103 protein-coding genes and 1 tRNA gene (1 of these 104 only partly in view) are annotated in these 114174 nt (G+C 63.4%); 54 read left to right on the forward strand and 50 right to left on the reverse strand.

Translation table 11 applies throughout. From position 1 onward, the window contains the following. Together AAC640_RS11190 and AAC640_RS11195 are read left to right on the forward strand one after the other, a co-directional pair. On the forward strand, window positions 1-326 hold a 326-nt coding region (locus AAC640_RS11190), incomplete at its 5' end, for a hypothetical protein (RefSeq protein WP_340266269.1). After that, window positions 323-1810 (forward strand): lipopolysaccharide biosynthesis protein, encoded by a 1488-nt coding sequence (locus tag AAC640_RS11195; protein ID WP_340266271.1) that lies wholly within the window; start codon window positions 323-325, stop codon window positions 1808-1810. The genes AAC640_RS11190 and AAC640_RS11195, both read left to right, overlap by 4 nt. Before the next feature lie 4 nt (window positions 1811-1814). Here AAC640_RS11195 and AAC640_RS11200 read toward each other — a convergent pair whose 3' ends face one another. Then, window positions 1815-2243, reverse strand: a complete 429-nt coding sequence (locus AAC640_RS11200) for a CBS domain-containing protein (protein WP_340266273.1) — start codon at window positions 2241-2243, stop codon at window positions 1815-1817. A 75-nt stretch (window positions 2244-2318) separates the two neighbouring features. Between AAC640_RS11200 and AAC640_RS11205 the strand changes: the two genes are divergently transcribed. After that, window positions 2319-2621 carry a hypothetical protein gene (locus tag AAC640_RS11205; protein WP_340266275.1) on the forward strand — a complete coding sequence of 101 codons (303 nt, stop codon included), beginning with the start codon at window positions 2319-2321 and terminating at the stop codon, window positions 2619-2621. After that, window positions 2611-2982, forward strand: coding sequence for an acyl-CoA thioesterase (locus AAC640_RS11210; protein WP_340266277.1), 372 nt, complete (start codon window positions 2611-2613; stop codon window positions 2980-2982). The genes AAC640_RS11205 and AAC640_RS11210 overlap by 11 nt, the downstream gene beginning before the upstream one ends. Before the next feature lie 106 nt (window positions 2983-3088). On the opposite strand, the gene AAC640_RS11215 is transcribed toward AAC640_RS11210, so the two are convergent. The 4 genes from AAC640_RS11215 to hisS form a co-directional block, all read right to left on the reverse strand. Next, a complete protein-coding gene (locus AAC640_RS11215) occupies window positions 3089-3892 on the reverse strand; it encodes a DUF4167 domain-containing protein (RefSeq protein WP_340266279.1) in 804 nt (267 codons plus the stop codon). A 317-nt stretch (window positions 3893-4209) separates the two neighbouring features. Beyond that, complete coding sequence (gene prmC / locus AAC640_RS11220) at window positions 4210-5109, reverse strand: peptide chain release factor N(5)-glutamine methyltransferase (protein WP_422794987.1); 900 nt, start codon at window positions 5107-5109, stop codon at window positions 4210-4212. Then, a complete protein-coding gene (gene prfA, locus AAC640_RS11225; RefSeq protein ID WP_422794988.1) occupies window positions 5069-6160 on the reverse strand; it encodes a peptide chain release factor 1 in 1092 nt (363 codons plus the stop codon). The genes prmC and prfA overlap by 41 nt, the downstream gene beginning before the upstream one ends. Continuing rightward, the gene (hisS, locus tag AAC640_RS11230; RefSeq protein ID WP_340266281.1) at window positions 6160-7422 is read right to left on the reverse strand and encodes a histidine--tRNA ligase; all 1263 of its coding nucleotides are present in this window, start codon (window positions 7420-7422) and stop codon (window positions 6160-6162) included. Before hisS ends, prfA begins: the two co-directional genes overlap by 1 nt. A 153-nt stretch (window positions 7423-7575) precedes the next feature. Here hisS and AAC640_RS11235 point away from each other — a divergent pair, with 153 nt between their 5' ends. Beyond that, entirely contained in the window at window positions 7576-9495 is a 1920-nt protein-coding gene (locus AAC640_RS11235; protein ID WP_340266283.1) for a M61 family metallopeptidase, read from the forward strand. A 42-nt stretch (window positions 9496-9537) separates the two neighbouring features. After that, window positions 9538-10080, forward strand: coding sequence for an inorganic diphosphatase (gene ppa, locus AAC640_RS11240; protein WP_340266284.1), 543 nt, complete (start codon window positions 9538-9540; stop codon window positions 10078-10080). A 108-nt stretch (window positions 10081-10188) separates the two neighbouring features. Here ppa and yczR read toward each other — a convergent pair whose 3' ends face one another. Both yczR and AAC640_RS11250 read right to left on the reverse strand, forming a co-directional pair. Then, entirely contained in the window at window positions 10189-11652 is a 1464-nt protein-coding gene (gene yczR, locus AAC640_RS11245; protein ID WP_340266286.1) for a MocR-like transcription factor YczR, read from the reverse strand. 137 nt (window positions 11653-11789) lie between these two features. After that, complete coding sequence (locus AAC640_RS11250; RefSeq protein WP_340266469.1) at window positions 11790-12281, reverse strand: hypothetical protein; 492 nt, start codon at window positions 12279-12281, stop codon at window positions 11790-11792. Window positions 12282-12368: 87 nt separating this feature from the next. On the opposite strand from AAC640_RS11250, the gene gyrB reads away from it, so the two are divergent. Next, window positions 12369-14876: a DNA topoisomerase (ATP-hydrolyzing) subunit B gene (gene gyrB / locus AAC640_RS11255; protein ID WP_340266288.1), complete on the forward strand. Its 2508-nt coding sequence runs from the start codon at window positions 12369-12371 to the stop codon at window positions 14874-14876. Between the two features lie 248 nt (window positions 14877-15124). Here gyrB and AAC640_RS11260 read toward each other — a convergent pair whose 3' ends face one another. Genes AAC640_RS11260 through AAC640_RS11270 form a run of 3 tightly spaced genes read right to left on the reverse strand, consistent with a single transcriptional unit; the run spans window position 15125 to window position 17376 of the window. Next, entirely contained in the window at window positions 15125-15478 is a 354-nt protein-coding gene (locus AAC640_RS11260) for a TadE/TadG family type IV pilus assembly protein (protein ID WP_340266290.1), read from the reverse strand. Between the two features lie 26 nt (window positions 15479-15504). Further along, window positions 15505-15987, reverse strand: a complete 483-nt coding sequence (locus AAC640_RS11265; protein WP_340266292.1) for a TadE family protein — start codon at window positions 15985-15987, stop codon at window positions 15505-15507. Window positions 15988-16038: 51 nt separating this feature from the next. Next, a complete protein-coding gene (locus AAC640_RS11270) occupies window positions 16039-17376 on the reverse strand; it encodes a pilus assembly protein TadG-related protein (RefSeq protein WP_340266294.1) in 1338 nt (445 codons plus the stop codon). Window positions 17377-17828: 452 nt separating this feature from the next. On the opposite strand from AAC640_RS11270, the gene AAC640_RS11275 reads away from it, so the two are divergent. After that, the gene (locus AAC640_RS11275; protein ID WP_340266296.1) at window positions 17829-18065 is read left to right on the forward strand and encodes a hypothetical protein; all 237 of its coding nucleotides are present in this window, start codon (window positions 17829-17831) and stop codon (window positions 18063-18065) included. Window positions 18066-18101: 36 nt separating this feature from the next. On the opposite strand, the gene AAC640_RS11280 is transcribed toward AAC640_RS11275, so the two are convergent. Continuing rightward, window positions 18102-20513 carry a ligase-associated DNA damage response DEXH box helicase gene (locus AAC640_RS11280; protein WP_340266297.1) on the reverse strand — a complete coding sequence of 804 codons (2412 nt, stop codon included), beginning with the start codon at window positions 20511-20513 and terminating at the stop codon, window positions 18102-18104. 145 nt (window positions 20514-20658) lie between these two features. Between AAC640_RS11280 and AAC640_RS11285 the strand changes: the two genes are divergently transcribed. Further along, window positions 20659-21984 (forward strand): cystathionine gamma-synthase family protein, encoded by a 1326-nt coding sequence (locus tag AAC640_RS11285; protein WP_340266299.1) that lies wholly within the window; start codon window positions 20659-20661, stop codon window positions 21982-21984. Between the two features lie 68 nt (window positions 21985-22052). Here the strand turns inward: AAC640_RS11285 and AAC640_RS11290 are convergent, their stop codons facing one another. Beyond that, window positions 22053-22727, reverse strand: coding sequence for an HAD family hydrolase (locus AAC640_RS11290; RefSeq protein WP_340266301.1), 675 nt, complete (start codon window positions 22725-22727; stop codon window positions 22053-22055). A gap of 97 nt (window positions 22728-22824) precedes the next feature. Here AAC640_RS11290 and AAC640_RS11295 point away from each other — a divergent pair, with 97 nt between their 5' ends. From AAC640_RS11295 to AAC640_RS11310, 4 genes are read left to right on the forward strand one after another with little or no spacing between them, the layout of a single operon-like run. Further along, window positions 22825-23934 (forward strand): MlaE family lipid ABC transporter permease subunit, encoded by a 1110-nt coding sequence (locus AAC640_RS11295; protein WP_340266303.1) that lies wholly within the window; start codon window positions 22825-22827, stop codon window positions 23932-23934. Next, on the forward strand, window positions 23934-24806 hold the full coding sequence (locus AAC640_RS11300) for an ABC transporter ATP-binding protein (RefSeq protein ID WP_340266305.1): 873 nt from the start codon (window positions 23934-23936) through the stop codon (window positions 24804-24806). Before AAC640_RS11295 ends, AAC640_RS11300 begins: the two co-directional genes overlap by 1 nt. A 3-nt stretch (window positions 24807-24809) precedes the next feature. Continuing rightward, window positions 24810-25772, forward strand: a complete 963-nt coding sequence (locus AAC640_RS11305; RefSeq protein ID WP_340266307.1) for an MlaD family protein — start codon at window positions 24810-24812, stop codon at window positions 25770-25772. Between the two features lie 11 nt (window positions 25773-25783). After that, window positions 25784-26398, forward strand: a complete 615-nt coding sequence (locus tag AAC640_RS11310; RefSeq protein WP_340266471.1) for an ABC-type transport auxiliary lipoprotein family protein — start codon at window positions 25784-25786, stop codon at window positions 26396-26398. A gap of 35 nt (window positions 26399-26433) precedes the next feature. Here the strand turns inward: AAC640_RS11310 and pepN are convergent, their stop codons facing one another. The 7 genes from pepN to AAC640_RS11345 all read right to left on the reverse strand — a co-directional run bounded on the left by pepN (window position 26434) and on the right by AAC640_RS11345 (window position 34890). Then, window positions 26434-29034 carry an aminopeptidase N gene (gene pepN / locus AAC640_RS11315; RefSeq protein ID WP_340266309.1) on the reverse strand — a complete coding sequence of 867 codons (2601 nt, stop codon included), beginning with the start codon at window positions 29032-29034 and terminating at the stop codon, window positions 26434-26436. 70 nt (window positions 29035-29104) lie between these two features. Beyond that, complete coding sequence (locus AAC640_RS11320; RefSeq protein ID WP_340266311.1) at window positions 29105-30028, reverse strand: ParB/RepB/Spo0J family partition protein; 924 nt, start codon at window positions 30026-30028, stop codon at window positions 29105-29107. Beyond that, window positions 30025-30807: a ParA family protein gene (locus tag AAC640_RS11325; protein ID WP_340266313.1), complete on the reverse strand. Its 783-nt coding sequence runs from the start codon at window positions 30805-30807 to the stop codon at window positions 30025-30027. Before AAC640_RS11325 ends, AAC640_RS11320 begins: the two co-directional genes overlap by 4 nt. Next, window positions 30804-31445, reverse strand: a complete 642-nt coding sequence (gene rsmG / locus AAC640_RS11330) for a 16S rRNA (guanine(527)-N(7))-methyltransferase RsmG (protein WP_340266315.1) — start codon at window positions 31443-31445, stop codon at window positions 30804-30806. Before rsmG ends, AAC640_RS11325 begins: the two co-directional genes overlap by 4 nt. Next, window positions 31442-33292, reverse strand: a complete 1851-nt coding sequence (gene mnmG / locus AAC640_RS11335) for a tRNA uridine-5-carboxymethylaminomethyl(34) synthesis enzyme MnmG (protein WP_340266317.1) — start codon at window positions 33290-33292, stop codon at window positions 31442-31444. Before mnmG ends, rsmG begins: the two co-directional genes overlap by 4 nt. Window positions 33293-33353: 61 nt before the next feature. After that, window positions 33354-34631, reverse strand: coding sequence for a tRNA uridine-5-carboxymethylaminomethyl(34) synthesis GTPase MnmE (mnmE, locus tag AAC640_RS11340; RefSeq protein ID WP_340266319.1), 1278 nt, complete (start codon window positions 34629-34631; stop codon window positions 33354-33356). Window positions 34632-34638: 7 nt separating this feature from the next. Then, entirely contained in the window at window positions 34639-34890 is a 252-nt protein-coding gene (locus AAC640_RS11345) for a DUF6489 family protein (protein WP_340266473.1), read from the reverse strand. A gap of 157 nt (window positions 34891-35047) precedes the next feature. Here AAC640_RS11345 and AAC640_RS11350 point away from each other — a divergent pair, with 157 nt between their 5' ends. Both AAC640_RS11350 and AAC640_RS11355 read left to right on the forward strand, forming a co-directional pair. Then, window positions 35048-35743 (forward strand): dienelactone hydrolase family protein, encoded by a 696-nt coding sequence (locus AAC640_RS11350; RefSeq protein WP_340266321.1) that lies wholly within the window; start codon window positions 35048-35050, stop codon window positions 35741-35743. 12 nt (window positions 35744-35755) lie between these two features. After that, the gene (locus tag AAC640_RS11355; protein WP_340266323.1) at window positions 35756-36724 is read left to right on the forward strand and encodes a quinone oxidoreductase family protein; all 969 of its coding nucleotides are present in this window, start codon (window positions 35756-35758) and stop codon (window positions 36722-36724) included. A 24-nt stretch (window positions 36725-36748) separates the two neighbouring features. Here the strand turns inward: AAC640_RS11355 and AAC640_RS11360 are convergent, their stop codons facing one another. Next, window positions 36749-37762 carry a hypothetical protein gene (locus AAC640_RS11360; RefSeq protein WP_340266325.1) on the reverse strand — a complete coding sequence of 338 codons (1014 nt, stop codon included), beginning with the start codon at window positions 37760-37762 and terminating at the stop codon, window positions 36749-36751. A 563-nt stretch (window positions 37763-38325) separates the two neighbouring features. Here AAC640_RS11360 and asnB point away from each other — a divergent pair. Then, window positions 38326-40314, forward strand: a complete 1989-nt coding sequence (gene asnB, locus AAC640_RS11365) for an asparagine synthase (glutamine-hydrolyzing) (protein WP_340266327.1) — start codon at window positions 38326-38328, stop codon at window positions 40312-40314. 64 nt (window positions 40315-40378) lie between these two features. Here the strand turns inward: asnB and AAC640_RS11370 are convergent. Beyond that, window positions 40379-40470: transfer RNA gene (locus tag AAC640_RS11370), tRNA-Ser, on the reverse strand. Between the two features lie 234 nt (window positions 40471-40704). Here AAC640_RS11370 and AAC640_RS11375 point away from each other — a divergent pair. Next, window positions 40705-41499 (forward strand): DUF1134 domain-containing protein, encoded by a 795-nt coding sequence (locus AAC640_RS11375; RefSeq protein WP_340266329.1) that lies wholly within the window; start codon window positions 40705-40707, stop codon window positions 41497-41499. Window positions 41500-41505: 6 nt separating this feature from the next. On the opposite strand, the gene dinB is transcribed toward AAC640_RS11375, so the two are convergent. From dinB to AAC640_RS11390, 3 genes are all read right to left on the reverse strand, one after another. Next, window positions 41506-42594, reverse strand: a complete 1089-nt coding sequence (gene dinB, locus AAC640_RS11380) for a DNA polymerase IV (RefSeq protein ID WP_340266331.1) — start codon at window positions 42592-42594, stop codon at window positions 41506-41508. Between the two features lie 63 nt (window positions 42595-42657). Further along, window positions 42658-43188 carry a YceD family protein gene (locus AAC640_RS11385; protein ID WP_340266333.1) on the reverse strand — a complete coding sequence of 177 codons (531 nt, stop codon included), beginning with the start codon at window positions 43186-43188 and terminating at the stop codon, window positions 42658-42660. Continuing rightward, a complete protein-coding gene (locus AAC640_RS11390; protein ID WP_340266335.1) occupies window positions 43185-43700 on the reverse strand; it encodes a ubiquinol-cytochrome C chaperone family protein in 516 nt (171 codons plus the stop codon). Before AAC640_RS11390 ends, AAC640_RS11385 begins: the two co-directional genes overlap by 4 nt. 138 nt (window positions 43701-43838) lie before the next feature. On the opposite strand from AAC640_RS11390, the gene AAC640_RS11395 reads away from it, so the two are divergent. The 10 genes from AAC640_RS11395 (at window position 43839) to AAC640_RS11440 (ending at window position 53785) form a co-directional block, all read left to right on the forward strand. After that, the gene (locus tag AAC640_RS11395) at window positions 43839-44372 is read left to right on the forward strand and encodes an outer membrane protein assembly factor BamE (protein ID WP_340266337.1); all 534 of its coding nucleotides are present in this window, start codon (window positions 43839-43841) and stop codon (window positions 44370-44372) included. Between the two features lie 509 nt (window positions 44373-44881). Continuing rightward, window positions 44882-45640: a LuxR C-terminal-related transcriptional regulator gene (locus AAC640_RS11400; protein WP_340266339.1), complete on the forward strand. Its 759-nt coding sequence runs from the start codon at window positions 44882-44884 to the stop codon at window positions 45638-45640. A 155-nt stretch (window positions 45641-45795) separates the two neighbouring features. Next, a complete protein-coding gene (locus AAC640_RS11405; protein ID WP_340266341.1) occupies window positions 45796-46431 on the forward strand; it encodes a DUF1326 domain-containing protein in 636 nt (211 codons plus the stop codon). 46 nt (window positions 46432-46477) lie between these two features. Next, window positions 46478-47269 carry a DUF2182 domain-containing protein gene (locus AAC640_RS11410; protein ID WP_340266343.1) on the forward strand — a complete coding sequence of 264 codons (792 nt, stop codon included), beginning with the start codon at window positions 46478-46480 and terminating at the stop codon, window positions 47267-47269. A 176-nt stretch (window positions 47270-47445) separates the two neighbouring features. Then, complete coding sequence (locus AAC640_RS11415; RefSeq protein WP_340266345.1) at window positions 47446-48498, forward strand: hypothetical protein; 1053 nt, start codon at window positions 47446-47448, stop codon at window positions 48496-48498. After that, a complete protein-coding gene (locus AAC640_RS11420; protein ID WP_340266347.1) occupies window positions 48492-48764 on the forward strand; it encodes an acyl carrier protein in 273 nt (90 codons plus the stop codon). The genes AAC640_RS11415 and AAC640_RS11420 overlap by 7 nt, the downstream gene beginning before the upstream one ends. After that, on the forward strand, window positions 48754-50259 hold the full coding sequence (locus AAC640_RS11425) for a class I adenylate-forming enzyme family protein (protein WP_340266349.1): 1506 nt from the start codon (window positions 48754-48756) through the stop codon (window positions 50257-50259). Before AAC640_RS11420 ends, AAC640_RS11425 begins: the two co-directional genes overlap by 11 nt. After that, window positions 50256-51137, forward strand: coding sequence for an inositol monophosphatase family protein (locus AAC640_RS11430; RefSeq protein WP_340266351.1), 882 nt, complete (start codon window positions 50256-50258; stop codon window positions 51135-51137). The genes AAC640_RS11425 and AAC640_RS11430 overlap by 4 nt, the downstream gene beginning before the upstream one ends. After that, complete coding sequence (locus tag AAC640_RS11435; RefSeq protein WP_340266353.1) at window positions 51121-51681, forward strand: LbetaH domain-containing protein; 561 nt, start codon at window positions 51121-51123, stop codon at window positions 51679-51681. Before AAC640_RS11430 ends, AAC640_RS11435 begins: the two co-directional genes overlap by 17 nt. A gap of 46 nt (window positions 51682-51727) precedes the next feature. After that, the gene (locus AAC640_RS11440) at window positions 51728-53785 is read left to right on the forward strand and encodes an acyltransferase family protein (RefSeq protein WP_340266355.1); all 2058 of its coding nucleotides are present in this window, start codon (window positions 51728-51730) and stop codon (window positions 53783-53785) included. Here AAC640_RS11440 and AAC640_RS11445 read toward each other — a convergent pair. Further along, on the reverse strand, window positions 53766-54935 hold the full coding sequence (locus tag AAC640_RS11445; protein ID WP_340266357.1) for a glycosyltransferase family 4 protein: 1170 nt from the start codon (window positions 54933-54935) through the stop codon (window positions 53766-53768). The genes AAC640_RS11440 and AAC640_RS11445 overlap by 20 nt on opposite strands. Window positions 54936-55159: 224 nt before the next feature. On the opposite strand from AAC640_RS11445, the gene AAC640_RS11450 reads away from it, so the two are divergent. Genes AAC640_RS11450 through AAC640_RS11460 form a run of 3 tightly spaced genes read left to right on the forward strand, consistent with a single transcriptional unit; the run spans window position 55160 to window position 59016 of the window. Further along, window positions 55160-56347, forward strand: coding sequence for a glycosyltransferase (locus AAC640_RS11450; RefSeq protein ID WP_340266359.1), 1188 nt, complete (start codon window positions 55160-55162; stop codon window positions 56345-56347). Beyond that, on the forward strand, window positions 56348-57610 hold the full coding sequence (locus AAC640_RS11455) for a glycosyltransferase family 4 protein (protein ID WP_340266361.1): 1263 nt from the start codon (window positions 56348-56350) through the stop codon (window positions 57608-57610). Window positions 57611-57621: 11 nt separating this feature from the next. Further along, on the forward strand, window positions 57622-59016 hold the full coding sequence (locus tag AAC640_RS11460; RefSeq protein WP_340266363.1) for a pectate lyase family protein: 1395 nt from the start codon (window positions 57622-57624) through the stop codon (window positions 59014-59016). 6 nt (window positions 59017-59022) lie between these two features. Here the strand turns inward: AAC640_RS11460 and AAC640_RS11465 are convergent, their stop codons facing one another. The 4 genes from AAC640_RS11465 to AAC640_RS11480 all read right to left on the reverse strand — a co-directional run bounded on the left by AAC640_RS11465 (window position 59023) and on the right by AAC640_RS11480 (window position 64275). Continuing rightward, entirely contained in the window at window positions 59023-60249 is a 1227-nt protein-coding gene (locus tag AAC640_RS11465; RefSeq protein ID WP_340266365.1) for an outer membrane beta-barrel protein, read from the reverse strand. Next, complete coding sequence (locus AAC640_RS11470) at window positions 60246-60812, reverse strand: polysaccharide biosynthesis/export family protein (RefSeq protein ID WP_340266367.1); 567 nt, start codon at window positions 60810-60812, stop codon at window positions 60246-60248. Before AAC640_RS11470 ends, AAC640_RS11465 begins: the two co-directional genes overlap by 4 nt. Before the next feature lie 93 nt (window positions 60813-60905). Continuing rightward, a complete protein-coding gene (locus tag AAC640_RS11475; protein ID WP_340266369.1) occupies window positions 60906-62201 on the reverse strand; it encodes a DegT/DnrJ/EryC1/StrS family aminotransferase in 1296 nt (431 codons plus the stop codon). Then, on the reverse strand, window positions 62194-64275 hold the full coding sequence (locus AAC640_RS11480) for a polysaccharide biosynthesis protein (protein WP_340266371.1): 2082 nt from the start codon (window positions 64273-64275) through the stop codon (window positions 62194-62196). Before AAC640_RS11480 ends, AAC640_RS11475 begins: the two co-directional genes overlap by 8 nt. Window positions 64276-64783: 508 nt before the next feature. Between AAC640_RS11480 and AAC640_RS11485 the strand changes: the two genes are divergently transcribed. Next, window positions 64784-66130: an O-antigen ligase family protein gene (locus AAC640_RS11485; protein ID WP_340266373.1), complete on the forward strand. Its 1347-nt coding sequence runs from the start codon at window positions 64784-64786 to the stop codon at window positions 66128-66130. 15 nt (window positions 66131-66145) lie between these two features. Beyond that, window positions 66146-67477, forward strand: coding sequence for a lipopolysaccharide biosynthesis protein (locus AAC640_RS11490; protein WP_340266375.1), 1332 nt, complete (start codon window positions 66146-66148; stop codon window positions 67475-67477). A 333-nt stretch (window positions 67478-67810) separates the two neighbouring features. On the opposite strand, the gene AAC640_RS11495 is transcribed toward AAC640_RS11490, so the two are convergent. The 3 genes from AAC640_RS11495 to AAC640_RS11505 all read right to left on the reverse strand — a co-directional run bounded on the left by AAC640_RS11495 (window position 67811) and on the right by AAC640_RS11505 (window position 73357). Continuing rightward, on the reverse strand, window positions 67811-70114 hold the full coding sequence (locus tag AAC640_RS11495) for a GumC family protein (RefSeq protein WP_340266377.1): 2304 nt from the start codon (window positions 70112-70114) through the stop codon (window positions 67811-67813). 296 nt (window positions 70115-70410) lie between these two features. Beyond that, complete coding sequence (locus tag AAC640_RS11500; RefSeq protein ID WP_340266475.1) at window positions 70411-70902, reverse strand: flavin reductase family protein; 492 nt, start codon at window positions 70900-70902, stop codon at window positions 70411-70413. A gap of 193 nt (window positions 70903-71095) precedes the next feature. Then, on the reverse strand, window positions 71096-73357 hold the full coding sequence (locus tag AAC640_RS11505; RefSeq protein ID WP_340266379.1) for an NADP-dependent malic enzyme: 2262 nt from the start codon (window positions 73355-73357) through the stop codon (window positions 71096-71098). A 127-nt stretch (window positions 73358-73484) separates the two neighbouring features. Between AAC640_RS11505 and mutS the strand changes: the two genes are divergently transcribed. Together mutS and AAC640_RS11515 are read left to right on the forward strand one after the other, a co-directional pair. Beyond that, a complete protein-coding gene (gene mutS / locus AAC640_RS11510) occupies window positions 73485-76136 on the forward strand; it encodes a DNA mismatch repair protein MutS (protein ID WP_340266381.1) in 2652 nt (883 codons plus the stop codon). 9 nt (window positions 76137-76145) lie between these two features. Further along, window positions 76146-78908: a [protein-PII] uridylyltransferase gene (locus AAC640_RS11515; RefSeq protein ID WP_340266383.1), complete on the forward strand. Its 2763-nt coding sequence runs from the start codon at window positions 76146-76148 to the stop codon at window positions 78906-78908. Window positions 78909-78953: 45 nt separating this feature from the next. On the opposite strand, the gene AAC640_RS11520 is transcribed toward AAC640_RS11515, so the two are convergent. The 11 genes from AAC640_RS11520 to AAC640_RS11570 form a co-directional block, all read right to left on the reverse strand. Next, window positions 78954-79457: a L,D-transpeptidase family protein gene (locus tag AAC640_RS11520; RefSeq protein WP_340266384.1), complete on the reverse strand. Its 504-nt coding sequence runs from the start codon at window positions 79455-79457 to the stop codon at window positions 78954-78956. Next, complete coding sequence (gene ribA, locus AAC640_RS11525) at window positions 79454-80512, reverse strand: GTP cyclohydrolase II (protein WP_340266386.1); 1059 nt, start codon at window positions 80510-80512, stop codon at window positions 79454-79456. Before ribA ends, AAC640_RS11520 begins: the two co-directional genes overlap by 4 nt. Beyond that, complete coding sequence (xth, locus tag AAC640_RS11530) at window positions 80512-81309, reverse strand: exodeoxyribonuclease III (protein WP_340266388.1); 798 nt, start codon at window positions 81307-81309, stop codon at window positions 80512-80514. Before xth ends, ribA begins: the two co-directional genes overlap by 1 nt. A gap of 402 nt (window positions 81310-81711) precedes the next feature. Then, window positions 81712-82350: a LolA family protein gene (locus tag AAC640_RS11535; protein WP_340266390.1), complete on the reverse strand. Its 639-nt coding sequence runs from the start codon at window positions 82348-82350 to the stop codon at window positions 81712-81714. 288 nt (window positions 82351-82638) lie between these two features. Then, complete coding sequence (locus AAC640_RS11540; RefSeq protein WP_340266392.1) at window positions 82639-84963, reverse strand: FtsK/SpoIIIE family DNA translocase; 2325 nt, start codon at window positions 84961-84963, stop codon at window positions 82639-82641. Between the two features lie 90 nt (window positions 84964-85053). Beyond that, a complete protein-coding gene (locus AAC640_RS11545; protein ID WP_340266394.1) occupies window positions 85054-85959 on the reverse strand; it encodes a DMT family transporter in 906 nt (301 codons plus the stop codon). A gap of 75 nt (window positions 85960-86034) precedes the next feature. Then, a complete protein-coding gene (ispG, locus tag AAC640_RS11550) occupies window positions 86035-87195 on the reverse strand; it encodes a flavodoxin-dependent (E)-4-hydroxy-3-methylbut-2-enyl-diphosphate synthase (protein WP_340266396.1) in 1161 nt (386 codons plus the stop codon). A 51-nt stretch (window positions 87196-87246) separates the two neighbouring features. Then, on the reverse strand, window positions 87247-88650 hold the full coding sequence (locus AAC640_RS11555; protein ID WP_340266398.1) for an OmpP1/FadL family transporter: 1404 nt from the start codon (window positions 88648-88650) through the stop codon (window positions 87247-87249). Window positions 88651-88976: 326 nt separating this feature from the next. Next, complete coding sequence (gene pgmG / locus AAC640_RS11560; protein ID WP_340266400.1) at window positions 88977-90353, reverse strand: phosphoglucomutase/phosphomannomutase PgmG; 1377 nt, start codon at window positions 90351-90353, stop codon at window positions 88977-88979. A gap of 25 nt (window positions 90354-90378) precedes the next feature. Then, the gene (locus AAC640_RS11565; protein WP_340266402.1) at window positions 90379-90819 is read right to left on the reverse strand and encodes a J domain-containing protein; all 441 of its coding nucleotides are present in this window, start codon (window positions 90817-90819) and stop codon (window positions 90379-90381) included. Next, window positions 90819-91634: a division plane positioning ATPase MipZ gene (locus tag AAC640_RS11570; protein ID WP_340266404.1), complete on the reverse strand. Its 816-nt coding sequence runs from the start codon at window positions 91632-91634 to the stop codon at window positions 90819-90821. The genes AAC640_RS11565 and AAC640_RS11570 overlap by 1 nt, the downstream gene beginning before the upstream one ends. Before the next feature lie 103 nt (window positions 91635-91737). Here AAC640_RS11570 and panC point away from each other — a divergent pair, with 103 nt between their 5' ends. Next, entirely contained in the window at window positions 91738-92583 is an 846-nt protein-coding gene (panC, locus tag AAC640_RS11575; RefSeq protein WP_340266406.1) for a pantoate--beta-alanine ligase, read from the forward strand. 19 nt (window positions 92584-92602) lie between these two features. Here the strand turns inward: panC and AAC640_RS11580 are convergent, their stop codons facing one another. Both AAC640_RS11580 and hemE read right to left on the reverse strand, forming a co-directional pair. Beyond that, a complete protein-coding gene (locus AAC640_RS11580; protein WP_340266408.1) occupies window positions 92603-93043 on the reverse strand; it encodes a CopD family protein in 441 nt (146 codons plus the stop codon). Further along, entirely contained in the window at window positions 93043-94107 is a 1065-nt protein-coding gene (gene hemE, locus AAC640_RS11585; protein WP_340266410.1) for a uroporphyrinogen decarboxylase, read from the reverse strand. The genes AAC640_RS11580 and hemE overlap by 1 nt, the downstream gene beginning before the upstream one ends. Window positions 94108-94394: 287 nt before the next feature. Here hemE and AAC640_RS11590 point away from each other — a divergent pair, with 287 nt between their 5' ends. From AAC640_RS11590 to AAC640_RS11640, 11 genes are all read left to right on the forward strand, one after another. Then, window positions 94395-95222, forward strand: coding sequence for a pyruvate, water dikinase regulatory protein (locus AAC640_RS11590; protein WP_340266412.1), 828 nt, complete (start codon window positions 94395-94397; stop codon window positions 95220-95222). Then, complete coding sequence (locus AAC640_RS11595; RefSeq protein ID WP_340266414.1) at window positions 95219-95812, forward strand: Maf family protein; 594 nt, start codon at window positions 95219-95221, stop codon at window positions 95810-95812. Before AAC640_RS11590 ends, AAC640_RS11595 begins: the two co-directional genes overlap by 4 nt. Then, a complete protein-coding gene (locus AAC640_RS11600) occupies window positions 95809-96633 on the forward strand; it encodes a shikimate dehydrogenase family protein (RefSeq protein WP_340266416.1) in 825 nt (274 codons plus the stop codon). The genes AAC640_RS11595 and AAC640_RS11600 overlap by 4 nt, the downstream gene beginning before the upstream one ends. Continuing rightward, entirely contained in the window at window positions 96630-97223 is a 594-nt protein-coding gene (gene coaE / locus AAC640_RS11605) for a dephospho-CoA kinase (RefSeq protein WP_340266418.1), read from the forward strand. Before AAC640_RS11600 ends, coaE begins: the two co-directional genes overlap by 4 nt. 35 nt (window positions 97224-97258) lie before the next feature. After that, a complete protein-coding gene (gene dnaQ, locus AAC640_RS11610) occupies window positions 97259-97951 on the forward strand; it encodes a DNA polymerase III subunit epsilon (RefSeq protein WP_340266420.1) in 693 nt (230 codons plus the stop codon). Between the two features lie 85 nt (window positions 97952-98036). Continuing rightward, the gene (gene hpf, locus AAC640_RS11615; protein ID WP_340266422.1) at window positions 98037-98630 is read left to right on the forward strand and encodes a ribosome hibernation-promoting factor, HPF/YfiA family; all 594 of its coding nucleotides are present in this window, start codon (window positions 98037-98039) and stop codon (window positions 98628-98630) included. A gap of 129 nt (window positions 98631-98759) precedes the next feature. Next, complete coding sequence (locus AAC640_RS11620) at window positions 98760-99227, forward strand: PTS sugar transporter subunit IIA (protein WP_340266424.1); 468 nt, start codon at window positions 98760-98762, stop codon at window positions 99225-99227. Continuing rightward, window positions 99214-99684: a PaaI family thioesterase gene (locus tag AAC640_RS11625; protein ID WP_340266426.1), complete on the forward strand. Its 471-nt coding sequence runs from the start codon at window positions 99214-99216 to the stop codon at window positions 99682-99684. Before AAC640_RS11620 ends, AAC640_RS11625 begins: the two co-directional genes overlap by 14 nt. Then, a complete protein-coding gene (locus tag AAC640_RS11630; RefSeq protein WP_340266428.1) occupies window positions 99674-100012 on the forward strand; it encodes a DUF1491 family protein in 339 nt (112 codons plus the stop codon). Before AAC640_RS11625 ends, AAC640_RS11630 begins: the two co-directional genes overlap by 11 nt. A 181-nt stretch (window positions 100013-100193) precedes the next feature. Further along, window positions 100194-100844, forward strand: a complete 651-nt coding sequence (locus AAC640_RS11635) for a cell wall hydrolase (protein ID WP_340266430.1) — start codon at window positions 100194-100196, stop codon at window positions 100842-100844. A 91-nt stretch (window positions 100845-100935) separates the two neighbouring features. Then, complete coding sequence (locus AAC640_RS11640) at window positions 100936-101430, forward strand: MmcB family DNA repair protein (RefSeq protein WP_340266432.1); 495 nt, start codon at window positions 100936-100938, stop codon at window positions 101428-101430. Between the two features lie 48 nt (window positions 101431-101478). Here AAC640_RS11640 and AAC640_RS11645 read toward each other — a convergent pair whose 3' ends face one another. Together AAC640_RS11645 and AAC640_RS11650 are read right to left on the reverse strand one after the other, a co-directional pair. After that, window positions 101479-101703 carry a hypothetical protein gene (locus AAC640_RS11645; RefSeq protein ID WP_340266434.1) on the reverse strand — a complete coding sequence of 75 codons (225 nt, stop codon included), beginning with the start codon at window positions 101701-101703 and terminating at the stop codon, window positions 101479-101481. A gap of 104 nt (window positions 101704-101807) precedes the next feature. Continuing rightward, on the reverse strand, window positions 101808-102431 hold the full coding sequence (locus tag AAC640_RS11650; RefSeq protein WP_340266435.1) for an ankyrin repeat domain-containing protein: 624 nt from the start codon (window positions 102429-102431) through the stop codon (window positions 101808-101810). Window positions 102432-102477: 46 nt separating this feature from the next. Here AAC640_RS11650 and AAC640_RS11655 point away from each other — a divergent pair, with 46 nt between their 5' ends. Genes AAC640_RS11655 through AAC640_RS11665 form a run of 3 tightly spaced genes read left to right on the forward strand, consistent with a single transcriptional unit; the run spans window position 102478 to window position 104254 of the window. Then, a complete protein-coding gene (locus AAC640_RS11655; protein WP_340266437.1) occupies window positions 102478-103134 on the forward strand; it encodes an SCO family protein in 657 nt (218 codons plus the stop codon). A 3-nt stretch (window positions 103135-103137) separates the two neighbouring features. Further along, on the forward strand, window positions 103138-103563 hold the full coding sequence (locus AAC640_RS11660; protein WP_340266439.1) for a YcgN family cysteine cluster protein: 426 nt from the start codon (window positions 103138-103140) through the stop codon (window positions 103561-103563). Continuing rightward, window positions 103544-104254, forward strand: coding sequence for a M48 family metallopeptidase (locus AAC640_RS11665; RefSeq protein ID WP_340266441.1), 711 nt, complete (start codon window positions 103544-103546; stop codon window positions 104252-104254). Before AAC640_RS11660 ends, AAC640_RS11665 begins: the two co-directional genes overlap by 20 nt. Before the next feature lie 7 nt (window positions 104255-104261). On the opposite strand, the gene trhO is transcribed toward AAC640_RS11665, so the two are convergent. Further along, on the reverse strand, window positions 104262-105068 hold the full coding sequence (gene trhO / locus AAC640_RS11670; protein WP_340266443.1) for an oxygen-dependent tRNA uridine(34) hydroxylase TrhO: 807 nt from the start codon (window positions 105066-105068) through the stop codon (window positions 104262-104264). Between the two features lie 65 nt (window positions 105069-105133). Here trhO and pdeM point away from each other — a divergent pair, with 65 nt between their 5' ends. Further along, window positions 105134-105793: a ligase-associated DNA damage response endonuclease PdeM gene (gene pdeM / locus AAC640_RS11675; protein WP_340266445.1), complete on the forward strand. Its 660-nt coding sequence runs from the start codon at window positions 105134-105136 to the stop codon at window positions 105791-105793. A 188-nt stretch (window positions 105794-105981) separates the two neighbouring features. Continuing rightward, window positions 105982-108747: a TonB-dependent receptor gene (locus AAC640_RS11680; RefSeq protein WP_340266447.1), complete on the forward strand. Its 2766-nt coding sequence runs from the start codon at window positions 105982-105984 to the stop codon at window positions 108745-108747. Here AAC640_RS11680 and AAC640_RS11685 read toward each other — a convergent pair. Beyond that, window positions 108725-109459, reverse strand: coding sequence for a YggS family pyridoxal phosphate-dependent enzyme (locus tag AAC640_RS11685; RefSeq protein ID WP_340266449.1), 735 nt, complete (start codon window positions 109457-109459; stop codon window positions 108725-108727). The genes AAC640_RS11680 and AAC640_RS11685 overlap by 23 nt on opposite strands. Window positions 109460-109482: 23 nt before the next feature. Here AAC640_RS11685 and AAC640_RS11690 point away from each other — a divergent pair, with 23 nt between their 5' ends. Beyond that, a complete protein-coding gene (locus AAC640_RS11690) occupies window positions 109483-110037 on the forward strand; it encodes a thiamine phosphate synthase (protein ID WP_340266451.1) in 555 nt (184 codons plus the stop codon). Between the two features lie 216 nt (window positions 110038-110253). Here the strand turns inward: AAC640_RS11690 and AAC640_RS11695 are convergent, their stop codons facing one another. Continuing rightward, a complete protein-coding gene (locus AAC640_RS11695) occupies window positions 110254-110985 on the reverse strand; it encodes a hypothetical protein (RefSeq protein ID WP_340266453.1) in 732 nt (243 codons plus the stop codon). 221 nt (window positions 110986-111206) lie between these two features. On the opposite strand from AAC640_RS11695, the gene AAC640_RS11700 reads away from it, so the two are divergent. After that, complete coding sequence (locus tag AAC640_RS11700) at window positions 111207-111656, forward strand: DUF3576 domain-containing protein (protein WP_340266455.1); 450 nt, start codon at window positions 111207-111209, stop codon at window positions 111654-111656. 82 nt (window positions 111657-111738) lie between these two features. After that, a protein-coding gene (leuS, locus tag AAC640_RS11705; RefSeq protein WP_340266457.1) for a leucine--tRNA ligase crosses the window boundary here: on the forward strand, window positions 111739-114174 show its 5' portion. The gene runs 96 nt beyond the window's last position; only the first 2436 of its 2532 coding nucleotides appear in the window; its start codon is at window positions 111739-111741; the stop codon falls past the right edge of the window.

Raw genomic sequence — 114174 nt, forward strand, 5'->3', positions numbered from 1 at the left:
ATCCGACGCCTAAAATCCGCCAGAACCCGGAGCCGCCGCCCACATGTCCCTTCATCAATCAACAATGTCAAAGAGCCAGACAACTTAAAACCGGACAACCTATGATCCCCGACCCTTGCGTTCCGGGGGACTTGGTGTCCGTCTATGTTGGCGACCGTCCGTTTCAGCGCCGTATTGGCGTCGTTCCGTCCGGTGAGGCGGCATATATGGAGGGGCTTCCGAACCGTCAAACACTTTTTGCAGTTTTATTTCACAATTTTTTGGAAGGTTCCCCGCTAGAGGCGGAGCGACAGCCGATTGGCCGCAAAGGATATAAGCGTAGATGAGCTTGCAGGATGCCGACGCCAACGACGCGGGCTTTGGCGCGCGGATCAGACGCGCGCTGTTCTGGCGTTCGGGCAGCCAGATCGTGTCGCAGATGATCAGCTGGGTGGTGACACTGGCCGTCATCCGCCTGCTTGATCCCGCCGATTACGGGCTGTTCGCCATGACTCAGGTGATCCTGAATTTCGCGACATTCCTGAATGGCTACGGGCTGGTGAGCGCGCTCGTCCAATCGGAAACGCTCACGACCCACCGGCTGCGCCAGGCGTTCGGCATCATGCTGCTGCTGAACGGCGCCCTGGCGCTGCTGCAGCTGCTGATAGCGCCGCTTGCCGCGGGTTATTATAACCAGCCGCTGGTCGCGGACCTGCTACGCGTGCAGGCGCTGCTCTATCTGTCGACGCCCTTCATCTCGATTCCCGAAGCCATCATGGGCCGCGCACTGGATTTCAGGCGGCCCGCCGTCGTGAACCTGATCGCAGCAGCCGCTTCGGCGGGAATCGCGCTGACCGGCGCGCTTTCGGGCTGGGGCGTGTGGACGTTGGTGTTCGCGCCCATGGCGGGCTTCTGGGTGAAGGCCGTCGGCTATCTGCTGGCGACGGGCTTCCGCCCAGTACCAAGCTTTGACCTGCGCGGCACGGGCGCGATGGTCACCTATGGCGCTTCGCTGCTGGGCGGGCAGCTGTTCTGGATCGTGCAGAGCCAGGCGGACATCTTCATCGGCGGGCGCGTGCTCGACCCGCACCAGCTCGGCCTCTATGCCGAAGCGCTGTTCCTGACGCAGATCTTCGTGTCGAAATTCATCCCGCCGCTCAACGATGTCGCCTTCCCCGCCTATGCCCGCATGCAGCAGGACCCGTCGCGAATTGCCTGGTCCTTCCTGAAGGCCGTGCGACTGCTGCTGCTGATTTCCTGCCCGGTCTATCTGGGCATGGCGGTGACCGCCGAGCCGCTGGTGCAGACGCTGTTCGGGCAGAAGTGGCGGGCGATGGCACCGTTCGTGTCGATTCTCGCATTGGCCATGCCGTTCATGACGCTGCAGGTGATGTTCGCTCCAGTCAGCAACGCGCTGGGGCGTCCCGGCACCACCGCGCGAATCGCGGGCGTAGGGGCTATGCTGATGCCGGCGGCTTTCCTGATCGGGGTGCAGTTCGGGCCGACCGGCCTTGCCTGGGCATGGTTGGGCGCGTTCCCCATATTGACGGCGGTGACCGCGCGACTCGCCGGCGGGCCGATGGGGTTGCGGATCACCGACCTGATTCGCGCGGCGGCGCCGGGACTGGGATGCTCTGTGCTGATGGCAGCGACAGTCGCGGCGGTCGATTCGATGCTGCCGCCGCTCGCGCCGCCGTTGCGCCTCGCCATCCTCGTGCCGACCGGCGCTCTTGCCTTTCTGGCCGCGCTGATGCTGTGCGCGCGGGGGACAGTGGAAGAGGCGATCGATCTGATAGTGCGACGAATGGCGCCCTCTTCCGCGTCCGCGTGACGCGTCAGGCCGACTGGATATAGTCGCGCAGCGCCGCCGCTTCCGATTCGATGCTGTCGATGCGGAACTTGACGAGATCGCCTATCGACACGATCCCCATCAGCGCGCCGTCCACCACGACTGGCAGGTGACGCACCCGCTTCTTGGTCATCAGCGACAGGCAATGGATGACCGGCGTCTTGTCGTCTGTGGTGATCGCCGGTGCGGTCATCACATCGCCCACCGGCCGTTCGAGCACTGCCGCCCCCTCTCGCGCAATGAGATGGACGAGGTCACGTTCGGAAAAGATGCCGGCGACCTTGCCATCGTCGACCACGGGTACGCAGCCGATCCGCTTTTCGGAAAGCAGGCGGACGACCGAATGGACGGTGTCGCCCGACCTGACCTGTGAGACTTCGCGGCCCTTGCCTTGCAAAATCGCTGTGATCGTCATGGCCCGTCTCCTTGTCGAACAAACATTATCATGCGGTCCCTTGATGATCCCACTTTCGCACCCCAAAGAAAAGGGATGAGCGACAAGCAAGCCCTGGATGACCCGCACATCGCGGCGACCGCATGGGCACGGTTTCGCCGGATGATGGCCTGGATGGCGCTTGGCGGCGCGGCCTGCGTCGGGATCGCGCTATTGTTCCTGCGGCTTTACATGGACGGACCGATGCCGTTCCACATGATCGTGGCGACGATCCTGGGCGTCTGGCTGACCTTCATGCTAGGGACGGGGCTGATGGCGCTCGCCTTCCTGTCGCATGGCACCGGCCATGACGAACAGGTCATCGACCCGCTGAAAGACGAGGTATCCCTTGACGATTGAAGACAGAGGCGAAGTCGTGTTGCGCGTGGTGCCGCGGCTCAGCGAGATCAACAGCAACGGTCATATCTTCGGCGGCTGGATCCTGTCTCAGATGGACATTGGCGGCGGCATAGTCGCCGGACGCGTGGCCCAGGGACGCGTGGCCACCGTGGCGATCGAAAGCATGACATTCATCGCGCCCATGCTGGTGGGCGACATCGTATCGGTCTATGCGCGCGAGGAGCGACGGGGGCGAACCTCCATCGCCATCCGGGTTGAGGTGGTGGCGACGCGCGGTGCGGAACAGCGGGAGGTCGAACTCACCAGCGGCCTCTTCACCTTTGTAGCGCTGGACGAGGATCAGCGGCCAAGACCCCTGTAGACCGGCAAGGCAGCGGCCCAAGCCACGAAAAAGGGGAGCAGCCTAACGGCTCCCCCCCTTTCCAAGATCATGTAACCGCCCCACCACTATCGCGGAGGCGATCGCTTCATTCGGCCGCTTCGGCAGCCGGACGGGCGCGGCGCACGCGCTTGCGGGGCGCTGGCTCGGCAGCTGGCTCGCTGTCATTGTCGGCCCGCCCGATCGACGGCGGCAGGACGGCAAGGTCCAGACCTTCGGCGCCTTCGGACTTTGCGGCCTCCGCCTTGCGCGGGCGACCACGGCGCGGACGCGGTGCATCCGCCTCGCCGTCGGACCGGACATTGGCGACCGGGGGTGTTACGGACTCAGCCTCCTGAGCGCGCTGCCGCACAGGCTCGTCGGATCCTGTATATTCGCTGCGCGGTTGATCGGCCGCTTCGCCGAAAGCAGGGCGATCGCGACGACCGCGGTCGCGGCGGCCGCGACCTTCACGATCGTCGCGCTGATCCCGCTGCTCGGAACGCTGCTCGCGGCGGCGATCCTCGTCCTGGCCACGCTCGGCCTGCGGCTGTTCGATGCGATGATATTCGCCAGCGAAATCCGCCGTGTCGAAATCTTCGCCCTCATCCTCGAAATTCTCGTCGCGCGGACGGAAGCGCTGCTGCTGCTCCTCCTGCCGGGCACGATTGTCGGCAAGGACGCGGAAATAATGATCGGCGAATTGCAGAAAATATTCCGCATTCACCCGGTCCCCCGCCATCTGCGCGTCACGCGCCATATTCTTGTATTTTTCAAGAAGCTGGGCTGCGTTGCCACGGGCGCGGTTGTCAATCCGATTGCCGTTATCGCCGCCACCCCGGTTACCGCCATTGGGGCGTCCGTTATTATTCCGACCGCGATTCCGGCGACCGGCCTGCCTGTTGTTGATCAAGAGCTGATCCTTGCGTTCACTTTGCCATCATTCACTGAAAACACTGTCCAGTCGCCATCCTAAAGCACGGCCCGCTCATCAGGCCGGGTAGGGCTCCGCCGGACAAGGGCTGCACGACAGCCCATGCCCTTTACGCTGCCAGTGGCGCCTGCGCTGCAGCGCCATCGTGACTTTGAAGGAGCGGGAAAACGGCCTTTCCAGTCGCGGCCCCCACGGGGCAGATCCTCAGCATAGTGCCGTCCCTGAACTCCATGTAGTGGCTTTAAAGCCATAAACCAAGCAATTTTCGCTTTGCGCCATGCAATATGACGCTCCAGTCACCGGCGGGTTGCGCGAGTCGCGAGCAGGCAGCGGTCATGGCCGCCCAGGTCGCGGCGCACCTCGACGCTAAGTCCTTGATCGCCAAGCAGAGCCGAAACGCTTTCCCGCTGGTCATAGCCGATCTCGATAGCCGCCAGCCCGCCTGGTGCGAGCAGGCGCGGCAGCAGAGGCGCAATGCGGCGATAGTCGTCCAGCCCCTGCGCCCCCGCGAACAGCGCGCCCTCCGGTTCGTGCAGCACGTCGCCGGACAATGGCGCATCCCGCGCGATATAGGGCGGGTTGATGAGGAGGAGATCAAACGGTCCCTCCACGCCTTCGGCCCAGTCGCCGAGCCGCCACTCGCTGCGGGATGCCAGCCCGAGACGGGCCGCATTGGCTTGTGCGACCGAAAGCGCGTCGGGGGCAATGTCTATGCCCATGCCGGTCGCGTCAGGCCATTGGTCGAGCGCGGCGAGCAACAGGGCGCCCGATCCGGTCCCAAGGTCGAGGATGCGCGCCGGCGCGCGGTCCTTGAAATAATCGACCGCCGCCTCCATCAGCGTCTCACTGTCCGGGCGGGGGATCAGCACAGCGGGCGTGACATGCAGGCTGATCGTCCAGAAGTCGCGAACGCCGGTGATATAGGCGATCGGCTCGCCGGAAAGCCGGCGCGATAGCAGGGCTTCGAAGTCAGGCGGGACGGCGAGGTCGCGCTGACGCAGCAGCAGGTCGGCGCGAGAGAGGCCGAGCGCATGGGCGAGCAGCAGTTCAGCGTCGAGGCGCGGCGTCGCGCTGACCGTGGCGAGGCGAGACGCGGCGGAGTGGAGGCTTTGGGACAGCCCCGGATTTGTCACCGCGACAATCCGGTCGGTACGGTCACGCGAGGCCGTCCAGTTGCGCGAGCCGAGCGGCTTCATCCTCTGTCACAAGCGCATCGATGACTTCGGCCAGGCCCGGCCCTTCCAATATTTCTGGCAATCGATGCAGCGTCAGATTGATGCGGTGATCGGTGACGCGACCCTGGGGGAAATTATAGGTGCGGATCCGTTCGGAGCGGTCGCCCGATCCGACCATTGCCTTGCGCGCGCCGGCCTGTTCGCTCTGCGTGCGTTCGCGTTCGGCCTCATAGAGGCGTGCGCGCAGCACCTGCATCGCCTTGGCCTTGTTCTTGTGCTGCGAGCGTTCATCCTGCTGGGTGACGACGATGCCGGAGGGCAAATGGGTGATGCGCACGGCGGAATCGGTCGTGTTGACGTGCTGCCCGCCCGCGCCCGACGCCCGGTAGATGTCAATCTTGAGGTCGCTGTCGGCGATCTGGACGTCGACTTCCTCGGGCTCGGGCAGCACGGCCACGGTCGCGGCAGAGGTATGGATGCGCCCGCCGCTCTCGGTGGCAGGCACGCGCTGGACGCGATGAACCCCGCTTTCGAACTTCAGCTTGGCGAAGACGCCGGTGCCGGTGATGCTGGCGACGACTTCCTTGTAGCCGCCGATTTCCGACGCGTTGGCGGAGATGAGGTCCATCTTCCAACCCTGCGCGTCGGCATAGCGCTGATACATGCGGAAGAGATCGCCGGCGAACAGGGCCGCTTCATCGCCGCCGGTGCCTGCGCGGATTTCCAGCATGGCGGGGCGCGCATCCGCGGCATCCCGAGGCAGCAGCTGGAGCGCGAGCGCGCGTTCGGCGGCTGGCAGCTGCGCCTTGATCAGTTGCATTTCCTCCTGCGCCATTTCGCGCATCAAGGGATCGGCATCCGCATCTTCGCCGCCCGCCATATATTCCAGCGCGCCCAATTCCTGGCGCAGGCGGCGCACTTCGTGCGCGGCGCGGGCGACCGGCTCGATCTCTGCATATTCCTTGGACAGCCGCACGAACTCTTCGGGCGGAAGGTCGGCGCGCGTCATGGACGCCTGCACTTCGTCCCGGCGCGCCTCGATCTGCGCAATGCGTTCGGCGGAGATATGCATCAGAGCGCCGTGAGCTTCTCGACCAGAGTGGACAGAGGAACGGCCTGCTGCTCTCCGGTAGCAAGGTCGCGCAGGGCCGCTTCGCCACGGGCCAGTTCATCATCGCCGATGATGACGGCCCAGGCGGCGCCCGATGCATTGGCGCGTTGCATCCGTTTCTTCATATTGCCGCGATACCCCATGTCGCAGGCGATACCTGCGCGGCGCAGGTCGGCGACGATGCCGGTGGCACGGACTTCGGCAGCGTCACCCATCGGGATGACGGCCACGGCGGGCGCAGCAGCTTCGGGCCTGTCGACAAGCATCGCCAGCCGCTCGATCCCCGCCGCCCAGCCGACCGCCGGCGTCGAAGGGCCGCCGAGATTTTCGATCAGCCCGTCATAACGTCCGCCGCCCAGGACCGTGCCCTGCGCGCCAAGCCGATTGGTGATGAACTCGAAGGCGGTGTGGCGATAATAATCGAGACCGCGAACCAGTCGCGCGTTGCGCTCCCACGCGACGCCCGCCGCGTCGAGGCCCGAGGTCACCTTGTCGAAGAAGCTGCCGGCCTCGTCGGTCAAATATGCGTCGATGTCCGGCGCGCTATCTGCGACCGGGCGATCGCGCGGATCCTTGCTATCGAGGATGCGGAGCGGATTGCGGTGCAGGCGGTCGAGGCTTTCTTCCGACAGCTGGTCGCGATGTGCCTCGAAATGCGCGATCAGCGCCGCCCGCCACGCTTCGCGGCTCTGTGCGTCGCCCAGCGTGTTGAGGTTCAGCGTCACCCCGTCGGACACGCCCAGTTCACGCAGCAGCTGGTCGGCGAAGACCAGCAGTTCGACATCCGCGCCCGGCTCGCCCGCGCCGATGATTTCCGCGTCAAGCTGATGGAACTGGCGGAAGCGGCCCTTTTGCGGGCGCTCGTAACGGAAAAGCGGTCCGTGGGTCGCGACTTTCAGCGGCGCATATTGCTGCCAGCCCTCGGTGACGTAGGCACGCGCGATGCCTGCGGTGAATTCGGGCCGCAGCGTGATGCTGTCACCCCCGCGATCCTCGAATGTGTACATTTCCTTCGAAACGACATCGGTGCTTTCGCCGAGCGAACGGGCGAACACCGCCGTCGCTTCGAACACGGGAACCTCCACCCGATGGAAGCCGTAAAGCCCGCGCACCCGGTCGAAGGTCGCGACCACATGCGCGAAACGCTCCTGGAACGCTTCCGCTGTGCCCCCCAGCATGTCCTGCGTGCCGCGCACCGGGCGCGGCGTTTCGATTTTCGCCATGGGGATGCGCCTTTAGCGGCAAAAAAGCGCCAAGGAAACGCGCTTTTTTGTCACAGAATGTCGCAGCTCTTCTTGGGGGGTGGACGCGGCGATTGGCGCTCGTCATGCTGGCTTCTTAAAGCATTACAGCCGCATCTTTTTCCGGAGACGTTCATGATCCGTAGCCTGGCCGCCGCATTCCTGTTTGCGACCGCACTGTGCGGTCCGACGATCGCCCAGGATGCCGTAAGGTCAAAGCCCACCGCCCAGCCGGTCAATGACGCCAGCCCTGCCCCCCGCGACATCCCCTATCCGGGCGGGACAATCCGCCTGGAGGTCGACGCAAGCGACACGGTGCAACGCATCTTTCGCGTCAAGGAGACCATTCCCGTCGCCACCAGCGGCCCGATGACGCTGCTGCTGCCAGAGTGGCTGCCCGGCAATCATGCACCGCGCGGGCAGGTCGAGAAGGTAGATGGCCTTGCCTTCACCGCCAACGGCAAGCCGATCCCCTGGAAACGCGATCCCCTCAATGTCTTCGCCTTCGTGATCGACGTGCCGCAGGGCACGAGGGAGGTCGTGGCGCAGTTCCAGTTCCTGTCCGCCACCCAGTCCAACCAGGGCCGCGTCGTCGTGACGCCCAAAATGCTAAACATCCAGTGGGAGGCGGTGTCCCTCTACCCTGCTGGCTATTATGCCCGGCAGATCCCGATTCAAGCGACCGTCACCTATCCCGACGGCTGGCAGGCGGCGACAGCGCTGAGAGGAACGCGGACAGGATCAACGGTCGCCTATGAAACGATCGACTATGAGGCGCTGCAGGATTCGCCGGTATTTGCGGGCCGGTATTTCAAGGCAGTGGATCTCGGCCACAACGTGACGCTGAACATGGTGGCGGACGATGCCGACGAACTGGACGCAAAGCCCGATCAGATCGCCAGGCACAAGAAATTGGTCGATGAAGCGGGCGCGCTGTTCGGCACCTACCATTTCAACCATTATGACTTCCTGTTTGCCATCACCGACGAAATGGGCGGCATCGGGCTTGAGCATCACCGCAGTTCCGAGAATCAGGTGGAACCGGGCTATTTCAAGAGCTGGGACAAGGGCGAGGCGCTGCTTGACCGCAACCTCCTGCCGCACGAGTTCACCCATAGCTGGGACGGCAAGTTCCGCCGTCCCGATCTGCTGTGGACCCCCGATTTCAACGTGCCGATGCAGGACAATCTGCTGTGGGTCTATGAAGGGCAGACGCAATTCTGGGGCTATGTGCTGGGGGCGCGGTCGGGACTGTTCACCAAGCAGGAGACGCTGGACGCCTATGCCCATATCGCCGCCAAGCTGGACACGACGCGGGGACGCGAATGGCGGCCGATGGAGGACACAACGCACGACCCGATCATCTCTGCCCGCCGGCCCAAGGGCTGGTCGAGCTGGCAGCGGTCCGAGGACTATTATAATGAAGGGCTGATGATCTGGCTGGAAGCGGACGCCATCATCCGCAAGCAGACCAGGGGCGCCAGGGGCCTGGATGATTTCGCCAAGGCGTTTTTCGGGATCAATCCGGGCGACTGGGGGGAGGTCGTCTATAATCGCGACGACGTCGTCCGGACGCTGAACCAGGTCGCGCCTTATGACTGGGCGGGTTTCTTTCGCACCCATGTCGACAGCACCAGCACGGAAACGCCCAAGGGCGGCTTCACGCTGGGCGGCTACCGGCTGGTCTATGGCGATGCGCCCGGCGCCTACACCAAGGCGGCGGAAGGATCGGGCAAATATGTCGACCAGAGTTTCGGCGTCGGCCTCGTCGTCAAGAATGACGGCGACATTTCCAGCGTCGTGTGGAACAGCGCGGCTTTCAAGGCGGGTCTGGCGACGGGTGTGAAGATCGTCGCGATCAACGGCGACGAATTTTCGGGCGATGTCTTCAAGGCGGCGCTGAAGTCGGCCAAGCCGATGCAGCTGATCGTCCGCCAGGACAAATATTATCGCACTTTGACGCTCGCATATTCGGGCGGGCTGCGCTATCCGCGCCTCGAAAAAACAGGAGAGGGTGAAGGCAGCCTCGACCGGCTGCTCAAACCGACAACATGAATCACCCGGAATGCCAACGCGTATTTTGAAGGCTTTAGTCCCATGAATATCGAACTGATCCCGGTCGGCGACGATCCGCCCAACAGCCTGAACGTCATCATCGAGGTTCCCGTGGGCGGCGAGCCCGTGAAATATGAGTTCGACAAGGCTTCGGGTGCACTGTTCGTGGACCGCATCCTGCACACGCCGATGCGCTATCCGGCCAATTACGGGTTCGTGCCGCACACCCTGTCACCCGACGGCGATCCGCTGGACGCGCTGGTGATCGCCCGGTCGCCCTTCGTGCCGGGTTCCGTCGTGCGCGCGCGCCCGATCGCAGTCCTCAATCTGGAAGATGAAGCGGGTGGCGACGAAAAGCTCGTCTGCGTTCCCGACAACAAGACCTTCCCCTATTACAGCGACGTGGATGAAAAGGACGACCTGCCCGGCATCGTGATGGAGCAGATCGAACATTTCTTTACCCACTATAAGGACCTGGAGAAGCAGAAGTGGGTGCGGATAGGCACCTGGGGCGGCGCGGAAGATGCGCGTCGCATCACGCTGGAAGCGATCGCGCGATATCAGGCCGACAAGAAGGCGGCGTAAGACCTGGCCTTCATGAGGTGGAAAAGGCCGCACGGCACGTCCCGCGCGGCCTTTTTTGGCTTCGGGGCAATGTTCCCCTTTCACCCGACCCGTCATTTTATCGCGCCCTCAGATCAGCCGGTCCGCTTCCAGCGCGGCTGCCGGCGAATCGCGCATTCGGGGCAAGCGCGCATGAAGCCGCGCGTCGGCCTCGGCCAGCCGCTCGACGCCAACGGTGAGCTGTTCTTCGGGCAGGGTGAAGGGCAGGCGCAAGAAGCGTTCGAAGGCGCCGCTGACGCCGAAGCGCGGCCCGGGCGCCACGCGGACGCCATGGCTTTCCGCCAGTGCCGCCAGCGCGGTAGCTTCGGCGCGCGGCAATTCGGCCCAGAGGGATAGCCCGCCCGCAGGCGATTCGACCCTCCAGTGCGGCAGATGCCGGTCGATCATGCCGATCAGATGATCGCGGCGCGCGCGCAACATATCCGCACGAGCGCCCAGCCCCTCGCCGCTTTCGATCAGTTGCGCGGCGGCCAACTGTTCGACCACGGGACTCGCCATATCCATCGTCGTCCGCAGGCGTCCGAGCGCGGCGATCGTCTGCGGGTCGGCGCGAATCCAGCCGACGCGCAGGCCACCCCAAAAGATCTTGCTGGCCGACCCCAGGGTAATGACCTGCCGTCCCGATGGATCGTGGATGGCGACCGGCGGCGCGGCGACGTGGTCGAGCCCCATCGCCATCATTGTTTCGTCGATGATCAGCGGCGTGTGACTGCGCGCGCCGGCTGCGACCAGGGCGCGACGGGTGGCGGGGTCCATGCTGCGGCCGGTCGGATTGTGGAAATCGGCGATGACATAGGCAAAGCGCGGGCTGGTCTGGCGAAAGGCCGCGTCCATTGCATCGATGTCCCAACCCTGGGCGGGCAGGCCGACAGGCACGGGCACGACATGGGCGCGCTGCAACGCTTGAATGACATTATGGTAGGTGGGATGGTCGATCACCGCCCGGTCGCCGGGCCCGGCCAGCCAATGAAGCAGCAGCGCAAAGCCCTGCTGCGCGCCGTTGGTGATGATGATCTGGTCCGCGCTTGTTGGGCAGCCGCGCCGCTCGAACTGCGCGGCGACCGCGCGCCGCAGCGGCGGTAGGCCCAGCGGATCATAGCCCAGTTCGCCCAGGAAGGCCGGCAAGGCCTTTACCGCTGTTTCGAACGCGCGCGCTACACCCGGCGCTGCGGGCAGCGCCGCATGGGTCCAATTGAGGACATTGCCGCCGGGCAGCGCATCGATCGCCAGCGCATCCTGCTCGATCGGCCGGGGCGGCAAACGCGTGACGCTGCCCGATCCCTGACGGCTTTCGAGATAGCCTTCGTCTCGCAGCCGATCGAAGGCCGCGGCGACGGTCGTGCGGCTGAGGCCAAGGGCGGAGGCCAGTTCGCGCTCGCCGGGCAGGCGGACGTCAACGCCGATGCGTCCGTCGAGCACCAGCATCCTCAGCGCTTGGGCGAGCTGCCGGTAGGCGGGCTCCGGGCTGTCCTCGGCGCGCCAGGCACCCAGCAGGCGTAGCAGGGACGGCGACCGAAGAACTGAAGTGGACATGACCGATCGCTTCCATTCTCAAGAACGATCAGGCCAATTACCGAATGGCCGCACGTTTGGGAAAGGCCAATTTTCGGCAAGAGGCCGCCTTGGCCGATGCGGCTGCTTCGCAGATGCCCCGCAGCCGCTTTCCTGTATCAGCCGGCGATCAGCCGGATCGACGCGCTTGAAACCCAGCCACTTGGGCAGGGTCCGTCATAAGGCCGTTTGCGATCGACAGGATCCGTGACGCCACAGTCGGTCGCAGTTGTGGCTGCGCTGACGGCGCCGTCCTCCCTGTGCGTCGGCACCACCACGCCAAGCCATTTCTGGTCCAGGCTGCGGGTACAGACATGGACACGCTGTCCCTCGGCAAGCCGCGCTGTCTCACGCGCCTGGGCGAAGGGCGCGGTGCGCAGGGCGAGGCCCTTGGCACCCGGGCGGGAGACCTGCCCCATCGTCCCGCAGGCGTCGAGCCTGGGGCCGTCCTCCCCGATCGTCACCGGCCGGGTCAGCCCGGCTTCCAGCCGCGTTTCGGGAACCTCCTCGCGCGCCGCGCCGGCGATGGAGCTGTTGGGCAATTGTTCCAGCACGTCGCTGCTGTCGGAGCAGGCGCTCAGGAGCAGAAAAAGGGCGAGGACAGCGCGCATGCGACAGGGTGATAGCCCCTGCCAGACGCCAGCGGAAGCCGCCATGTTTCGCTTTAGTTTCGCGGGTCTTTTCCCTATATGCTCGCCATGAGCGAGGAAAGTCAGAATACCCCCAACAGCAACAGCTATGGCGCCGACAGCATCAAGGTCCTCAAGGGCCTGGACGCGGTGCGCAAGCGGCCTGGCATGTATATCGGCGATACCGACGACGGTTCCGGCCTGCACCATATGGTGTTCGAGGTGTCGGACAATGCGATCGACGAAGCGCTGGCCGGTCATTGCGATCGGATCGTCATCACGCTGAACCCCGACGGTTCGGTCAGCGTGGAAGATAATGGACGCGGCATCCCGACCGGCATCCACAAGGAAGAAGGCGTGTCGGCGGCCGAGGTCATCATGACCCAGCTGCATGCGGGCGGAAAGTTCGAGAATACGTCCGACGACAATGCCTATAAGGTGTCAGGCGGCCTGCATGGCGTGGGCGTTTCCGTGGTGAACGCCCTGTCCGAATATCTGGACCTCAACATCTGGCGGGACGGCAAGGAGCATTATATGCGCTTTGCCTATGGCGATGCGGTGGCACCGCTCAAGGTCATCGGCGATGCGCCCGCGGGCAAGAAGGGCACGCGCGTCACCTTCCTCCCCTCGACCGAAAAGGTCCCCGGCGACGGCGGCACCTTCAAGAACCATACCGAGTTCGACTTCGAAAAGCTGGAGCATCGCTATCGCGAGCTCGCCTTCCTCAATTCCGGCGTGCGGCTGTTCCTGGTCGATGCGCGGCATGAGGAAAAGAAGGAGATCGAGCTATTCTATGAAGGCGGCATCGCGGCCTTCGTGAAATATCTCGATCGCAACAAGCAGCCGCTGATGCCGGATCCGATCGCGATTTCGGGCAGCCGCGACGATGTGACGATCGACGTCGCGCTGGAGTGGAACGATTCCTATTATGAGAATGTCCTCTGCTTCACCAATAACATCCCGCAGCGGGACGGCGGCACCCACCTCGCCGCCTTCCGCGCGGCGCTGACCCGCACGCTCAACAATTATGCCGACAAGTCGGGGATGCTCAAGAAGGAGAAGGTGTCGCTGACCGGCGAGGATATGCGCGAGGGCCTGACCGCCATCGTTTCGGTCAAGCTGCCCGACCCCAAATTCTCGTCGCAGACCAAGGACAAGCTCGTCTCTTCGGAAGTACGCCAGCCGCTCGAAAGCCTGATGGCCGACAAGATGGCGGAATGGCTGGAGGAGAATCCCCAGCATGGCCGCATGATCGTGCAGAAGGTGATCGACGCCGCCGCCGCGCGCGAAGCGGCGAAGAAGGCGCGCGAACTGACCCGGCGCAAGGGCGTGCTGGACATTGCCAGCCTGCCCGGCAAGCTCGCCGATTGTCAGGAGCGGGACCCCGCCAAGTCCGAACTGTTCCTGGTCGAGGGCGATTCAGCCGGCGGCTCCGCCAAGCAGGGCCGCAACCGTCACAATCAGGCGATCCTGCCGCTCAAGGGCAAGATTCTGAACGTCGAGCGCGCCAGGTTTGACAAGATGCTTTCGTCCAAGGAAGTCGGCACGCTCATCCAGGCGATGGGCACCGGGATTCGCGACGATTTCAACCTGGAAAAGCTGCGCTACCACAAGATCGTCATCATGACCGACGCCGATGTCGACGGCGCGCATATCCGCACGCTGCTCTTGACCTTCTTCTATCGCCAGATGCCGCAGATCATCGAGGCGGGGCATCTCTATATCGCCCAGCCGCCGCTCTACAAGGCGACGCGCGGTCGGTCCGAAGTCTATCTGAAGAACGAGGCTGCGCTGGAGCAATATCTGGTCGATAATGGCGTCGACACCATGGCGCTGGAAACCACCGGCGGCATGCGATCGGGCGACGACCTTCGTTCGCTGATCGAACATAGCCGGCGGATGCGCGCGGTGATGCGCTACGTGCCGCGCCGCTACAATCCCGCAATCATCGAAGCGCTGAGCATCAACGGTGCGCTCGACCCCGAACTCAGCCAGGACGCGCAGGCCGAACGGCTCACCGCCACCGTCACATGGATGGACGCCCAGGACGAGGAAGGCCGCTGGAACGGTCGAATCGCCGAGGAAGGCGGGTTCCATTTCGAGCGGCGGTGGCGCGGCGTCACCGACCATCACATGATCGAGCATGGCTTCATCGGATCGGCCGAGGCGCGCAAGCTGCACGCCATCGCGGCGGAGGAAGCGGACAGCTACCGGACCGTCAGCCGGCTGGTCACCGCCAAGGCCGCGCAGGCGGCCGAGGACGCGATCGGCGACGACCTGCCCGCCGCGACCAAGGGATCGACCCTGGTCACGCGGCCCAGCGAATTGCTGGAAGCGATCCTGACCGCTGGCCGCAAGGGTCTGTCCATCCAGCGCTATAAGGGGCTGGGCGAGATGAACGCGGAACAGCTGTGGGAAACCACGCTGGACCCGGACAACCGTTCGATGCTGCGGGTCGAGGTCGAGCAGGCGGACGTGGCCGACGAAATCTTCACCCGCCTGATGGGCGATGTCGTCGAACCGCGACGCGAGTTCATTCAGGACAATGCGCTGAACGTCGCCAATCTGGACGTGTGACCTTTCAGGGATTGAGGCGGCTATTTTTTAGCCGCTTCACCTTATCGACCGGGCAGAAGCCAGCGGCCAGTCCTCTGGATGCGGGGCGGAACTCACGCATTTGTGATCGCCCTGACAACTGGAGTTGCTGTCGATCTGGCAGAATTGGCGCTCGCCGCCGCGCGGTTGTCATAGCAGATGGTAAGGCCGCTATAGACGCCGCCAATCGACTGATGGTCCCTAATGACGACACTTTTCTGCGACAAAATTCAAGGGAAACAAGACTGTGAATTGATCGGAATTGTTATGGTTTTCACACCGATATTCATATTATAATTGAGGCTGCTGGCGACATTATAGCCGCAAGCAGGTGTCGTCAGGTTGAATGTCGCGGTGCCGCCGGAAAAGTTTGAGAATTTCTGCTGCGCGAACGTGGAAACACCGGTTGCGGTTCCACAATTAGTAGCATCCAGCGAGGCGCAGCGGGCTGCCACCTGTGTTGCGTAGTGAAGACTTGCAACCGTATAGCCCAGCAGGGACAGATATATGCCGCCGATGATCAATAGAAACAGGGCAGGCGCGACCAGTGCGAACTCCAGCACACTGCTCCCCGACTGATCCATCAGGCATCTGACGCACCTCGTCGTTTTCATTGCAACCTCATCATGTTGCTGGATGTGATTGTGGCGGGAAGATAGCGGCCGACCGTGATGCCCGAAAAGATCGGCGCGTAGTTCATCGTTACGGCGACCGTGATATAATCGCCGGGCGAATGTGTGCTATCGCCGACCGATGAACAGTCCGCCGGCTTGGAAGACAGCGAACCCACGGCGGTTAGTTGCCCGCTTGAATTCACGCAATAATAATTCTCTGTCGGAGAGCCAGTCGCGAGTTGGATCGATCCCCCCAACTTTGTCGCTGCGAGGCTGTTCGCAATCGCCGTATTCAGCCCCGAACAATTCGTCGTCGCAGGCAGATGCTTTGTATCACAGGCTTTCCAGGCATTTTGGGTGGCCATTTGCGCCGCACTGGCGACCTCCATTCGAGCATAGAACCATTGCGCCAGTTCAACGCCGTTAAGGGCTATCATGGTCAAGACGACAAGGCCGATCGCCATTTCGATCCCGGCCAAGCCGCGATCGTCATGTCGTAACCGGTCAAGTTGTTTCAATATCGCCATGCTTCAGCTCACCAGGCGCCCACGGACCGGCATGGGATTGGATGGCATCGTCAAACCAGCGGCAGCGCAGTTGCCATAGTCCAGGATGCTGCCCGTGCCATTGATCAATATGGAATCGACCACGATCACGAAACAGGATGCGCCGTTGCTCGATTTGTTCACCGCGCCGCTGAATGTCACAGAAGAATTCGGAAGATAGGTAAGGCCGGTGATATTCCAGGTCGGACTGTTGCCAGCCGCCGAAATATCGACGCCGGTCGTAAGAGCGGGATCTTGATAAAGCGCCACTCCCGACCATGTTCCGGACGTGGGTGCCGCAATATCGATCGTTCCACCTCCGGTCGGCGCATGAGTATAGCTGCCGTTAGAGCCGGAGAAAATCACCGTCGCGGCGGCGCCACTGGCGGTCTTGAAAGTATAGCCGTTGGTGTCGAGCTGGCCGTTTCGGATGACGACCACCGTTTGATTGCCGGTAAGGGTGACGTTGCCGGTCAACTGGACATCGCCGCAGAAAGTCTGCGTTCCGGTCCAAGCATAGCTCCCGCTGAGCAGATTACTGCTCGGTAGCGGAGTTCCGCTCTTCTTCGTCGGCTCCTGAGGATAGCTGGAGCAGGTGTTGGCCGGAATCGAAGAAGCCAGATAGGCATAGGGGTCGGAAACGGCGGGGACATTTGAACTCTGCGTCAGACCGCAGCCATTGTTGACGCCATGTGCGTCACCATAGGTCGCGCCCAGATTATGTCCGTTGCAGTCCATGCCCGTGTTGGACATGATACTGCATCCGGTAAGATCCGCCTTGGGCGCGCCATTAGTCTGGAACGATACTGCGTTCCCCGAACTGGCCAGCGCCAGAACACAATAGTTTCGTGGCGCCGTATCCTGCGTTGCAATGGCGGAGGCCGTTATGCTGACCGCACGAGCCGATCCGAGTGTCGTATTACCCCTGAAGCCCACCGCACCCGCGATGAACAAAGGCACGGACTTGGTGATCGTCACCTTATAACAATTGCTACCGCCGGCGGGGCAAGCTGCTGCATTTGTCGATACAACAGTCACATTCGACACGCCGCTCTGATAGCCATATTGGGTCGTGACGGCATTGGCTTCCGTCTGATAGGTCGCAGTGCCATTGGTGGCAGCGGCTACGGCTGCAGCATCGGCAGCGTTCTGCATGGAATGCTGCACCTGGTACCAGCCCGCCCCCTCGATAGCGAGCCCCATCACACCCAGAATAGCCGGCATAGCTAAGCCAACTATGACCAGGACGTTGCCGCGCCGGTCTTGCCTTAGCCTTGTCAGGCTAACTCTATGCAGCAATCGGCCGAGAGCAGCAGCCAACATCTCGAATCCCCTTCGCCAGGAATTCTATTGCCGATTGCCTAATATTTTCCTTAAATAACAAGGTTAACAGACCATGAAAGCACGCCTCAGATCGATATATATCGTTCGACATATTAAGAAAGGGTGAAGAGGGGGTGAGGATGATCTATCGCGTTGCCAATGGGCATATGCGCCCCCGGACACTGAATGTCGGGCTGTTGCTCCCGGCCATCATCCTGCTGGCAGCCTGCGGCCAGGGGGACCGCGGGTCCGGCCCGTTGCCGAGGAATGAGGTTCCGGTGGCCAGAGTGCCTATCGTCGAACGGCAGGTTGACGCTGAAAGGACGCCGTCCTCCCCTCCTCCTCCTTCCCTTGATGCGCGCGAAGGATCGAGCGCCGCAGCGATGAAGCCGGCGCCGCCCAGCAGTGAGACACGGTATCGAGCCATCGGAACAGAGCCTTTTTGGGCAGTGATGGTTAAGGGATCTGTCCTGCACCTTGAACGCCCCGATCGCGCACCGAAGCGCTTTGCCATCGCCCGCACCGATGACGGAAAGGCAATCCGCTATCTGGGCCAAGGCTTCGCCATGACCGTCACTGAAGGCCCCTGCAGCGACGGCATGAGCGACGCGGTGTGGGCGGACCGCGTTTCCATTTCCTATGATGAGGGCACGCTCAAGGGCTGCGGGGGCGTACGCGAGGATTTTTAGAGCGGCTTCCAAGCGGATGCAATCGGATGGAACCCTCTAGTCCAGGCGCATCGCTTTCGTCACCAGCGCTTCGGCTTCCATCAGCAGCGCATCGTCGGCAGCCGCCTGCGCCACCTGTTCACGGCCGATGATGATCAGCACCGGGACAGCAAGCGGGCTAACCCTTTCGAGCGGCATGTGCAGCATCGTGGCGCTGGCGCGATCGATGAGGTCACCCAGGCGCCCGACATCGGTCATCCGCGCACGCGCGTCGGCCCATGCCGCCTTCAGCAGCAGATGGTCCGGCTGATATTTCCGCAGGACATCATAGATGAGGTCAGTCGAAAAGGTGACCTGCCGCCCGGTCTTGCGCTTGCCCGGATGCTGCCGCTCGATCAGGCCGCTGATCACCGCCACGTCGCGGAAGGCACGTTTCAGAAGGCTCGACTGTTCGACCCAGTCGATGAATTCATGATCGAGAATGTCGGCGGAAAAGAGGGTCTGCGGGTCGGTCACAGGCTTGAGTCCATAAATTGCCAGCGCATAGTCGTTGGACACAAAACCCAGCGGCATCAGCCCCTGCGCGTCCATGCGGCGGGTGAGTAGCATGCCTAGGGACTGATGCGCGTTCCAGCCTTCGAAACTGTAGCAGAGGAGATAATGGCGCCCCTCATGAGGGAAGGTTTCGACGAGCAGCTGGCCTGGCTGCGGCAAGGCCGAGCGTTGCTGCTGCACCTCCAGCCATTCGCGCACGTCGTCGGGGAATCGATGCCATTCCTGCGGTTCCGCCAGGAAATGACGGACCCGGTCGGCCAGCCGTGTGGACATGGCCATGCGCGTGCCGCCCCAGCTCGGGATGCGCGCCTGCTTGGCGGTGGCGCGGACGATCAGGTCGGTGACGTCCATGCGCACGACTTCGAGCGCCATGCCGGAAAAGAAAAAGCTGTCGCCCGGCCGTAGCGTGGCGGCAAAACCCTCCTCTACCGTACCGAGCTTGCGACCATTGGCGAAGCGTACCGCGAGCGCGGGCTGGTCGACAATGATGCCGGCGTTCAGCCGATGCTGCTGGATGAAGCGCGGGTGGGAGACGCGCCAGAGGCCGTCGGGATCCTGAGTGAGGCGCTTGAAGCGATCATAGGCACGCAGCGCATAGCCACCGCCTTCGATGAAATGGAGGACATGGCTGAAGGCTTCCTCGGTGATCCCGGAATAGGGCAACGCCGAACGGACTTCGTCGAGCAGGTCCTCCTGCCGAAAGGGTGCGGCGCAGGCGAGGCCCATGACATGCTGGGCAAGAACATCGAGCGCGCCGGGCCGGAAGTCATCGCTGTCGCGCTCCCCTTCCTCCACCGCGTCCAGCGCGGCGCGCGCTTCCAGATATTCGAAGCGGTTGCCGGGGATCAGGATCGCCTCGCTGGGTTGGTCGAGCCGGTGATTGGCGCGACCGATGCGCTGAAGCAGGCGGGAACTGCCCTTGGGTGCGCCCATCTGGATGACACAGTCGACATTGCCCCAGTCGACGCCGAGGTCCAGGCTGGCCGTCGCCACCAGAGCCCGCAGCTTGCCGGTCGCCATCGCGCTTTCCACCTTGCGCCGCGCCTCGATCGACAGGCTGCCATGGTGGATGGCGATGGGCAGGTTGGCGTCGTTCACCGACCAGAGTTCCTGGAAGATGAGTTCGGCAAGCCCGCGCGTGTTGCAGAAGACCAGCGTGGTCGCGCGCCGTTCGATTTCCGCCATCACCTGCCGTGCGGCATATTTGCCGCTATGGCCCGACCAGGGAATGCGGCCTTCGGGAATCAGGATCGCGACGTTCGGTTCAGCGCCTGCCTCGCCGATTACCGGCGTCACGGCGTCGATGTCGCCGTCGGGCGCAAGCCAGGCGCGATAGGCGTCGACATCGGCCACCGTGGCGGACAGCGCAACCCGGCGCAGCGAGGGGTTTATCGCCTGCAGCCGGGACAGCGACAGGCTGAGCAGGTCGCCCCGTTTCTGCGTCGCAAAGGCATGGACCTCATCGACGATGACGGTCTTGAGCGAGGAAAAGAGCAGGAAGCTATCGGGGTAGCTCAGCAGCAGCGACAGCGATTCGGGAGTGGTAAGCAGGATCTGCGGCGGGCGAGCGCGCTGACGCGCCTTGCGGTCCGAGGGCGTGTCGCCGGTGCGGGTTTCCACGCGGATCGGCAGCCCCATCTCCTCGATGGGCGTAAGGAGATTGCGGCGCACGTCCACCGCCAACGCCTTGAGCGGCGAGACGTAGAGCGTGTGGAGGCCCTCCGAAGGATGGTCGATCAGGTCGGTGAGGGTGGCCAGAAAGCCGGCGAGCGTCTTGCCTGCTCCGGTGGGCGCGACCAGTAGCGCATGCTCGCCTTGTCGCGCGGCGGCCAGCATGTCGATCTGATGACGGCGCGGTGCCCAGCCGCGCGAGGTGAACCATCGCTCCAGCGGTTCGGGTAGGCTTTGGCTCATGGGGGGGATGTAGGAGGACTTCCGGCTGAGTTCACCCTCTTCCTGCCTGCCACCTTCTGCGGCTGGCTCTTTCGTCCACAAAAGCGTTACACTTTCATCATCCGAGCGGCGCAGCAGATATGCCGCCTACGAGCAGGAGAACAAGATGAGCGGCGAAAATGAAGCCGATCTGACGGGCGCCGAACCCACACGCAACCGGCGCCGTCCCAAGCAGCCGATCAGGGAGATTGGCGGGCGCAAGCTGAAACCCGCCACGCTGATGATGGGCCATGGCTATGACCCGATGCTGTCCGAAGGCTCGCTCAAACCGCCGATCTTCCTCACCTCCACCTTTGCGTTCGAAAGCGCGGCCGCGGGTAAGCGGCATTTCGAAGGGGTGACCGGCATTCGCCCCGGTGGCGCGGAGGGGCTGGTCTATTCGCGGTTCAACGGTCCGAACCAGGAAATCGCCGAGGACCGCCTGGCGGTGTGGGAAGAAGCAGAGGATGCCCTGCTCTTTTCCAGCGGCATGTCGGCTATCGCCACGACCCTGTTGGCGCTGGTGCAGCCGGGAGACGTCATCGTTCATTCGGCGCCGCTGTACGCCGCCACCGAGGCGCTCATCGGCCGCATATTGGGCAAGTTCGGCGTGCAATGGCTCGATTTTCCCGCAGGCGCGACGGAGGAAGAGATTGGCGCGGTGATCGAACGGGCCAAAGGAACTGGCCGCGTCGCGCTCATCTATCTGGAAAGTCCCGCCAATCCGACCAATGTTCTGGTCGACCTGGAGGCAGTCGCGCGCCAGCGCGACCGGAAGTTCGGCGGCGATGACGCCAAGCCGCCGATCGCGATCGACAATACGTTCCTTGGGCCGCTCTGGCACCATCCGCTCAGCCATGGTGCCGACCTGGTCATCTACAGCCTTACCAAATATGCAGGCGGGCACAGCGATCTGGTGGCAGGGGGCGTGCTGGGGCCCGTCGGCCTCATCAACAGCATCCGGCTGATGCGCAACACGATCGGCACGATCCTTGATCCGCATTCGGCCTGGATGCTGCTGCGCAGCCTGGAGACGCTGGAACTGCGCATGACCCGTGCGGGCGAGAATGCGGCCAAGGTCTGCGCCTGGCTCAAGGACCAGCCACGGGTAGAGAAAGTCGTCTATCTGGGCTTTCCAGAAACGGAGCGGCAGGCGGACATCTACCGCCGCCATTGCACGGGTGCGGGCTCCACTTTTTCGCTTTACCTAAAGGGCGATGAAGCCGAAGCCTTTGCCTTCCTCGACGCGCTCAAGATCGCGAAGCTGGCCGTCAGCCTGGGCGGCACGGAGACGCTGGCCAGCCATCCGGCCGCGATGACGCACCTGTCGGTCCCGGCCGAGCGCAAGAAGGCGCTGGGGATCACCGACAATATGGTGCGCATCTCGATCGGCTGCGAGGACGCCGACGATCTGATCGCCGACTTCACGCAGGCCCTGCAGGCGGTGGGATGACCGGGAAGCGGCCGGTCCTGCTGGTGGGGCAGCCGCTGCTCTCGCCCGTCCTTTAAACCCCAACGGGATCAGTTCCAGTCCACCCGCTTCCAGCCGCGCGCGGCTGCAAGTTTCGCCAACGGCCGGTGCGGGTTGGAGGCGAAGGCGAGGTCGGCGAATTCCAACATCGGGACATCGGACACATGATCCGAATAGGCGCGAATGTAAGCGTCGCCGCGGTCGATCGCCTGCGCGGCCATCCACGCCTTGATCATCCGCAGCTTGCCCGTGTCGTAGCAATTCTCGCCGGCAATCTTGGCCCGCACATAGCGCAGGTCCTGGCTCAGATGATCGGTCGCGATGACCGCGTCGAAGCCCAGGCGACGGGCGATCGGTTCGACATAAAGGCGGTATGATGCGGTCGCGAGCACCAGCCGGCAGCCGTCAGCCTTGTCGCGGGCGATCTGTGCCAGTGCACCGGCGCGAACGTTATGCGCCACTACCTTGTCCGCATAGCTTTCGACATGGGGCATCAGTTTCGCCCTTTCGACATGAGGACCGATCATCAGCGCCTGATTAAGTTCCTTCAGCCGCTGGCGGCTGACAAGCTTCAGCACATAGGCCAGCATGAGCAGCAGGACGAGGGGGAGCAGGGCCAAACGCCAGGGCGCCATCGACCGCGCGACGTGGATAAGAAAGCCTGTATAGGTGCCGGTGAAGGTCACTGTGCGATCCATGTCATATATCGCAAGACGATGTGTCATGCCGTTCCCGAAACTTTTCCCTTAGGTTAACGTTCTACCGTGCGGATGGGCCGTTTCGGCTTGCCGCGCAACCGATAATGGACCACATCTCCGCTTGATGAACAAAGCCGCCGATCTTGTTGTGGAGCCGCGCGACGGCGGCTCGCTGGTGCGGCTGTCCGGCCATCTTTCAATCGCCTCCCTGCATGACCTGCCTTCGCGGCTCGACCAGTTGCAGGCGCCGGTCGCCGCCCTCGACCTGTCGGCCGTCGACCATATGGACACTATTGGCGCGTGGACGATACACCGCACCGCCAAGCGGCTGGGGTGCGGCGTTATCGGCACCAACGAGGATGCCCAACGCCTGATCGAAGCGGTCAGCCGCATGGACGAGCCGGTGAACATCCGCCCGGATCATGTCCCGCCCTGGCAGCGTGTCGTTGGCCAGATCGGTGAGGCAGTGGTCAATGCCGGCACAACGCTGCTCGGCCTGCTGGGCTTTTTTGGCGGAACATTGATCGCCTCCTGGAACGTGATCCGGCATCCGAGTCGCTTTCGCGTCAATGCGGTGGTGCAGCGCTTCGAGGTGGTGGGCGTGTCTGCCCTGGGTATCATCGGCCTGATGAGCTTCCTCATCGGCATCGTCATCGCCCAGCAGGGTTCGGTGCAGTTGCGCCAGTTCGGCATGGAGATGCTCACCATAAACCTGGTCGGCCGGCTGACCTTCCGAGAACTGGGCGTGCTGATGACCGCGATCATGGTCGCCGGCCGGTCCGGGTCCTCCTTTGCCGCGCAGCTGGGCACAATGAAGCTGACCGAGGAAATCGACGCCATGCGCACCATCGGGGTGTCGCCGATGGAAGCGCTGGTGCTGCCGCGCACGCTGGCTGTGGTGGTGATGATGCCGCTGCTCAGTTTCTATTCCTCCATCGTCGCGATCATCGGCGGCGGATTCCTGTGCGCCGTTTCGCTGGAAATTCCGCCAATCACCTTCATCCAGCGCCTGCGCGAAGTTGTGCCCATCACGGATTTGTGGGTCGGCCTGATCAAGGCGCCGGTCTTTGGCATCATCATCGCGCTGTCGGGCTGCTTCCAGGGCATGCAGGTCAAGGGTAATGCCGAAGAAGTCGGTTTGCGCACCACCTCCGCCGTCGTCCAGGCGATCTTCCTCGTCATCGTGATTGACGCCTTCTTCGCGGTCTTCTTCACCTGGGTAGGCTGGAACTGATGGCGCCCGAGGAAGATGTCGCCGCCGAGGAAGCGCGCGTCGAAAAGGCGGTCGAGAAGAACGACATCGCCATTTCCGTCCGCGGCCTCAAGAACGGTTTCGGCGACCAGATCGTGCATGAAGGGCTGGACCTCGACGTGCGCAAGGGCGAGATATTGGGCGTGGTCGGCGGATCGGGCACCGGCAAGTCGGTGCTGATGCGCTCCATCATCGGATTGCAGACGCCCGAGGAAGGCGAAGTCCAGGTCTTCGGCGAATCCATGATCGGGCGGCTGGACGACGAGGCACTGGCGATCCGCAAGCGCTGGGGCGTGCTGTTCCAGGGCGGCGCGCTGTTTTCCACCCTGACGGTCGCCGAAAATGTCGAAGTGCCGATCCGTGAATATTATCCCAATATCGGACCGCAACTGCGCGACGAGATCGCGGCCTACAAGATTCGCATGACCGGCCTGCCCGCAGAGGCAGGCCCCAAATATCCCGCGGAGCTATCGGGCGGCATGAAGAAACGCGCCGGCCTTGCCCGTGCTCTGGCGTTGGACCCGGACCTGCTCTTCCTCGACGAGCCGACGGCGGGGCTCGACCCGATCGGCGCGGCGGCTTTCGATGATCAGACGCGCAAGTTGCAGCAGACGCTGGGCCTCACCGTCTTCCTCATCACTCATGATCTCGACACACTTTATTCGATCTGTGATCGGGTGGCGGTGCTGGCGGATCACAAGGTCATCGCGGTCGGCACGATTGATGAACTGTTGGCCACGGATCATCCCTGGATCCAGGAATATTTCAACGGCCCCCGCGGCCGCGCCGCGACAGCGGCCGTGGCCCGGACACGCGAAAAGACGGCCGGAAGCCCGTCGGACGGAAGGCGATAGGATATGGAAACCCGCTCCAATCATGTGCTGGTGGGCACGGTCACACTGCTGCTGCTGGCGGCCATCATGATCGCAGCTTTCTGGTTCTCGCGCCTGTCGCAGGGCAATAACATGGAATATGACATCTTCTTCAAGCAGTCGGTGAACGGGCTCGCCAAGGGATCGAGCGTCAACTATTCCGGAGTGCCGTCCGGCCAGGTCGAAAAGATCGAGCTGTGGAAGCAGGACCCCAGCTTCGTCAGGGTCCGGATCTCCGTGAAGGAGGGTACGCCGGTGCTGCAGGGCACGACCGCGACCGTCTCCGGCGTCGGGTTTACAGGGGTCAGCGAGATCGTTCTGGATGGCGCGGTGAAGGGCGCGCCGCCCATTACCTGTCCGGCCGAGAAGCCGCTCGCTTCCTGTCCTGACGGCGTTCCGGTCATCCCGACCAAGCCGGGAGCGCTGGGGGAATTGCTCAACAATGCGCCGCAGTTGCTGGAGCGCCTCTCCACCCTGACGGAGCGACTCACGGAACTGCTCAATGACAAGAATCAGCAGTCGATCGCCGGCATCCTCGCCAATGTCGAACGGCTGTCGGGCTCGCTCGCCGACCGCAGTCCCGAGATCGCGGCCACACTCGCGGAGGCGCGTGTGGCGGTGCAGCGCACGGGCATTGCCGCCGAGCAGATCGGCAAGCTTGCGGCGACGACCGATTCGATGCTGACGGACGAAGGCAAGCCGCTGATGGCCGATCTGCGCAAGAGCGTCCAGGCGGCGACCCGCAGCATCGACACGCTCGACAAGACAATTGCGGAAGCGCAGCCGGGCGTGAAGGCTTTCAGCAACCAGACCATGCCCGAAGTGAATCAGTTGGTGCGCGACCTGCGCGAAATGTCGCGTTCCTTCCGGGGCGTTGCGGAAAAACTCGACCAGCAGGGCGCCGGGTCCATCGTCGGGTCGCCCAAGCTGCCGGACTACAAGCCATGAGTAGGACTGCCATGATGTTCCACGAGAAACGCTTTTGCGTGCCGGTCGCGATTGCCTTGCTGCTCGCGCTTCCAGGATGCATTTCTTTCGGAGGAAAGCCTCCTTCCCAGTTGCTGTCGCTGGACGCCGCGCAGAAGGTTGGGCCGGGCACGACGCAGAGCGTCGCTGCCGGGACCACCATAACCGTCGCCGATCCCGAGGCGCCCAAGGTGCTCGACACGGTGCGAGTACCGGTGAAGATCACGCCCACCTCGACCGCCTATGTGACGAAGGTGCAATGGGCCGACACGCCACGCCACCTGTTCCAGAAGCTGTTGGCGGAAACCATCGCCGCCACCAGCAACCGGATCGTGTTGGATCCCGGCCAATATTCTGCCGATGCCGGCCAGCGGCTGATGGGCGAGTTGGTCGAATTCGGGTTGGATAAAGCGAGCAACAGCGCCGTCGTCACCTATGATGCGATCATCGCGGGGCCCGGCGGCACCGCTATCGCCCGGCAGCGCTTCACCGCCCATGTCCCCGTCAACGGCAAGATCGATGCGACCACGATCGGCGCGCCAATCAACAGCGCCGCGAACAAGGTGGCGGCAGACGTCGCGGCATGGGTGGCGGCAACCGGACGCTGATTGCCCGTTGCTCCTGGCTTCACGCCAGGACCTGATCAATCGAGGCTTTTGCTCGCCTGCTCGGTCACGTCCCTGGACAGGCCTGGTTCGGCCAGGATCCGCTGCAATTCTGCCCGCATCAACGCGGCGCGGCCTTCATCGAACCGGCGCCAGCGGCCGAGTGGCGGCACCAGCCGCGCCGCAGTCTGCGGGTTGAGCCGGTCAAGCGCAATGATGCAGTCCGCCACCAGCCGATATCCCTTGCCGGACCCGTGATGAAAAGCCCACTGATTGCCCGCGAAGGCGCCGTAAAGCGACCGCACCCGGTTGGGATTGCCGAGAGTGAAATTGGGATGCCGGCCCAACTCCTCCACCAGTCCGACGGTGTCGGGATGGAAGGCGAAGGCCTGGGTCTGGAACCATTTGTCGAGCGTCAGCGCATCGTCGCGATAGCGGTTGTAGAAAATATCGAGCGCGGCCACACGCTCCGCGCTGCTCCCGTTAGCGAGCGTCGCCAACGCAGATTGCCGCTCCGTCATGTTGTCGGCATCATGGAACTGCGCAAAGGCAATGGAGGCGCCATCCTTCGTTCCGGACGCGACCAGATATTGGAGCGCAACATTGCGCAGCTTGCGTGCGGCCTTGGCCGTGGCGGACAGGGAAAAGCCGTTGGCTCTGGTGCGCGCATGAACCTCACGCCATAACGGCTCCAGTTCCTCGCCGATCCGCCGCTGCAGCGCCTCGCGTGCACCATGGATCGCGTCGGGATCGACGCTCGCCATCTGGTCGCCCAGATAGGCCTCGCTGGGCAGACGGATGGCTTCAGCGATGAAGGCCATGTCGAGCTGCTGGTCGGCCGTCGTATCGCGGATCGCGGCAACTATGGCCGTCTCGTCCACCGCCTGCCCGGCTATGCGGCCCACCAGCACATTGACCATCAACTGCTGCATGGCCTCATAGCGGGCAAAGGGATCGTCATCATGGCCCGAAAGGAAAGCGAGATCATCCTGGCTGCAATTGCTCTCCATGATCACGGGTGCTGAAAAGCCGCGATTAATCGACAGGATCGGCACGGTGGCGAAGCCGTCAAATCGGAAACGCTGCCTGTCTTGCGTCAGCATCAAAAGCTGCTCTCCCGCGTTTTTGCCGCTCTCGCGATCGAACAGGGCAGTGCGCAGGGGGATCGCCATCGGCTGCTTTACTGGTTGGCCGGGCGTGGATGTGATGCTTTGCTCCAATGTCAGTTCCGCCGTGCCGGTAGCCGGATCATGCGCAAGCCTCGCGCGGACATGAGGCGTGCCCGCCTGCTCATACCAGCGGCGGAACTGGGTGAGATCGATACCGCCGCCTTCCTCCATGGCACGGACGAAATCCTCACAGGTTGCGGCTTGCCCGTCATGCCTTTCAAAATAGAGATCGGTGCCCGCGCGGAACCGGTCCGGCCCCAGCATCAGCGCCATCATGCGGATCAGCTCCGCCCCCTTGTTGTAGATCGTGGCGGTATAGAAGTTACTGATTTCCATATAGGATTCGGGTCTGACCGGATGCGCGAGCGGACCGGAATCCTCCTGGAACTGTGCGGCGCGCAGAACTCGCACGTCTTCGATACGCTTGACCGAGGGGCTACCCATGTCGGCGGAGAAATTCTGGTCACGAAAGACGGTGAAGCCTTCCTTGAGGGACAGTTGAAACCAGTCGCGGCAGGTCACGCGATTGCCCGACCAATTATGGAAATATTCATGCGCGACGACGCCTTCGACGCCATCATAGTCGATGTCGGTCGCGGTCTCCGGATCGGCGAGAATATAGCGCGAATTGAAGATGTTGAGGCCCTTATTCTCCATGGCGCCAAAGTTGAAGTCGGCCACCGCGACGATGTTGAATACGTCCAGATCATATTCCCGGCCGTAGACGCGCTCGTCCCAGGCCATGCTGTTTTTCAGCGCCTGCATCGCGTGGGCCGTGCGAGGCAGGTCGGCCTCTTTGACCCAGATACCAAGGCCGACCGTGCGGCCGCTCATTGTCCGGAAGCTGTCCCGGTTGCAGGCAAGGTCGCCGGCGACGAGCGCGAACAGGTAACAGGGCTTGGGAAAGGGATCGACCCAGCGCGCCCAGTGCCGGCCACCCGGCAGGTCGCCTTGCTCAACCGGATCGCCATTGGCCAGCAATATCGGGTACAGCGCTTTGTCGGCCTCCATCCGGACAGCATAGCGGGACAGGATGTCGGGCCGATCGGGGAAGAAAGTGATACGGCGGAAGCCTTCGGCCTCGCATTGCGTGCAGAGCAGGCCGCCGCTGGCGTAAAGGCCCATCAGCTTGCTGTTGGTCGCGGGCGCGATCTCCACCAGCGTTTCGATGCGGTGCACATCTGAAGGGAGCGCGATAAAGACCACGCCATCCTCCTCCGACCACTCACTGGGGTTCAGCAAGCATCCGTCGACCTTCAGTTCGATCAGCGAGAGTTGGTCGCCATCGAGCCGCAAAGGCCTCTGGTGATTACCATTGCGCCTTACGTCCAGGATGGCCCGCACCCGAGTGACCGCCGCGTCCAGGCGGAAGTCGAGGCTGACATCCGGAACCAGCCAGTCGGGGACATGATAATCTTCGCGGCGAATAACGCGGGGGGCTGCGGCGGGAGGGGATTGCAGGTCGGCCATCCCTCGAGCCTAAGGAATCGCATGCCAAAAGGCCAGCGTTAGAGGCGCGGAACCAGTCGCTCCCTGGCGCTCAAATCTTCTCGCCAGAGAGCCGCTGGCACAGCATGTCGAGTTGATCCAGTGTCGAATACCGCAGAGACAAAATCCCTCCGGCGCCTCCGCCATGGCTGATCTCTACCTTGAGGCCTAATATGTCGGCAAGATGCTGTTCGAGGGCCGCGATGTCCGCGTCTTTGCCGACGTCCCGCCCCTGGCGCGCCTGGGGCGCGGCGTCCTCCCCCTTCTTACTGCGGCGGACGAGCTGCTCCGTGTCCCGAACGGACAGGCCTTTCGCCTCGATGGTGCGGGCGAGGGCTTCGCAATTCGGTGCGCCTATCAGCGCTCTGGCGTGCCCCATCGAGAGCTTCTGTTCGACAACCTGCTGCTGCACGGCGGCAGGAAGATCGAGCAGGCGCATGAGATTGGCGACATGGCTGCGCGACTTGCCGACGAGGCGGCCGAGCGCTTCCTGGCTGTGATGGAATTCGCCGATCAGCTTGCGATAGGCCTCCGCTTCCTCGATCGGGTTCAAGTCCTCGCGCTGGATATTTTCGACCAGCGCGATTTCCAAAGTCTCGGCTTCGTTGAAATCACGAATGATTGCGGGAATACGATGCAGTTGCGCGCGCTGGGCTGCGCGCCAGCGGCGCTCGCCGGCGACGATCTGGAAACCGCCGCCATGCGGGCGAACGATGATCGGCTGGATGACGCCGCGCTTGCTGATACTGTCAGCCAGTTCGGCGAGCGCGTCGTCATCGAAATGACGGCGCGGCTGTTCCGGGTGAGGCTGGATCAGCGCAACCTCGATGCTGTGTATCGCCTTGGTGGACGCAATCGACGTGGTCGACGCCACCGGCTCTTCGCGGCTGACGTCGCCTAGCAGCGCAGAGAGGCCGCGACCCAAACCTTGCGGACGTTTGCCCACCTTTACTTTTTCGTCCTGATCGTTGGTCAAGCCGCAACCTCCTGCTGGGGCAAACGTGAAATAACCTCCCGCGCGAGCCGCATATAGGCTTCTGACCCCGAGCAGCGGAAATCGTAGATCAATGCGGGTACGCCGTGGCTGGGCGCTTCGGAGAGCCGCACATTGCGCGGAATCACGGTGGAAAAGACGAGATCGCCTAGACAGGCGCGCACATCGTCAGCGACCTGATCGGTCAGGCGATTGCGCCGGTCGTACATGGTCAGCGCCACCCCCATAATCGACAAGCCCCGATTGAACCGGCCACGAATTCTCTCGACCGTTTGCAATAACTGGGACAATCCCTCCAGCGCGAAGAACTCGCATTGCAGCGGCACGACCAGGGACTGCGCCGCGACCATCGCGTTGATGGTGAGCAAGCCAAGCGAGGGCGGGCAGTCGACCAGACAGATGTCCCAGCGACCCGTCTGCGCCTCATTCAGAACGCGGTCGAGACGGTGGGTCCGTTCTTCATATTCAATCAGTTCGATCTCCGCACCCGAAAGGTCCTGCGTAGCGGGCACGATATCGAGTTTAGGCACCCGGGTTGGCAGGACGGCATCTTCCAACGGGCAGTTGCCGACCAGCAGGTCATAGCTGGAGCGAACACGATCTGCCTGATTGACTCCGAGGCCGGTGGAGGCATTGCCCTGCGGATCCAGATCGACCAGCAGGACCCGATGACCGGTTGCGGCCAAGCCGGTGGCGAGGTTGATGGCTGTCGTGGTCTTCCCTACCCCCCCCTTTTGGTTGGCAATGGCGATGCGGATCATCCTGTACCCTTCCTGCCCCTGGCCCGGACCGCCTGCGCAATGATGATGGCGCTGTCGGGATCCGTGACGCTGCGTTCCACGTGAAACACACCTTGCCATGCCGGGCGGGCGGCCTCCAGTTCATTTTGCGCATTTCGTCCCTTTGGCAGCACCCAAATGGTCCGATCTGTGGATAAGTGCAGCGCCGAGTCGAACAGCCGCGGCAGCGGCGCGTAGGCGCGGGCACTGATGACAGCGGCGTCCTGTGCCGGCGCAGCCTCGACCCGTCCGCCCCTGACGGTCGCGTGCGCCAAACCCAATTCGTCCACCACGCTGCTCAGGAAATCGATCCGCTTGCGACGGGATTCCAACATCGTTACCGGGCGGTCGGCCAAGATCGCAATAACAACCGCGGGCAGCCCAGCGCCTGAACCAAGGTCCAGCCAAACGCCCTCACCTGCTCGACGGGTGAGCGGGAGAAGCTGAGCCGAGTCCAGGATGTGTCGTGCCCAGACATGATCGCGCGTGGATTCCGCGATCAGATTCTGTTCCGTCATGCCCGCCAGCAGGAGAGCCACGAAGCGCTCCAGCTTGTTCCATGTTTCACGTGGAACAGAAAAGTGAACGTTCAACCAAGCGCGCGCTTCCTCTTCGGTCATGCCGCCCGCCGGCGCACGTGAACCAGCAAGGCGGCCAAGGCAGCCGGCGTGATGCCCCTGATCCGACTGGCTGCTGCCAGAGTGTCGGGGCGCGCTCGGTCTAGGCGCTCAACCATCTCGGTGGACAATCCGCCCACCGAAGCGAAGTTGAAGTCGGACGGAATGGCGACACGTTCATTCCGGCGCAGCTCCGCGATCTCGCTGGCCTGACGTTCAAGATAGGGCGCATAATGTGCGTCCTCCAATATTTCGTCTCGCAGCGCCGGGCGCACGTCTTGCAAGGCAGGTGCAAGCTCTACCAGCAGCTGCCGGCTCACCTCCGGGAAGCGGGCCCAGTCAAACAAGGTGCGGCGCGCACCATCCTGCCGAACCGCCGCGCCGGATCTCGCCATCTCCGTTGCGCTCATCGTCCGCGCCAGTTGCGCTTCGAGCCGATCACGTTCCGCCGCCGCGCGAGCATAGTGACGCGCCCGAACCGGCCCGATGACCCCATGCTCTGCCCCGATCGCACCGAGGCGGGAGCCGGCATTATCGGCGCGGAGGTGGAGGCGATATTCAGCCCGGGCCGTCAACATACGATAGGGTTCGGTAACGCCCTGGAGTACCAGGTCATCGATCATGACGCCGATGTAGCTGCTCGCGCGGTCAAGAACCATTGGCGCCTGATTCAGCGCATGGGCAGCGGCATTGACACCTGCTACCAGACCCTGCGCCGCGGCCTCCTCATAGCCCGTCGTGCCATTAATCTGGCCCGCACAGAAGAGGCCGGGCACGTCTCGCACCTCCAATGTTCTGTCAAGGGCGCGGGGGTCGATGTGGTCATATTCGACAGCATAGCCCGGGACGACGATGTCGACCCGTTCGAGTCCGTCCATCGACCGAACCAAATCGAGCTGCACGTCAGCCGGAAGCGAAGTGCTGATGCCGTTGGGATAGACCAGATGATCCGCCAGTCCCTCCGGCTCCAGGAAAATCTGGTGGCCATCCCGATCACCGAAGCGGATCACCTTATCTTCAATCGATGGGCAATAGCGCGGCCCCCTGCCCTCGATCGCGCCGCTGAACAAGGGAGACCGGCCAAGCCCCTCGCGAATGATCGCGTGCGTCCGGCCATTGGTGCGGGTGATCGCGCAGCGCAGCTGCGGCAGCAGCCGGCCAGCGGAAAGCGCCGACATTGTCCAGCCACCCTCGTCGGAGGGCTGCTCCTCCAGCCTGGACCAGTCGATGGTGCGGCTGTCGAGGCGGGGCGGCGTGCCGGTCTTCAGCCTTCCGATTGGCAGAGCCATGGCACGAAGCTGCACGCCCAAGGCCGTGGCCGCGCGCTCCCCTGTGCGGCCGCCAGCGCTGACCTCCTCGCCCCTGAAAAGCTTGCCGCCCAGAAAGGTGCCGGTGGCGAGAACGACAGCGCACGCGGCCATCCGGCTGCCATCGGCAAGCTCCAGTCCCGCAACCTGACCCCGCTCCAGCCACAGCGCGCCGGCCTCGCCTTCGACAATGTCAAGACCGGCTTGTGCTTCCAGTAGCCGATGAATGGCAGCGCGATAATGGGTCCTGTCGGCCTGGACGCGAGGCCCCTGAACGGCGGCGCCCTTGCTGCTGTTCAACATGCGATAATGGATGGCAGCGGCGTCGGCCGCCAAACCGATCAACCCGTCCAAGGCATCCACTTCGCGGACAAGATGGCCCTTGCCCAGGCCGCCAATAGCCGGGTTGCAGGACATGGCTCCGACGGTCGCCCTGTCGAAGGTAAGGAGCGCGACGGTCGCGCCCTTGCGGGCCGCAGCCGCAGCCGCTTCGCAGCCGGCATGGCCACCGCCCACAACAATCACATCATAGCCTGTTCGCATGGCCGCGCCCTTATCAGATGAGAGGGCGTCGGGTCAAAACTGTTCCACGTGGAACAATCGCTTATTTGCCGATGCAGAAGCCGGCGAAGAGCCGGTCGAGCATATCCTCCGTGCCGGCGCGGCCGGTGAGGCGATCGATAACGGCGCGTGCCTGCCGCATCTCCTCGGCCACTATGAGCATGTCGCGGCCATCCGCCGCCGCTGTGACGTGACCGAGCAGTTCTGCGACAGCGGCGCGTTGGCGATGATGGAGCGCATAGTCGCCCTCTCCCGGCAGAAGGCTGCTTGCCCTGCCGAGCAGGAGTTCGACCAGGACGTCCATTCCCTCTCCAGTTCGGGCCGATAGGGCGATACCGGGCCTTCTGTCCAGCCGGTCGCTCTGGGCGGCGATCAGAATCGCGTCCGGTCGCGGCAGCCTGTCGCCGTCTCCCAGCCAGAGGATGATGTCCGCCGCCTCCAGCGCCGCGCGGGCGCGGTCCATACCGATGGCTTCAATGACATCGGCGGTATCAGCGCGAAGGCCAGCCGTGTCGGTAAACAGGAATGCGACGCCCCCGATCGCGGCGGCAACCTCTATCCTGTCGCGGGTCGTGCCGGCGATCTCGGACACGATCGCCGCATCGCGCCCGACCAGGGCATTGAGCAAGGTGGACTTGCCCGCGTTGGGCGGCCCCGCCAGCACGACCCGCACGCCATCGCGCAAGCGTTCCGCCGATGGCGCGGCCAATATTCGGCGAACCTCCCCTGCCAGTTCGGCAAGGCCCCGGCCGATGCGCTCTTCGACCCCGTCATCGGGGACATCGTCCTCGTCGGAGAAATCCAGCGCGGCTTCCGCCCAGGCGGATAGGTTGAGAAGCCGCTCTCTCCAGCCATCGATCTGCCGGCTGAAATGCCCTTCTGCCATCATCAGCGCGGCACGACGCTGTTGCTGCGTTTCCGCCGCCAACAGGTCCGACAGGCCCTCAACGGCGTTCAGGTCCATGCGGCCATTTAGAAAAGCGCGGCGGGTGAATTCGCCGGCTTCGGCGCGGCGCAGTCCGGCCAAGGCCGACAAGGCAGCTTCGACGCCAGCGATTACAGCGCGACCGCCATGGCAATGCAGTTCGGCCAGATCCTCTCCGGTCGCGGTTGCGGGCCCGGGGAACCACAGCGTCAACGCCCGATCAAGGGGGGTGTCGTCCCCCGGGTCGCGGAGCAGGCTGAGGCGCGCGTGACGCGGCGGCGGCAGACGTCCCGACAGCAATTCCAGCGCCGGCCCGGCGCCCGGCCCGCTGATGCGGATCACCCCTATTCCTGCTGGCGGCCCCCCGCTGGAAAGGGCGAAGATCGTGTCGCTCACACCTGCCTTACGTCTTGTCGCCATTCTTGGGGGAAACCCCGGCCAAGCCGATGTCCATCATCTGCTTGAACAGCCGCATGCTCGCGTCGCCCAGCGGCGCGACGCTCTTGAACATGGTTTCCATCTGCTCGATCCCCGCGCCATCGAAGCTGTCGAGGATCGTTTTGACATATTTGTCATGGATCGGGGTCAAGTCCGGGAGGCCGAGGAAAGCCCTTGCCTCAGCGGGGGTGCAGTCGACGTCGACGCTTAGCTTCATTTGTTCGGCCACCTTCTGCTTGCGGCTTTGACTGACACCGTCATGCAGCAACATGGGCCAGAAAGGCAAATTTTTTGCTCCAGCGGGCGAATTCCTGTCCCCGAAGCAGAATTTATGCCGCATAATTGCGCGATACCAGAAAGGAAAGGATCTCCCCATGCCGCTTTCTCCCATCGCGACGCTGGACAATGATGCGACGTTCGACGCCTATGTTGCGCGGCCAAGCGGCAGTCCAAAGGCCGCGATCGTCGTGATCCAGGAAATCTTCGGGGTAAACGAAGGCATTCGCCGCAAATGTGACAACTGGGCCGCGCAAGGTTATCTGGCGCTTGCCCCTGACCTGTTCTGGCGGGAGAAGCCGCATGTCGAGCTCGACCCGGACGTGCCGGAAGATTTCCAGGCTGCCATCGGCCATATGCAGAAACTGGATCAGGATCTGGCCATCCGCGATATCGAGGCCACCATCAAGGCTGCGCGCGCGCAACTGGGCGGAGAGGGCAAGATTGGCGTAGTAGGCTATTGTCTGGGCGGACGGCTGACCTTCATGGCGGCGTGCCGGACGGATGGCGACGCGTTCGTCGGCTATTATGGGGTGGGCATCGACAACCTGCTTGGGGAACAACATGCCATCGGCAAACCAGTAATACTGCATGTGCCAACCGCCGATGGCTTCGTGCCACCCGAAGTGCAGCAGAAGATGCACGATGGGCTGAAAGACAACCGCCACGTCACGCTGCACGATTATGATGGGCTGGACCATGGCTTTGCCGCAGAAACCGGCGCACGGCGGCGCGAGGACGCCGCTCAGCTGGCGGATCGGAGGACGGCCGAATTCTTTGCAGCAAGCCTTTAAAGGAATAGCGGGATGACTGAGGCCTGGCGAATGGTGGTCCGATCGCATGGCGGGCCTGAGGTGATCGAGCGGGAAGCATTCGAAGTGCCCCTGCCAGGCCCGGGAGAGGTGCTGGTCGCGCAGGATGCGGTAGGGCTGAACTTCATCGACATCTATTACCGCACCGGCCTGTACCCCGCGCCCGTGCCACTGACACTCGGTTCAGAGAGCGCGGGCCATGTCGCTGCCGTGGGACCAGGGGTCAGCAGCTATACCGTGGGGGACAAGGTCGGCACGGTCCATGGCCTGGGCGCCTACGCGACCCACAGGCTGGTGCCCGCCGACCGCTTGATACGCATCCCCGACGACGTCTCCACCGAGGATGCGGCGGCGATGATGCTGAAAGGCATGACCGCCTGCTACCTCGCAGAAGATATACTGGCGCTGAAGCCCGGACAGACAGCACTGGTGCATGCCGCCGCCGGCGGTGTCGGCATGGCGCTGGTGCCGTGGCTGCGCGACAAGGGCGTGGTGATCATCGCCCATAGCGGATCGGCGGAAAAGGCCGCCAGGGTCGAGGCGGATCACAGTCTTCATGGGCCGTTCGACGGACTGGCGAAGCATGTGCATGAACTGACCGGCGGCCAGGGCGTGGACGTCGTCTATGACGGCGTGGGTAAGGACAGCTGGGCCGCCTCAATAGCCTCGCTCCGTCGACGCGGGTTGATGGTCAGCTATGGCAATGCCTCGGGTATGGTGCCGCCGGTCAATCTGCTGGAATTGGGCCGCGCGGGGTCACTCTTCGTCACCCGTCCCACCTTGTTCGACTATATCGCGTCGCCCGAGGCGCTGGCCCACAGCGCCGATCGGCTGTTCGAGAAAATGCGGCGTGGTGTCGTGCCGCCCAGGATCGGCCAGCGTTTTCCACTGGCCGACGCCGCTGAGGCCCATCGGGCGATTGAAAGCCGGCGCACCAGCGGGAGCACCATCCTCGCGCTCTGACCTCCGGCCACCGACCCGCTTAACCTATTTGGCGCCCAGCAGGATCGTCACATTGGCAGCATCCGCCCCTTCCCCAGCGATGTCATCTCTTGCCTGCAACACCCGGTGCAGGGTCGGTCGGATGCCGAAGGCCTCTTGCGCGCGCAGACCTGGAAAGACGGCCACGTCGAGGCTGTTCATGGGAAGCGGCAGCCAGGCGCCGTCGACGAAGATATCCGTGCGAAGGTTTCGGCGCGATCCGCATAAGGCTGAAAAATAGCGCGAATCAAAATGGGCTTTGGATAATAAGGCATAGCCGTCGGGAACGACGGCCCGCTTGTCAAACCGGCCGGCAAAGGCATTGAGCCTGTCGACCAGGCTGCGCAGCGGAGGCACGATCGACATCAGCGCCATGGCGTCCGAGACGCCGCGCCGCGCCCAGAGGCCGCGCATATCCTCCCGGCGGCGATCGAGGCGGTAGCCGATGCGCGCCCATGCACCCAGGCTGTTATACATCATCGCATAGAGCGCCTGATGCCCGTCGACCGTGTCATGATAGCGCAGGTACTGTACCACGGCCCGGACGCCGTACCGATGATCCTTACCCGTTCCCGAAGGCGCCAGGGCCCGCATGAGCCGCATCGAGAAGCACCAGCATTGTTCGCGAATTTGCTCGCTCATTCGCCAGACAGACTGTCGGGTCCGGAAGGCGTCCGGCATCGTCATCAGCCGACCCCCGTCCAAACAGATTTCGATCTTTCGGCCTATGTAGGAATGGCGACCGGGCTTGAAAAAATAGACGTCACCGATGGCTTCGGTCAGATGCTCGTGCGGGATCAGATTAGCCGCCAGGTCGTAAAGCGATGCCCGCCATGGCATTTCCGCGTCGTCGGCCGTCACAAAGTCCCAAAGTGAAGCGATACAGGGATCGCCACGGATGATCACGGCAGCAGCGCCATCGCGGAACAACTGCCCAAGGCACCCGGGTTCCAGTTCCGATGCTTCGAGATAAGCAATCGCGGGGGTTGATCGGCTCGACCTCGCACGAAAATGTTTCATGTCGCCCTTCTTGGGAGGAGTAGGCCGGTCAGCCCATGCGCGGCATTTTCGAGCCGCTGCGAGCAGATGTCCTGCTATTCCAATGTGGTCGACAGGCGGGTGCCTAGGTCGCGTCCGCGCGGCATTTTCGACGGAACGCCGACAGCGTTCGTCCAGCCATCGTTCGGCACCAGCGTCACCCCCCGCTGCCATCGCACGCCCCTCCCCGCCCAAGATATGCCGTGCGGACTCGATAGTCTTTGCGGCCGGGAAAGATGGTCTTGCCGGGCGGGCCGTGACAAGCACGCAAACGGGCATACCTCCAACGATATCTGGTCGCGCCTTCCGGTATCCGATCGCTGAAGCCCTTCCGCGAAGCAGCGCCGGCTGCGACCGGACCAGGGATCCGGGGGAAAATTGATTACCCCCCATGCCAGTTTTATCCTGTCCAACCCGTCCCCTATGCTGCGTGCAGACCGCGTTTCCGGAAAGTGGCCTGGTGCGGTTCGGACAGCGAGGTCTTGGTCGCCCCCCTCCCCGAGTGCGCCGCCGCGCGATTACCTGATGACGGAGTAGCAAGCGCAATGTGCGGACTGGTCGGTGGCTGGAGCGCCAGAAATTTCGACAGATTGCGATCGGCCTTGCCCCGCATGAGCGGCGCGTTGCGCCATCGTGGCCCCGACGACGGTGGCCAGTGGAACGATTTCGACGCCGGGATCGCGCTCGCCCATCGTCGCCTGGCGATCGTCGACCTGTCGGCCGCCGGGCACCAGCCGATGCCATCCGCCAGCGGCCGCTTCATGATCGCCTATAATGGCGAGATCTACAATCATATGGCCGTCCGGCGCTCGCTGGAAGCCATTGGGGCGGCTCCCGCGTGGCGCGGTCATTCCGATACCGAAACATTGCTTGCCGCCATGGAGCGTTGGGGCGTGGAGGATACGCTGCGCCGCTGCATCGGCATGTTTGCCTTCGCGCTTTGGGACCGGGTCGAACAGCGGCTGTGGCTGGCGCGGGACCGTTTCGGCGAAAAGCCGATCTACTATGGCTGGCAGGGCGCCACCTTCCTGTTCGGTTCGGAACTCAAGGCCCTGCGCCGCTATCCTGGCTTCGATGCGTCGGTCGACCGGCAGGCCCTGGCCCTGTACTTGCGCCACAATGCGGTGCCAGCGCCTTTCAGCATCCATGAAGGCATTGCCAAGCTGCTGCCGGGCCACTCGCTGCGCATGGACATGCGCGACCTCAAGGCGGGGATCTGCCCCCAGCCGCACCCCTACTGGCTGGCCGCAGAAGCAGGCGCGCGGCGGCAGAGCGACCCCTTTGCCGGCAGTGAAGCGGATGCCACCGACGCGCTGGAGGATCTGTTATCGGACGCCGTGGGGCAGCAGATGGTTGCCGACGTGCCGCTCGGCGCTTTCCTGTCGGGAGGAGTCGATTCGTCCCTGATCGTGGCGCTGATGCAGGCGCGGTCCAACCGCCCCGTCCGCACCTTTTCGATCGGCTTCAATGAAGCTGACTATAATGAAGCCGCTCATGCATCTGCGGTAGCCGGGCATCTGGGTACGGACCATACGGAATTGTTCGTGTCGCCCCAGGAAGCGATGGCGATCATCCCTGACCTGCCGACCATCTATGACGAACCCTTTGCCGATCCGTCGCAAATCCCGACCAGCTTGGTGGCGCGGCTGGCCCGGCACCATGTGACCGTCGCATTGTCAGGCGACGGCGGGGACGAACTGTTCGGCGGCTACGCACGATATTTTCTGACCGCCGCGATGTGGAAGCGCATGTCGCGCGTGCCGATGCGGATACGCCGGATCGGCGGGCAGCTGGTGCGATCGGTGCCGGAACGAGGATGGGACAGGCTTTACGCCCTTGCCCAGCCGCTGATGCCGGCGCATCGCCGCTGGAGCCACCCCGGCGACAGGCTCTACAAGGGCGCGAATGTCATCCTCGCCCCCGATGAGCGAAGCCTCTACCGGGAAATGATGAGCCATTGGCAGCCCACGGAGTTGCTCGAAGGGGTGACCGAGCCGGCGGCCTATGGCCCGCCCAGAGATGCGTCGGTCGGAGACCTGACCGACTATATGATGTTGGAAGATGCCTGCCATTACATGTCGGACGACATATTGGTGAAGGTCGATCGGGCGGCCATGGCCTGCAGCCTGGAAACTCGCGTGCCGCTGCTCGACCACCGCGTCTTCGAATTCGCCTGGTCGCTGCCACAACACCTGCATGTGCGCGGCGGGAGCGGCAAATATCTGCTGCGCCAACTTCTGTATCGCCATGTGCCGCCGGCCTTGATCGACCGGCCGAAACAGGGGTTCGGCGTGCCTCTGCACAGCTGGCTGCGCGGGCCGCTCAAGGACTGGGCCGCCAGCCTGCTCGACCCGGCGCGCTTGAGGCAGCAGGGCTATTTCAACCCCGAACCGATCCAGCGCAAATGGCAGGAACATCTGTCAGGCACTCGTAACTGGCAATATCAGCTGTGGGACATATTGATGTTCCAGGCGTGGATCGAGAAAGCCGACACGCCTGTCGCCGGAACCGAGCCACTGGCGAGCGTCGCCTGACCTTTCAAAAGCCGACGCAGGTGGCGCCGCCGCTATTTATTTGCATGGCGGATTTAGGGAAGGATGGCGGAGACGGAGGGATTCGAACCCTCGGTACCGTATTCACAGTACGACGGTTTAGCAAACCGTTGGTTTCAGCCACTCACCCACGTCTCCAAACATGGCCTGAACGCCCGCTTGGGGCGGGACAGCGGCTAGGCGAACTGGGCTATAGCGGCGGCTTTCGCGCATGGCAACGGTGCTGCGGCATGAAAAATGCGCTCTTTCCGCGAGCGCTGGATTCGATCCAGCCCGAAATCGACTCGGGTCGCCGTTCGTTCATTGTCGTTTCAGCTTGTTCCTCGATAATCGGCCCTTGTTCGAAAGAGCGGGCGTCGGGGAGTTGCAGGCATGATCGGTTTAGTGAAGCGGGCGACCGGGGGTGTGACACGCACGACCGGTCTGATCCTGGCGGTCGGAGTCATGGTCCTGACACCCGTCGGCGTGCAGGCCCAGGTGCGCACCGTGGACCCCAACACCGCAATCGATGCCGACCTTGCCCCCGTGCCCCAGGCCAGCAGCACGCCAACCGACCCAGGGGTTGATCCCAGCGCACGAGCCAGCAGTGGCACGACGACGTCAGCTGCCCCCGTGCCGTCGACCACAACCGCGACGGGCGCACCTGTGACCGCCAGTTCGGCGCCCCCCGCCCTTTCGCCGTCCGAATCCTACCAGGAGGACGATCTGATCGGCGCGGCAGAAGGCGTGTTCGGCAAGGGCGCGGAGGGCCTGGCCGGCATCATCGAGAAGATCCTGAAGGATCAGGGCCGTCCCAACGCCTATATTGCGGGCCGCGAAGCCTCCGGCGCGTTCGTGGTAGGGCTGCGCTACGGATCGGGCACGCTTAACCACAAGGTGGAAGGCATGCGGCAGGTCTACTGGACCGGGCCGTCAATCGGCTTTGACGTGGGCGGCAACGCAGCCAATACCTTCGTCCTGGTCTATAATCTCTACGACACGCAGGACCTTTATCACCGCTTCCCGGCGGCCGAGGGCACCGCCTATCTGGTTGGCGGCTTTACCGCGAGCTATCTGCGCTGGGGCAGCGTCGTGCTGATCCCGATCCGGCTGGGCGTCGGCTATCGCCTGGGGGTCAATGCGGGATACATGAAGTTCACTGAAAAGCGGAACTGGCTGCCCTTCTGAAGCCTGTCAAAGCAGCAGGCTGAGTTGCGGCCCTGCGCCCATCGCCTCCTGCCGCTCGAGATTGTGCACGCCCAGCCCCAGCAGGCGCGCGCCCATCCGCAACGGCAATTGCGCCTGCAACAACGCCCTGCCCGTTTCCGCCAGAAGATCGGGCGAACGCACCGGCGCCGCGAACCTCTTTGATCGGGTGATGATGCGAAAATCGGCGAACTTTATCTTCAACACCACCGTGCGGCCGTAGGCATGGCTTCTTTCTACCCTGCTCCACAGGCTGGCCGCGATACGATCGATCTCGGTCACCAGCGCCTCCTCGGTCGCGAGATCGTCGAAGAAAGTGTCCTCCACGCTGACTGACTTGCGTTCCTGTCGTTCATGAACGGGCCGATCATCCTGACCCCGCGCGGCACGGTAGTAGAAGGACCCCGCGGTGCCGAAATGCTGTTGCAGAAACCCCAGCTCCCGCGCGCGCAGATCCGCTCCAGTTTCGATACCCAGCGCCTGCATGCGCTGCGCGGTGACCGGCCCCACGCCGTGAATTCGGCGCACCGGCATGGCGGCCATGAACGCCTCACCTTCGCCCGGCCGTACGACACACAGGCCATCGGGCTTATTCTGATCCGAGGCGAGCTTGGCGATCAGCTTATTGTAGGACACGCCGGCCGACGCCGTCAGGCCGGTTTCCTCGCGGATCAGCCGCCGGATTTCCTGCGCGATGAGGGTGGCTGACGCGATGCCGGGCTTGTTGGTCGTGACATCCAGAAAGGCTTCGTCCAGCGAGAGCGGCTGGATGATATCCGTGAAGCGTCCGAATATCTCCCGCACCTGCGCCGAGACCGCGCGATAAACCTCAAAGCGCGGTTTCACGAACAGCAGGCCGGGGCACAGGCGCCGCGCCCGGGCTCCGGGCATGGCGGACTTCACGCCGAAGACGCGCGCTTCGTAGCTGGCTGTCGCCACGACGCCCCGGGGCCCCCCGCCGCCGACCGCGATCGGCTTGCCCCGCAGCGTCCGATCGTCACGCTGTTCGACGGCCGCATAAAAGGCATCCATATCGATATGGATGATCTTGCGCGGGCCAGGCGATGGGAAGTCCATGGGCCGCATTTATGCCATGGGAGAGAACGAAAAGGAAACAGGCCATCCCGCGATGGAGCGTGATCAGTCTTCTTTATCCTTGAGCGCCAGCAATGCGGCGAAGGGGCTCGCCTGTTCCTCGCTCAACACGCCCGCTTCCCTCAGATAGGCATCCGCTTGCGGTGATCGCGGATAGGGATCCATGGTCAGCGCCACCGTTTCCGCCACCGCTTCCCCCATGTCGATCACTTGGCCGTCAAAGCCCACAATATCGCAATCCGACGAATCGATCTCCAGCTCGTCGCCTTCACTGCCACCGCTTTCAGCCACGAAGCGGAGGATGAAATCGGTGTCGATCCTCTCTGGCACCGGCAGGCCGGTGGCGACGCAAGCCTGCGCCAAATCCGCGCGCACCCGGCCGCGCGCGACGATCGCGCCGCTCTCCTGCGTCAGGCTATAATCCGCCTCGAGCCGGTCCAGCGAAATCAGATCGAAGCGCCGCGCCAGCGCTCCGCGCTCGGCCGCATCTGCGGTGATGGTGACCGCTTCGGCGAGACGGGCGATCTGGTCCACCCGAACTGGCCGAGAAAATTCGGGCGTGGCAGCGGCGGTCATCCCAGCTCTCCTGCCACCAGCTGATCCCGCGTGACATGGCGGAGGCGAAGCCAGCGCGCCTGCAATCCCGTCTCCACATGATCCAGCGCTTCGTTCGAGGGAGGGATGCCACGATAGAGGTTGCGGGCCAGCGCCTCCCGCAGATCATGTCCTTGTGCCAGCGCGGCGCGATAAGTCGCCAACCGGCCGCCAAGAGCGCTCACCATCCGGCCTATATGCTTGCCGACCACGACATCGCCAATGCCTTCCTGCCGCAATTGGCCATCCATGTCATCGACAAACAACTCGGTCAGCCACACGCCTTCCTGCACCGCCCCCAGCGCTTCGAGCCGCATCAGCACCTGCGACAGGATCGCGAGGATCATGTCGAATCGGCCATCAATGGTGTCGGGGACCGCGCCCTGGAGATACCAGTGCGGCTGCCGGCCTTCCTGGACGACGGCAATATAAAGCGGCTGCATCGCATGGCGGGGATCGCTCTGCGCAAACAGTCGCTGAAATAGGTTGGGCATGACGTGGAGCTTCCTGGCTGAACCGACCGGGCCCCTCTTGCCGGGGGCCACGCATTTCCATATTGATCGCCGGGCCGCGCGATGCAATGGCGGCGTCTGTTTTAGGGATTTCCGGGCCCTTCCCGGCAGGAGAAGTTCATGCGCCAGTTCAGTCGCCCTACCCCGTCGGCCCGCTTCAGCGGGCGGATGCTGCTGGGCGTCGGCCTCGCGGCGCTGGCCCTGGGCGTGTCGGGCTGCGCCCGCATCCGCACGCATCAGGGCTATCAGGTCGACAAGCTGCTGGTCGATTCGGTCCAGCCGGGCATCGATAATCGGGCGTCGGTGGAAGGAACGCTTGGTCGCCCGAGCTTCACCGCGCAGTTCGGCGACCAAGACTGGTATTATGTATCGCGCGACATGCGCGCGCTGGCGTTTTCCAACCCCAAGCCCGTTTCACAGACCGTTCTGCATGTCCGGTTCGACCAGGCCGGCAACGTTGTGGCTGTTGACCGCATGGGGCTGGAAAAGGTCGCCCGGATATCGCCGTCTGGCGACAAGACCCCGACGCTGGGGCGGCATCGCAGCCTGTTTGACGAGATCTTCGGCAATATCGGCGCTGTGGGCGCGGCGGGCATGGGCGGCGGCGGTGGCGGCGGCAGCAACACCGGCGGGGGTGGCCCGAACGGGAGCTGACGCGCAGGCGTTAATCTCGCGTCGGACTGGCTTGTCACGGCAGCATACGCCTTTATCGCCAGCATCAAGCAAAAGTTAAGTTCCGGGAACATCCATGCGGATAGAATGTTTCGCTATCTACGCGGTCACCAAAGGCCGCTAAGTCTTTGTTGTTTTTGTTGCTCCCATCAGAGGCCTGTTAACAAATATGGACTCGCAAATTCGGGAGTCGCAGGTTATGGTTTGGTATGTCGCTGGCTGTACATCTAAAGTGGTAGCGTTGCCCGTATCGCCTGCGGCTCCATTATAAGCCTCAACAAGAATTTCTGGGTTTGCCAATATCTTAGCAAGGTGTCGTGCTAACCCAAAATTTCCAAGGTCCGGGTCAGGACTCTGAGGTTTGGATTGTGCTAATCGTAAGTTGTTGAAACAAGAAGAAGGGTCGCACTGCAGGCAATTGATCACTGGTCTTTCATTCGTCGTCCGAGGCCTGCTGACGGTGGTGAAAGGGATCATGAGGGGACTACCCAATGGCTTACCCAGTCAATGTGCGTCTGTTGTGCGGTAATGCAATTGTTCGCGAAGGACTTAGCCGTATCCTGATGGAACGGGACTTCCGCGTAACGCAATATGCCAATATCGCCGCCGCGCTTGAGAGAACAGAGGTGCCCGAAGAAGATGGTGGGCCCTCGCTCCTACTTGTCGACAGCGGGACGGAAGACGTGGACAGCGACACCGTCGCCGTCCTGCAAAGACGTTTCCCCGGTTCCTATCTGGTCCTTTTATCGGACCGATTCGACTTTCATGTCATGCTGAAGGCATTCCGAGTCGGCGCCCTGGGCTACATCATCAAGGAAATCTCCTGCGAACGGCTGGTCGCCACGCTCCGCCTGGTTGCCATGGGGGAACGGGTGTTGCCGCCCCAGTTGGCCGATGAGTTGCAGTCGCGGCCGAGCTTGGCCGACGCGCTGGAGGTCGAACGCCCGGTGGACGCAAGCTGTCTGTCCGATCGCGAACTGGAAATCTTGCGCTGGCTGATCATGGGATGCCCCAACAAGGTCATTTCCAAGCGGATGAGCATCAGCGAAGCAACGGTGAAGGTTCATGTGAAAGCGGTGCTGCGCAAGCTGCGCGTCAAAAACCGGACCCAGGCAGCGATATGGGCTGCCAATCACGGAATGCGCGGGGGCGTGGTCGAAGCCGAACCGAACGTCCCGACCGAGGTTGCCGTTCCCCATCCGGCGCACATTCCGCAACTCGAAATAGCAGGCGCGATCGGCCGTATCTGATGCCCGCAGCGCGCGTCGCCGAAGCGGCGCGCGCCGGCCTCCTTCCGCAATCCGTAAAAGCCCCTCCCCACCAGACCTTGCGGTAGCCTGTCGGCCGCGCGCAAATGCTGCTATGATCCCGTCCGTCGGAGGACTCGGGGCAAGGAGGCGGTGCCATGACCCTCACGCGCTGGACCATTGAGGGAAAAGAATTCGTCCACTGCAATTGTGCCTATGGCTGTCCATGCCAGTTCAATGCGCTGCCCACCCACGGGCATTGCCAGGCCGTGGCAGCGATAGACATCCAACGCGGCCATCATGGGGATGTCGACCTGTCCGGGCTGCGCATCGGCATGATCTTCGCCTGGCCAGGGCCAATACATGAGGGTGACGGAGCGGTCGTCCCGCTGGTCGACGAACGCGCCGACCCGCGCCAGCGCGAGGCGCTGCTACGGATCATGACCGGTCTCGACACGGCTGCCGGGTCCACCATCTTCCAGGTCTTCGCCCCGACCTTTTCGACCGTCCACGATCCCGTGTTCACCGCGATAGACCTGCAGGTCGACATTGACCGCCGGACCGCGCGCCTGACTGTTCCCGGCTGGATCGATGCGCGCGGCGAACCGATCATCAACCCCGTCACCGGCGAAGAGCATCGCGCCCGCATTCATCTGCCGCAAGGCTTTGAATACGACGTCTGCGAAGTCGGCCGCGGGTGGGCCAGCACGCAGGGCCCTGTCGACGTCCAGCTGAGCGATTCGCATGCCCAGTTCGCGCGACTGCACCTGACAGAGAGCGGCGTTGTCCATTAGGAAGGTCGCTTCACATCCATCCGGCGCGGCACATCGCCTCCAACACATGCTTTCGCGCAACAGCCTGATCGTGGGCGCGGCCCTGCTGCTGCTGACCGCACTCGCCTGGTCTTGGCTATGGTTCGCGCCGGCTGGGGCGGATGGCGTGAGCCGCGCGGACATGGGGGCCATGGACGGCATGGACATGGCCGGGATGCCGATGCCCTTGCCCATGCCCGCCTGGTCGATCACCTATCTGTCCATGGCCTTCCTCATGTGGTCGGTCATGATGGTGGCGATGATGCTGCCCTCGGCCGCGCCGATGATCCTGCTGCACGCCCGCATCGACCGACCTGAATCGGAAATCGCGCGGCTGGGGAACAGCGCCCTGTTCATCCTCGCCTATCTGCTGGCCTGGAGCGGATTCGCGGCATTGGCCGCCGTCTGCCAGGCGCTGCTGCTGGAGCTTGGCTGGCTTTCACGCGCGCAACTGGCACTGGGGCACGGGGTCACGGCCGCCGCGCTGCTGATGCTGGCCGCCATCTATGAAATGACTCCCGCCAAACGACGATGCCTCGATCAATGCCAGGCGCCGCTTATCTTCGTCCACCGCTATTGGCGGCCGGGTCCGGCGGGAACATTCCGGCTTGGCCTGCGCCATGGCCTTTTTTGCCTGGGCTGTTGCTGGGCATTGATGCTGCTGCTGTTCGTGGGCGGCGTGATGAATCTGGCCTGGGTGGCGCTGCTGACGATACTGGTGACGGCGCAGAAGGCGGCACCGCCGCGCTGGAGGGCGCACCGCTGGACGGCGGCAGCGCTGCTATTGACGGCGCTCTTCCTGCTGCTGCGATCCGCCTGACCCATCCTCTTGTACCGGAAGAGCTAGTCCGATCGGGGTAGGGGGCGCTCCACCCGTCGCCGAACAGCGCCCCGGGTTTCGATGGCACCATTAGGGTGGTAACTCCGAAGAGCCCCGGCAGTCCGAGCCCCCGCCTGTTATAACTCTCTGATCCTTGGAAGATTTGGGGACATCACATGACGGAAATGCTGACTGTCGGCCTCAATGGCTTTGGTCGTTTCGGCCTGCATTTGCTGAAATACTGGCTGGACCGCAATGAGGACACGCCCTGGCAGATAGGCTGGATCAATGATGACACCCTGCCGCTCAAGGACGCTTACCGCCTGATGCTGAGCGACGACTATGTCATCTTCAACAAATACAAGGTCTATGCCGAAGATGATTCGCTGACCTTCCTGCAGCCCAACGGCCGCAAGCATGTTCTGCGCTACACCAACTGCCGGAAGGACCAAATTCCCTGGGCGGGAGAGCCGGACCTCTTCTTCGAATGTTCGGGCAAGAACACCATCGCGCAGCGCTGCGGCGATTTCCTGACCGGCCGCACCCGGCAGGTGCTGATTTCCGCCACCTCCTGGGATGCGGACGCAACGCTGGTCTATGGCTATAATCACGAAAAGTGGCAGCCCGACCTGCGGACCATTTCCTATGGCAGTTGCACGGTGAACGGCTATGTCCCCCTGGCCCACTGGTTCAACGGCATGTACGGCCTGGTCAGCAGCGACGTGAACGTGATCCACAATGAAGCGCGCCACAAGCGGACCGGAGAAACCCTCCTGCGGAAATTCTGCACGCTGGAAAAATCCGGACCGCAGTTGCTGCCCTGGCTGGCCGAGGACCGCTTCATCGTCAACTACACGGTGGTTCCATACAGCGGCGTGTCGATGATGGACATGCGCTTCCGCTGCCTCCGCGCGCCGACGGTGGAGCAGCTGGCAAGCGACCTGTCGATCGCCATGGCCGACGGCGGCCCCCTGGCGGGGCTTTACGACATGGATGTCGCGGACATCGGGCCGGAAGTCTACAACTGCACGAGCTATTCGGCGGTCATCATTCGAAACTCGCTGCGCGTCCTGCATGACGAGGTCTATTTCCAGACCTATTTCGACACCGAAAATTCGGTCAACCGCTTCTACGACCTGTCCTGTTTCGTGGCGCGGCGGATGCTGGGCCAGGCCGCCGGGGACGAGGGCAAGGTCGTGGCCTTCACCCAGGCGCTAGAGGCATGCTGACCTTGGCGCGCGGGAGCGACATCAGCCTGGCGGACGTGGCCGCGCTTTTTGCGGAGGTCTTCCAGATCCCGGCTGAAACGGTCAACAGCGCGACCAGCGCCGACGACGTGCCGGGATGGGATTCGATGGGTCACCTGGTGCTGGTCCAGACCATCGAGGAACGGTTCAAGATCATGCTCGAAATGAACGAGATGTTCGAAATCGTCGACGTCGGATCCGCGCTGACGGTGCTGCAACGGCATGGGGTCAGCGGACATGCCAACTGATGACGTCCGTAACCTGTCGCAGGCTGTTCGCCAGGTCGCCGCCGCTGAACCGGATCGCGAATATCTGGTCGTGGGCAACAGGACGTGGAGCTATGGTGAGGCCGACCGGCTGATCGACAGATGCTGCGCCCGCTTCGCCGATCTTGGCCTCGAACCGGGGGACATGGTCAGCGCCATCATCGACAATGGCGCTGACTATGTTGTTTTGTACATGGCCTCTCTGCGCTTCGGGACTATCTTCAACCCCTTCCCCTTCACGATGGAAGCGCAGGATATCCTTGGCTACCTAGAGCACATCCGGCCCAGGCTGGTGCTATGCCGGCATAGCCATTATGCGAAGCTCACCGGGCAAGACGATTATCCGACCGAAATGCTGCCTCCCGCCTTCCTGGACGAGCTGCCGGAGCACGCGGGACCCTGGCCCATGTTCGAACCCGGCCCAAGGTCGCCGGCCTGCCTCTATTATTCATCCGGGACAACCGGCAATCCCAAATGCATCCTGTTCAGCCATGCCAATATGATGGCGAACATCCGGGCGATCGTGGAGGGCTTCCGCTTCGACGAGAAAGAACGCCACCTCATCGTCCTGCCCATGGGGCATACGGCGTCGATCAACTATTCCCTGCTGCCCTGCACGCTGACGGGCGGATCAGTGGTCATCGCCGCCTCCTTCTGGAGCGCGCGGCCCCGCTTCTGGAGCCTGATCCGAGACCAAGCCATCACCTATGTCGAGGTTGTGCCCAGCGTGCTGGCGGCACTCCTGGAAACACCCTTTGCCGACGATGCTTCCGTAAGCCTCCCGGCGCTACGCTTCGTCGGCTGCGGATCCTCGACGCTGCCCGGTGAACTGCAGCGCCGCTTCATCAGCCGGTTCGGGGTCAGGGTGGCCAATCTCTATGGCCTCTCGGAAACGGGGCCGAGCCATGTCGACTATCCGCTCGATCCGGATTGGGAGCCGGGCTCCATCGGCTTCCCGCTGTCCTGCAACCGATGCTTCATCGTTGATGGGGATGGCAAGCCGCTTCCCGACGGCGAAGTCGGCGAAATCGCCATCAGCGGACCCAATGTGTTCATCGCATATCGCGGCAATCCTACGCTTTACGCCAGCGTGGTGCACGACGGCGCCTTCTATACCGGCGACCTCGGCCGGATCGATGAAAGCGGCCGTTTCTGGTTCATCGGGCGGAAGAAGGAACTGATCATCAAGGGCGGCGTCAACATCGCGCCCGACGAGATCGACGAGGTGATCTACAAGCTGCCCGGCGTTGCCGTCGCACTGACCGTCGGCAAGGCGGACGATTATCTGGGCGAGAAAATCCATTCCTTCATCGTGCCGGCCGATGGCGCAGCCCTGACCGAAGCGGACATAAGAACGCATTGCAGGTCCTTCCTGTCGAGCAGCAAGGTGCCCGACCATATCTCCTTCGTGGCGGCAATTCCGGCGGGTCATTCCGGCAAGTTCCTGCGGCGCGAAATGCAAAGGCAAGCCTCGTGACGCGGCTAGGCTCGGAACTTCAGCTCGCGCTGGACGCGGCCCAGGTGATCGCGCAGACCCAGATGGAACGTTTCGACAAGGATTTCCGGGTGCTTCGCAAGGAAGCGCGCGAATTCGTCACGAGCGTGGACCTGGAATGCCATGCGCTTGCGCACGAACGGCTCGGCATTTGCGCGCCGGTTCTGTCGGAAGAAACGCGGGGCGACTTCGACTTCGGCCATGATCTGTGCTGGATCGTCGACCCTCTCGACGGGTCGCACAATTATATCGCGGGGCTACCCAATTTCGGCGTGTCGATCGCGCTGGTAGAGTCGGGACGCTTCGTCCTGGGCGTCATCGGCATTCCATTCTTCGGCGAGGTCTACCACGCCGTGGAGGGTCAGGGCGCTTTCCGCAACGACATCCCCGTCCGCGTGTCGCCCAACGCGGTCCTGTCCAAGGCGATGATCGCCTATGACAACCAGTTCCACCTCTCGGCGGGCGGCTTCGACCGCTATCGGCGGCTCACGGAGGCTGCCTTCACCACCCGGATCCTGGGATCGGCGGCCTATGACCTCGCCCTGGTCAGCCGCGGCCGCATCGATGCCCGCGTCCTGAACGCAACCAAGGTATTCGATGTCGCGGCGGGGATCGTGCTGGTGCGCGAGGCCGGTGGGCAGGTGACCGATTTCGCCGGTTGCGACGTGCATGTCGGATCGAAGGAAATCCTCGCCAGCAACGGCCAGACGCACGGCGCCCTGCTGTCGGTTCTTGAGGAAAAGATGGATGAAGAAGCTGATCTTGTACACGGCGGGATCGGGATCGCGCGAGATCCTGGTCAGCATCCGCGATTCGAACCGATACCGGCCGGACTGGGAGCCGGTGGCCTTTGTCGATGAAGACCCGGCCAAGATCGGCACAGTCATAGATGGCCTGCCCGTCCACGGGCCAACCCAGGAATTCGGCCCGGACATGCACGCGCTCTGCGGGACGATGAACCCGATCGTGCGGCGGCGCATGTCCGAGGAACTGATCGAGGCGCGCGGTCAGACGCTGGCGACGGTCATCCACTATGGTGCGCTGGTGGCCCAGGGCTTGGTGCATGGACCCGGGCTGGTGCTGATGCCGGGCGTGAAGGTCAATTTCGACGTCCGCTTCGGCAAGGGCGTGCATATCCTGTGGAACTGCATGCTCGGCCACGGGCTGCGCGTTGGTGATTATGCCACGCTGCTGACCAATGTAACGGTGCTGGCCGACTGTTCGGTCGGCTATGCCGCCAGCGTAGGGAGTGGCAGCGTGCTGAGCCCGGGCGCGCAGGTCGAGGATGGCGCACTCGTGGGCGTGGGGACGACCTTGCTGCGCAGGGTGGAAGCGGGCGAATCCGTCATGAGCATGCCGCGCATCGTCAAGTGGAAGCGAAAGCCCGAAGCCATAGCGCATTGAGGATGCGAGAGGTGGATCGAAGATCCAGTCCGGCGGGGAGACCGCGGTGAAGCAGATCGACAGACAAGTGGCCGCATCTTTGACCGCCGAAGGCGTCGGCCGCCGAGCCACAGCCGCAGCAACCCCCTACCGGCCCGACCTTGATGCGCTGCGCGCGGTGGCAGTTATCGGCGTGGTCCTTTTCCATGTCGGGCTTGCCAAGGCCGGCGGCGGCTTCGTCGGCGTCGACGTTTTCTTTGTCATTTCCGGCTTCCTTATCACCCGGCTGATCATCGGCGAACTGGAACGGGGCACCTTTTCCTTCGTCCAGTTCTACCAGCGGCGGATCAGGCGGATTTTTCCCGCGCTGATGCTGATGCTGCTGGTCTGTTCGATAGCCTGCACCTGGCTGCTGTTGCCTGACGACCTGCGCCGCTATGGCCAAAGCACGGCGGCGGCGGCCTTATCGGCGTCCAATGTCTGGTTCTGGATGAAGACCAATTATTTCGATGGACCGGCGCTTTTCAAACCGCTGCTCCACACCTGGTCGCTGGCCGTCGAGGAACAATTTTACCTGTTCTTCCCGCTGTTCATGCGCTGCATATGGCCATTGGGCCGCACGTGGGTTCCACTTATCCTGACGGCCTGCGCGGCTCTTTCCTTCGCAGCCTGCATCGCCATCATGCGCAGCGATCCGTCCGCCGCCTTCTACCTGACACCCTTCCGGGCCTGGGAACTGCTGACAGGCGGGCTGCTCGCCACCGGCGCAGTTCCGCTGATTGCCCGCGCAGCGTGGCGGGAGGCAGCGGCAGCGGCGGGGCTCGTCATGATCCTGATCGCGGTGCTGACCTATTCGGAATTGACCAACTTCCCCGGGATGGCAGCGCTCCTCCCGTGTGTCGGTACGGCGCTCGTGATTCATGCCGGCAGCAGCGGCCCCTGTTCGGTCAGCCGGGCGCTGGCCATCAAGCCGCTCATCTGGGTGGGATTGATAAGCTATTCGCTCTATCTGTGGCACTGGCCAATTATCGTACTCGCTCGCTATCTCACGATCGACGAACTTCGGTGGCCGTCTGCCGCAGCCCTGGTCGCCGCTTCCCTGGCGGTCGCCACCCTTTCCTATCATTTGGTGGAGAAGCCGTTTCGCGCCGCTCGGGGACAGCGCCCGTCCATCGTCCTCGCAGGCGGCGCTGCCGTCACCCTGGCGGCCGCAGCGATCGGCTTCATCATGTATGCCGGCCACGGCTGGCCCGGCCGTTTCGCGGCCGACGTCGCGCGCCTTGAAAGCTACAAAACCTCCGAAAATCCCAACGAGGACAAATGCCTCAAGGTGAAGCTACAGTTGGCGCCTCATTCGCCCTGCACGATAGGCGATCCGGCCCAAGCCAGCGTCTTCCTGTGGGGAGATTCGCACGCGGGCGTGATGTATGGCGCGCTGTCCGCCATCGCGAAAGACCATGGGCCCGCCACCATCTACGCCGCCACGTCTCGCTGCCCGCCGGTGGTTGGCCTTGGCACGGACGACAGCTGCGTTCGTGGCAACGACCGCCGCCTGCAATATGTCCTGCGTCATCCGCAGATCGGCACGGTGATCCTTGCCGCGCGCTGGTCACTGTATCTCGAAGGCCGCGCCGTCGACATCGGGCCGGACGAAACCAACGGCAACACCCCGGTGCTGCAATGGCACAACGGGCAGCAGATCGAACGCTTCTCTCCGGCCGCGCGGGCGGCCTTCACCTTCAGCCTGGACCGGTTGATCGACACGCTGCTGGCTGCGGGCAAGCGGGTTGTGCTCGTCTATCCCGTGCCCGAGCTGGGCTACGACGTGCCCTCCCGCGCCGCGCGGATGCGGGCGGCGGGTGAGGATCCGGCTGATTTCACGGTGCCGGCGGCCGTCTATTTCCGTCGCCAGGACCATGCGCTCGAAATATTGAATGGCCTGGGCCAGCGGCGCGGGCTGATACGCATCTATCCCGAACGGGTGCTCTGTCCTGCCGATCGCTGCCTGTCGGTGTTGCACGAAACGCCGCTCTATTATGACAGCCATCATCTGAGCATGCCGGGATCGCGCCTGCTGGTGCCGCAGTTGGCAAGGGCGCTACGCGTCAAGCCGCCACAGTCCTAATTCGCGCGAACATTTCGGGCAGCCCCAGCGCTTCGCCAAGCGCCTCTTCCCACTGCATCAGGATGCGGTCGATCGTAAAACGCTGAGCCCCGGCACGGGCCCCTTCGGACAGGTGCCGGCGAAGGTCGGGATCGGCGCAGAGCTTGACAAGGGACTCGCCCAGCGCCTGAACATCGCCGTCAGGCACAAGCAGGCCGCTGACGCCATCGGTGATCATCTCTCCTGGACCGAAGCAACAGTCGAAGGAAATGGTCGGCACGCCTGCCGCCATGGCCTCGCCCACTACGATACCCCAGCCTTCGAAGCGGGATGACAGGACGAAAATATCGGCGTCATGCAGCCATGCGCCATGGGCTTGGGTGACACCCGGCATGACGACGCGATCCCGCAGGCCCAAGGCGTCGCGCCGCGCCTCCAGCCGCGCACGTTCCGGTCCTTCGCCCCAGATGATGAGCGACCAGTCAGGAATTTTGTCGGCGGCGCGTGCAAAGGCGTCCAATAGAAGGTCAAAACCCTTTTGCGGCACGAGTCGTCCGACCGCGACGACACATCGGCCGCAAGGCCGATCGCGGTCCACCTCAACCGGCGCATAGGTGGGATTGGGAATGACCCATTGCCGGCGACCCGGTGCCGGGGGAAACTGGCGCATCGCCCCATGGGTCATCGTCACCAGTCCCTGGGCGCGGGCATAGGCGTAGCGGCGGAGCACCGTCCATATGGCTCCGGGTCGCTGCTTTAGCGGGTTGTTGCGTTCCGAAACGATCACTGGGATCCCCAGCGGCCGGGCCGCCATAATGCTGACGACATTGGTCCGGGTAAGAAAGCTGACCACCAGGTCTGGTAGAATGTTGTCCAGGGCAGCGCGCAGGGCGGCGACGCGGTCGCGGACGGCCATGGCCGATCGCAGCATTGGCAGCCGACCCGACGGATGGCCGAGCTGGACCACGGACACGGCGGCGTCATGCTGATAATAGGGCGCCGTTCCCGGTTCTTCGAAAGTAAAGAGCGTCACCGCCCAGCCCGATCGGCTGAAATGGTTGCACAGCAGGCTGACGATATGCTCCGATCCTCCGGCGCGCAGGCCGGGAAGAACGAAGGCAACATGCGGCTTTCCCGCCAGAGGGGCGTCCGCCCGGACCGGTTTCGTCATGGAGCGAGAATGTTAGCAGCGGACGGGCGAATCCATCGCCCTTGCGTATGATATCCCGATGGGAAGGCGTCCGGGTCTCTCGCTCTTCGATGGCGGCTCGCATTAGGGCTAATCCCTATTGGCCCTCATGCTAGCCAAGCGCCCAGCTTCATACCGCGGGAACACGGGCTAAGGTCATGAGGATACAGGCATCCGTTGCGCCGACCGGATGCCGGGAGCCCCCTATGAAGATTCTCCACGTCATCACCGCCCTGAACGTCGGAGGAGCGGAAACCATGCTGGCCAAACTGGTCGAGCATGAGCGTGCCGAGGCCATCGACACGCCATGCGTGATATCGCTGATGCCGCCCGGCGCCGCGGCGATCCGCATGCGCGCCAGCGGGACAGCCGTGCATGATTGCGGCCTGACCGGAGCGACCACCCTTGTTCCTGCAATCATGCGCCTTCGGGCGCTGGTCCGGCAGGAAAAGCCCGATATCGTGATGGCGTGGATGTACCATGCGCACCTGGCCTCGATGCTCGCCAATGGGCTGCAGGCGCGTCGCACGCCGTTGATCTGGAACGTACGCCACAGCATCGATGACCTGCGCCAGGAAAAGCCGGCGATGCGCGCCGTGGTGCGGATCGCTGCGCTACTTTCGCGCCGCACCGCGATGATCCTCTACAATTCGCACGCCGCAGCTCGTCAGCATGAAAGGCTGGGCTTCAGCGCCAAACGATCGCTCGTGGTGCCCAATGGCTTCGACTGCGATCTTTTCCGTCCGCGACCAGGGGCAAGGGAGCTGCTGGCCGCACGCCTGGGCACGGATCCTGCCGCCCTGATCGTGGGAATGGCCGCGCGCAACCACCCGATGAAGGATGCCGCGAACCTGGTGGATGCGGTGAAACGGGCGCGGAGCGCCGGTATAGACATCCACCTGCTGCTGACAGGGGAGGGCATGGACAGGCCAGCGGGCCGACTCGCGCAATTGATCGGCGAACTTCCCCGCGAGCGGGTGACGCTGCGCGGCCATGACGGATCCCTTCCGGACCTTCTCCCGGGGCTTGACCTGCTGGTGCTGCCCTCCGCCTGGGGGGAAGGCTTTCCCAATATATTGGGCGAAGCCATGGCCTGCGGCTTGCCGTGCATCGCGACCGATGTGGGCGACAGCGGTTGGATTATCGGCGATTGCGGGATGGTCGTCCCGCCACGCGATCCCCGCCGTCTGGCCGAGGCACTGCTGGCGATGTCGGGGCTGGACCGGAATGGGCGTCAACGATTAGGCCGCGAGGCGCGCGAGCGGGTTAAGCGCAACTTCTCCATGGACAGCATCGCCCGCGCCTACGCGCAGGTCTATCAGGCGGCCCGATCCGGCACCCTGGACCCGTCCGATCAGCCCTGGCACGGCGCCCGCGAGCCCCAGGTGATGTAAATGGCGCACATCCTTTCCGCCTCCGCCGCTTTTCCCGAGGCCGCGACCGCCCCACCCAAAGACAAGGGCGACGCTGGCCCAACCCGCATCTGCTTCCCCTTCGGCGGCGGCATCGTCGGCGGGAGTCATATTTCCGCGGTAAAGCTGATCCAGGGGCTGGACCGCACGCGCTATTCCCCGATCATCCTCCTGCATCATGAAGAGGGGCAGCTCGGCGAGTTCCTGCGGGCCGAGGGTCTGGACTTCACCCCCCTTTCGGGAATCGGTTTCTTCGGGAACGGCTATGGCGTTCAGCGAAAGCGGGGCGCCCGTGCGACGCTGGGCGCGGTGCGGGATCAATGGCGCCTCGCCCGGCTCCTGCGACAGAACCGCGTGCGGATCGTCCACACCAATGACGGGTCGATGCACGTGTCCTGGGCGCTACCCGCCAAGCTCGCGGGCGCCCGGCTGCTATGGCATCATCGCGGCGCCGCCGACGCACGGGGCGTGCGGTTCTTTGCGCCTCTCGCGGCCGATTGCATCGTGGGCGTTTCGGACTTCGCCCTGTCTCGAGTTCGTCGCATACCCCACATCGCCCGCAAGACGGCTGTGGTCTACAGCCCGTTCGACGCCCGCGCGGAGCCGGTCGACAGGCGCCAGGCGCACGACGCGCTCACCACTGAACTGGGCCTTGATCCGGCCACCAGGCTGATCGGCTTTTTCGGCCATTTCCAGGAGCGCAAGCGGCCGTTGCTGTTCATCGACATGGTCCATCAGATAGGCCTCATGCGCCCCGACCTCCCCGTCACGGGGCTGATGTTCGGATCGCCGCTGGTCGCGGGAATGGAAGAACAGATGAAGGAAAAGGCAAGGTCGCTGGGCATCGCAGACCGCCTGCGGCTGATGGGGTTCCGCTATCCATCCGCGCCGCTGATGGCGGGCTGCGACATCCATGCGGTGCCCGCCGTGCAGGAGCCCTTTGGACGGTCGCTGATCGAAGCCATGCTGCTGGGCACGCCGGTCGTGGCCGCAGCTTCGGGCGGCAATATCGAGGCGATCGACCACGGCGTGAACGGCCTGCTAACGGAAGCGGACAATCCTGCGGCTATGGCGGCGGCGGTCATCGAACTGATCGATTCGCCCGGCCGACTGGCCCGGATCTCGGAGACCGCGCTGCTCTCCGCGAGCCAGCGCTTCGGCGCCGAGCGCCACGTCGACCAGATCAGCGCCATTTACCAGGCGCTGCTGAGCCCCGAGCGAATGAGGGCCGCGCGGTCATGGTGAGCCACAATAAAATGCCCATACTTGGTGTCGCAATCGCCGCGTTGCTGCTGACACCCTTCGTCGCCCCGTCCGATCTCTTCACGCACCAGCTGAGCATGGACCCGGATCTGGACGGATCCTCGGTGCTGCCTGAGGTAGCGGGGGTGGAGGCCTTTCCCGGCGCCGAAGGCTTTGGCCGGCGCGCCCGGGGAGGCCGCGGCGGCATGATCATTCCCGTCACCACGCTGGCGGATCACGGCCCCGGATCGCTGCGCGCCTGCATCGAGGCATCGGGACCGCGCACCTGCATCTTCCGGGTCGGCGGCGTGATCCGATTCACCACGCGGCGGCCGATCATCACGCACCCTTATATCACTATCGCCGGCCAGACCGCGCCGGGCGGCGGCATCATCATCACGCATGGCGGCGGCGTCGATGGCTACACGCCGATCATCGCCAAGAACACGCACGACGTCGTCATCCGCCACATTCGTGTGCGCACCGACCTCAACGGCACGGATCGTGGCAGCAACGGCGCGTTCCTGTTCGAACATAGTCAGAACGTCATTTTCGACCATGTCAGTGGCGCCTGGTCGCAGGACCAGATCATGACCGGCTATGACGAGAACGACAATATCACCATTTCCAACTCGATCTTCACCGAGGGCATCCCCAGACACGACAAATGCGCGCTGCTGGGCTCGAACCCCCGAAAGCCGCAGAAGATCAGCTTCATCCGCAATCTTTGCGCTCATAATGGAGACCGCAACCCGGACGTCAATTTCACGCCCCACTCCTGCATCGAGGTGGTGAACAACGTCCTCTACAATGGTGAATCCCAGTTCACCGAAGTGCATGAGGTATTTGGCGGGACATCGGTGAGCATCGTGGGGAATTACTATCGCAAGGGTCCCAACAGCCGATCCAACATCGCGGCAATCGACCGCGTGCTCGACAATGGCACGGGGCAGTCGCAGATCTTTCTTGCCGGCAACAAGCTCGACCATGTTCCGCTGCTGAAGAAGAGCACGGTGGATGTCGCGCTGGTCGCCCGGCCCGTCTGTCCGCTCAGCGTCCGCGCCGTGCCGGCCGAGCAGGCCTATGCCCAGGTGCTGGCACAGGCGGGCGCATTCCCGCGTGACACGCTCGATATGCGGACGGTGAACGAAGTGCGAACCAGGACTGGCTCCATCATCCGCGACCCCGCCCTACGCAGCGGTCCACGCCCGCTACCTACCCTCGCGCCCGGAACGCCCTATGTCGACCTGGACGAGGACGGGATGGCCGATAGCTGGGAAAGGGCAAACGGCCTCGATCCGATGCGAAACGACGCCTGGCAGGATGCTGACCACGACCACTGGCTGAATTTCGACGAGTTTCTGGATTTCGCCCATCGAGAGGTTCTGGCCGGCCGACAACTGCGCTGAGCGCCATCAATATTGCATCCGCAATTCCACGCCCAGAATGCTGCGGTCGAAATCGTCAGTTGGCCGGGTGCTGTTGCGGCTTGCCAGCCTGCCGGTCAGGGCGACGGCCAGATGGCGGTTGAACAGATATTCCACCTCCAGCTGGCCGGCGATCATCCGTTCATGTTGCTGGCTGCCGATGAAGGTGGTCCGGCGGTATATGACGGCACCCTGCCAACGCAAATTATGGTAGATTTCGTTCTGAAAACCCAGCTGAAAACGCGTGTCGGTACGCGCTTCGGCGCCTTGCCGGACCGTGGCGACGTCCCCGCGAAAACCCTCCAGCGTGAAGGCGAGGCGCGGTGTCGGTGTATAGATAAGCCCCGCCGACACGGACAGGCCGGAGCGGGCCTTCTGGCCCGGGTCGTCGGGCTTGAAACGGAAGACGCCGATCGCCGCTTCGCCGCGTATCAGACCACCCGGCTCGAAAGCGATGCCCCCGCGGGCGCCATAAGTTTTGGAGTCACGGTCCACGCCCGAGGAGTCCACAGGCAGGCGGAAGTCGCGGGCGGAGATGAACACTTCACCGAAGGCGTTGATGATTCCGCTGACGCGATAGCCGACGCGTCCCGAGCCGGCATATTGGCTGTAATCGCGTTCGGCATCGACGGAGGCGAGCGCATTGTTGCGCATCGCACTGCCCTTTAACGCCAGGATGATCCGTGCGCCTTCGTGGGTAAAGCCCAGTTCGCCGCGAAGCTGGTCATAGCGCCGCGGGGGAGTGCCCGGCGCGGTCAGCGATTCCGGTTCGCCGCGCTCCTCGACCAGCCGCGTCCAGCCGGCCCCGGCGGTCAGCGTGTCGCTGTCCGAAAAGCGATAGACGCCATCCAGTCGCGCGCTGCCGGCTTCCGAATTTTCCCTCCTGTTGGAAAAATAGCGCCGCACCGCGGCGCGCGCCTGACCGCTGAGGTCGAAGCGATCATCCTTATATTGCAGGTTCACCCAGGGCGACAGCGTCACCCGCTCGTCATCGATCTTGTTCGACGGTAGGGCATAGACGTTCGAATCATATTCCAGCCGAGCGTCGACGCCGACATAGGCGGACAGGCGACCCCACTGAATCGGCGTTGCATTATATTCGGCCGGCGCCTCGATCAGCGGGGTCGCACGATCGAGTTGCTGCGCTGCCGCCGGCACGGACAGACCGGCGAGACACACGCTCGAGCAGAACGACGCGAAGCGAAAGGCGGTCAAAACCATTTCTCCACGACCTTGACGGTGTCACCCGGCTGGATGGGCGTATTTTCAGACGCCTTGGCCGTGGCGGCCGCGCCGTTTACCTGGCGAATGATCGCAACGGTGTTGCGGTTGGCGCGGAAGGTATAGCCCCCCGCGACCGACACGGCGGTGACCACCGTCATGCCGGGGCGATAAGGATATTCGCCCGGGCTGCGGACCTCGCCGAGTATGTAGATCGGTCGAAGCTTGACGGGCTGGACGCTGACCGCAGGCGAGATCATCAGTTTCTTGTCGACGAGCTGGGTGGCGATGCGCTGTTCCAGCTCGGGGATGGTCGATCCGCTCGCCGGAATGCCCCCCACAAGCGGCAGGTTCAGTTCGCCTCGATCGTTGACGACGAAGCCAGTACCGCTTTCGATCTCGGCCATGCCGGGCACGATGACGCGCAATTCATCGCCCGGAGCGAGCCGATATTGATTGGCATTGGCGGTGGAAACGGCGGGAAGCCCGGAAATTGAAGCGCATGCCGTCGAAAGACTGAGCATCAGGGGCAGGCCGACTGCAGGAAAGAGCCGCATGATCATCTCCCTTTCTTTTGTCTTCAGCGTGCCGGCGCTGTTCGACATGTTTCAGGACAGCAACGAAACAAAGTCAACCCAGTCACCATTGGGCTAGAACAACCGCGAAGAAATACTTTTATTCAGTGCGTCGAGTAGCGTCGTCGCCGCCAGAATCATCGCTTGCGCCCCCAGCAGATGATCGACCGGCAGCATCAAGCTACGCTCGCCCACCTCGGCAGCAATGGGCAGCGGATAGTGGTTAGGGTGGCCACCACCCATCACGGCCAGTTCGCGCGACATGTCGGGGCACGAACCCGTGCCGGCAGAGATGCCCAGGTCAACCAGGGCCGAGATGATCGCCGCACGATCAACCCCCAATTTTACCGCCTCGCGCGTCAACATGGCGTAGAATTTGTAGCGGGCATGATCCACCCCATCAGGCACGACGGGCACGTGGAGCAGCGGATGCTCACCCAGCGATCGGGCCAACAGGGCAGCGTTAGCGCGCCGACGGACGAGCCACGTCGGCAATTTGGCAAGCTGCGCGCGACCGATTGCAGCCTGCATTTCCGTCATCCGCCAGTTGGACCCGAAACTGTCATGCATATAGCGGAAGGCATGGCCGGACGCGGGCCCGCCAAGCATCGCGACATTCTTGCCATGATCCTTGTAGGCCCAGGCACGCCGCCAATGGTCCGCTTCCCGCAGCAGCAGCATGCCGCCTTCTCCGCCGGTCGACATGATCTTGTCGGTGCAGAAGGAGAAGGCAGCCGCATCGCCGAAGGAACCGACCTTGCGCCCGCGTAGCGCCGCGCCATGCGCCTGGGCGCAATCCTCGACGATCCACAGGCCGTGCCGGTCGGCGAGCACGCCCAGCGCGTCCATGTCGCAGGGCCAGCCGGCGAGATGGACGCACAGGATCGCGCGGGTCCGACCGTTGATCCGGTCGGCAACGCTCACAGGATCGATCGTGTGGCTTTCAGGGTCGATGTCGGCAAAGACCGGGACCGCGCCCACGGCGGCGACGGCCGAAGTGCTGGCAAAAAAGCTCCGTGCGGGCACGATCACCTCATCTCCGGGTCCGACGCCCAGCGCCCGCAGGGCGAGTTCCAGAGCCAGCGTGCCGTTGGCGAGCGAAATGGCGTGCGGCATGCCGCAATAGGCGGCGAATTCCTGTTCGAAGGCGCGGCAGTGGTCGCCATGCACCAGCGAATTGACCCGCCCGCTTTCCAGCACTTTGACCACCGCCGCGATCTCGTCTGCCTCATATTGCGGCCAGCGGCGATCGGGCACCCCGAGATGAGCAAGGGCCGGCTCGGCTTGCGCTGGCTGAAGCGGAACATGCTTGATCATGTGACCCCCGGTGGCCGGATGGCCGGAAAGCAAAGGACGAGTCAGGTCATTCATTGGCCGCCTTCCCCACAAGGTCGATCTCGCGCGTCATTTCGCGCAGCGTCCTCGCCCAGTTCGACTGCGCCGGGGCGCGCAGCAATTCCTTCATCAGGTCGCGCACGCCTTCCTCATCGCAGTCGATGATAAGTGTCGACAGCTGGGCGAAGGCGTCGACCAGCTTTTCCAGCGGCACCGGACAGGGGCTGGCCTCAATCACTCCCGGGATCGACGAGCGCACCTGCTCCTCCGTCGCGTCGAACAGTTCCTCGAAGAGCTTCTCACCAGGCCGCAGGCCGACGAACTGGATCGGCACGTCGATTTCCGGCCGCAGCCCCGCCAGCCGGATCATCCGACGCGCGATATCGACGATCTTGATCGGCTCGCCCATGTCGAGCACGAAGATCGTGCCGCGATCGATCTTGGCTTCCATCGCGCTTGCGCTGCTCTGCAGGATGAGCTGCACCGCCTCGCTGACGGTCATGAAATAGCGCTTCATGTCCGGATGCGTCACGGTAAGCGGCTTGCCCGCCGCCATCTGCTGCTGGAACAGCGGCACCAGGGATCCGCTGGACCCCAGCACATTGCCGAAACGCACGGTCATGAAGCGCGGGCTGTCGGGATCGCATTGGCCAATCAAGTCTAGCGCCTGGCAGTAAAGCTCGCCCAGCCGTTTGGTCGCGCCCATGACTCCGACCGGATTGACCGCCTTGTCAGTCGACACCTGGATCATCGCTAGCGCGCCGTGAGCGCACACCGCGTCTGCGATATTGCGCGTGCCCAGCACATTGGTGTGAGCGCCGGCGCAGGGATTGGCCTCCACGATCGGCACATGTTTGAGCGCGGCGGCATGAAAGACGATCTCCGGCTGGTGGCGCCTGAACACATCGTCGACGGTGGCGCGTTCGCGGATGGAGCAGAGTTCCGGACGGCAGAGGATGTCGGGAAACTTGTCCCGCACCTGCATTTCGATGGTGTAGAGATTGAATTCGCAATGATCGAGCAGGACGATCTCGGCGGGCCTGAATGTCGCGATCTGGCGCACCAGTTCGCCGCCGATCGTTCCGCCGGCCCCGGTCACAAGGATGCGCCGTCCCCGGATCAGCCGGTCGACGATGCTGCGCTGGAGCGACACTTCCGGACGGCCGAGCAGGTCCGCCAGCTCGAAATGCTTGATCTCGATGCGCGGTTCGCCATCCTCCCCCTTGTGCAGGTCGTTGGCCTTCGCGACCGTGAGATCGCATTGGTCGGCCAGCTTCACCAGGTGCGAGAAGGCGGGACGCGCCATCGACTTGTCGCCCCGGATCACCAGGCTTTCCGGCTTTACCCCTCGTACCGCCAGCATCTCAACGATCTGCGGCAGCTTGTCGGGGGAACCCAGGATGGGGACGCCGGCCACCTGAAGCTTCGTTTCCCGTCCGTCGAAAGTCAGCGCCCCCACGACATTGTAGCGGGTGACGCGCTCGGCCCGCAGCAGTTCGACGAGCGAGCGGATCCAGTCGAGTTGGCCCAGCAGCAGGATATTGTGGCTGTCCTCCTGCGGCATGACATGGGCGCGCGCGATCTCACGCAGGCCGCGCCGCATGGTCCGAGCGCTGATCATCACCACCAGCAGCAGCGCCGAATGGAGAAGCGCGAAGCCGATCGCGTCGACGGGCGCCGCCCGGATCCTGGCCGAGATGATGAGGCACACGCTCCACGCGGCGGCCATCCCGCCGGCTACCGCCGTCGATATCGCGATGCCATCGCCAAAGGACAGGAAGCGCCAGCTGCGCCAGTAGAGGCCGGTCAGGCAAATGGTGAACACTGCCACCAGGCTGAAAAAGAACATAAGGCTGGGGCGATCGTAGAAAGCGGCGGAGATCGGCCCCGGCACCGCCATGACTGCGAGCAGCAGTGTCAACAGTATGAGCGAACCGTCGATCAGCATGAGCGCGGCGAAGCGGGTTGGTCCAGGAAAGCCGGTCGGCCGCGTCAACACGTCGTGCATAAGGACGGCCCAGAGCGGCGCACCGCGGCCCCTATCCGCCTGTGAGTCGGTGAGGTCATCAAGGAACGGGTCGGAAACAGCCGGCGGAGCGTTCACACCCATGTTACACCCTTGTATGAAAAGAGAAACGAGATCGCCTGCCGGGGCGCGCATGAAGCGAGACAGGTCCCATTCCCCCCGCGACGGCGCCGACTTCAGCTCAGTTGCGTAAAACGGTAGCGACTTGCGGTCGGCTCGCAATGAAACAGACAGCTATTATCCCTCGTGGCAGGAATAGAGCGATTGGTTAGCTGATATGAGCAAGGTTGCCGGCGCGAAATATCGATCCGAAAGGCTCAATCGATCAACAAGGATTACGTCTTCAAGATAGTTGACAGGACAGGCGGCTTTCCGGCCGGGGCAGAACGGTCGACGCAGTGCGCAAGACGCGGGCGAGTCGCGCCAGCCCGTAATCAGCGGTCCTGAACGTTCGAGACACACCGCGCGATTAGCCGCCGTGCAGTCTCTCCAAGGGAGTAGCGCATGTAAGCCTTTTGAAGAGTGCCCAGACATTAAGTGCAATGGACGAAGCCGGGCCGCCTTTGCATTGTGACAGCGGAATCAATGGCAAATGCCCTTCGGAGCTTCCGCCGTGCAGACCGACCAGCATCATCCCCTTCGCCAATTCGACCCTGCCCGGCGGTCCTCACCCCGCGCCCGCGAGGCAGAGAACTGGATGGACGAACTGCACCGCTGGGAATTCGTGCTTTTGCAGGGCGCGGTCTTCTTTGCCCCCTATATCGCCTTCCGGCATCCCAGCGTTTACATCACCGTTAGCGATACGTTATTCGCGGGCGCCTTCCTGCTACGGCTTTATACCGGCCGGATGGCGGCGCCCTTCGCCCATCTGACCTGGCTGTGGCTGCTGGGCCTGCTGATGCTGACCGGCGGACTGTTCATCGGCAGCGTGTTCAAGGGTGACATGGTCCGCTGCCTGACACTGGTGGCGCAATATAGCTTTGCCTACCTCATAGTGCCGCTGATCCTGCTCCGCCGATCCGAACATGAAGTGATCCGACTGATAAAGTGCGGGGTGTGGGGCATGGTGATCATGTGCGCCATCGGCCTCGTCCTCTATCTCTCGGACTCCGGCGCGCAGACGCCGCTTTTTTCCGGCAGCCGCCGCTTTTCCGGCTTCGTCGACAATCCCAATGCGATGGGCATCCTCACCGTCATGACGCTGCCGCTGCTATGGTTCCTGCTGCTCTCGGGCCGAATGCGCTCGGTGATAGCCATTCCCTGCATGGCCTTGCTGGTCATCGGCATCATTCTCACGAGTTCGAACACCGGACTGTATAGCATGGTCGCCGCGACACTGATCTTCTTCGGGGGACGCCGCAACTTCAAGACATTGTTGGCGCTCGCCGCGCTTGGCAGTGCTGTTCTGCTGTTTGGACAGGATTATTTGCCAACCACCTTCCAGAATCGCGTCCTGTCCGCGGTGCAGACCGGCGATATTGCGAGCGCAGGCACGTTCGAGGACCGGAAGGAACTGATTATGGAAGCCATAGGAATGGCCGACGAGAACCTGATCGTTGGCCTGGGCGCTGACCAGTATCGGCTCGTGAGCCGCTATGGCCATCCGGTGCACAATCTTTATCTACTGCTGCTGAACGAGGGCGGCGGGCTGTCGCTGCTTGGTTATCTGCTGATCCTGGGCGTGCCGATGCTGACCAGCATGGTTGCGTATCGATTGCCCGACGGCAAGCTCGTGATGCTGACGACGGTGACGACGGTGGTCGTCTTCGCCAATGCACTGATGGGTCAGCCGCACGTCTATGGGCGCGTCTGGTTCCTGTTCATCTTTCTCGCGGTAAGTCCGGCCCTGATCACTGCCGGATCGCTCCGCCCACAGCCGGCGCCCGCCTTGGGCGGGTCTGGGCTGGCGCGCGGATCTACGCCATCGCTCAGAACCTGAAGGATCATTCAACCAATGGCATTGATCGCTACTGTCCTGAGCGGCCCGATGGGGCGCCGACTGGTCAATATCGGCCATATGCTGACGGGCAATTTCGTCAACGCCGGCATCATGCTGGCCAGCGTGGCACTGGCGGCGCGAGCGCTGGGACCCGAAGCCTGGGGATCGATGGTGCTGGTGCTCGCACTGGCGAGCACGATCGAGCGGCTGGTCCGGTTCGAATCCTGGCAGCCGCTCATCAAGTTCGCAGCCGACGAGGAAAATGGGTCCGATCCCGTCCGAATGGCGCGATTATATGGCTATGGCGTAGTGCTTGACATGGCGACGGCGGCACTGTCAGCCTTTCTGCTGGTGCTGCTGGCCGCGATGGCCCCGTGGGTCGGGGTGCATGGCATCCCGCTTGAGGCCGCCGCTATCTACGCCATAGCTCTGCTTCTGCGGGTCACCGGCGCGCCGGGCGCGGCGCTGCGGCTGGACGGGCGGTTCAGGGCGGTCGCCTATTCACAGATCTGGACCAACGTGCTGCGCACTGGCCTGGCAGCGCTGTGCCTGTGGATGGGATCGGGCCTGATGGGCTTCATCATCGCCTGGACCGTCGCAGAAGTCGCCTACAATCTCTACTTCATCTGGCTGGGGCACCAGTCATTGAGCCGCCAGGGCGTTCCTTTCCCACTCAGCGTCCCCCTTCGCGGGCTAAGGCAGGATTTTCCCGATTTTCTATCCTTCGCCTGGACGACCAACCTGTCGACCGCATTACGCACCCTGACGCATGAAGCCGACGAACTTGTCGTCGGCGCGCTCGCCGGGCAGGGAGCGGCGGGCATGTACAACCTCGCCAAGCGGATCGCGAAGATGGGCCAACAGATCGCCGGGCAGGTTCAGACGGTGATCTATCCCGAACTGGCGCGCATGTGGCGCAACGGCGATCGCGTACTTTTCCGCAGCACCATCTTCCATACGCAGATGCTGCTTAGCGGAACCGGCATGGCGATCGCCATCCTTACTTGGTTCCTGGGTGAATGGCTGCTGCGGATCGGCCCCGGCGCCCAATATGTCGCAGCTTTCCCGCTGCTGATGAGTCAGGTGATCGCGGTGCTGTTCATCATGCATTCGGCCCCGGCCCGGAGTGCGCTGCTGGCGATGGGGCAGCCGCAACTGGTTCTGTATGTCTTTGCGCTCAGTACCGTCATCTTCTATGTCTTTGCTGTCCCGGGTGTCGTCTATTTCGGCCCCATAGGCGCCAGCATCGCCCATATCGTGCTGGCGGTCGTGACGGCAGTGCTGCTGGACCTTGGACGGGTTTATCACAGCCGGCCGCACACCCCTGCGGCGGTCCCGGCAGAGTGAAGCCTTGGCCGGCCTTCATCCTCTACCGCCACCAATGTAGCGGCGTATGGGGAGGGCATTGCTCTCAAGATGACTGGGCGATCGGATAACAACTGCCGGTCAGGACCGACATCTTAGCTCAGAGGTATCGTTTGCGCCTTGGGGCGCCTGATATACCCTTCCGCATGCCGAGCTATGCCGCCTCGTTCCCGACATCCCTGTTCACGATCTGATCGTTATGAGCTGTGCTTCGCCACAAGGCCGGGGACGGGAGGCCGCGGCGCCACGCCGCGCGAGAATCACTGCTGCCGCGAACAGCAGTCGTACGAGCGTCAATGCGTGTTAGCCGGGTATTCAGGCATATTCACGCGCCGAACGCCGCCAGGTGAAATCCTTCATCCGTTGATACCAGCGTCGGCGCGTCGGCATTTCACCCGCAAAATATTCGGCCGAGTCCATGTAGAACTGGACGGCATCGCCATAGCCGCGCCGGGCATGTTCGGCATAGTCAACGCGGTTGATGACAACGCCATCGACCGGCCGTTGAAGAACCTGAAGTGACGCGCGCACCTGTTCGATGGTCGTTTTACCCCACCGCACGACCAGCAACGTGTGATCGGCGGCGTCCATCAAGATGCGGGAATCGCGCGTCGCCAGCGTCGCGGGTGCATTGATGATGATGAGATCATATTCGGGCCGCAGCGTATCGAGCAAGCGGTTGACTCGGCCAAGACGCATGAGCGCCAAGGGATTTCGGGCAGGTTCGCGCGCGCCGATCACGACCGGCTCGTAGGTTGCGACATCGCGAGCGGCATCCGCACCCAGTTCCAGCGTGGCGGGCGCGGGTAGCACATGTTTGGCATCGACGGATCCGGTCAGATAATCGACAAGGTCTGGGCGCCGCTCGCGATCTTCGGTTGATCGCAGCACGGTCTCGCCGGGTCGGCGCAGGTCCAGATCAACGACGACCGCCCGCCTGCCCATCGCAACGGCTGCGGCAAGCAGCGACAGGGTGACGGTCGACTTGCCATCCCCGGTGATCGGAGACGTAATCAAAACGGTCTGCGCTTGTCCCGATATGGCAAGATCCGCGACCTCGCTCCCCAATCCGCGGGCGACTTCGGCGAACAACGACTGGGGATCCTTGAGCACCGGATTCTCCTCGGCTGACGTCACCGCCGGCCCCGTCAGTTCCGGCATCATTGCGAAAGTCCGCAGTCCGAAATGCTGATATATCTGCTCGGCGCTCCAGAGCCGGTTGTCGGTCAATTCGATACCGAAGACGATAACCAGACCGATGATGAGCGATCCGATAAAAGCCGCGAAGGTTGCCGTCTTGGGCTGGGGCGAAACCGGCAGCTCTGGAACGGCAGCGGGCGACATGAGCCGGGAGTGGATGCCGGATTCGGCTAGACTGGCCTTAACCTGCTGGGCCCGCGCGCTCATCGCGGCAAAAGCGCTGCGCGCGGCTTCGGCGTTGCGTTCCAGCGCGTTGAGCTGAACCGCTGCGGCAGTATTGGCGAAAGCCTTACCGGTTATAACGCGCAGGGTGCCGTCCAGCTGGCTGGCCCGGGAGGCTGCCGAGGCAGCTTCGCTCTGCGCCAGGCCGGCTTCCCGTGCGGCATCGGTCTGCGCCTGGGTCTGCGCGGCGGCTATGACCCGCGCCTGTTCGCGCTGCATGGCGCCGCTCGCCTCCGCGATCTGCGCCTGGACCGCGCGCATGCGCGGATGTTCCGATCCGTACATCTGCGAAAGTTCGCTGCGGCTGCGCATCAGTTCGTCAAGCTGCCGTTTCTGCTGGTCCAGCAGGGGAGAAGTCGCCGTGACGGTCGTGATGTTGCTCACCGCCTGGCGGACGCCTGCGGCTCGCGCGCTTTGCGCGGCCCGCATGGCGGCGGCGGATGCTGCTTCTACAGCGATGCGGTTGATCTGGGCATAATCTTCCGATCCGCCGGCGCCGGTCAGCATCTGATGGCTTTCGCGAAAATCCGCGACGGCCTGTTCCGCCTGATGCGCTTCCTTCGCCAGACGATCGCGTTCGCTGTCAAGCTGACCGACGATCTGACCCTGCCGATGGTCACGCAGTTCGGATCGATAGGCGTCCAGGCTGGCGGGATATTGGTTGGCGATCTCGGACGCCAGTTCAGGCGACGTCGAGCGCACCGTGATTTCGATCAGGTCCGAATCCTTGACGGCCTCGATAGATGTCATCGACATCAGCCACCCGGTGAGGCGCGTCAGTTGCTGGCTGGTGAGAACGGCGTCAGGCGGCAGCGGCGCTTCGGTGAAACGAGGATCCTGCGCGAGCTTCAGGTCCTGCACCACACGCTGTGTGAGAGAGCGAGACCGATAGATGCCCGCCTCATTGAACACCCGCTGCTGATTGCGCGCGGCCATATCGGGCGAGCCGCTATCGTCATTCTGTTCCACCTGCACCGTAGCGGTGGCCTCATAGACGGGCGTGGTCGTCAGTTGGATCGCGAGAACGACGAGCACCGCGACGAAGACGATGCTACCCAGCAATAATTCATGCCGGCGGACGATCTTCCAAATCTGCCGGGCGCCAAGGTTGAACGGTCCAGCCCCGGCCGAGTCGGCTTGCCGTTCAGGCCTCGCTTCCAGCAGCGGGGCGTTGATCGTTCCCGATTGCGTCAACATGCAGGGTCTCCATGACGGCCAGGTCAAGTCATTGGCCGCCGACCCTCCCGCTTTTGGCAGGTGCAATCAAACAATCTTCGGGAGCCGGGGAGCAGGCATAGTGATTAACCCGTTCGAGTATGATCCTGCCTGTCGTCGCCATGTCCTTTCTATGAAAAACTGGCCCAAGCCCGGGACGGAATAATGCCCCTTCCGGAAGGCTGGCGCCGCTAGGCAGTCACCATCCGCCATTCGTAGCGCCAGGTCGCCGGCGCTTAGGCTGGGCACGTCAAGGAGCGGCAACGCCCCGCCGCCCTTCAGGGGAAATGCGTGAATTCGCCATAACTGCCCTGGAAGAAGAGCAGCGGCTTGCCGGGGGCCGATGCTTCCAGCGCAATGACGCGGCCAAGCACTATATAATGGTCGCCCGCTTCGTGCACGGCCTCCAGCGCACAGTCGATCCAAGCGACCACGCCGTCCAGGATCGGCGATCCATTGGCCGAAACGCGATGGGACACGCCGGAAAACTTGTCCGAGCCTTTGGCCGCGAATTGCCCGCACAGTGCCTGCTGGTCGCTGGCCAGCACATTGACGCAGAATTTGCCCGCCTGCTCGATCCGTGGCCAGCTGCTCGACGACTTGGCCGGGAAGAAGGCGACCAGGGGCGGATCGAGCGACACCGAGGTGAAGGAACCTACCACCATGCCGGTCGGTCCTTCGGCATCGACGGCGGTCACGACGCAGACGCCCGTCGGATAATGGCCGAGCACGCGGCGGAACGTGGCGCTGTCAAACAAGGTCGATTCCATGCTGCTCTTGTCCAGTTGAACCATTCCACCCTGTTCCATATTATTAGCCGAGTCCATCGTACCCCAGCCTTTGTTCTGATCGACCTGCCATAGCAGCCGGACACGATCTTGTCCCGTTTCAGACCAATCCATCGCGCCGTAGATCATGCCAAAGCGTCGGTCGGGGCGAAGTGGCTTGGCCCGCTTCAGCCAATCAAACCGCGATGCCGGCCGAAGCAAGCACGGCGAGCGTCAGCAATTCGGACGCGTTCGACGACATGGTGGCAATCTGCACCGACTTGTCCATACCCACCAGCATGGGGCCGATCATCGTCGTGCCACCCAGTTCCCGCAGCAGCTTGGCCGAGATATTGGCCGACTGCAGCCCAGGCATCACCAGCACATTGGCGGGACCCGACAGGCGGCAGAACGGGTAGTTCCTCATCACCGCCAGGTTGAGCGCCACATCGGCGGTCATTTCACCTTCATATTCGAAATCGACGTCCCGCCCGTCCAGAACCCGCACCGCTTCGCGAATATTTTCCAGATGGCCACCCGGCGGGTTGCCAAAATTGGAATAGGACAGGAAGGCAACGCGCGGATCATGACCCATGCGCCGGGCGACCGCGACAGTGCCTTCGGCGATGTCCGCCAGTTCGGCCGCGGTCGGACGTTCGTTTACGGTGGTGTCCGCGAGGAACACCGTCTTGTCCTTTGCCACGATAACATGGATGCCGAAGGGCGTGCGACCGACGGCAGGGTCCATTACCCGCTTCACCTCCCGCAGCGTCTGTCCGAACGGCCGGGTCATCCCGGTGAGCATCGCATCAGCGTGGCCCATGGTGACGAGAAGTGCACCGAAGATGTTCCGGTCGCGGTTGACCATCCGCTCGCAATCGCGGCGCAGGTGGCCGCGCCGTTGCAGACGCTGGTAGAGCGTGTCCACCATGTCCGGGACAAGCGGCGAATTGACGCTGTTATGCAGCTCGAAACTTTCCGGATCCTGCACGCCGAGCGCCTTCAGCTTGTCATAGACGTCCTGTCGGCCGACCAGCACCGGAATGCCGTAGCCCAGCTCGCGGAACTGGATCGCCGCACGCAGCACCACTTCCTCCTCCGCCTCGGCGAAGACGACGCGCTTCGGATTGGCCTTGGCCACCTCATAGGCGGTTGTCAGGACTGAGGTGGTGGGATTGAGCCGGCCCTTGAGCGATTGGCGATAAGCAGCCATGTCAGTGATTGGCTTCTGCGCGACGCCGGTTTCCATCGCCGCCTTCGCCACTGCCGCCGGCACGACTTCCATCAGGCGCGGGTCGAAAGGCGCGGGGATGATATAGTCAGGTCCGAAACTGTGCGAGCGGCCATAGGCCTTGGCCACTTCCTCAGGCACCTGCTCGCGCGCAAGATAGGCGATCGCCTCGGCGGCCGCGACCTTCATAGCCTCGTTGATGCCGGTCGCCCGCACGTCGAGCGCCCCCCGGAATATGAAGGGAAAGCCCAGCACGTTGTTGACCTGGTTCGGATAGTCCGAACGGCCGGTGGCGACGATCGCGTCAGGCCGGACCGCCAGCACCTCGGGCGGCGTGATCTCGGGATCCGGATTGGCCATGGCGAAGATGATCGGCTTGTCCGCCATTGCCTTGACCATGTCCTGGCTCACCGCCCCCGCGACCGACAAGCCGAGGAACACGTCCGCGCCCTTGATCGCCTCACCCAGCGTGCGCGCGTCGGTCTTGACCGCATGAGCCGACTTCCACTGGTTCATGCCCTCGGTACGGCCCTGGTAGATGACGCCTTTGCTGTCGCACATGATCACGTTGTCCTGGGCTACCCCAATTGCCTTGATCAGTTCGGTGCAGGAAATGGACGCCGCGCCCGCGCCGTTGACCACCACCTTCATGTCCTTGAGGTCGCGCCCCGTCAGCAAAGCTGCATTGATGACGCCAGCCGCCGCGATGATCGCGGTGCCGTGCTGATCATCGTGGAAGACGGGGATATTCATCCGCTCTTTCAGCGTCTGTTCGATGATGAAGCATTCCGGCGCCTTGATATCCTCAAGGTTGATGCCACCGAAGGTCGGTTCCATCAGCTCGACGGCGTCGATGAATTTGTCGACATCCTCGGTCTTGAGTTCAATGTCGATACTGTCGACGTCAGCGAAGCGCTTGAAGAGGACGGCCTTGCCCTCCATCACCGGCTTGGACGCCAGCGCGCCCAGATTGCCAAGGCCGAGGATCGCCGTGCCGTTGGAGATGACGGCGACCAGATTGCCTTTCGCGGTATAATCATAGGCAGTGGCGGGATCTTCCGCGATAGCGCGGACCGGCACGGCGACGCCCGGCGAATAGGCGAGCGAAAGGTCGCGCTGGGTCGCCATCGGCTTGGACGCGATAATCTCGATCTTGCCGGGCCGTCCTGTCGAGTGGAAGAACAGCGCCTCGCGCTCGGAAAATTCGACATTCGACTTGTCGGCCATGACACACCCACCCCTATTTGACGGTTAGGACTGCCCTAGCGGCAAGCGCGCCTTGCGGGCAAGCGGGCGATCCCGCTTTTTCGCGCTCTTTCCTGCATCGCTGCTTGCCGCTATCGCCTGAATGGCCATGCACAAGCCCAAGGATACAACCGCTCCGCAGCCCACGCCGATGATGGCGCAATATCTGGCGCTGAAGGCGGAAGCGCAGGGCTGCCTGCTCTTCTACCGCATGGGCGATTTTTTCGAGCTCTTTTTCGATGATGCGAAGGCAGCGGCGGCAACGCTGGACATCGCGCTCACCAGCCGGGGCGAACATGAGGGCTTGCCCATCCCCATGTGCGGCGTGCCTGTGCACAGCGCCGGAAGCTATCTTGCCCGGCTTATCAGGGCGGGTCATCGCGTCGCCATTGCCGAGCAGACCGAAACCCCCGCGCAGGCCAAGGCGCGCGGGTCCAAGACGCTCGTCGGCCGCGCCATCGTCCGCTATGTGACGGCTGGCACGCTGACCGAGGAGACGCTGCTCGACGCCCGGCGTGACAATATGCTGGTGGCAGTCTGCCAAGTTGGCGGCGATGGCGCGGACGAGATCGGCGTGGCGGCGGCCGACATTTCCACCGGCCGGTTCGAAACACTGACGCTGCGCCGGAACGATCTCGGTGCCGAACTGGCCCGGTTGCGGCCGAGCGAGATCGTGCTGCCCGAAGGTTTCGATCTCGACCTCGCCGACTCCCACCCCTTCGACCGCGCAGCCTTCTCCAGCAGTCGGGCCGAAGCAGCGCTCAAAGGCTTGTACGGCGTGTCGACGCTCGACGGATTCGGCCAGTTCAGCCGCGCCGAACTCGCCGCGATGGGTGGGCTCGTCGGTTATCTCGATCATGCGGGGAAGGGCACCCTCCCTTATCTCGCCCCGCCGGTGCGCAAGACGAGTGGCGCCCATATGGCCATCGACGCTGCTACGCGGGAGAGCCTGGAAGTCACCGCGACCATGGCTGGCGCCCGCGCGGGCAGCCTGTTGGGCGCAGTCGACCGCACCGTCACCGGCGCAGGTGCGCGGCTGCTGGCGCAGGACCTGTCAGCGCCGCTGATGGACCAAGGGCTGATCGAAGCGCGGTTGGCCCTGGTCCAGCTTTTCCACGACGCGCCGGCGCTGCGCGACCAGTTGCGCGGCGCCCTGCGCGCACTGCCGGATATCGGCCGCGCGCTGGGGCGGATCGCCATCGGCCGGGGTAGCCCACGTGATCTCGGGCAATTGCGCGACGGCCTTAATGAAGCGCGAATGCTGCGCGAAAGACTCGGGCGCCTGCCGGATCAGCCCGCGCTGCTACGGCAGCTGCTGCCGGCACTGGACGGGCATGGGGCGCTGGTCGACAGTCTGAGCCGCGCGCTGGTGCCGAGCCCTCCGACCGAGACAGCGAGCGGCGGCTATATCGCCGACGGCTACGACCCGGCGCTGGACGAGTTGCGCGCCCTGGCAGGCGATGGCCGCCGCGCTATCGCTGCGCTGGAGGCGAAATATCGCGAGCAGACGGGCATCGCCTCGCTCAAGATCCGGCACAATGGCGTCCTGGGCTACCATGTCGAAGTGCCAGCGCGCGCCGCAGACCCGCTGATGCAGCCGGACAGCGGCTTCACCCATCGACAGACATTGGCTGGCGTGGTGCGTTTCAACTCGGTCGACCTGCATGAGCAGGCAAGCAGGGTGGCGCAAGCCGGTGCCCATGCCCTGGTTGCCGAAGCCGCGCATCTGGAGGATCTGATCGAAGCCACGCTCGCCCGCAAGGCGGAGGTCGCGCTGGCGGCGGACGCGCTTGCCCGGCTGGATGTCGCTGCGGGGCTGGCGGCGCGAGCGGCCGAAGGCGGCTGGCAGCGGCCGCGCCTTGTCGAGCAGGACGGCGAGGGGCCTTGCCTGGAGATCATCGGCGGCCGCCATCCGGTGGTGGAGGATGCGCTGCGCCGAGAGGGGCGGGCCTTCGTCGCCAATGATTGCCGGCTGGGGGTTGCCGACCGGCTGTGGCTGGTCACCGGCCCCAACATGGGCGGCAAGTCGACTTTCTTGCGGCAGAACGCGCTGATCGTCATCCTCGCGCAGGCGGGCGCCTATGTGCCGGCGCAGTCGGCCACGCTGACGCTTGTCGACCGCCTGTTCAGCCGCGTGGGCGCGTCGGACAATCTGGCGCGCGGACGGTCGACCTTCATGGTCGAGATGGTCGAGACGGCCGCAATCCTCGCGCAAGCGACCGAGCGCAGCTTCGTCATCCTGGACGAGGTAGGACGCGGCACATCGACCTACGACGGGCTGGCGCTTGCCTGGGCGGTTGTGGAAGCGGTGCATGAGGTCAATCGCTGCCGCTGCCTCTTCGCAACCCATTATCATGAGCTGACGCGACTCGCCGAAACCCTGTCATCCCTCTCGCTCCATCACGTCCGTGCGCGGGAATGGAAGGGCGATCTGGTGTTGCTTCACGAACTGGCGGAAGGTCCTGCCGACCGCAGCTATGGCCTTGCCGTGGCCCGGCTGGCTGGCTTGCCGCCCGCCGTTCTGAAACGCGCGAAAGATGTTCTCGCGCGGCTTGAAGCGGGAAAGGCGCGGACCGGGGGCATTGCGGCGGGCTTGGACGACCTGCCGCTCTTTGCCGCCGCTGCCGCGCAGATGGAGGAAAAGGCCGACCCGCTGCGCGCGGCGCTCGATACCATCGATGCCGACGCGCTGTCGCCGCGCGAGGCGCTGGAACAACTCTATCGGCTGAAACAACTGGCCGCAGCCAGCAGCGATGGCTAGATAAGGCGCATGGTCATGCAGTTTCCCAGCCTGGGCGCGCGCCGCGCGATCATCGATCGACGTGCGGTTTCCGACCGCATCAACGCTCTGGCGCAGGACCATCGGGGCGACCCGATGAAGCTGCGGGGCCGCATCGTCGGAGAACTCAAGTCCGCGCTGGACGATGGCCGGATGGAAGTCGAACGGCGCCTGGAAGCGAAACCGACGCGGGGGCGGGAAACGGTCACGGCCTTCGCCTTCCTGATCGATCAGTTGCTCCGTCTGCTCTATGATGCAACGACGCACCATCTTTATCCGGCCAGCAACCGAAGCACAGGCGAACGAATTACGCTGATCGCGGTCGGCGGCTATGGCCGGGGCGAAATGGCGCCGCACAGCGATGTGGATATCGCCTTCATCACGCCCTGGAAACCCACCGGCTGGACCGAGCAGGTCATCGAATCGATGCTCTATTCGCTCTGGGACCTGGGTCTCAAGGTCGGTCACAGCAGTCGTTCCGTCGACGAAACGATCCGCATGGCAAAGGCTGACCTGACGGTGCGGACCGCTTTGCTGGAAGCGCGCTATGTCTGGGGCGACCGGGCCCTGTATGAGGAAGCGGGCAAACGTTTCGATGCAGAGGTGATGCAGGGCAACGCCCGCGCCTTCGTCACCGAAAAGCTGGAGGAGCGAGACCAGCGGCATAAACGGATGGGCGACAGCCGCTATGTCGTTGAGCCCAATGTGAAGGAGGGCAAGGGCGGCCTGCGCGACCTGCACACGCTGTTCTGGATCGGCAAATATGTCAATCGGGTGAAATCGGTGGCCGAACTGGTCAATGTGGGCCTGCTGACAGAAAGCGAATTGCGTCAGTTCCAGAAGGCGGAGGATTTCCTTTGGGCGGTTCGCTGCCATCTGCACATGATCACAGGCCGGGCAGAGGACCGATTGACCTTCGACCTGCAGCTGGAAACGGCAACGCGGATGCACTTCACCCCGCGGCAGGGCCGGTCGGGGGTTGAGCGCTTCATGCGCTATTATTTCCTGAACGCGAAGATCGTCGGCGACCTGACAGCGGTGTTCCTGGCCCATCTCGACGATCAGATGGGGCCGAAGGGGCGGCGCTACATCCCGGCCATCTTCCGCCGGCCCAAGAAGCTGGACGGCTTCGTGCTGGATCGTGGCCGGCTAGCGCTGCCCAGCGATGATTTCTTTCAAGCTGATCCGGTGCGGATGCTGGAGATATTCGCCGTCGCGGATCGCCACGATCTGGCGATCCACCCCAGCGCGATGCGCGTTGCCAGCCGTGACGCCGGGCTCATTACCGCCAAGGTCCGTCGCGATCCACGCGCCAATGCCGCTTTCATGGAAGTGCTCACCAGCACGCGCAATCCCGAAACGGTGCTGCGCTGGATGAACGAGTCGACTGTGTTCGGCCGCTTCATCCCCGATTTCCGTCGCGTCGTGGCGCTGATGCAATTCGACATGTATCATCATTATACGGTCGACGAGCATACCATCCGGGCCGTCGGGCTACTGGCGAAGATCGAGCGGGGCGACCTGGCGCACGACCATCCGCTGTCGACCGAGATTATGGGCCGCCTCATTTCGCGTCGGGTGCTCTATGTCGCGGTGCTGCTGCATGACATCGCCAAAGGTCGTGGCGGCGACCACAGCATATTGGGGGCGGAAGTGGCGGAGCATCTCTGCCCCCGCCTTGGCCTGACGCCTGCGGAAACGGAAACGGTGGCTTGGCTGGTGCGCCACCATCTGCTGATGTCGGCCACGGCCTTCAAGCGCGATCTGGCCGATTACAAGACGATCCTGGACTTCGTCGACGTGGTGCAAAGCCCGGAACGGCTGCGCCTGCTGCTGTGCCTGACCGTGGTGGACATCCGCGCGGTTGGGCCGGGCGTTTGGAACAGCTGGAAGCGCCAACTGCTGGCCGACCTCTACGAGTCCGCCGAGGAGGTCTTGCGGCTCGGCCACAAGCAGAAGGGTCGCGGCGAGCGGGTCATGGCCAAGCAGGAAGCTCTGCGCCAGGCGCTGGACGTGTCGGCCGCCGCTTTTCAGCGTTTTAGCAAGCGGCTGCCCGAATCCTACTGGATCGCGGAGCCCGAGGACATCCTAATCCACAATGCCCGGCATATCCTGGAATCGGGCGATTCACCGCTGTCGATCGCGGCGCAATATTATCCGCAGCGCGGCGCGACGTTGGTTACGGTCTATGCCGCCGACCATCCCGGCCTTTTCTACCGCGTCGCCGGTGCCATTCACCTGGCCGGCGGCAACATCATCGACGCGCGCATCCACACCACGCGCGACGGCGTGGCGATCGACAATTTCCTGGTGCAGGATCCGCTCGGCGGCGCCTTCCACAGTCCTGAGCAGTTGACGCGCATCCGCAATGCCATCGAGGATTCGCTTGCCAACAGGCACCGCATGATCACCAAGCTGGAGGCGCGCCCGCTGCCCCGAACCCGTGCCGAAGCCTTCCGCATAGAACCCAATGTGCTGATCGACAACAAGGCTTCGAACCGCTTCACCGTGATCGAGGTCAACGCGCGCGATCGGCCGGCGCTGCTGTTCAGCCTTGCCAACGCACTCTTCCAGTCGAAGGTCACGGTCCACAGCGCCCATGTCGCCACCTATGGCGAGCGGGCGGTCGACACCTTTTATGTGACCGATCTTCTGGGTGGCAAGATCGAGAGCAAGGCGAGGCTGCAAACGCTGGAAAGACGCCTGCTGCAATCGGCTAGTGGGGAAGAGACAGAGGCTTTGGAACGGGCGTGAGGGCGTGAGGGTGTGTAGAGGCCGCCTGCTTGGCGGGCCGCTATATCAGCAGACGATCTCCATCATGTCGCCCGGCCTCAGCAACGGTAGCAGCTTGAGCATGTCGTCCCGCTCGACCGCGACACAGCCTGCGGTGGGCCGTCCCTCCGAAAGATGGAAAAAAATCGCGCTTCCCCGCCCCGGCACCGGCGGCGCGTCATTATGGCCAAGGACGACGATCACGTCATAGGCGTCGTCATCGCGCCGCAGGCTTTCCGCCGACAATGCGCGTGGCAGCTGAACGGGGCGGTTATAGGCCGGGTCCGCGGGATCGTCCGACCAGCCATCCCCTTCTCGGACCCAGCGCCAGGGAAGCCGGATGCCCTCCGGATCGACCTTGCCCGGCCGGAGCAGAACGGCTCGGATGGGCCATGTCCCCAGCGGCGTGCAGCCATCCCCCTCGCGCTTGTCCTCAGCAGCGCAGGTGCCGCCGCGCCCGATCGTGCAGGGCATGTCGATGGCGCCGAAGCTGAGCCGACCGGCCGCGCCGGAGATGCGGACGACGCTCACAGCTGGTGACCGGTGCGATCGCGCTTTGTGGCCAGATAATGTTCATTATGCGGATTGGACGGCAGGATGATCGGCAGGCGCTCGGCAACCTTGATCCCCGCCGCCTCCAGTCCCGACACCTTGTTGGGATTATTCGTCAGAAGGCGGACTTCACCGATCCCCAACAGATCGAGCATCCGGGCCGCGACCGAAAAATCGCGCGCATCGATGGCGAAACCAAGCCGGACATTGGCGTCGACGGTGTCGAAGCCCTGATCCTGCAGCGCATAGGCTCGCAGCTTGTTGACAAGCCCGATCCCGCGCCCTTCTTGACGCAGGTATAGCAGAACGCCCCAGGTCGACTCCGCCATCTGGTGCAGCGCCTGGTGCAATTGTGGCCCGCAATCGCATTTCAGCGATCCGAGCACATCGCCCGTGAGACATTCGCTGTGTAGTCGCACCACCGGCGGAGACGCGTCGCGCTTGCCGATCACCAGCGCCACATGCTCGCGCGGCTCGTCCGGGCTGCGGAAGGCGACGATCTCGCCCGTCTCGCTCGCCGCTATGGGCAAGCGGGCGCGGGTGGCGATCGCGAGATGGGCCGCATCGTCGTAAGCGTCGATATCATCGGCGCTGACCTGCGCCTCGCTGTCGCCTTCCCCCGTCACGAAATAGGCCGGCAGGATTCCGGCGAGGCGGGCCAGCCGCAAGGCGGCCTTGGACGCGAGCGGGGCAGCCAATGTTTTGGCCATGAAGGGCCCCTTGAGCGGCGAGGCAAGATCCAACACCGGATCGGCGATCGCCATCGCGACATCGCGGTCGATCCACGGCATCCGCGCGATCAGCACCGGCATGTCGGGGTCCGCCGCGGCGAGCTGGTTAGCCAGCTTCAACGTCTCTCCCCGTGCGGCGGCGACCAATATGTCCGCTTGTTCTTTCGGGTCAAAGCTCGACAGCGTGACGGCGTCGGCGCCTTCCACCGCCATGACCCTGATCGCGCCATCGGCACCAAGAATCGTCACGGCCCAGCCCCGGCGGAGCGCGTCAATGGCGCGAGCTGCGGCCCGGGCGCCCATCAGAAGGCGAATTCCGTGATGATGGGAATATGGTCAGACGGCTTGGTCCAGCCGCGCGCGGGTTCAACAACGCGATGCGCGACCGCCTTTTCCGCAACGTCGCGCGTCATCCACATATGATCCAGCCGCCGTCCGCGGTCCGATTCCGCCCAGTCCTTTGCCCTATAGCTCCACCAGGTATAGAGCCGTGCAGGCGCGGGATGAAAATGACGGCCAATGTCGACCCATTCGTTCGACTGCTGCAACCGCGCCAGTATCTCGCATTCGATTGGCGTATGGCTCACGACGTTGAGCAGTTGCTTGTGACTCCACACGTCGCACTCCATCGGCGCGATGTTGAAATCGCCAGTGAGGATGGTCGGCTTGTCCTCAAGGCTTGAAGACCATTGAATCATCCGTTCCAGGAAATCGAGCTTCTGCCCGAATTTTGGATTGACCGTGCGATCGGGAATGTCGCCACCCGCAGGCACATAGACATTTTCGATACGCACGCCATTGTCGAGCCGCACGCCGACATGGCGCGCTTCACCATTGGCCTGCCAGTCGAGCCGGCCATCCTCATGGATCGGCACCCTGCTCATGATCGCGACGCCATGGTGCATCCGCTGACCGTTGAGCACCTGATGCACATAGCCCAGACGCTTGAACAATTCTGTGGGGAAGGTCTCGTTCACCACCTTTGTTTCCTGAAGACACAGGATATCGGGCGCTTCCTCGGTCAGAAACCTCTCGACGATATCGAGCCGGGCACGAACGCTGTTGATGTTCCAGGAAGCGATGCTGACTGTCTGCGGCATGCTGATCCCCTAAGGACCTGCGATCAGACGCGCAAGCATTGCGGGCGTTCTCTGTAACACGGCTGTGCTGCCATGTGGCCATGACCAAGCGAAATGGCGGTTATCGAAAACCGGAGCACACCGCGATTCCCGCACCTGAGCACCGGAAGCGGAGAGGGCCTCTATTCGCAGCCCGCGATCGGCAACATGGCCATGCCCAAAGAAAGACCCCCGCTCCGGGGGCATGGAACGGGGGTCTCGATCGCGCCCTTAAAGCGCTTTGCGACGCAGGCGGGGTTCCGGGTAACAGGGGGGAAATCCCGGTTTTCGTCCCGCGCCGTGAACTTCCTTCTAGGGGTCGCGATATGAGCGCCAGATGAACGGCAGCGACAGAATTTCTTCCCGTCTCACACGTCGCCCGGTTCACCCTCCGGCCGCTCGCCCCTTGGGTCGCGGGTCATTCCATCGGAAGGTGGAATCGGAAACCGGCACGCCATAGGCGACGTTGGTCAGTCGCACGGTGGTGCGATTGTTCTGCGAATCGAGCGCTACCCAGCCGTAAAGCTGCAAGCCCCCCGGGCCGGACGAATCACGTTTGAAGATCATCGTTATCGTGCCAAACTCTGGCCGCTTGGGATCACGCGCCTGAATGCTCAACACATTGGGATCGCCCGTCTGGACGACCTTGCCGAACTTGGACAGGTCCTTGTTGGGATCCAGAAGGGCACCGAGCGGCGAATTACCGATCGGCCAGCGCTGCACCTGGCGCACTTCATAGTCGATCATGGTCAGCGCCTTGCCGTCCCCCACGATCAGCAGCGGAACGCCTTTCTGATATTGGAAGCGTATCTTGCCGGGCTGCTTTATAGTCAGCTTGCCGGTGAGGGTCTGCCCATTGCGGTCTGTCTGGGTAAAGTCCGCGGTCATCGTCGTCACACCGCGGATGTAGCTGTTCACCCGGACGAAGTCCGACTGGCCCTGCTGCGCGACAGCAGGCACGGTCGGCACCAGCAACGGGGCGGCGGCAAGGGCCAGGACAAGGGGCGCCATGATGCGCTTCATGGATACTTCTCCATTTCGTTCAGGAAGTCAGGGATAGAAAACAGGCCTTGAACCCGTTGTGAACTGGCTCGTTCCGAAAATGACAGGCTTTGGCTCGCGATCGACAACCTGGACGGATAATCAGCAGCTTGACCGACCAATCACCAACACAAAAAAAGGCCGGTCACAAGGACCGGCCTGGAAAAGTTTTAGGAGAGGATGCCTGAAAGGCCCGTCCCTTTTGTCCAGCGGCCGCCTTTACTGCAAATGCGAAAGAGCGCAGCGCGATTGCACCTGACGCAACCGCACTCAAAGGGGATTGCCATTCTCGTCGCGCAACACTTCGCGGCGGCCGACATGGTTGGGTGGGCCGACCAGCCCCTCTTCCTCCATGCGCTCGATCAGGCGCGCCGCGCTGTTGTAGCCGACGCGCAGCTGGCGTTGCAGCCAGCTGGTGGACGCCTTCTGGTTCTCGAACACGAGCTGACAGGCCTTGCGGAACAGCTGGGCGTCAGGGCTGTCGTCGCCCAGATCCACCCCGTCGAGAGCAAAGCTGCCCTCTTCCGGCTCCTCGGTAACGGCGGAGATATAGTCCGGCTGCCCCTGCGCCCGCCAGTGGTCCGCGACCATGCGTACCTCATCGTCCGATACAAACGGGCCGTGTACGCGCATCAGGCCCTTGCCACCATGCATGTAGAGCATGTCGCCCTTGCCCAAAAGTTGCTCGGCCCCCTGTTCCCCGAGAATCGTGCGGCTGTCGATCTTGCTGGTGACGAAGAAGCTGATCCGGGTCGGCAGATTCGCCTTGATGACGCCGGTGATGACATCGACGGAGGGGCGCTGCGTCGCCAGGATCAGGTGGATGCCGGCTGCACGCGCCTTTTGCGCGAGGCGCTGGATCAGGAATTCGACTTCCTTGCCCGCGGTCATCATGAGGTCCGCGAGTTCGTCCACCACCACCACGATCTGAGGCAGCGGCTGGAAATCGAGCTGCTCTTCCTCATAGATGGGCTTGCCCGTTTCGGGATCATAGCCGGTCTGGACGCGACGGCCCAAGGGCTTGCCCTTGGCCTTCGCTGCGCGAACCTTCTCATTATAATTGGCCAGGTTGCGCACCGAGATGGACGCCATCATGCGATAGCGGTCCTCCATTTGCTCGACCGCCCATTTGAGCGCGCGGATCGCCTTGCTCGGTTCGGTGACGACAGGTGACAGCAGATGCGGAATGTCGTCATAGGTCGACAGTTCCAGCATTTTGGGGTCGATCATGATGAGACGCAGTTGATCCGGCGTCATGCGGTACAGCAGCGACAGGATCATCGCGTTCAACCCGACCGACTTACCCGAACCGGTCGTGCCCGCGATCAGAAGATGGGGCATCGGCGCCAGGTCGGCGATGATCGGTTCGCCGGAGATATTCTTGCCAAGGATGATCGGCAGCGTGGCTTCCTGCGCGAACTGCTCACTGGTGATCAGCTCGCGGAAGGATACCCCTTCGCGATTGGCGTTGGGCAGTTCGATGCCGATCACGGTTCGGCCGGGGATCGTCGCCACGCGCGCGGAAAGCGCGGACATGTTGCGAGCGATGTCGTCGGCCAGGGCGATCACCCGGCTCGCCTTGATGCCGGGTGCGGGTTCCAATTCGTACATGGTAACCACCGGGCCGGGTCGTACCTCGACGATATTGCCCTTCACGTGGAAATCGTCGAGCACCGATTCCAGCAGCCGGGCGTTGCGCTCCAACGCGGCCTTGTCGATCTTCTGCCCCTGGCTCGCCGGGATGGGATTGAGCAGATCGGGTGAAGGCAGCGAGCTGTTGCCGAAGAGGTCGTCCTGCGATACCGGCGCCATCTGCCGTTGGGCGGGAGCCGGCTTCGGTGTCTGGATGGTGATCGGTGGTTTCGGTTCGTTGCTGACGGCGCGACGGGGCGTAATGACGCGTTCCTCAACCGTCGCCTCATCCTCGGCGGCGTCGGGAAGCGGCCCCCCTCCGGCAAGCACGAAGGCGGGCTTGGGGAGGCTCAGGCTTGGCAGGGCAGGCCGGCGCAGCGCCAGAATCGGCCTTTCGAGCGCCAGGCTGCGATAGCAAAGCGCGAGGCCAGCGATCAGCGACAGGGCGATCAGGATGCCATGAACCCACGCCTGCGCGCCTCCCGTCGCCGTGGTCAGGCTGGCCACGCCACGCGCGGTCACTAGGGCGATGATGCCACCCCAGCCACTGGGCAGGCCGACCAGAGGTTCAGGCTGGAACAGTGACAGGGCGATGCCGATGAAAATAATGCCGGCGATGCATTTGCCGAACTGCCCCTTCCAGCCGGCCATGTCCTGGTCGCCCCAGAGGCGCCGGGCGGTGATCGCCATCAACGGCAGCAGCAACACGACCGGCACGCCCATCAACCAGAGTAGGAAATCGGCAATCCAGGCGCCGGGCGCGGCCATGATATTTTGCACATGTTCGCCTGCGACCGTATTCATCGACGGATCGCTTGGCTGGTAGCTCAACAGTGCGAGCGCCAGGAACAGGGTCGCCAACATCAGCGCGATCGCACTGATCAGCGCGCCGCTCCGGATGACGCTGCGCTTGAGCATTTCGCGCCATTCCGGTGTGCGCTTGGCTCCGCGGCTGACAGCCATGGTCTTGCAATGTCCCCCAAATGTTCCGTTTCGGCACAATGCGCCGAGCGGGGAGTCCGCGTCAAGGGTCAGCCCAATCGGCTCGTCTTGTCAGGCAATGCCGGATTCGACCTGCGGCCCTGCAGCCCCGGATCGCGACGCCGCCAGGCAACCTGCGACGATCATCACCGTGCCGGCGATGGTCGACAGCGTCAGCGGCTCGCCGAAGACCAGCGCGCCGATGATCGCCGCCCAGAGGAAGGCGGTATATTCGACGGGAATGAGCGTCTGTGCCTGCGCGCGGGCATAGGCCCAGGCAAGCGCAGCCAGCGATGCGAAGGCAAGGCATGCCGCAAAGGTGATCAGCAGCCAGGCCGATGGCGCCGGTACCACTGGAACCCATCCCGCGCCGGCGGCAAATAGCGCAAACAGCGCGAACATGACGCCATGTTGGAAGAAGGCGACCTCGATCGGCGAGGCGAGCTGTGCCTGCTGACGCTGAAGGACGAGGTTCCAGGCGAAGAGCACGGCCGAGACCAGCACCGCGAGAGCGCCAAGCAGCGCGTCCTCATCATAGCTGCCCTGCATCCGGCCGGACAGGATCACGCCCACGCCGATAAGGCCGATCAGCGACGCAACGATCGCCTGACGTCCGATCCGCTCACCTAGCAGCAGCGCGGCGAGGTAGAGCGCGATCAGCGGGGCGATGAAGGAGAGGCCAATGGCTTCCGCCAGCGGCATCCGCATGAGCGCCCAGAAAAAGAGGCTGGCCATTACTGCGACGACCGTGCCTCGCAGCAGGTGCAGGCGAAGGACGGTCTGGTTCGGCCAACGCTGTCGGGTTACCAGCATCAGCGCCAGGCCCAGCAAGCTGCCGGTCAGAGCACGCCAGAACAGGGCATTGAACAGACCAATCGAAAGGCTCAGCCCTTTCATCACCGCGTCCATCACCGAAAATAGCGCGACGCCGACACAGCATATGGCAAAGGGCAGGGCGAAGGACCGAGAAGCCGGCATGGAGGTCAAACCGCTGACAAAATTGGACGAAATCCCGCGCGTCGGGCTGAACTGGCAAGCATCGGCAAGACGCCGCTATTCCGCCGCTTCCGCCTTGCCGGCATCGGTGCTTTCCGCCTCCAGCTTGGCCGCCTCGATCTCTGCCGCCTTCGCTTCGACTAGCTGCACTATATGATCGATCATGCCTTCATCCTGAACCGTATGGTCCGTGAGGCCAGACAGATAGACCATATGCTTGCCTGCGCCGCCGCCGGTAAGGCCGATGTCGGTCTCGCGCGCTTCGCCCGGCCCGTTTACGACGCAGCCCAGGACAGAAAGCGACAGCGGGGTGTGGATATGCTGCAACCGTTCCTCCAGCGCCTGGACGGTGCGGATCACGTCGAACCCCTGCCGCGCGCAGCTGGGGCAGGAGATGACCTTGACGCCGCGGGTGCGGATGCCGAGCGACTTCAATATCTCATAACCGACGCGCACCTCTTCCTCCGGCTCGGCGGAGAGGGAGACGCGAATGGTGTCGCCAATCCCGGCCCAGAGCAGGTTGCCGATGCCGATCGCGCTTTTCACCGTGCCGCCAATCAGGCCGCCCGCTTCGGTGATGCCAAGGTGCAGCGGACAGTCGACCGCTTCGGCCAACTGCATATAGGCCGCGACTGCCAGGAAAACGTCGCTGGCCTTCACCGCAACCTTATAGTCGTGAAAATCCTGGTCCTGCAGCAGCTTGATATGGTCGAGCGCACTTTCAACAAGAGCTTCGGGACACGGCTCGCCATATTTTTCGAGTAGGTCCTTTTCGAGGCTTCCGGCGTTTACGCCGATACGGATCGCGCAGCCATTGGCCTTGGCCGCGTCGACAACTTCCTTCACTCGCGCTTCGCTGCCGATATTGCCCGGATTGATGCGCAGGCAGGCTGCGCCTGCGTCCGCCGCCTCCAGCGCGCGCTTATATTGGAAATGGATATCAGCGACGATCGGCACCCGAGCCGCGCGGACGATTTGCCCAAGCGCGGCGGTCGACTCCTCGTCCGGGCAGGAAACGCGGATTATATCCGCACCGACCTCCTCACAGCGGCGAATCTGGTCGATCGTCGCGCCCGCGTCGGAGGTCGGTGTGTTGGTCATGGTCTGGACCGTGACCGGCGCGCCGCCACCCACTGGGACGTTGCCAACCATGATCTGGCGGCTTTGCCGGCGTGCGATGTCGCGCCAGGGGCGCAGGCCGGGATTATGGTCGGACATGAAAATGGGGCTCCGTGGCTATGAAGCCCCTATAGTGATTCACGGGCGAAGTTAGAAGCGTGCCGTCACCGATGCGGCAATCTGGTCGGCATTGCCGCTGGCGAGCGAGCGCGTGGTCGCCGTCACGGTAGCCGGCGAGGGATAATAGCTGTCGGCGCGGATGATATTCGCCTTTTCCACGAAGGTATGCGCATAGCTGAAGTTGAGTGCCAGCGCGGGCGAGATATTGACGGTCGCCCCGCCGCTCAGCCAGGCACGGTCGCCGTCCGGCACGCGTGTCGTCAGATACTGCGGATTGGTCGGCGTGCGGTCGAACATCGTACCCGCCCGCAGAGTCAGGGTTGGGCTGACGTCATATTCGCCGCCCAGGCTGACGCTGTAGCTGTCGCGATAATCCAGTTCCTTGTTTGAGGTGCCCGCCGCTGTCGTGATGGCAATGCCCTTGAATTTCGACCAGTTGTACCAGCGAGCGCTGATCATGGCACGCAAGGCGGGCGTCAGCCGATGCATGAAGCCGACCGTCACGATATCGGGCAGGTCGAGCGGAGCGGAGGCTGCCAGCGTGCCGTTGGCGGCCGCGATCGGACCCTGAATCCCGGAAATCGTCTGCGTTCCCTTCAGATGATGCCGGATGCCGGAACGATAGGAGATGCCGACATTGGTGTCGCTGCTGGTGTAGAAGAGGCCGGCGTTCCAACCCACTGACCAGTCGTCACCTTTCACCTGTGCCAGTCCGTCGAAAAGCGTAACGGCTGTTCCGGCAAGCGGTATCGTCGCGCCCGCTGTCCCGACGCCGGGAATTGTTGAACCGACAGCGGGCGTGCCGGGCAGCCGGATGATCTGGACGGGAGCAAGCTGTGGAAGCGCGTTCGTCAGCGTCACCTTCACATATTGCACATCAATACCGCCGCCGATCGAGAAATGATCGTCGAGCTTATAGGCAGCGGAAGACTGGATATTGTATGTCTTGAGGCTGGTGTAGAGCGATTCATAGCGGCCGAAAAAGCCGTCGTCATAATCCAGCTTCAGACCGAAGGGCGCATTGACGCCAAGGCCCAGCCACAGTCTGTCGGTGACCTGACCCGTCACGTAAAAGCTGGGCACGGGGATCACCTTGTCGAAGGGATTGCCGCCATTATTGCCCGTGACAGGGATTGAGCCAAGCACAGGTGGGCCCGCGGGCACGGTGCGAGAGGACCCCTGATTGGTCTGATGCGCGGAAGCCATCAGGGCGACGCCACCGAGGGACGTCTGGACGCCAGACAATTCGGTCATGGCAGCAGGATTGAAATAGATGGCCGAAGGATCGTCCGCCGCCGCGGCCGCGCCGGCGAGCGCGCGGCCCGTTTCCTTGGGCGACTGTTCCTGAAGATAGAAGCCACCTGCCAGTGCCGGCAAAGGCATGACAAGCAGCCCGGTTCCAAACAAGGATCGAGCAGCGCGGCGGATAAGCATAGGAGACCCCTTTCCAACAGTCTGGATGCAGCCATGACCTTTGCGTTCTATCGGCCACATGACAGCGCCATGGTTAATTTTCTCTAGCGGGCGCCGAGTCTTCCTAGAAGAAAAAAAAGCCGCTCCCGGAGGAACGGCTTGAAAAGTTTAGGAGAGGATGCCTGAAAGGCCCGTTCCTTTTGCGTTGGAGCTTGTTTTGCTGCAACTGCGAAAACCCGAACTGCAGTTGCATATCTTGCACTCGTAGGGACCGGACAAGCGTTCCGTAAGGGAAAGAAAGCTTAGGCGTCCGCAGCATGTCCCCTTTTTTGGCTGTGGGCGCCTTATCAAACGTCGGAGGGGGCAATTATTCCCGACTGGAGGAGCTGGTCGCGCAACTCCGCCTCGTTTCGCGCCAGGCCTTCCGCGTCGCCTGATTCGACCCGCGCGACCAGTTCATCCTGGGTCTGGGAGGCGCGCAACAGCCACCAGCCGTCCGCACCTGTGCAGCGTATCCCGTCCGTCTCATCGATCCGGGCGCCAAGCTGGTGAAGACGCGCTCTCACCTCCGCGACGACAGCCTCCTTGCGCCCTTCGGCGACAGGAAAGCGCAGCTCGGGCGTGGTGAACAGCCGGGGCAGCCCATCGCTCAGCGCGGTGACGCTGCAACCGAGGCAGGCGGTAGCCCGGATCAGGCGCAGCGCGGCGTAGAGCCCGTCGTCGAAGCCGTAATAATCGTCGGCGAACATGATATGGCCGGTCATCTCGCCACCCAAAGGGCTGCCGACTTGCTTCATTTTGGACTTGATGTGGCTGTGACCGCTTTTCCACATCAGCGGCTGCCCGCCCAGTGCGGCGATACGGTCGAACAGGGCCTGGCTCGCCTTCACATCGGCGACGATCATGGCACCGGGGCGCTGCCGCAACACCGGCTCGGCCAGGATGCCGAACAGCTGGTCGCCCCAGATCACCCGCCCCTTCCCGTCGATCACGCCCACACGGTCGCCATCGCCGTCGAAAGCCAGTCCGAAATCGAGCTTCTTGGCAAGGACAAGGGCGCGCAGCTGCTCCAGATTCGCTTCAACAGTCGGATCGGGGTGATGATGCGGGAAGTGGCCGTCTATCTGGGTGAACAACGTGTGATGCTCGCCGGGAAGAAGCTTCACCAGCTTTTCGATGACCGGGCCCGTCGCGCCATTGCCGGCATCCCAGCCGATCCGCCATGCCGCGCCGTCAAAATCGCGCATCAGGCGCGCGACATAGCGGTCCATGACCGGCACATCCTCGACCCGGCCCACGCAATCCTCCCAGTCGCCCGCGGCCGCGATCGCCCCCAGCGCGGCGATGTCGGGGCCAAAAAAAGGGTCATGTTGCGCCACAAGCTTGAAGCCATTCTGATCGGCGGGATTATGGCTGCCGGTTATCTGGATGCCGCCGTCCACATTCAGGACCGCTTCGGCATAATAGAGCATCGGCGTCGGCCCGAGGCCTATGCGCAGGACATCGACGCCGCTCGCCGCCAGTCCGCGTACCAGGGACGCCTCCAGCGCTGGGGAACTAAGCCGGCCGTCATAGCCGACCGCGACCCGTGATCCGCCCCGCCGCCTGATGATGGTGGCAAAGCTGCGACCAACAGCAAAGGCATCCCGCTCGCCCAGCGTCTTCCCGATGGTGCCGCGCATATCATATTCGCGGAGCAGGCTGGGGTGGAAGCGGTGAGCCATGGCTGCCCTCCTCAAATCGACCATATCAGCGGCGGGACGAATCCTGTTCCCGCGCGCTGGCAAGCAACAGGTCGCGCGCGGCATTGATCTGCGCCGCCAATGCCTCCGTGCCTCCCTTGTCGGGATGAACCGACGCGATCAGGCGTCGGTGCGCCGCACGAATCTCGGCTCCGTCTGCACCCGGATATACACCAAGCAAGGCTCGCGCTCTGGCGATATCGGATGGTGCCGTCCGGGTCTGCCGTCCCGGCTGCTTCTTCGCGCTCTTCTGTCCCTGGACAAAAAAGTACAAAGTCGCTCCCAGCAGCAGCGGCGCGCCTACCAGCGGCTTACCCTTGGCGGCCATCACCGCCCCGACCAGCGCCGCACCCAAGACCATTCCATCCTTCGCGCTCATACGTTGAAGCCGTCCCGTCCAGATCAGCCAGCTGGCAAGCGCGACCAGCAGCAGGGCTGTAAGCGCCATCAGGCAGCGCCGAGCAGGTCGATCGGCGCCGTTTCCTCCCGCGTCGGCAGCGCAAGCCCAGAGACCATTTCCCGCAGTTCCTGACGCGCCGCGACATGGCTCACGCCCAGGTCGCCCAGATGGCCCTTGTCGAGCAAGGTCAGGCCCGACGGGAAAAGCTCGCGGAAGATGACGCGCTCTGACAGGCCGGGAATCACGCGGAAACCAACGCGGCGCGACAATTCCATCAGCGCGTCGCCCACCCGCTTCTTGTTGCGCGCGTCATGATGCTGGACACGGTTGCGCAGCACAACCCAATCGATCGACACCCCGTCCGCCTTGGCCCGCGTCTTGCGCGCTTCGAAGATCAGCTCGGAATAGAAAGACAGGCGCCGCACCTTGAAGGTTTCGGCATCGACCTGACCAATCAGGTCGAAATCCACGAAACTGTCGTTCATCGGCGTGACCAGCGTGTTCGCTCGCGCCGCCATGTGCCGGGCGAAGGGATCGTCGCGGCCCGGCGTGTCGACGATCAGGAAATCCTTGCCTTCCGACACGGCTGCCGTTTCCTGCTCCAGCGCCTCGACCGTATCGCCCTTGAGCACAGCGAATTCGGGCATTGGCAGTTCTATGCCACGGCGCTTGGCAGTTTCACCGCGATTTTCCATGTAGCGGGTGACAGTGCGCTGGCGCGGGTCAAGATCGATCATGCCCACGCGGTGTCCCAGCGCTGCAAGCGCGATCGCGGTATGGACCGCCGTGGTTGACTTGCCGGTTCCGCCCTTTTCATTGGCGAAGACGATGTGGTGCGTTTGGCCGTTCGCCGCTGGACCCATGATAACCCCGTTGTTCTACCGCGATGATTCTTGACCGTCTTGCCCGGCCATGCCTTAGCAGGATATTCCCCGTGCCTCCCGCCTTATCGGAGCCCCTCGTCCCGTGCAAATCCTCCGTGACCTTCCGCTCCTGCGATCTGCCCTCGACGCGCTGAAAAGCGACGGACGCCTGATCGCCCTCGTGCCGACCATGGGGGCGCTGCATGATGGGCACATGGCGCTGGTGGAAGAAGCGCGTCACCATGCCGGCCATGTCGTCGTTTCGATCTTCGTCAATCCGCGCCAGTTCGGGGTGAACGAGGATCTGGAAGCCTATCCTAGGCGGGAGGCGAAGGACGCGCAGATGTTGCAGGCAGCAGGCGTGGATATCCTCTGGGCGCCAAGCGTCGAGGTCATGTATCCGTCAAGCTATGCCACCAATATCTCCGTTTCAGGCGTGACCGAAGGCTTGGACGGCGCGGCACGGCCGGGCCATTTCGATGGCGTTGCGACTGTCGTGACCAAGCTGTTCAACCAGGTCCGCCCAGACGTCGCTCTATTCGGCGAGAAGGACTATCAACAACTCGCTGTCATCCGGCGGATGGTGAAAGATCTCGACCAGCCCGTCGAAATCATCGGCGTGCCGACCCAACGCGCCGAGGACGGGCTCGCCCTGTCATCGCGCAATGCCTATCTGAGCGAGGAGGAGCGCAAGGCGGCGCTCGCTCTGCCCCGCGCTCTGGGCGAAGCGGCGCGGCAGATGGAAAAGGGCGTCAGCGTCGAAAATGCCATCGCCAAGGCGGTAGCGATGCTTGCCGCCCATGGCTTTGACCCCATCGATTATGTAGCCTTATGTGATGCCGTCACGCTGGCGCCGCTGACCGCGCTCAACCGCCCTGCCCGGCTGCTGGGCGCGGCGAAGCTGGGCCGAACCCGGCTGATAGACAATATCCCGGTCGAGCCGGCCTGATGCCCTTCTAAAAAGGCTGTCAAAATGGCCGGACGATCACCGCCACGACAATGACGGCGGCCGCGATACCTGGCACCTCGTTCACCAGCCGCAGCGCCTTTTCGCTCATCGGCCGCTCACCTCTCGCCAGTTTCTTCGCATAGCCCGCGATCCAGCCATGATAAGCTGAAAGCCCCAACACGAAGAGCAGCTTGAGGTGGAACCAGCCGAACTGCCAAGCACCGATTTCCACCATCAGCATCAGGCCGAAAACCCAGGCCAAGACCAAAGAGGGATTGAGGATGATCTTGAGCAGCCGCGCCTCGCGCTCGACCCATTTGCGGTCCTCATCCGAACCGACCGGGCATTGGTGGTGATAGACAAAGAAGCGCGGAATCATGAACAAACCCGCCATAAGAAAGATGACGAATATGACATGGGCAGCCTTCACCCAGAGATAGGCAGCGCCGAGATAGGGCATCAGCTCTCCTTTCCTTGGCGGACATATGCGATCAGGGCCTCGACATGCGTGATCGGCGTGTCGGGCAGAATGCCGTGGCCCAGATTGAGAATATGCGGCCGGCCGGCGAAGGCGGCGCGGATATTGTCCACGGACTCCTCGACAGCCCTGCCCCCCGCAATCAGCGCCAGCGGGTCGAGATTACCTTGCACGGGAAGCTCCGCCGGCAAGGCCCGGTTCGCCCAATGCGGGTCGACCGTTTCGTCCACGCCCACGGCATCGACGCCGGTGCCCACGGCATAGTCGGCCAGCTTCGCGCCCGCGCCCTTGGGGAATCCGATGATGGGAACGGCGGGATGCAACGCCTTGAGCCGTTGGACGATCTGCCTGTTGGGCTCAATCACCCAGCGGTCGAACTCCAGCGGCGCCAGACTGCCAGCCCAGCTGTCGAACAGCTGCACCGCATCTACCCCGGCGCCGACCTGGCCTGATAGGTACGTGACTGTGGCGTCGACGATCGCATCGATCAGCGCACCGAACCGTTCAGGCTGTTGATAGGCCATGCGCCGCGCGGCGCCCTGGTCCCTGCTGCCCTGTCCCGCGACCATATAGGTGGAGATGGTCCAGGGGCTGCCCGCGAACCCCAGGAAGGTCACGGACGGATCCAGCGCCGCCTTAACCTGCCGCACCGTCTCGTAGACGGCTTCGAACCGCTCGAAATCGGGTGCCAGCGCGGTCAACTCATGCTCGGCCAAGATGGGCGCCAGTCGCGGACCCTCTCCTGCTTCGAACCAGAGCGTCTGGCCCATGGCGTAAGGCACGATCAGGATGTCGGAAAAGAGGATGGCGCCGTCGAAGCCGAAGCGGCGCAGCGGCTGGATGGTCACTTCCGCCGCGGCGGCGCTGTCATAGACCAGCTCGAGGAATCCGCCCTTCTCTGCCCGGAGCGCGCGATATTCGGGTAGATAACGGCCCGCCTGACGCATCAGCCACATGGGCGGTGGATCGCGCCTTTCTCCCTTCAGGACGGAGAGCAGCGGCTTGGAACATGGGTCCTTCGAAAGGCCAGCGTCTGGTCCCGTCATAAACTCTCTTATTTAGATTCTTAAAAGGATGATGGAGATAGTAGGGCGGTTGGCAGCGGGGTTTATGCGCTGTGCCCGGATTTGCCAACAGCTTGACTCTTCGGGGGCAGACCCAGCGGGTCGATTCACCCCTTTTATCCCCGTTACCCACAGGCTGTGGATGAAAATGACGGCTTGTTGAAGGTCTGTGGGTAAAAATACGGGAAACGAGGTGGGGGTTTGGCGGGCTATTTGATCCTCAACCTATCCCTTGCTTTATCCACAGTCCGTCTACAGAGATAGGCGTCATGTCGCGCATTCACCTGCACCTGCTGTCGGACTCCACCGGCGAGACGCTGGAGAATATCGCCAAGGCAGCCATTGGTGCATTCGAGAATGTCGAGGCGGTGCGCCATTTCTGGCCCATGGTGCGGTCCGATCTTCATCTCGACCGGATCATGGAGGAGATCGCCGCCAACCCGGGGCTGGTGCTGTTCACTCTGTCCAACCATCAGCTGCGTCGCCGACTGGAAACGCGGTGCCGCGCGCTCGGCCTGCCGCACGTGGCCGCGCTCGACAGCGTGACCGACGCGCTGTCTAATATATTGGGCCAGGAAACCCGCAATCGGCCGGGGCGAAAGCATATATTGGACGAAGCCTATTTCGCGCGGATTGAGGCGATTCAGTTCACCATCGCCCATGATGATGGCGTCGGTCATGAAAATTGGGAAGAAGCCGACATTGTCCTTGCCGGCGTGTCGCGCGCGTCCAAGACGCCGACTTCCATCTATCTCGCCAATCGCGGCTACAAGACGGCAAATATACCCCTCGTCGTGCAATCGCCGCCGCCGCGAAGCTTGTTTTCGCTCCGTCACCCGATGGTCGTGGGCCTGACCGTCAGTCCCGAACGGCTGGTGCAGGTCCGCCGCAACCGCCTGCTCTCGCTCAACCAGGCGCCTGAAACCAGCTATGTCGATATCGAAAAGGTGCAGGAGGAACTGGCTTTCGCCCGGCGGATGTTCGCGGACAATGGCTGGCCGGTAATCGACATGACCCGACGATCGATCGAGGAAGCAGCCGCAGCCATCATCAACCTCTTCAACGACCGCGTGCTGGCGGAAGGAGCCGATTCATGATCGTGCTGGCATCGCAAAGCGCGAGCCGGCGGGCGCTGCTGGAGGCGGCGCAGGTGCCGTTCGAGGCGCTGTCGCCAGGCGTCGACGAGGAAGCCGCCAAGGAAGCGCTGCGTGCGGATGGCCTTGACGCGCGGGCGCTTGCCGACGCGCTGGCGGAACTCAAGGCGCTCAAGATATCGCGGCGCGTCCCAGGGACACTCGTGCTGGGCTGCGACCAGACGTTGAGCCTGGATGATGGTACGATGATCGACAAGGCGGTCGACCGGGCTGACGCAACCCGGATTCTCAAGCTGCTGTCGGGTCGGGTCCATCATCTGCACAGCGCCGCCGTCATCGTGCTGAACGGCGAGCCCATCTGGCGCTATGTCGAACGGGTGCGAATGACGATGCGACCGCTGTCCGACACGTTCATCGCCGGCTACCTCGACCGCGACTGGGACCATTGCCGCTGGTGCGTCGGCAATTACCGGATCGAGGGACCAGGGGTCCAGCTGTTCGCCAAAGTGGAAGGCAGCCAATTCGCCATTCAGGGCCTGCCGCTGCTGCCGCTGCTTGACTTTCTGCGCATCCGGGGCGTTCTGCCATCATGACCGAAAAGCTCCCCTATGCCGAAGTGATCGGTGATCCGATCGCCCACAGCAAATCACCACTGATCCATAATTTCTGGCTCGACTGCCTGGGTATCGAGGCGGAATATAAGAAAACGCATGTTACCGGCGATGGCCTCGCCGCCTATTTCCTGGCGAGGCGGGCGGACCCCGACTGGCTGGGGTGCAACGTCACCATTCCGCACAAGATCGCGGTCATGGACTATACCGACGATCCCGGTGGGGTGCGGACCAGGATTGGGGCGATGAACACCATCGCGAGCGAGACCGGCGGCCCGCTGATCGGCACCAACACTGACGCCGGAGGCTTCCTGCAGCCGTTGTTGCGCGACAAGTGGAAGGGGACAAGCGCCGTCCTGGTGGGAGCCGGGGGCGCGGCACGGGCGATCCTGTTCGCTCTCACCACACTTGGGGTACCGGATATCACCGTGATGGTACGCGACGCCGCGAAGGGTCAGGCGCTGCTTGACCGGGCCGGGGTGAAAGGGCGGGTGATCGGCATGGCCGACCCGCTGCCCGCCGCCGATCTGCTGGTCAACACCAGCTCGCTCGGCATGGTCGGGCAGCCGGCGCTGGAGCTTGACCTCGCGCCGTTGCCGCCGACCGCCACCGTTTATGACATTGTTTATGCGCCGCTCGACACGCCTTTGTTGCTGGCGGCACGGGCACGGGGCCTTAAGACCCTGGACGGTCTGGAAATGCTGATCGGTCAGGCGGCGCTCGCCTTCGACATTTTTTTCGACGCTGAAGCGCCCCGCGACCGGGATGACGAACTGCGAGCGCTGCTGCTTGCCGCTTCATGAAGGTTTACGGCCTCACCGGCTCTATCGGCATGGGCAAGTCAGCCGTCACCGCAATGCTGCGGCGGCAACGCGTGCCGGTTTTCTGCGCGGACGCCGAAGTCCACAGGCTGCAAGGGCCGGGCGGCAAGCTGCTGCCAGCGATCGAGGCCCGTTTTCCAGGCACGACCGGCCCGAAGGGCGTCGACCGCGTAAAGCTGGGCGCGGCCGTTTTTGGTCATCCGCAGCAGTTGCGGGCGCTGGAAGCCATCGTCCACCCGGCCGTGCATGCCGCGCGCGAAGCGTTTCTACGCCGCCATGCCTCGCGGGCCTTCGTCATTTTCGACATACCGCTGCTGTACGAAAAGAACGGGCACCGCAAACTGGACGGGGTGATCGTCGTCACCGCCCCAGCCTGGAAGCAGCGGCGGCGGGTGCTGGCGCGGCCGGGCATGACAGCCGAGAAGTTCAGGAGAATCGTCCGCTTGCAGACGCCGGACGCTGAAAAGAGGCTGAGGGCGGATTATATCATCGATACCGGCACCACTTTCGCGGCGACCCGGGGCCAGGTACGACGCTTGGTCGCTTGCCTTGGGGCGAAGACAGGCCGATAACAGCAGGTCCGACCAGAGTCGACGTGAAGAGGGCGATGCGCGAGATCATATTCGACACCGAAACGACTGGATTGGACCCTGCCACCGGCGACCGACTGGTCGAAATCGGCTGTATAGAGCTCCTCAACCGGGTGCCGACGGGACGCACCTTTCACGCTTATTACAATCCGCAGCGGTCCATGCCGGCAGCGGCTGAGGCGGTGCATGGCCTGTCCGATGTTTTCCTCAAGGACAAGCCGCTCTTTTCCGCGGGCGTGCAGGAATTGCTCGACTTTCTGGAGGACAGCCGTCTCGTTGCCCATAATGCGCGTTTTGATTTTGGGTTCCTCAACCATGAATTGCGGCTGTGCGGCATGGCCGAGGTGGCGATCGAACGGATGATCGATACTGTCGCGATCGCGCGGCAGCTTCACCCGGGCGCCAAGCACAGCCTGGATGCGCTCTGCACCCGCTATGGCATCGACCGCAGCCATCGCATCAAACATGGCGCGCTACTCGATGCGGAATTGCTGGCGCAGCTTTACATCGAACTGACCGGAGGCCGGCAGATCGGCCTTGGTCTTGCACAGGAGGAGGAAAAACAACTGGTTAGGGTGGAACTTGCGGCGCAGGTTGCGGTTCGCCCTGTTCGTCCCGCGCGGGCCTTCGTGGTCAGCGCGGAGGAGCTGGAACGGCACAGGGTGTTTGTCGCGACTCTGGAAAAGCCGCTCTGGCTGGAGGAGGTTTGAAAGGCGGGGCTGACATCCTGCCTTTCCGAGCTTCGTGCCTACCGGGCCGCTCGCCTGCGGTCCGGCAAGAACAAGGAGAAGGCTAATGGATATTCGTGTTTCCGGACATCAGGTCGACACGGGCGACGCGCTCAAGCAGCATGTCCAGACCCGGCTGGAGGCGATGGCCGAGAAATATTTCTCCCGAACCCTTTCCGCCCAGGTCACGTTCAGACCTGCACCGCACGGCGCCTTCCATTGTGATATCGTCTGTCATGTCATGACCGGCCTGATCCTGAAAGGGGCAGGGGAGGCGCAGGAGGCGCATCCCGCTTTCGATCAGGCGGCCGAGCGGATCGAGCGGCAGCTGAGGCGCTATATGCGCCGGCTTAAGGATCGTCACGCGCAGGCCGTTGCCGCCGAGGCACAGCGTGCCAACGGATTTGATGTGAACGGCGTGGATGGAGCCGGCTACACCATATTTGCGTCGGTTTCCGAAGAAGAGGAGCCGGAGGAGGCGCCGCTCATCATCGCAGAAACACGGGTCGATATTCCCGAAGCCAGCGTGTCCGACGCGGTCATGATGCTCGACCTGCGCAATACCAACGCGCTGCTGTTCCTCAATGCCGGAACTTCCGCCTATAATATGGTCTATCGCCGCCATGATGGCACGATCGGCTGGGTGGAACCGCGCCAGTAGCCTGAGGGTTCGCTCCATAGGCCCCGGTTGACCTCAGTAAGCCGGCGGCCTATGGGGCCGAGCTTTATATGTCCCGAGTACGCGCTGGCCTTTCAAAGACGCGCGTGTCTTGGCTGTTTCGGGTTGGTCATGGTTCATTTCAACGATATCGTCTCGCCCGACGCGCTTGCCACGGGTGTCGCCGTAAACGGCAAGAAGCCGCTGTTCCAGAAAATCTCGCAACTCGCTGCGGCGGCCTATGGGCTGGATGCCGGTGCCGTGTCGGAAGCCCTGTTTGAACGGGAACGGCTGGGATCGACCGGCTTTGGTGGCGGTGTCGCCATTCCTCACGCAAAAATCTCTGGGTTGCAGCGGATGAGTGGCGTGGTCGTATTGCTGGAACCCGCCATCCCGTTTGACGCGGTGGACGAGGCGCCGGTGGATGTCGTCTTTGCGCTTCTGTCTCCTGCCGACAGTGGTGCCGAACATCTCAAGACATTGGCCCGCGTTTCGCGCTATCTGCGCGACGAGGGTCATGTGGCGCGCCTGCGCGGGGCGAAGTCGGCGGGCGCCCTCCAAGCCCTGCTGGCCGGCGGGGAAGCGCGTGACGCAGCCTGAGGCGCCCTCCGCGCCCAGTGGCGAGGAGGCGCATTTCCGCGCGCTGGAGAATCTCTATCGCTCCGCGCCGATCAACCGGCTGTTCCGGTCGGAACTCACTATCACCGAACCTGGCCATTCCGTCATCGAGTTCGACGTTGACGAAGGGCAGTTCCATGCTGCGGGCGCGGTGCATGGGACAGTATATTTCAAGATGCTGGACGATGCCGCATTCTACGCGGCCAACAGCCTGGTGAGCGACCGCTTCCTCCTGACGACCGCCTTTAACCTGCTCTTCACCCGCCCGATCGGCCCCGGCCGGATTCGCGCCGAGGGCCGCTGGATCAGCGGCAAACGCCGCGTGTTCGTGGCCGAAGCGAGTCTGGTCGACATGGATGGCGAAGAAGTAGGCCGTGGCACCGGCACTTTCATGCGGTCGCAATTCCCGCTTTATTCCTTGCCGGGTTATGGCAGCTGACCGCCTGACCAGCGCCATGCTGGTCGGCGTGCTGGTGAGACGTGCGGCAGCGGCGGGCGGATTCGCCACCGTGTTGGCGAAGGGTGACGCGATCAGCGGCGTCATCCTGGTGGAGGCGGTGGAGCGCGGGAAGCCTCAAGGCCTGTTCGAACGCACACCGGATTTTGCGGGGCGGTATGTTCTCAACCGCTGCGGGCCACCGCCGGAATCGGGGCCGGACATGCTGTCCCAATATATTGAGCGCCGCCGTCGCGTGGACCCTGACCTGTGGGTCATAGAACTCGACATCGCGGATGCGGAACGGTTCGCCGCTGAAACGATCTGTTGATCGTTGACTCTCGGAACCCCGGGAGGCACTGGCGCTGCACGCTTCAACGCGCAGGTTGCCGAATTCGCCCGTGGGGGGCGGGCGCGGTAAACACGCAGACGGGGGGCGGCCCGACGTCGGCAATGATAAAAGGGTTTAATCCGACGTCCCTTGGCCAAGAACCGCACGATTTTGAGTTGTAATGAGTTTTCGTTTGAAGTCCGCGATTGCCGCGGCATTTGCCCTGTCTGCCTCTGCGGCGGTCATGGCGGCCGATATGTCGAGCGCCAATGAGGCTGCTCCATCGGTCCAGTCCCTCTACGGGACCCAGGAGCTGCATTCAGCTCCTTCGGCGGCTGGCAAGCCCGCCGTCGTTTTTGCCGCTCCGCGCGAGGTCGCGCAGCCGCTGGCACCCCTTTCCGACAGCGCCGATGTGAAGGCGGATAACCTAGCGGCTCTGGTTGAAGCGCAAGGCGTTCCCGAGACCGTCGATGGCGACATGAAATGCCTGGCCGGCGCTGTCTATTTTGAATCCAAGGGCGAAAGCCTGGAAGGCCAACTGGCCGTTGCGCGCGTTATCATCAATCGCGTCAAGTCCGGCCGATTCGCCAGCAGCATGTGCGGCGTTGTCTATCAGCCGGGACAGTTCAGTTTCGTGCGTGGCCACGGCATGCCGTCCATTCCGACATCGAGCCAAAGCTGGCGTGAAGCGGTCGCGATCGCGCGCATCGCGATGGATGGCGGCTGGGACAGCCGTGCCGAAGGCGCCTTGTTCTTCCACGCCCGGCGCGTCTCGCCCTCGTGGGGCAAGCATCAGCTCGCCGCGATCGACAACCATATTTTTTATCGCTGATCGTTCGATCAGTCAGGTCAGCATCGGTCGGTTCGGGAGCCATCCTGAATCGGCCTTTTCTTTTGTTCCCTTCCTGTTCTAATATGCGCCGATGACCGCCGCGCCTCCAGACAGTTGCTCTCCCCTGACCAACGGCACCGCGTTCGCGGTCGCGCGCGGTACGCTGCGCCTTTTCTTGCGCCACGACATGAGCGGTATCCTGGAGGTGCCACTGCCCAATGGTCGCCGGGCGGACATCATGGCGATCGACGGAGCGGGCCGGATCACGATCGTCGAGATCAAATGCAGTCGCTCCGATCTGATCGGCGACATGAAATGGCCGGACTATTTCGAGTATTGTGACCGGTTCTATTGGGCGGTCCCGGCGGGATTCGACCTTGCCCTGTTCGACAGCGAGGCGCTGTGGCCCGCGCGAACCGGATTGATCGTTGCGGATCAATATGATGCCGAACTGTTGCGCCCTGCGCCCACGGAACCGCTGCCGGGCGCCCGCCGCAAGGCTGAGACGCTACGTTTCGCCCGCCGCGCCGCCCGCCGGCTGACGGCAATTGCGGACCCCGATCATGCGACGGACATCGGACGGTGATTGACGTGCGAGCAGCTGTGTCCTGCGATCGAGGACGCTGATCCGCACCTATCGTCGTTTGCCCCAATATTCATCGGCCAGATATTGGTGGAGCGCCGTCGAGCCTTGCCGGGCCGCGGTCTTGGCCATATGGCGCCTGATCTCGTAGCTGCTGGCGCGGAACGCGTCAGGCGACGGTCGGGCCGGCTTTTCGCCGGGGCCCATATATGGATGGAAAATGTCTCCGAGAGCTTGTTCCCAAGCCTTCTCGATCTCGATCTTGTTACGCTCCATTGGCCACCTCTTGCGGAAAGGGTGATTGTGGAAAGATGGGGAGGGCTATCCCCATCGGCAAGAGGCGTTGATCAATCGTAAAACTACTGACTGAGAAGGCCGGTTCAGAAAACCGGCCCCTGCACCGGCCCTTTGGGAGCGGCGCTGCTCTTTGCGGCGCGGAGCGCATCGACCAGTCCGGGCGTGCGCGAATCGCGGTCGGCATAATCACGCGCCGACATGCCGGCGATGCTATCGCGCCGGTCGGCATTGGCGCCATGCGCAACCAGCAGCCGAACCACTGCAAGATCGTGCAGCTGCACCGCCCTTATCAGGGGTGTTTCGCCGCTGCCATTGGCCTTGTCGATCTGCGCGCCGGCAGAGAGCAGGAGGATGACGCCGTCCTGGAACCGCGCCTGCACCGCCTTCATCAGCGGCGTGTCGCCGCCATTGTCGGTCAGATTGGGATTGGCGCCCTTGCCGAGCAGAAAGGCGAGCCATGTCGCGTCACGCCGGGCTATGACCAGGTGCAGCGCGGTTTCACCGCTGGTGACATCGCGGCTGTTGATGACGGTCGACCCGGGCTTTTGGATGAGGTCGGTCACCTTCTGACCGTCGGCATCCTTGACCGCCTTCAGGAAGTTGTAGCTGTCGGAAAACTGCGCCTGTGCAGCAACCGGAGACAGCAGCGCCAGCGCCAGCGCAGCGGCGCCCGCCTTCCCCGACCATGCCCGAAAACGTCCCATCATCGCTCTGTAAGCCCCTTGGCATTTGCAATAGCGCCAATAGCAGTGCATGGCTGGCCGCGCTATGAACAAAGCGTCCAACTCGCTGATCCTGCCGCTCGTGCTGTTGCTCGCAGCCTGCAATATGGGGTCGGGCGGCAATGCATCAAGCAGCCCCCAAAGCGCACCTGGAGACCTTGCCGGCGCGCGCATCGGTGGCCCTTTCGCGCTCACTGACCAGGATGGGAAGAAGGTCCGGTGGGATGATTTCAAGGGCCGGTATCGGCTGGTCTATTTCGGCTACAGCTATTGCCCCGATGTCTGCCCCGTCGACCTGCAACGAATCATGCAGGGCTTCACCCGCTTTGAAAAGGCCGATCCTGGCCGCGCGGCGAGGCTGCAGCCGATATTCATCACGTTGGACCCCGAACGGGACACGCCGCAGGTGCTCAAGACCTATGTCGCCGCCTTCCACCCCCGCCTGATCGGCCTGACCGGGACGCCGAAGGAGATTGCGAAGGTCGCCAAGGATTTCGTCGTCCTTTACAACAAGGAAGAGCAGAAGGGCGCTAGCACCTATCTGGTCAGTCACAGTCGGACGCCCTATCTGTTCGGTCCGGACGGCCAGCCCGTGGCGCTGGTGCCGGTGGATGATCCAGGAACCCCGGACAAGCAGGAGGGCGATCCGGCCGAGGTGCTCGCCTTCCTCGAAAAATGGGTCAAGTGACGATTGGACTTCTGGGAAAAGCCCCTCGACAAGCTGGATCGCCCCGAATGGGAGGCGCTGTGCGACGGCTGCGGCAAATGCTGCCTGCATAAGGCCGAGGATGAGGAGACGGGGCGCATTTACCCCACCAATGTCGCCTGTCGGCTACTCGACCGGCAGAGCGGACAATGCACCAATTACAAGGAGCGACGCCGCTTCGTGCCGGATTGCGTGCGCCTGACGCCGCAGAAGGTGAAGACCATCAGCTGGCTGCCCCGCACTTGTGCCTATCGTCTAAGGGCAGAGGGAGAGCCGTTGCCGCACTGGCATTATCTGATCTGCGGTGATCGCGAAGCGGTGCATCGCGCGGGGGAGTCCGTGCGCGGCTGGACGGTGGCGGAAGCGGACGCGGGTGATTGGGAACATCATCTTGTCGACCGGGAACTCTGAGGCGGTCCTGCTGGTCGACGGCGTGGCCGTGCCGGTCCGCATTCGGCGATCGGCACGCGCCAAAACATACCGGCTGTCACTGGACCATGACCGTGGCGAGTTGCGGCTGTCCCTGCCCAGCAGGGCGAACCTTAACCGCGCGCTCGGCTGGGCGCAGGATCATGAGGATTGGGTGCGATCACAGATGGCGGCGCGACCCGAAACGGTGGTGCTGGGGGATGGGGCCTGCTTTCCGCTGGAAGGACGGGAGGTCCGCATCTGCTGGGTCGAAGGCACCGCCCGCACGATCCGCGTCGAAGGCAGCCAGCTGCTCACCGGGGGTGCGGCGCAGTCCGTCGGCCCTCGTGTGCTGCGCTGGCTGAGGGCGCGTGCGCGGGCTGTATTGGAAGCCGAAAGCCATGCCATGGCACGGGACCACGGCCTGATCGTCGCCTCGGTGGGCATCGGCGATCCACGCAGCCGCTGGGCCAGTTGCGCGTCAAGCGGGGCGATCCGCTACAGCTGGCGGTTGATCCTGTGCCCGCCCGATGTTCGCCGCGCGACCGTCGCACATGAGCTGGCGCATCTGCTGCACATGGACCACAGCCCGGCCTTCCATGCTGCCCATGCGCGCATCCTGGGCGTCGATCCCAAACCCGCGCGCGCGTGGCTACGCGCCCATGGAGCAGCGCTGCACCGATTTGTTGCATGAAGATGGGTCAGAGCGGGGAAGGACAGCGGTGCTCGGCATCCTGTCGATGAGCGAGGCCACAGTCCTTGCAGATCACGTGGCGGCCCTGTTTCACCCCATGTCCCACCGCAACCCGCTCGTCAAAGACATAGCAGTCGCCCTGCCATCGGCCCTGCGCCTCGGGGACTTCCTCCAGATACCGCAGAATGCCGCCCCGCAGGTGATAGACCTCGTCGAAACCGCGCGACCGAACCAGCGCGGTCGATTTCTCGCATCGGATGCCGCCGGTGCAAAACATCGCGATGCGCGGCGTCCGTCCCTCCTCGCGCAACCCCGCGGCGAACGCATCGAACCAGCCGGGAAAGTCACGGAAGGACCGCGTGCCCGGATCGATCGCGCCGGCGAAGCTGCCGACCGCGATTTCATAGGCGTTGCGCGTGTCGATAACGACGGTGTCGGGGTCGGCGATCAGCGCGTTCCACTCTTCGGGATCCACATGACGACCGGCTTCGTGGACCGGGTCAAGATCGCCTACGCCAAGAGTCACGATCTCGCGCTTCACCTTGACCTTCATCCTGCCGAAGGGGGCGTGCTGCGACGCCGAATATTTGACATCGAGATCGGCGCAGCCCGGGAGCGCGCGGATGTGGGCGATCAGCGCGTCGATCGCTTCCCCGTTGCCCGCCACCGTGCCGTTGATCCCCTCCCGCGCCAGGATCAGCGTGCCGCAGGTGCCGATACGCGCGCAGGTGGCGCGTAGTTCGTCGGCCAGCATATGTGGATCGTCGAAGCTGGCAAAGCGATAAAGCGCGGCGATGGTGAAGGTTGGAGGCATGCCGCGCGCCATAGCGGCTTGCCGGCCCTCTTGAAAGACGGTCGTCTTGGGCGCATAGGCGAGCCATGGTTCCCCTTTCGTTCGCCGGTCATGATTTCCTGGCGCTGTCGGAAGCAGCGCTGTTCTGGCCGGCGCGCGGGGCACTGCTGGTGGCCGATCTGCATTTCGAAAAGGCAAGCTGGTTCAGCCGCTTCGGCCAGTTTCTTCCTCCCCATGACAGCCAGGCGACTTTGGACCTGATCCAAAGGCTGGTGGAACGGACGGGCGCGCGTGCCGTCTGGGCATTGGGCGACAGTTTCCATGACGCAGATGGCGCGGCGCGTCTGTCTCCGTCGGTGCGCGACGGGCTTGCGGCGCTGACCGCGCGGCTCGACTGGCTGTGGATCACCGGCAATCACGATGCGAGCGTCGCATGTTTGCCGGGCGGCCGGCGCCTGGCCGAAGCGGAAGTGGACGGCATCTGGCTGCGGCACGAAGCCGATGCGGCTGATCCGCGTCCGGAAATTTCAGGCCATTTCCACCCCAAATTCCGTCTATCGTTGCGTGGCCGCCATGTGTCGCGGCGCTGTTTCGTGGGGTCGCCGACGAAGCTCATCCTACCGGCCATGGGCTCGCTTGCTGGCGGCCTCGACGCGGACCATGGCGAGATTCGTCGTGCCGTTGGCCCGGGCGCGAGCGCGCTGGTTCCCGTGGCGGATCGTCTGCTGCGCTTTCCCCTGGCGTGACCGAACCTTAGGTAAAGCAGATTTTAAGCTGTTGCTGTTAAACAACAGGCATGAATATAGGAGTGGACCGAGGCACCAAAACGCCGGAAAATCTGGCTTCGCTTGCCTTTGCGCCGCTGTGGCCGCATAATCGCACCATCAGGCAGACATGGAAAAACCATGCGTCGCAGGAGAGAGAAGGGCCCTCCATGAACCACAAGAATCTGTGGCTGCTGTCCGCCGGCTTTGCCGCGCTGGTGGCGTCGATCTCGTCTGCTCAGGCGCAGGACAGTGCCAACCAGGGCGCGGCGGACGATACAGTCATCATCGTGACGGCGACGCGGCGCGCCAGTCCTTTGTCCGATGTGCCGATCGCCGTTTCGGCCGTCAGCGCGCAGGCTATGCAGAATAGCGGCGCCAGCGACATTCGCAGCCTCAACCAGCTGGCACCCTCGCTGCTCATTTCCTCCACCGGATCGGAAGCCAACGCATCGGCGCGCGTGCGAGGTATAGGCACGGTCGGCGACAATCCGGGCCTCGAAAGCTCGGTCGCGGTCTTCATCGACGGCGTCTACCGGTCTCGCACGGGGGCGGGGCTCAACGAACTGGGCGAAATCGAGCGGGTCGAGGTGCTGCGCGGTCCGCAGGGCACGCTGTTCGGCCGCAATGCATCGGCGGGTCTCATCAACGTCATCAGCAAGGCGCCGGAATTCAAGGCGGCCGGCAAGGCCGAAGTCACCTACGGCAATTATGACTATTGGCGCCTGTCTGGCCGCATCACCGGCCCGGTGACCGACCAGTTGGCGCTCAGCCTGGACGGCGTGTGGTCGAAGCGGGACGGCTTCTTTGATCTGGTCGATGCGGCCGGCAAAAAGGTCGGCGATACCAATGATCGCGACCGCTATTTCCTGCGCGGTCAAGCTCTCTACGAGCCCAATGACGCACTCTCCATCCGGCTGATCGGCGATTATACCCACCGCGACGAAAGCTGTTGTGGCGCCGCCTATATCGAAACGCGCGAACGGCAGCCGCTGACGGGCGGGGGGTATTCGATCGCGCCGTTCAACCGCATCGCGGCGATCCTCAGTGGACAGGGCACCGTCTTCCCGACCGATCCCTATGACCGCAATCTGAAGATCACGCCAGGCCGCAACTATGTCAGCAAGGTCAGGGATTGGGGTGTTTCGGGTCAGGTCGACTACGATCTGGGCCGCGCCAAGCTGACCAGCATCTCGGCATATCGCGACTATAAGAGCCAGGATTACGGCGATTATGATTATAGCGGCGCCGACCTGCTTTATCGCGACCCCAACACCTATCGCCAGTTCCGCACCTTCACCCAGGAATTGCGGGCCCAGGGTTCGGCCTTTGGCGAGGTCCTCGACTGGCTGGTCGGCGGCTATTATGCGCACGAAAAGCTGACGCTGGAAGACAATATCGTCTTCGGCGCCGACTATGGCCGGTTCGCGGCATGCCGCCTCATGGCGGGCGCCGGAGCGACCAGCAATCTGACTGCGCAGCAGTTGGCGGCTTGCGGCAGCGGTCTTGCCACCCAAGCGCTCATCGGCGGCACGCAGGCGCAGCTCAATGCCGGCCTGACACCTGCCGTCGGTGCGACCCAGGCCGGCCTCATCTCCGGCGGGCTCGGCAACGGCCTGCGCGCGCTGGCGGCGATCCCTTCAGGCACCGGCGATGTCGCTTCGCTATATCATCAGAAGAGCCAGAATTGGGCGCTCTTCACCCATAATATCATCCACATCACCAAGCAGCTCGATCTGACGCTGGGCCTGCGCTACACGCATGAAAGCAAGCGGTTTTCGGCGGATTTCAACAATAACAACGCCACCTGCGCCGCGCTGCAGGCGTCCAGCCTGCGCGCGCTGGCGACCAATCCCGCGCTCGGATCGGCCGCGGCGCTGGCGGGCGGCATTCTGACGCTGGGATGTCTGGGCAATTCGTCCACCGGTCTTAACGCGCTCAACCTTAATGACAGGATCAGCAACGGGGAGTTTTCCGGTACGGCTGTGCTTTCGTGGAAGCCGGTCGAGGAGCTGCTTGTCTATGGCAGCTATTCGAAAGGCTACAAGGCGGGCGGCTATAATCTCGACCGTTTCCAGCTGGGATCGACGGGGCTCAACCCCGTGCCGGCGGTCTTTTCGCCGCGCAGCAATGCGGACGTGACCAGCCTGCGCTTTGCCGCCGAGAAGGTCGATGCGTTCGAGATCGGCCTCAAATACGCCCAACCCAAATGGAGCGCGAATATTGCGGCGTTCCGGCAGGAGTTCAAGAATTTCCAGCTGAATACGTTCAACGGCACCAGCTTCGTGGTCCAGAACATCAACGGCTGTGAGAGCGCGCTGACGGCGGCGCGCACCTGCGCGAGCGATGATGTCGGCCCCGGCCTCATCAGCCAGGGCGTGGAACTGGAACTGACCGCGTCGCCCGTGCGCAATGTCCGCTTCGCCGGCGGCCTCACCTATACGCGGGCGAAGTTCGCCAACCGGCTGGTGGGCAGCAGCAGCGGCGCGGTGCCGCTTGATCCGGCGCTGTTCCTGCTGCCCGGCTCGATCAATTCTCAGGCGCCTGAAATCGTTACGACGGTCAGCGCTTCCTGGACCCCGGAGATCGGCTCCAGCGGCCTTTCCGCGCTTTTCTATATCGACGGGCGCCTGACCGGAGACTTCAATACCGGATCCGACCTGTTCCCCGAGAAGGCGCAGGACGGCTATGCGGTATTCAACGCGCGCGTCGGCATTCGCGGGCCGCAGCAGCGCTGGGCGGTCGAATTCTGGGGGCAGAATATCTTCAACCAGGATTATACCCAGGTCGCCTTCAGCAGCCCGCTGCAGTCGAGCAGCCCGACAACCTCGACCACGGGGCAATTTGCGCGCGGGGCGCCGATGGCGAACCAGTTGATCTCCGCCTATCTCGCGGAACCCCGAACCTATGGCATCACGTTGCGCGGGAGTTTCTGATCATGCCCCTGCCGCTCGCCGGAACAGGGCGGGCGGCAGACGGGCGTTCGCCAAACAGCGCCGTGCCTACCCGGATATCGGTCGCGCCCAGCATGATCGCCGTTTCGAAGTCGCCCGACATTCCCATGGAAAGCCGGTCAACGCCCTCCTCCCGAGCCATCTTGGCGAGCAGGGCGAAATAGGGCGCGGGCTCGATAGCGGCGGGCGGCACGCACATGAGGCCAGCGACCGGAATGTCGGCTTTCCGCGCCGCGCGAATCAGAGCCGGCGTGTCGGCAATCGGGCAGCCGCCCTTCTGTTCCTCCGCGCCGATATTGACCTGGATAAAGCATGGCACCCGCTTGTCTGCCGCATCCATCGCACGGGCCAGTGCCGTCAGCAGCGATGGCCGGTCGAGCGAGTGGATCACGTCGAACAATGCGACGGCGTCGGCCGCCTTGTTGGACTGGAGTTGCCCGACCAGATGCAGGCTGATGTCGTGCGTTTCCGCGCGTAAATCGGGCCATTTGGCCTGGGCTTCCTGCACCCGGTTTTCGCCAAAGATGCGCTGCCCCGCTGCAATCAGCGGCCGTATGGCGGCGGCGTCCTGCGTCTTTGACACCGCGATCAGGCGGATGTCGCTCGCGCTGCGGCCGGTGAGGCGGGCGGCGCGGCCCATAGTGTCGTGCACGGCGGAAAGGCGGACGGTGGCTTCTAGGCTGTCGCTGGTCATGGCGCCTGCTATAGGCGAGGGTGATGAGCCATCGCTACGCCAAAAATCTCCCGTCCTTGTGGCTGGTGACCGACGAGCGGGTGGGGCCCGACGCGCTGCTCGCAGCCGCAGAGCGCCTGCCATCGGGACAGGCCGGCGTCCTCTTTCGCCATCACCGCAGCGGCGGGCAGGACCGCCGCGCGCTGTTCGACCGTATGAGGGTGACCGCGCGGCGGCGGCGCCTGTTGCTGCTGCTCGCCGGGTCAGAGCGTCAGGCACTGTCCTGGGGTGCGGACGGCTGGCATGGGAGAAGCGGGAGCAGGGCAGCACGACGTGCGTTTCACAGCATGGCGGTGCATGATGCGCGCGAACTGGCAATGGCAATCCGTGCCGGCGCAGACCTCATTTTCTTGTCCCCACTGTTCCACACGCGTTCGCACCCCGGCGCCGGAGCATTGGGCCGCGTGCGCTTCGCCAGGCTGGCACATTGCGCGCCGATGCCTGTCATGGCGCTTGGCGGCGTCCGGCCCAGGCATCGCAGGATGCTGCGCCTTCTTGGTGCAGCCGGGTGGGCGGCGATCGACGGGCTGATGGACTAGCGGCTCACAACAAGCCGCAGGTATTTTGAACGAGATGGAACTGCGTGCGCTAATGCAGGGTCGCGCCGAGCTCAGGCATGAGTGCGCCGACCGTCTCGACGGGAAATTGCGACCCGGCTGACGGCGCACATGCGCCGCCGCTCGCCATCAGCCATGCAGGCCCGGATGCTCAGGCAATTCAGCGGAAACAGGAACGTCCCCGCGTCCATCAGCAGATCAGAATTTGAAGACCGTGCCCAGATAGACCGCCTGATTGTCCTGACGGTCGTCGGTCATCGGCGTCAGTCGGCCGATCACGCTGTTATTGTAGCGCAGCCCAGCGGTGACGTTCAGATTGCGCGTCAGCGAATAGGAACTGGCGAGATCCAGCGAATAATCCTTGTCCGCGCTGGCGGACTTGACCGCCGTGCCGGGATCGCGACGGCTCTCGATAATCGCCTTGGTGCTGAAACGAGTCTTGCTGCCCTGATCCAGCGAGAAATTTTTCGCGCCAGCCATCTGGTCGATCGAAACAGGATCCAGTTCCTTGTGGCCGACCGCTTCGGGCAACGCGAACTTGCGCCAATTATGCGCGCTGTTCAGGCTGAAGGCGACCGGCGCGATGTTGACCATGTCGATCGTCCGGCTGACTGTCACGCGATCGTTCAGATCAGCCGCACGCACCATAACCGTTACGGAGCGCTGACCGCTCATCGACCCGCTGGTCGGCGTGAAACGGAAGCTCTGGCGCCCGGCCGATGCCGCGATCCGCGCGTAGGCCGCGGCAAGGCGCGGATCCTTGGTGGTCGGCGTGAAAGAGGAAATGCTACCGAGCGCGCCGAGCGAGACAGGAACGTCAGCCCGAAATCGTATCAGGTCCGTAGCTGCGCCGAGTGCGGGAGACAGCGCAAAGCCTGCCACGGCGACAGCCGAGCCTGCCAATGCCAAATATCCCCTGTTCACACGCATGACGCGAATCTCTTCCCCACCGACTAATTTTCAAACCTTCTACGCGCTAAGCGGCGAAAAGGACAGGGCGCCATGCTCTTTTTGCCCGGCTGTTGCATGGAACACACAGACTTTCCAACGGCTCCCGGAAGCGGTCACCTGCGGCGGTGAGCGGCCCCCTTGCCCATTGCTGCGCGTCCTCTATAGAAGCGGAGCGTTTTTTCCAATATGGGACATTTTCGATGGTCCGCCGCCTTCCTGCCTCTGTTTCCGCCGGTCTGCTGCTGGCCGCCCTCCTGCCCCTGGCTGCTTGCGGAGGTGGGGCGAAGGACCGGCCCAAGGCCGACCTCGCCGCTTCCAAGGTCACGACGATCGGCGTAAATGCCTATTTGTGGCGCGCGGCGTTGGATACGCTCTCCTTCATGCCGATGGCGCAGACGGATTCCAACGGCGGCGTGATCGTCACCGACTGGTATGCCAACCCAAACAGCCCGAACGAGCGGATGAAGCTGACGGTGTCGATCCTGGACCAGGATCTGCGCGCGGATGCGGTGCGCGTCGCCGCCAGCCGTCAGGTCAGCCAGAACGGTCAGTGGGTTGACGCGCCGGTGCAGGCGGCGACCGTTCAGAAGCTGGAGGAAATTATCCTCACGAAGGCGCGCGACCTTCGCCGCATGGCGATCGCGAGCTGAGCGGCCCGACCCCATCCATTTGACGAAACGGGCCGGGCTTGCGAAAGCTCGGCCTGACTGCATTTTCGAGGACTTCACATTCATGCAAAGGCGCTTCAACCCGCTTGAGGCCGATGCCCGTTGGCAGGCCGTCTGGGACGAGAAGCAGACGTTCAAGGCGTCGGACAGCAGCGACAAGCCCCGCTCCTACGTGCTCGAAATGTTCCCTTATCCTTCGGGACGCATCCATATCGGCCATGTCCGCAATTATTCGATGGGCGACGTGCTGGCGCGTTTCCGCCGCATGACAGGGCATGAAGTGCTGCATCCGATGGGCTGGGACGCCTTTGGCATGCCGGCCGAGAACGCCGCGATGGAAAAGAAGGTCCATCCCGGTGCATGGACGCGCTCCAACATCGCGACTATGCGCGCGCAGCTCAAGAAGCTCGGCTTCGCGCTCGACTGGAGCCGCGAACTCGCGACCTGCGAGCCGGACTATTATGGCCATGAACAGGCGCTGTTCCTCGACATGCTGGAAGCGGGCCTAGTTTATCGCAAGGAAAGCGCGGTCAACTGGGACCCGGTAGACATGACCGTTCTGGCCAATGAGCAGGTGATTGACGGCAAGGGTTGGCGATCGGGCGCGCCGGTGGAAAAGCGCAAGCTCTCCCAATGGTTTCTCAAGATCACCCAGTTCGCCAACGACTTGCTTGACGGTCTCAAGACGCTCGACCAGTGGCCCGAAAAGGTGCGGCTGATGCAGGAAAACTGGATCGGCAAATCGGTCGGCCTGCAATTCCGCTTCAGGCTGGACGAGTCAGTCGAAGGGGTCGAGGAACTGGAAGTCTTTTCCACCCGTCCCGACACCATTTTCGGCGCGAGCTTCGCGGCGATCGCGGCGGATCACCCGATTGCGCTGGCACTGGAGGCGAAGGACCCCGCTTTGGCGGCCTTCGCTGAGGAATGCCGCCACACCGGCACCGCCGCCGCCGAGATCGAAACGCAGGAGAAGAAGGGATATGACACCGGGCGATCGGTGATCCATCCTTTCACTGGCCGCAAGCTACCGCTGTTCGTCGCGAATTTCGTGCTGATGGATTACGGCACTGGCGCCGTCATGGCGGTGCCGGGCCATGACCAGCGCGACCTCGACTTCGCGCGCAAATATATGCTGCCCGCCGAGCGCGTTGTTGCCGCCGAAGGCGACGAGGCCAAGGGCATCGCGGACGAGGCCTATACCGGCCCCGGCCGCCTTGTGAATTCCGATTTCCTCAATGGCATGAGCGTAGAGGAGGCGAAGGCCGAGGTCATCCGCCGCGCCGAAGAAGGGGGCTGGGGCACCGGCACGACCGTCTTCCGCCTGCGCGACTGGGGCGTGTCCCGCCAGCGCTATTGGGGCACGCCGATACCGGTCATCCATTGCGACGACTGCGGCGCGGTAGGCGTGCCCAAGTACCAGCTGCCGGTGGTGCTGCCCGAAGATGTCAGCTTCGACATTCCGGGCAATCCGCTCGACCGGCATCCGACCTGGAAGCATGTCGACTGTCCCAGATGCGGCGAGCCGGCCCGGCGCGAAACCGACACGCTGGACACCTTTGCGGACTCAAGCTGGTATTTCATCCGCTTTGCCAGCCAGCCCAAGGACATGCCTTTCGACCGCGAAACGGTAGAAAAATGGCTGCCGGTCGGGCAATATATCGGCGGCGTGGAACATGCGATCCTGCATCTTCTCTACGCCCGCTTCTGGACCCGCGCCCTCCAGCATATGGGGCAGATCGGCTTTGCCGAACCCTTCACCGGCCTTTTCACCCAAGGCATGGTGACGCATGAGACCTATAAGTCACCCGAAGGTGCCTGGCTCGCCCCCCAGAATGTGGAGCGGCAAGGCGACAAGGTGGTGATGCTGGACGGCGGCGCGCCAGTCACGGTCGGCCGGGTCGAGAAAATGTCCAAGTCCAAGAAGAATGTCGTCGATCCCGATGACATCATCGCCCAATATGGCGCGGACGCCGTGCGCTGGTTCATGCTGTCCGACAGCCCGCCCGAGCGCGACCTGCCCTGGACCGAAAGCGGGATCGAGGGCAGCTGGCGCTTCGTGAACCGCCTGTGGCGCCTTTTCGGCGAGGCGGACAAGTCGGGCGAAGGCGACGACGTTTCTGGTCGGGATCGGGCGCTCGACCGCAAGCTGCACCAGACGATCGACGGTGTTGCGAAGGATATCGAGGCGCTGTCCTTCAATAAGGCAGTCGCCAAGATCTACGAACTGACCAACGCGGTCGAAAAGGCCAGGCCCTCGGCCAGCCGGTCCGCCGCAATCCGCGCGCTGGCGCTGCTTGTCGCGCCGATGACCCCGCATCTTGCGGAAGAAGCATGGGCCGAGATGGGCGAGCAGGGGCTGATCGCCGATGCCGCGTGGCCCACGGTCGATGCCGCGCTGCTGGTCGAGGATGAAGTGACGGTCGCCTGCCAGGTCATGGGCAAGCTGCGCGACACCATCACGGTCCCCAAGGGCACGCCCAAGGATGAGTTGGAAAGGCTC

Origin of the sequence: Sphingobium mellinum (assembly GCF_037860795.1) — a bacterium.
Lineage (GTDB): Bacteria > Pseudomonadota > Alphaproteobacteria > Sphingomonadales > Sphingomonadaceae > Sphingobium > Sphingobium mellinum.

Excerpts from the sequence above, each read along its gene's own strand:
- AAC640_RS11195 (WP_340266271.1), top strand. The coding sequence starts at position 323 with ATGAGCTTGCAGGATGCCGACGCCAACGACGCGGGCTTTGGCGCGCGG.
- AAC640_RS11200 (WP_340266273.1), bottom strand. The coding sequence starts at position 2,243 with ATGACGATCACAGCGATTTTGCAAGGCAAGGGCCGCGAAGTCTCACAG.
- AAC640_RS11205 (WP_340266275.1), top strand. The coding sequence starts at position 2,319 with ATGAGCGACAAGCAAGCCCTGGATGACCCGCACATCGCGGCGACCGCA.
- prmC (WP_422794987.1), bottom strand. The coding sequence starts at position 5,109 with ATGAAGCCGCTCGGCTCGCGCAACTGGACGGCCTCGCGTGACCGTACC.
- prfA (WP_422794988.1), bottom strand. The coding sequence starts at position 6,160 with ATGCATATCTCCGCCGAACGCATTGCGCAGATCGAGGCGCGCCGGGAC.
- hisS (WP_340266281.1), bottom strand. The coding sequence starts at position 7,422 with ATGGCGAAAATCGAAACGCCGCGCCCGGTGCGCGGCACGCAGGACATG.
- AAC640_RS11235 (WP_340266283.1), top strand. The coding sequence starts at position 7,576 with ATGATCCGTAGCCTGGCCGCCGCATTCCTGTTTGCGACCGCACTGTGC.
- ppa (WP_340266284.1), top strand. The coding sequence starts at position 9,538 with ATGAATATCGAACTGATCCCGGTCGGCGACGATCCGCCCAACAGCCTG.
- yczR (WP_340266286.1), bottom strand. The coding sequence starts at position 11,652 with ATGTCCACTTCAGTTCTTCGGTCGCCGTCCCTGCTACGCCTGCTGGGT.
- AAC640_RS11250 (WP_340266469.1), bottom strand. The coding sequence starts at position 12,281 with ATGCGCGCTGTCCTCGCCCTTTTTCTGCTCCTGAGCGCCTGCTCCGAC.
- gyrB (WP_340266288.1), top strand. The coding sequence starts at position 12,369 with ATGAGCGAGGAAAGTCAGAATACCCCCAACAGCAACAGCTATGGCGCC.
- AAC640_RS11260 (WP_340266290.1), bottom strand. The coding sequence starts at position 15,478 with ATGGATCAGTCGGGGAGCAGTGTGCTGGAGTTCGCACTGGTCGCGCCT.
- AAC640_RS11270 (WP_340266294.1), bottom strand. The coding sequence starts at position 17,376 with ATGTTGGCTGCTGCTCTCGGCCGATTGCTGCATAGAGTTAGCCTGACA.
- AAC640_RS11275 (WP_340266296.1), top strand. The coding sequence starts at position 17,829 with ATGGTTAAGGGATCTGTCCTGCACCTTGAACGCCCCGATCGCGCACCG.
- AAC640_RS11280 (WP_340266297.1), bottom strand. The coding sequence starts at position 20,513 with ATGAGCCAAAGCCTACCCGAACCGCTGGAGCGATGGTTCACCTCGCGC.
- AAC640_RS11285 (WP_340266299.1), top strand. The coding sequence starts at position 20,659 with ATGAGCGGCGAAAATGAAGCCGATCTGACGGGCGCCGAACCCACACGC.
- AAC640_RS11290 (WP_340266301.1), bottom strand. The coding sequence starts at position 22,727 with ATGACACATCGTCTTGCGATATATGACATGGATCGCACAGTGACCTTC.
- AAC640_RS11295 (WP_340266303.1), top strand. The coding sequence starts at position 22,825 with ATGAACAAAGCCGCCGATCTTGTTGTGGAGCCGCGCGACGGCGGCTCG.
- AAC640_RS11300 (WP_340266305.1), top strand. The coding sequence starts at position 23,934 with ATGGCGCCCGAGGAAGATGTCGCCGCCGAGGAAGCGCGCGTCGAAAAG.
- AAC640_RS11305 (WP_340266307.1), top strand. The coding sequence starts at position 24,810 with ATGGAAACCCGCTCCAATCATGTGCTGGTGGGCACGGTCACACTGCTG.
- AAC640_RS11310 (WP_340266471.1), top strand. The coding sequence starts at position 25,784 with ATGATGTTCCACGAGAAACGCTTTTGCGTGCCGGTCGCGATTGCCTTG.
- pepN (WP_340266309.1), bottom strand. The coding sequence starts at position 29,034 with ATGGCCGACCTGCAATCCCCTCCCGCCGCAGCCCCCCGCGTTATTCGC.
- AAC640_RS11325 (WP_340266313.1), bottom strand. The coding sequence starts at position 30,807 with ATGATCCGCATCGCCATTGCCAACCAAAAGGGGGGGGTAGGGAAGACC.
- rsmG (WP_340266315.1), bottom strand. The coding sequence starts at position 31,445 with ATGACCGAAGAGGAAGCGCGCGCTTGGTTGAACGTTCACTTTTCTGTT.
- mnmG (WP_340266317.1), bottom strand. The coding sequence starts at position 33,292 with ATGCGAACAGGCTATGATGTGATTGTTGTGGGCGGTGGCCATGCCGGC.
- AAC640_RS11345 (WP_340266473.1), bottom strand. The coding sequence starts at position 34,890 with ATGAAGCTAAGCGTCGACGTCGACTGCACCCCCGCTGAGGCAAGGGCT.
- AAC640_RS11350 (WP_340266321.1), top strand. The coding sequence starts at position 35,048 with ATGCCGCTTTCTCCCATCGCGACGCTGGACAATGATGCGACGTTCGAC.
- AAC640_RS11355 (WP_340266323.1), top strand. The coding sequence starts at position 35,756 with ATGACTGAGGCCTGGCGAATGGTGGTCCGATCGCATGGCGGGCCTGAG.
- AAC640_RS11360 (WP_340266325.1), bottom strand. The coding sequence starts at position 37,762 with ATGAAACATTTTCGTGCGAGGTCGAGCCGATCAACCCCCGCGATTGCT.
- asnB (WP_340266327.1), top strand. The coding sequence starts at position 38,326 with ATGTGCGGACTGGTCGGTGGCTGGAGCGCCAGAAATTTCGACAGATTG.
- AAC640_RS11375 (WP_340266329.1), top strand. The coding sequence starts at position 40,705 with ATGATCGGTTTAGTGAAGCGGGCGACCGGGGGTGTGACACGCACGACC.
- dinB (WP_340266331.1), bottom strand. The coding sequence starts at position 42,594 with ATGGACTTCCCATCGCCTGGCCCGCGCAAGATCATCCATATCGATATG.
- AAC640_RS11385 (WP_340266333.1), bottom strand. The coding sequence starts at position 43,188 with ATGACCGCCGCTGCCACGCCCGAATTTTCTCGGCCAGTTCGGGTGGAC.
- AAC640_RS11390 (WP_340266335.1), bottom strand. The coding sequence starts at position 43,700 with ATGCCCAACCTATTTCAGCGACTGTTTGCGCAGAGCGATCCCCGCCAT.
- AAC640_RS11395 (WP_340266337.1), top strand. The coding sequence starts at position 43,839 with ATGCGCCAGTTCAGTCGCCCTACCCCGTCGGCCCGCTTCAGCGGGCGG.
- AAC640_RS11400 (WP_340266339.1), top strand. The coding sequence starts at position 44,882 with ATGGCTTACCCAGTCAATGTGCGTCTGTTGTGCGGTAATGCAATTGTT.
- AAC640_RS11405 (WP_340266341.1), top strand. The coding sequence starts at position 45,796 with ATGACCCTCACGCGCTGGACCATTGAGGGAAAAGAATTCGTCCACTGC.
- AAC640_RS11410 (WP_340266343.1), top strand. The coding sequence starts at position 46,478 with ATGCTTTCGCGCAACAGCCTGATCGTGGGCGCGGCCCTGCTGCTGCTG.
- AAC640_RS11415 (WP_340266345.1), top strand. The coding sequence starts at position 47,446 with ATGACGGAAATGCTGACTGTCGGCCTCAATGGCTTTGGTCGTTTCGGC.
- AAC640_RS11420 (WP_340266347.1), top strand. The coding sequence starts at position 48,492 with ATGCTGACCTTGGCGCGCGGGAGCGACATCAGCCTGGCGGACGTGGCC.
- AAC640_RS11425 (WP_340266349.1), top strand. The coding sequence starts at position 48,754 with ATGCCAACTGATGACGTCCGTAACCTGTCGCAGGCTGTTCGCCAGGTC.
- AAC640_RS11445 (WP_340266357.1), bottom strand. The coding sequence starts at position 54,935 with ATGACGAAACCGGTCCGGGCGGACGCCCCTCTGGCGGGAAAGCCGCAT.
- AAC640_RS11450 (WP_340266359.1), top strand. The coding sequence starts at position 55,160 with ATGAAGATTCTCCACGTCATCACCGCCCTGAACGTCGGAGGAGCGGAA.
- AAC640_RS11455 (WP_340266361.1), top strand. The coding sequence starts at position 56,348 with ATGGCGCACATCCTTTCCGCCTCCGCCGCTTTTCCCGAGGCCGCGACC.
- AAC640_RS11460 (WP_340266363.1), top strand. The coding sequence starts at position 57,622 with ATGCCCATACTTGGTGTCGCAATCGCCGCGTTGCTGCTGACACCCTTC.
- AAC640_RS11470 (WP_340266367.1), bottom strand. The coding sequence starts at position 60,812 with ATGCGGCTCTTTCCTGCAGTCGGCCTGCCCCTGATGCTCAGTCTTTCG.
- AAC640_RS11475 (WP_340266369.1), bottom strand. The coding sequence starts at position 62,201 with ATGAATGACCTGACTCGTCCTTTGCTTTCCGGCCATCCGGCCACCGGG.
- AAC640_RS11480 (WP_340266371.1), bottom strand. The coding sequence starts at position 64,275 with ATGGGTGTGAACGCTCCGCCGGCTGTTTCCGACCCGTTCCTTGATGAC.
- AAC640_RS11485 (WP_340266373.1), top strand. The coding sequence starts at position 64,784 with ATGCCCTTCGGAGCTTCCGCCGTGCAGACCGACCAGCATCATCCCCTT.
- AAC640_RS11490 (WP_340266375.1), top strand. The coding sequence starts at position 66,146 with ATGGCATTGATCGCTACTGTCCTGAGCGGCCCGATGGGGCGCCGACTG.
- AAC640_RS11495 (WP_340266377.1), bottom strand. The coding sequence starts at position 70,114 with ATGTTGACGCAATCGGGAACGATCAACGCCCCGCTGCTGGAAGCGAGG.
- AAC640_RS11500 (WP_340266475.1), bottom strand. The coding sequence starts at position 70,902 with ATGGAATCGACCTTGTTTGACAGCGCCACGTTCCGCCGCGTGCTCGGC.
- AAC640_RS11505 (WP_340266379.1), bottom strand. The coding sequence starts at position 73,357 with ATGGCCGACAAGTCGAATGTCGAATTTTCCGAGCGCGAGGCGCTGTTC.
- mutS (WP_340266381.1), top strand. The coding sequence starts at position 73,485 with ATGCACAAGCCCAAGGATACAACCGCTCCGCAGCCCACGCCGATGATG.
- AAC640_RS11515 (WP_340266383.1), top strand. The coding sequence starts at position 76,146 with ATGGTCATGCAGTTTCCCAGCCTGGGCGCGCGCCGCGCGATCATCGAT.
- ribA (WP_340266386.1), bottom strand. The coding sequence starts at position 80,512 with ATGGGCGCCCGGGCCGCAGCTCGCGCCATTGACGCGCTCCGCCGGGGC.
- xth (WP_340266388.1), bottom strand. The coding sequence starts at position 81,309 with ATGCCGCAGACAGTCAGCATCGCTTCCTGGAACATCAACAGCGTTCGT.
- AAC640_RS11535 (WP_340266390.1), bottom strand. The coding sequence starts at position 82,350 with ATGAAGCGCATCATGGCGCCCCTTGTCCTGGCCCTTGCCGCCGCCCCG.
- AAC640_RS11540 (WP_340266392.1), bottom strand. The coding sequence starts at position 84,963 with ATGGCTGTCAGCCGCGGAGCCAAGCGCACACCGGAATGGCGCGAAATG.
- AAC640_RS11545 (WP_340266394.1), bottom strand. The coding sequence starts at position 85,959 with ATGCCGGCTTCTCGGTCCTTCGCCCTGCCCTTTGCCATATGCTGTGTC.
- ispG (WP_340266396.1), bottom strand. The coding sequence starts at position 87,195 with ATGTCCGACCATAATCCCGGCCTGCGCCCCTGGCGCGACATCGCACGC.
- AAC640_RS11555 (WP_340266398.1), bottom strand. The coding sequence starts at position 88,650 with ATGCTTATCCGCCGCGCTGCTCGATCCTTGTTTGGAACCGGGCTGCTT.
- pgmG (WP_340266400.1), bottom strand. The coding sequence starts at position 90,353 with ATGGCTCACCGCTTCCACCCCAGCCTGCTCCGCGAATATGATATGCGC.
- AAC640_RS11565 (WP_340266402.1), bottom strand. The coding sequence starts at position 90,819 with ATGGCGCTTACAGCCCTGCTGCTGGTCGCGCTTGCCAGCTGGCTGATC.
- AAC640_RS11570 (WP_340266404.1), bottom strand. The coding sequence starts at position 91,634 with ATGGGTCCAGCGGCGAACGGCCAAACGCACCACATCGTCTTCGCCAAT.
- AAC640_RS11580 (WP_340266408.1), bottom strand. The coding sequence starts at position 93,043 with ATGCCCTATCTCGGCGCTGCCTATCTCTGGGTGAAGGCTGCCCATGTC.
- hemE (WP_340266410.1), bottom strand. The coding sequence starts at position 94,107 with ATGACGGGACCAGACGCTGGCCTTTCGAAGGACCCATGTTCCAAGCCG.
- AAC640_RS11590 (WP_340266412.1), top strand. The coding sequence starts at position 94,395 with ATGTCGCGCATTCACCTGCACCTGCTGTCGGACTCCACCGGCGAGACG.
- AAC640_RS11595 (WP_340266414.1), top strand. The coding sequence starts at position 95,219 with ATGATCGTGCTGGCATCGCAAAGCGCGAGCCGGCGGGCGCTGCTGGAG.
- AAC640_RS11600 (WP_340266416.1), top strand. The coding sequence starts at position 95,809 with ATGACCGAAAAGCTCCCCTATGCCGAAGTGATCGGTGATCCGATCGCC.
- coaE (WP_340266418.1), top strand. The coding sequence starts at position 96,630 with ATGAAGGTTTACGGCCTCACCGGCTCTATCGGCATGGGCAAGTCAGCC.
- dnaQ (WP_340266420.1), top strand. The coding sequence starts at position 97,259 with ATGCGCGAGATCATATTCGACACCGAAACGACTGGATTGGACCCTGCC.
- hpf (WP_340266422.1), top strand. The coding sequence starts at position 98,037 with ATGGATATTCGTGTTTCCGGACATCAGGTCGACACGGGCGACGCGCTC.
- AAC640_RS11620 (WP_340266424.1), top strand. The coding sequence starts at position 98,760 with ATGGTTCATTTCAACGATATCGTCTCGCCCGACGCGCTTGCCACGGGT.
- AAC640_RS11630 (WP_340266428.1), top strand. The coding sequence starts at position 99,674 with ATGGCAGCTGACCGCCTGACCAGCGCCATGCTGGTCGGCGTGCTGGTG.
- AAC640_RS11635 (WP_340266430.1), top strand. The coding sequence starts at position 100,194 with ATGAGTTTTCGTTTGAAGTCCGCGATTGCCGCGGCATTTGCCCTGTCT.
- AAC640_RS11640 (WP_340266432.1), top strand. The coding sequence starts at position 100,936 with ATGACCGCCGCGCCTCCAGACAGTTGCTCTCCCCTGACCAACGGCACC.
- AAC640_RS11645 (WP_340266434.1), bottom strand. The coding sequence starts at position 101,703 with ATGGAGCGTAACAAGATCGAGATCGAGAAGGCTTGGGAACAAGCTCTC.
- AAC640_RS11650 (WP_340266435.1), bottom strand. The coding sequence starts at position 102,431 with ATGATGGGACGTTTTCGGGCATGGTCGGGGAAGGCGGGCGCCGCTGCG.
- AAC640_RS11655 (WP_340266437.1), top strand. The coding sequence starts at position 102,478 with ATGGCTGGCCGCGCTATGAACAAAGCGTCCAACTCGCTGATCCTGCCG.
- trhO (WP_340266443.1), bottom strand. The coding sequence starts at position 105,068 with ATGCCTCCAACCTTCACCATCGCCGCGCTTTATCGCTTTGCCAGCTTC.
- pdeM (WP_340266445.1), top strand. The coding sequence starts at position 105,134 with ATGGTTCCCCTTTCGTTCGCCGGTCATGATTTCCTGGCGCTGTCGGAA.
- AAC640_RS11680 (WP_340266447.1), top strand. The coding sequence starts at position 105,982 with ATGAACCACAAGAATCTGTGGCTGCTGTCCGCCGGCTTTGCCGCGCTG.
- AAC640_RS11685 (WP_340266449.1), bottom strand. The coding sequence starts at position 109,459 with ATGACCAGCGACAGCCTAGAAGCCACCGTCCGCCTTTCCGCCGTGCAC.
- AAC640_RS11690 (WP_340266451.1), top strand. The coding sequence starts at position 109,483 with ATGAGCCATCGCTACGCCAAAAATCTCCCGTCCTTGTGGCTGGTGACC.
- AAC640_RS11695 (WP_340266453.1), bottom strand. The coding sequence starts at position 110,985 with ATGCGTGTGAACAGGGGATATTTGGCATTGGCAGGCTCGGCTGTCGCC.
- AAC640_RS11700 (WP_340266455.1), top strand. The coding sequence starts at position 111,207 with ATGGTCCGCCGCCTTCCTGCCTCTGTTTCCGCCGGTCTGCTGCTGGCC.